The organism is Halopseudomonas sp. SMJS2 (assembly GCF_029866945.1).
In the GTDB taxonomy this organism is placed as follows: Bacteria; Pseudomonadota; Gammaproteobacteria; order Pseudomonadales; family Pseudomonadaceae; genus Halopseudomonas; species Halopseudomonas bauzanensis.
Window position 1 is genome coordinate 1 of record NZ_CP123445.1, and the last position, 115343, is coordinate 115343.

Consider the following 115343-nt stretch of genomic DNA (forward strand, 5'->3'; position numbering starts at 1 on the left):
GTGTCTGTTGTACTCTGGCAGCAATGCATTGATTTTTTGCGTGATGAGCTTCCATCCCAGCAGTTCAACACCTGGATTCGTCCCCTTCAGGTAGAAGGGGATCATGGAGAGTTGCGCCTGTATGCGCCCAATCGCTTTGTACTGGATTGGGTCAATGACAAGTATCTGAATCGCATCCAGGAACTGCTGGATGATTTGTCCCAGGGGCAGGCGCCGCTGGTTTCGCTGTTGATTGGCAGCCGCCGTAGTAGCGCGGCGAGTGCGGCGGCGCCCCAGGCACCCGTTGCCCCGGCGGCTATCACGGCAACGCCCGTCGCCGAACCGCCACCGCCGCCAGCGACGCCCCGGGCGCAAGCGACTACCCAGGGCTTTCAACCCGAGCCTGGCCCCTATGACAAGCGCAGCGAAGAAGACCCGCGGCCGCCGCAACGGGCCGACCAGCCGAATAATGCGGTGGTCAAGCACACCAGCTATCTGAACCGCAGTTTCACCTTCGAGAACTTCGTCGAAGGTAAATCCAACCAACTGGCCCGGGCGGCTGCCTGGCAGGTGGCGGACAACCCGCGCCATGGTTACAACCCGCTGTTCCTTTATGGTGGTGTGGGTCTGGGCAAGACGCACCTGATGCATGCCGTTGGCAATCATCTGTTGAAAAAGAATCCTGCGGCGAAGATTGTCTATCTGCATTCCGAGCGTTTTGTCGCCGACATGGTCAAGGCGCTGCAGATGAACGCGATCAATGACTTCAAGCGGTATTACCGTTCGGTCGATGCGCTATTGATTGACGATATTCAGTTCTTCGCCAAGAAGGAGCGCTCCCAGGAAGAATTCTTCCATACTTTCAATGCCTTACTTGAGGGTAACCAGCAAGTTATCCTGACCAGTGATCGCTATCCGAAAGAAATCGACGGTCTGGAAGAGCGCCTGAAATCCCGCTTTGGCTGGGGCCTGACCGTCGCCGTGGAGCCGCCGGAACTGGAAACACGGGTGGCCATTCTGATGAAGAAGGCCGAGCAGTCGCGTATTGACCTGCCCCATGATGCCGCGTTCTTCATTGCCCAGCGCATTCGTTCCAACGTTCGCGAGCTGGAAGGCGCCCTCAAGCGAGTGATCGCCAGCGCGCATTTCATGGGTCGGGATATCACCATCGAGCTGATCCGCGAATCGCTCAAGGACTTGCTCGCGCTGCAGGACAAGCTGGTCAGTATCGATAATATCCAGCGTACCGTCGCTGAGTACTACAAGATCAAGGTGGCAGACATCCTGTCCAAGCGCCGTTCGCGCTCGGTCGCCCGGCCCCGCCAGGTCGCCATGGCACTGTCCAAGGAGCTGACCAACCACAGCTTGCCGGAGATCGGCGATGCCTTTGGCGGACGGGATCACACAACTGTGCTGCACGCCACAAGAAAGATCGCGGAATTACGTGAAATTGATGCGGATATCCGCGAAGATTACAAAAACCTGCTACGGACGCTGACCACCTGAGCGTATGTACCAGGCAAACAGCCAACCTGCACGAGGTCGAAGGAAGACAATGCAATTTACCATCCAGCGCGAAGCCCTGTTGAAACCACTGCAACTGGTGGCTGGTGTCGTCGAACGTCGGCAGACATTGCCAGTGCTGTCCAACGTTCTAGTGGTCGTTGATGGGAATACACTGTCGCTGACCGGCACCGATCTTGAAGTCGAGCTGATCGGCCGAATCCCCCTGGAAGAACAGGCCGAGCCCGGCGAGATTACCGTACCTGCGCGCAAGCTGATGGATATCTGCAAATCCCTGCCAGACGATTCGACGATCAATTTTCGTGTTGAAGAAGGCAAGGCTATTCTCAAGGCTGGGCGTAGTCGCTTCACCTTGACCACCCTGCCCGCTGCGGATTTCCCGAACGTGGAAGACGGCGAGAGCGCGATGAATTTCGCGGTCAGCCAGAACAAGCTGCGTCGCCTGATCGAGCGCACCGGTTTCGCGATGGCCCAGCAGGATGTTCGTTATTACCTCAACGGCATGCTGCTGGAAATCAACGCTGGCCAGCTGCGCGCAGTTGCCACCGACGGGCACCGCATGGCGATGTGTACTGTCGATGCCAATATCGACTATCAGGAAAAATACCAGCTGATCGTGCCGCGCAAAGGGATTCTCGAACTTGCCCGCCTGCTGGGTGAAGCGGATGATCTGATCAATATCACGCTCGGTACCCATCATATCCGCGCGACCACTGGCGACTTCACCTTCACTTCCAAGCTGGTCGATGGCAAATTTCCTGATTACGAACGGGTATTGCCGCGTGGCGGTGACAAGGTGGTGCTAGCTGATCGGCAATCCCTGCGTAATGCCTTCAGCCGCACGGCCATTCTGTCCAACGAGAAGTACCGCGGCATTCGACTGATGCTCAGCGATGCAATGCTCAAGATCCAGGCTAACAACCCGGAGCAGGAAGAGGCTGAGGAAGATACTGTAGTTGATTATTCCGGCGCGCCGCTGGAGATCGGATTCAACGTCAGCTACCTGCTCGATGTAATGAACGTGCTGAGCAATGAGCAGATCAAGATGACGTTGTCTGATGCCAACAGCAGTGCCCTGGTTCAGGAGTCCGAATCGGACGACAGCCTCTACGTCGTCATGCCCATGCGTCTCTGAGCTGCATGCCGCTCAAGCGACTCACCGTCACCGCGGTGCGCAATCTGCACCCGGTGACGCTTCACCCTTCCCCCCGCATCAACATCGTTTCCGGCGCCAACGGTAGTGGCAAGACCAGCCTATTGGAAGCCATCCATATTCTTGGCCTGGCGCGCTCCTTTCGAAGCACCCGCTTGCAGCCCGTGATTCAGCATGGTCAGGATGCCTGCACCGTTTTTGCCGAGCTCGTCCTGAGCAATGGCCTGGCTTGTTCCATAGGCATCACCCGGGGCAAACAGGCCGACTACCAGATACGCATTGACGGGCAGACGGTGCGTAGCACGGCGCAACTGGCCGAAACGCTACCATTACAGCTGATCAATCCCGACAGTTTCCGCTTGCTTGAAGGCGCGCCGAAACAACGTCGTCAGTATCTGGATTGGGGAGTGTTCCACGTGGAACATCAGTTCCTCGCAGTATGGCAGCGTTTGCAAAAAAGTCTGAAACAGCGTAATAGCCTGCTGCGACGTGGTAGAATACAACGTTCGATGCTGGTCCCCTGGGAAACGGAGTTGGTTTCTGCCGGGGAGCGGATAGACGAGTTCAGACGATCCTACTTGCTGCGGTTGAAGCCGGTGTTTGAGGAAATCCTGGCTCGGTTGCTGCCGCTCGATGATCTGACCCTTAGCTACTACCGCGGTTGGGATAAGGAGCGGGCCTTGGCTCAAGTGCTCGACGACCAGTTCGAACGCGATAGTCAGCTGGGATATACCCAGTCGGGCCCCAGCGAGCGGATTTACGGCTACGCGTAAAAGGTATGAACGCGGTGGATATTTTATCGCGTGGGCAGCAGAAGTTGGTTGTTTGTGCGTTGAAAATCGCACAAGGCTATCTTTTACGCGAGTTGGGAGCATCCCAGGAATCAGTATTTCTAGTGGATGACCTGCCGTCCGAATTGGACGAACGACATCGCCGGGCGCTCTGCAGCCTGCTGGAAGACCTGCAGTGTCAGGTCTTTATTAGTTGTGTTGATGACCAGCAAATGCAGGATTGTTGGAAAAACGATACACCATTGTCGATGTTCCACGTGGAACATGGACGCATTGTGCAGACTGAATAATGTCTGGGAGTGATTATAAATGACCGAAGAAAGAGCTTACGATTCATCAAGTATCAAGGTGCTCAAAGGCCTTGATGCGGTGCGTAAACGCCCCGGCATGTATATCGGTGACACGGACGACGGAACCGGTCTGCATCACATGGTGTTCGAGGTGGTGGACAACTCCATTGACGAGGCGCTGGCCGGCCACTGTTCGGATATCACCATCACCATCCATACCGATGAATCCATTACCGTCCAGGATGATGGCCGGGGTATCCCGGTTGATATCCACGAAGAAGGCGTATCGGCTGCCGAGGTCATCATGACCGTACTGCATGCCGGCGGTAAATTCGATGACAACAGCTACAAGGTATCCGGCGGCCTGCACGGCGTAGGGGTTTCCGTGGTCAACGCGCTCTCTGAAGAGCTGATCATGACCATTCGCCGGTCGGGTAAGGTATGGGAGCAAACTTACCGTCACGGCGTCCCTCAGGCCCCTCTGGAGGCCATAGGCGACACTGAGGGCAGCGGCACCCAGATTCACTTCAAACCCTCGGCGGAAACCTTCACCAGCATCAGCTTCAGCTGGGACATTCTGGCCAAGCGTCTGCGGGAACTGTCCTTCCTCAACTCGGGTGTGGGTATCCACCTGATTGACGAGCGTACCGGCAAGCGCGAGCTGTTCCGCTATGAAGGCGGTCTGCGCGCGTTCGTTGAATATCTCAACGTCAATAAATCCACCATCAACTCGGTATTCCACTTCAACATCCAGCGCGACGACGGTATCGGTGTGGAAGTGGCGATGCAGTGGAACGACAGTTTCAACGAAAGTCTGCTGTGCTTCACCAACAATATTCCCCAGCGCGATGGTGGTACTCACCTGGCGGGTTTCCGCAGCGCCTTGACCCGCTCGCTGAACAGCTACATCGAGCAGGAAGGCCTCCTGAAGAAGCTGAAGGTCAGCACCTCCGGCGATGATGCCCGTGAAGGCCTCACCGCCATCATTTCGGTGAAAGTGCCAGATCCCAAGTTCTCTTCCCAGACCAAGGACAAACTGGTTTCCTCCGAGGTGAAAACCGCGGTTGAACAGGAAATGAACAAGTTCTTCAGTGACTATCTGCTGGAAAAGCCCAACGAAGCCAAGTCCGTGGTTGGCAAGATGATTGATGCCGCCCGGGCCCGCGAAGCTGCGCGCAAGGCGCGGGAAATGACCCGCCGCAAGGGTGCGCTGGATATCGCCGGGTTGCCCGGCAAACTGGCCGACTGCCAGGAAAAGGATCCCGCGCTATCCGAACTCTATATTGTGGAAGGAGACTCCGCGGGCGGTTCTGCGAAGCAGGGCCGTAACCGCAAGACGCAGGCAATCCTGCCGCTCAAGGGCAAGATCCTCAACGTGGAGAAGGCCCGCTTCGATCGCATGCTGTCATCCCAGGAAGTCGGCACACTGATCACCGCACTGGGCTGCGGTATTGGCCGTGACGAGTTCAATATCGAGAAGCTGCGTTACCACAACATCATCATCATGACCGATGCCGATGTTGACGGCGCGCACATCCGCACTCTGCTGCTGACCTTCTTCTTCCGTCAGATGCCCGAGCTGATCGAGAAAGGCTACATCTACATCGCCCAGCCGCCGCTGTACAAGATCAAGAAAGGTAAGCAGGAACAGTACCTCAAGGATGATGAGGCGCTGGAGGATTATCTGACCCAGTCGGCACTTGAGGATTCCTACCTGTACGTTAACGAGCACGCCCCGGGCATTACCGGCGAAGGTCTCGAGCGTCTGGTCAATGAATACCGTGGTGTAATGAAAACCCTCAATCGCCTGGGCCGTCTCTATCCCCAGGTATTGATGGAACAGCTGATCTATGTGCCGCGCCTGACGAAAGAAAATCTGGCAGACAAGGCGTTCATGGATAACTGGTTGATTTCATTTGAAAAATTGGTAAAAGAAGAAGAGAGCTCCGGACAGGAATACCGGGTCAGCTTGCGCGAGGATAAGGAACGTCAGCTCTGGTTGCCCGAGGTTGAAAGTATCAGCCACGGCCATACCAGTTATGTGACCTTCAACCGCGATCTGTTTGCCAGTAACGACTACGGTGCCATCGCGGATCTGGGCGAGAAGCTGCAGAGCCTGCTGGAAGACGGCGCCTATATTCAGCGTGGTGAGAAGAAGAAGCCGATCCGCTACTTCAAGGAAGCCATCGAATGGATGATGAACGAAACCGCTCGCCGTCACACCATTCAGCGCTATAAGGGACTGGGCGAAATGAACGCTGACCAGCTGTGGGAAACCACTATGGATCCGGACAACCGGCGCATGTTGCAGGTCACCATCGACGATGCTATCGCCGCGGACCAGATCTTCAACACCCTGATGGGTGACCATGTGGAGCCACGCCGCGAGTTTATCGAGCGCAACGCATTGGCGGTATCCAACCTGGATGTGTGATTCCTGTAGGTGGTCAAGGTTATTGGCCATCTTGCGCAAAATTGATGGCTCACACAAAGTTAAGCGGTCGGTCAAGGTTAAATGACCAATCCATGCACCAACAGAAAGGCCCGATAGATCTTCTATCGGGCCTTTCTGTTGGTGCATGGCCATTCTGTCGCGGAAACGGTGTACGTTCGCGGAGTAGAATTGGGACAAGTGCTCAATGACTGATCATCCACGGCCTAGCGGAAGGAAACATCTTCTCCCCATTGGCCGTCCAGAACAGCTTGGACTTACCCATTTTCTGATGAGCGCATCCACAACCCTTGCCATGCCTGTACTCGTGCCGTGCCTGTTCTTCGGCGCGGTACTCGGGTGTGGACAGGATCGGGCTGTGCATGGCCTTTTCGTTTCTGTCCCGGGCCTTGCGTTCGCTGTCGTCGACCTTGAACAGGTGGGTTGGGAGCATGATCACCTTGGCTGACATCACGCCGCACTGCGGGCAGGGCTGCGGTTTGTCGAATTCGTCCATGGTCGCCAAGGCATGGAACAGGCCGTGGTCCTGGCATTTGTAGTCGTACAGGGGCATGTGCGGTTACTCCTTGTCCTTCGACAGCGGTACGTCCATTCCTCCGGTGACCTTCTTCTCGGGTCCGTTGGCGTTGGGGTTGATGTCGAAGTCGAAGATACCGGTGGGCAGCCACAGGGTGGCGCAGGCGTTGGGCACGTCGACCACGCCGCTGATATGTCCCTCCACCGGCGCGCAGCCGAGCAGGGCGTAGCCCTGGGCCGGGGTGTAGCCGAACTTGGTCAGGTATTCGATGGCGTTGAGGCAGGCCTGGCGGTAGGCGATGTGTACGTCCAGGTAGTGCTGCTTGCCTTGCTCGTCGACCGAGATACCTTCGAAGATCACGTAGTCGTCGTAACGCGGTTTGATCGGACTGGGTTTGAAGATCGGGTTCTTGACGCCGTACTTGGCCATGCCGTCCTTGATCAGGTTGACCCGCAGGTGAATCCAGCCGGCCATTTCGATGGCGCCGCAGAAGGTGATTTCACCGTCGCCCTGGCTGAAGTGCAGGTCGCCGACGGACAAGCCGCCGCCCTTGACGTACACCGGGAAATAGACCTTGGAGCCGCGTGACAGGTCCTTGATGTCGCAGTTGCCTCCATGCTCGCGTGGTGGCACGGTACGGGCGCCTTCGGCAGCGGCCTTGGCTTTTTCTTCGCCGGTCAGGCGACCCATGTGCGCGGTGTCGGCGTAGGGCAGGTTGGCCAGGCCGGGTACACGTTCGGGATCGGTTTCAAACAGTTCCTTTTCCCGTTTGTTCCATTCTTCGAGCATTTCCCTGGAAGGCAGGCAGCCGATCAGACCGGGGTGGATCAGGCCGGGGAACTCGACATTCGGGACATGGCGGGATTTGGTGAACATGCCGTTGAAGTCCCAGATGGATTTTTGCGCATCCGGGAAATGTTCGGTCAGGAAGCCGCCGCCATTGGTCTTGGCGAAGAAGCCGTTGAAGCCCCACTGGCTTTCGGCGAAGGCGCCGATGTCGAGGATGTCCACTTCCAGCAGGTCACCCGGTTCGCAGCCTTCGACACCGATCGGGCCGGAGAGAAAATGCACCTGGGTCAGGTCGACGTCGCGCACGTCATCGGCGCTGTCGTTGTTGGCGATCTGGCCGCCGGTCCAGTCATAGCATTCGAGGATGAAATCATCGCCGGGCTTGACGGTGGCCACCAGCGGGATGTCCGGGTGCCAGCGGTTGTGAACCATGTCGTTTTCGTAGGGGGGCTTGCTCAGGTCGATCTTGATAATGGTGTCAGCCATTGTCACAACTCCTCGGGACAGATGGGTTCAGGGTTGAAAGCACGTTGTCACTATCGGGCAAGGGCAGGGTGGCGGCCATTCGTGAAATGACACCCCCACCTACGTCATTTGACGTAGGTATCGTCGAGCGCCTGGACCTGGATGCCGTCGGCCACCTGCTCGGCGCTGAAGCGTCGAGCCTCGGGTTCGCTCAGCAGGGCGCAGGCGAGGGCGGGGGCCAGTTCGTGGCGTACCCGGCGCGCCAGGTCGCGGGCGCCGAAACGCGGGTCGTACTCGCGGCACAGCCAGCGGCGGGCTTCGGCCGTAACGTCGAGGCTGGCCTGGTGTTGCTCCAGACGCCGATGCAGTTTCATCAGTTCCAGGTCCAGCAGCACATCAGCCCGATCCGCCGGCAGTCGCTGGTAATGCAGGATATGGTCGATGCGATTGATGAATTCCGGGTCGAAACGCTGGTGCAGGGCCTGTTCCAGTATCTGCTGTTCGCGGCCGCTATGGGGTTGCAACAGGCGCCGCCAGCCGTGACGGAAACGCCCGTGGTAGCGGTCCAGCTCGGCGGCACCGAGGTTGCTGGTGAGGAAGATCAGGCTGTTGCGAAAGTCGATCTGGCGGTTGCCCGCCGGCAGGGTCAGCAGGCCGGCGTCCAGCACGTTGAGCAGGCTGCGGACGACCTCCGGGCTAGCCTTTTCCAGTTCGTCGAACAGCACGATGCCGGGCTTGCTGTAGCTGCCACGGATCTTGTCGGCATCGAACAGGGTGTGGCCTTCCTTGCTGCCAACATAGCCCGGCGGCGCACCGGTCAGGGCTGAGGCGTAGTGTTCCTGGCTGAGGGTGTTCATGTCGATCCGGCACAGGGCATCGGTGCTGCTGTGGATGGCCTCGGCCAGCGCCCTGACGGTTTCGGTCTTGCCGGTGCCGGTAGGACCCATCAGCAGGCAGACGCCAAGCGGGCGCTGCGGCGGGCAGATGTCGGCGCGCACTACCCGCAGCAGGCCGCCAAGGGCGGCGAGGGCGTCATCCTGGCCGATGATGCGCCCGGCCAGCCGCTGCATGATCTGATCGGGGTCGAACAGGAAGCGGGTCTGGCGCAGGCCGGTTTTTGATGGGCGCTGGGCCAGCAGTTCATGGTTGGCGGCGATGCGTTCATTGGCGAAGGGCATGGCATGTCCTGGTCTGTGGTAGCGATCCATGCCGGCGGCTCAGCCGCCGGCGGCCTTCTCCTTGCCTTCCACCGGCAACTCGCCGACCGGACACTCGGCCACGCCCACGGTTCTGCGGGTGATGGCTTCGACCTGCTCGCGGGCTTTTTCGGCATCCATCACCCAGGTGCGGTAGAAGTCGAACGGGCAGTCGGCCACGCCCCTGTCGCCGTCACCGGAGTTGTACATGCCGGTGTAGCCGCGGTGCAGCAGCTTGAACAGGTGGTTCTGCGACTGGTCGTTGGCGCGCGCGTCGCGGATCTGCGAGATCGACAGCTGGGCGTACTGGATGCCCATGTCCTCTTCGCCGCACTCGCCCAGGGTACGGCCATCGAAGCCGATGATCGCCGAGTGGCCGAAGTAGGAGTAGACCCCGTCGAAGCCGCTGGCGTTGGCCACCGCCACATAGCAGTTGTTGGCCCAGGCCATACTCTTGGCCATCATCACCTGCTGGTCCTTGGCCGGGTACATGTAGCCCTGGCAGCGGACGATCAGCTCGGCGCCCTTCATCGCGCAGTCGCGCCAGATTTCCGGGTAGTTGCCGTCGTCGCAGATGATCAGGCTGATCTTCATGCCCTTGGGTCCTTCGGTGACGTAAGTGGTGTCGCCGGGATACCATCCCTCGATCGGGCACCAGGGGATGCACTTGCGGTATTTCTGGACGATTTCGCCTTCGTTGTTGATCAGCACCAGGGTGTTGTAGGGCGCCTTGTGCGGGTGTTCCTCGTGGCGTTCACCGGTCAGCGAGAACACGCCCCAGGTGTTGGCGTCGCGGCACGCCTGGGCGAATATCGCGGTTTCGTCGCCTGGGATGCTGGCGGCGGTGGCCATCATTTCGTCGTTGTCGTACATGATGCCCATGGTGCTGTATTCCGGAAACACCACCAGATCCATGCCCGGCAGACCAAGCTTCATGCCGCGGACCATGTCGGCGATGCGGTGCGCATTTTCCAGTACTTGCTCGCGGGTATGCAGGCGCGGCATTTTGTAATTGACGACGGCAACACCGACGGTATCGTTACTGCTTGAAATATCACCATGACGCATGGCGTTCTCCTTTCGTTGGGTTGTCTTGGGGGCGGTCTACACGGCCAGGTAAGATGCGACCTTGGCCTCGTCGACCGTGGCGCGCAGCTCTTCGTGAACGATCTCGCCCTTCTCGATCACCAGAATGCGGTCAGCGATGTCGAGGGCGAACTTGAGCACCTGCTCGGAAACGATGATCGACAGGCCGCGCTGGTCGCGGATCATCTTCAGGGTGCGAGCCATGTCGCTGATGATTGATGGCTGAATACCCTCGGTCGGCTCATCGAGCAGCAGCAGCTTGGGATCGCTGGCCAATGCCCTGGCAATGGCCAACTGCTGTTGTTGCCCGCCGGACAGGTTGCCGCCGCGCCGAGAGCGCATCTCCAGCAGTACCGGGAACAGGTCGTAGAGGTCGCTCGGCACACTGTGCCGGCCGGTCACGGTGAGGCCGGTCTCGATGTTTTCCCTGACGGTCATGGTCGAGAAGATCATCCGCCCCTGGGGCACGAAGCCGAATCCGGCCTTGACCCGCTCGTGGCTCTTGAGCCCGCTGACTTCCTTGCCGTCCAGGTTCACGCTGCCGGCCTGGCTGGGGATCACCCCCATCAGCGATTTCATCAGCGTGGTCTTGCCCATGCCGTTACGGCCCATGATGGCGACGATTTCGTTCCTGCCGACACTGAAATTCATCTTGCGCAGGATTTCGCTCTGCCCATAGGCCACTGAATAGTCGGATACATTCAACATATGCTGCCCCTCTCAATGTCCCAGGTAGACTTCGATGACCCTGGGGTCGGCCTTGACCTTCTCCGGCGAACCCTCGGCGAGGATCTTGCCCTGATGTAGTACGGTGACCTTGTCGGCGATCTCCGCGACGAACTGCATGTCATGCTCGATCACGATCATGGTGTGCTCCCTGGCGATTTCCCTGAGCAGGATGGCTGTCTGCTGGCGTTCGGTGACCGACATGCCGGCCACCGGTTCGTCGAGCATCAACAGGTCCGGTTTCTGGATCAGCAGCATGCCGATTTCCAGCCACTGCTTCTGGCCGTGGCTGAGCAGGTCCGCCTGGGTATTCAGATGTTCGGAGAGGAAGATGCGCCCGGCGACTTCCTCGATTCGTGCGATCACCTCGGCGTCGCGCTTGAAGGCCAGGCTGCCGAAAACGCTGCGTCCGCTGGGGTAGGAAATTTCCAGGTTCTCGAACACAGTCAAGTCGGTATAAATCGAGGGGTTCTGGAACTTACGCCCGACCCCGGCCTTGACGATCTGGTGCTCCTTGAGCCGGGACAGCTCGCGGTTGCGGAAGCGGATCGAGCCGTCGGTGGCTTTGGTGCGTCCGCAGATCAGGTCGAGTACCGTGGTCTTGCCGGCGCCGTTGGGGCCGATGATCACGCGAATCTCGTTCTGGTCAACATAGAAACTCAGGTCGTTGACCGCCTTGAAGCCATCGAAGGACACGGTCAGTCCTTCCACGGCGAGGATGAAGTCGGTATTGGATCCGCTCATGGGGTGGCTCCCTGGCTGCTGGGTTCGAGGGACGACTGAACAGGCTGTGCCTGGTGCGACGGGGTTTGCTTGCCAAAGATCCGGTCCAGCAGCCGATCAATGTGCGGCCCGACGTAAGTGGCGTACAGGCCGGCGATGCCGTTGGGCAGGCCGAGTACCACGCCGATGAAGATCAGGCCCATGGCGAATAGCCAGAGCTCGGGGAAGTTCTCGCCGAACACGGTCTTTGCCACACTGACCAGCAGCACCCCATAGACCGCGCCGATGATCGACAGCCGGCCACCGACAGCGCAGAAGATGACCATTTCGATCGACGGCACCACACCGACGAAGCTCGGTGACATGAAGCCTTCCTGCAAGGTGAACATGGCCCCGCCGATACCGGCGAAGGCGGCGCCGATGCAGAACACGAAGATCTTGAAGTTGGCGATGTCGTAGCCGGAAAACCGCACCCTGTCCTCTTGCCCGCGCATGGCCACCAGGATTCGCCCGGTCTTGCTGCGACGAATGTACTGGGCAATAAGCAGGCAGGCGAACAGCAGCGCTACGCAGACGAAGTACAGCACGTAGCTGGCTGAATCGGTATGGATGTTCCAGCCCTTGAGGGTACGCAGATCGGTGATGCCGTTGACTCCACCGGTCAGGCCCTGCTGGCCGATGATGAGGATGGTCAGGATGGCGGCGATCGACTGGGTGATGATGGCGAAGTACACCCCGCCGACCCGGCGCTTGAACATCGCCGTGCCGATCAGATAGGCCACTATGGTGGGTACCACCACAACGGCGAGGAGGGTGAAGGCAAGGCTGTTGAAGGGCTCCCAGAACCACGGCAGCTCGGTGATGCGGTTCCAGTCCATGAAGTCGGGAATGCCTGGTGTGGTCTGGATGCTGGTGTTCTCAGGGGTCGAGGCCTCCAGCTTGAGGTACATGGCCAGGGCGTAGCCGCCCAGACCGTAGAACACCCCTTGGCCGAGACTGAGAATCCCGCCATAGCCCCAGCACAGCACCAGACCGACGGCGACGAAGGCGAAGCTGAGGAACTTGCCGGTCTGGTTCAGACGCATCACATCGAGCGTCAGCGGCAGTATCACTACCAGTAGCAGCGCCAGCACCACGAAGGCAAGCAGATCCTGGCGCGGCATGTAGTCCTTGAATGATGAGAATGGCATGGCGTGTTCCTCCTAGCGCCGTACTTTCAGACTGAACAGACCCTGCGGTCTGAACATCAGGATGATCACCACCACCAGCAGGGTGAGAACCTTGGCCATCGAGCCGCCCATGAAGAACTCGAGGATCGACTGCGACTGCGAGATGCTGAAGGCCGAGGCCACAGTGCCGAGCAGGCTGCCGGCGCCGCCGAATACCACGACGAGGAAGGTATCGACGATATACAGCTGGCCCGAGCTGGGCCCGGTGGAACCGATCATGGTGAAGGCGCTGCCGGCGACCCCGGCGATGCCGCAACCGAGGGCGAAGGTCAGGCGATCGACCCGCGCGGTATTGATGCCGACGGCGCCGGCCATGGGGCGGTTCTGCACCACTGCGCGCACCTGCTTGCCCCAGCGCGAGCGGTACATCAGGGCGGCGACGAAAAGGGTGGTGAGGATCGCCAGGGCCATGACGAACAGGCCGTTGATCGGCACCTCGATCATGTCGGTGAGTTGGTAGGAACCCATTAGCCAGTCGGGTATCACCACGCCGACCTCACGGGCACCGAAGATCGAGCGGTAGGCCTGCTGCATGATCAGGCTCAGGCCCCAGGTGGCCAGCAGGGTGTCCAGCGGGCGGTGATAGAGGAAGCGGATCATGCTCCATTCCACCAGCGCTCCGAGCAGCGCTGCGGCGAAGAAGGCGAAAACAATGGCGAACAGGAAATACGAGCCGAACAGCTGGGGAAAGTGGCTGGCGAACAGATTGGAGGTCATGTAGGTGACATAGGCACCGAGAATCATGAACTCGCCGTGCGCCATATTGATGACCCCCATCTGGCCGAAGATGATGGCCAGGCCCAGGGCCATGAGAACGAATACCGCAAACAGGATCAGACCGGCAAATCCCTGCATGGCAAAGATCGCGGTCAGCTCGGCGGCAGAGAAATCAGAGAACATGGTCCTTCCTCCGGCGAATGAACAGGGATGGCGGCACCGGCGGTGCCAGACCCGCACCCCGAAGGGTGCGGGCCGGGGCGCGGTTACTGGTAACCGGCGGGGAACGGATCGGGCTCCATCAACTCTTCGGTCTCGTGGACAACCTTGAACTGACCATTACGCTGGGCGTGGCCGATGCGGCCCTTGGACCACAGGTGATGGTTCTCGTGGATACGCACGTAGCCTTCAGGCGCGGTGTTCAGCTCGATATCCGGTGAGGCGGCACGCACCTTGTCGACATCGAAGGAACCGGCGGCTTCGACCGCGGCTTTCCACAGCCAGGGCCCGAGGTAGGCAGCCTGGGTCACGTCACCGATAACGGCATCGGCACCCCAGCGCTCCTTGAAGGCCTTGACGAAGGCTTCGTTGTTCTCGTTCGGCAGGCTCTGGAAGTACTTCATCGAGGCATAGGCACCTTCGATGTTCTCGCCACCGATACCGAGGATTTCATCCTCTGTCACCGAGATGGTTAGCAGGGAGAAGTCTTCCTTGGTCATGTCCAGGCCAGCGGCCTTGAGCTGGCGGTAGAAGGCCACGTTGGAGCCACCGACCACCGAGGCGAAGATCACATCCGGCTTGCGCAGGCGGATACGGTTGATCACCGAGTTGAAGCTGGTATGACCGAGCGGAAAGTAATCTTCCCCGACCACCTGGCCATCCAGATGCTGCTCAATGTGGGTACGGGCGATCTTGTTCGAAGTGCGGGGCCAGATGTAGTCCGAACCGATCAGATAGAAGGTCTTGGCGTCCTTTTCTTCGGCTACCCAGTCCAATCCGGCAAGTACCTGCTGGGTCGCTTCCTGGCCGGTGTAGATGACGTTGGGTGATTGCTCCAGGCCCTCATAGAAGGTCGGATAGTAGAGCATGCCGTTGTAGCGCTCGAAGATCGGCAGCACCGCCTTGCGCGAGGCCGAGGTCCAGCAGCCGAACACCGCGGCGACCTTGTCCTGGCGCAACAGTTTGTTGGAACGGTCGGCGAAGGTTGGCCAGTCACTGGCGCCGTCTTCCTGGATGTATTCGATCTTGCGTCCCAGCACACCACCCATGGCGTTGATCTGTTCGATGGCGAGAATTTCCGCCTGTACCGAGCCTTCCTCACTGATTGCCATGGTGCCGGTGATCGAGTGCAGGATGCCGACCTTCACGGTGTCGTCGGTAACCGCCAGGCCCGTGGTATTGACCTCGGCGGTGGCGGGTGCCGCAGCCTGTAGGGTCATTGGCATGCTCGCCATCAGCACCGCGGCGGCGATCGCCGTAACAGTGGTGGAGAGAAACTTGCGGCGTGTCTGCTTGAACGGCCTGGAGTCATTGGAGTGATCCATAGATGCTTCCTCGTTATCGGTTGATCCTTCTGAATTACTGTCACCGGAGGCAGAGCCGGAGACAGCCACAGCGCCCACGTCTCGCATTCTGCGCAGCCGTCTCCAGGCTGCCCATTCGACAAATACCCCAGCTGCCTACGTCATTTGACGCATGGCGGATATCAGCAAACAGGGCTAGGAGAGCGCACTGGCATATATCTGGCATAGGTTTGGCAGGAGCCCTGGATTCCGGCCGAGGGCGGATTCCAGGGCTTGTCCAGATCGAGAGTGCACCATGAAGGTGCAGGCCAGTACGCCAGTGTCACCCGATCTGGCAGGAGGGGAGCAGCATGACCGCCAGACAACACATCTTCCGGGTGCGGCGCAGTTACAATCAGTGGGTGGCCAACGAGACGCTGGAGGATTACGCCCTGCGCTTTACCGCCAAAAGTGCCCGCCGCTGGTCGGGAGCGAGGGTGGCGGGTACCGCCCTGGGGGCGATTTCGTTCCTCGCGCTGGAGGCCATCGGCGGCGCCATTACCCTGCACTATGGTTTCAACAATGCGGTAGCGGCGATCCTGGCGGTGTGTACGGTGATCTTTCTCACCGCCATCCCGATCAGCTACTACGCCGCCCGCTACGGTGTTGACAGCGATCTGCTGACCCGCGGCGCCGGCTTCGGCTATATCGGCTCGACCATCACCTCGCTGATCTACGCCAGTTTCACCTTCATCTTCTTTGCCCTGGAAGCGGTGATCATGGCCATGGCCCTGGAACTGCTGTTCGGCATGCCGCTGGCGCTCGGCTATATTCTCTGCGCCGTGGTGATCATTCCGCTGGTTACCCACGGCATCACCCTGATCAGCCGCTTCCAGCTATGGACCCAGCCGTTCTGGCTGGTGCTGCAACTGCTGCCGTTCGTGTTCATCATCTACCTGAACGTCAGCACGGTGGAGGACTGGACCAGCTTTGCCGGCACCGAGCCCGGCAGTGGGCCGGACAACGGCGTCAACCTGCTGATGTTCGGCGCGGCGGCGGCGGTGATGTTCGCGCTGGTGGCGCAGATCGGCGAACAGGTCGATTTTCTGCGTTTCGTTCCCGAACCCAAGGCAGGCCAGCGTCTGCGCTGGTGGGCGGCGGTAATGGCGGGCGGCCCCGGCTGGGTACTGATTGGTGTGTTCAAGCTGCTGGCCGGCTCTTTCCTCGCGGTATTGGCGCTCAATCATGCCATCCCCCTGGAGGAGGCCGCCGACCCCACGCGCATGTACATGGTCGCCTTCGGCTACCTGACCAGCTCACCCCAGGTGGCGCTGGCCCTGGCCGGCATCTTCGTCATCATCTGCCAGGTCAAGATCAACGTCACCAATGCCTATGCCGGCTCGATTGCCTGGTCCAACTTCTTCTCGCGGCTGACCCACAGCCATCCCGGCCGGGTGGTGTGGCTGGTATTCAACGTCAGCATCGCCCTGCTGGTGATGGAGCTGGGCATCTATCGGGCGCTGGAGGAAACCCTCGGCTATTACGGAATCATCGCCACCGCCTGGGCCGGGGCGCTGGTGGCTGACCTGGTGATCAACAAGCCGCTGGGGTTGTCGCCGCCGCATATCGAATTCAGGCGCGCGCATCTGCACGATATCAACCCGGTCGGCGTGGGCTCCATGCTGCTGGCCACCCTGATCGGCATGCTCTGCTTTACCGGAGCCTTCGGCGAGTTGCCGCACGCACTGGCGCACTTCATCGCGCTGGGCACCGCGCTGCTGACCGCGCCGCTGATCGCCTGGCTGACCAGGGGCCGCTACTATCTGGCGCGCGAGGTGGTCCGCATCCAACCGGAAAGCGACGGCCGGCTGGCCTGCTGCATCTGCGAGAACCGCTTCGAGACCGAAGACATTACCCATTGCCCGGCCTATGGCGGGCATATCTGCTCGCTGTGCTGCTCGCTGGATGTGCGCTGCGGCGATTACTGCAAGCCGGGCGCCGACTATGCCACCCAATTGCGCCGTCTGTTGCGCCTGCTGCTGCCGGAGCGACTGATGCCACGGGTCGGCTCGCGGGTCGGGCACTTTCTCGGGTTGTTGTTGATGATCAACGGCCTGACCGCTCTGATGCTGTCACTGGTCTATTACCAGACGCCCTTTATCGATGCCGACACCCAGGCTCAGGCGCTGCTGGGCACCACTCTGTGGAAAGTGTTCTTCATCCTGCTGATCATCACCGGGGTGATCAGCTGGCTGTTCGTGCTGGCCCATGAAAGCCGGCGGGTGGCGCAGGAGGAATCGAACCGGCAGAACCGTCTGCTGCTGGAGGAAATCGGCGCGCACAAGGCAACCGACCGTGCCCTGCAGGAGGCCAAGGAGCAGGCCGAAGCGGCCAACCAGGCCAAGAGCCGCTACCTGACCGGTATCAGTCATGAATTGCGCTCGCCGCTCAACGCGGTGCTCGGCTATGCCCAGTTGCTCGAACAGGACCCGCAGATTCCCGAACAGCGTCGGCCGGCGCTGACGGTGATTCGCCGTAGCGGCGAGTATCTGGCCGACCTGATCGAAGGGCTGCTGGACATCTCCAAGATCGAGGCCGGCCGGCTTGAATTGAATCTGAGCGAGGTGCGCATCGACCTGTTGCTTGATCAACTGGTCAATATGTTCCGCCTGCAGGCCGAGGACAAGGGCCTGGCCTTCCACTTCCATTGCCCGGACCGCTTGCCCCGCTGGGTACGAACCGATGAAAAGCGCCTGCGTCAGATCCTCATCAACCTGCTGTCCAATGCCATCAAGTACACCGAGCGTGGCGGGCTCAGCCTGACCGTGGGCTACCGCAGCGGGGTTACCGAGTTCACAGTCAAGGATACCGGCGAAGGCATCCACAGCGAGGATTTCGAACGCATCTTCCAGCCCTTCGAACGGGTGCGCAATCCCGGCTCCACCGCCTTTGGCACCGGTCTGGGGCTGACCATCACCAAGTTGCTGTGCGATATCATGGGAGGCGATATCAGCGTCCAGAGCACGCCGGGGCAAGGCAGCCAATTCAAGATCGCTCTGTTGTTGTCCAGCATCCGCGGCGAAGGCCGCGGTGAGCTGCCCGCCAGCCAGCCGCCACGCGGCTATGCCGGTGAGCCCAGGCGCATCCTGGTGATCGACGACGAGGATTCGCACCGCCAGTTGATGAACAGCCTGCTCACGCCGCTTGGCTTTCAGGTCTCCACCCTGGCCAACCCGCTGCTGGCGCTCGAACTGGTGCACAATCAGTACGTCGACCTGATCCTGCTCGATCTCAACATGCCCGGTATGGATGGCTGGAGTCTGCTGCAGCGGTTGCGAGGGCAGGGTTGCAAGGCGCCAGTCATCATCCTCTCTGCCGATGCCGCCGATGGTGGCCAATTGCAGCATTCAGGATTGCACGATGGCTATTTCATCAAGCCGGTGCCCCTCAACCCGTTGCTGGAACAGATCGGCCAACTGCTCGAATTGCACTGGTATTATGCAAGCGTTCCGCCCCAGCCGGAGCTTATCGCCTCCACCGCAGCGCCGCCGGTCACCCCGCAGCAGTTGCGCGGGCTCGCCGAAATTGGTCACCGCAAGGGTCTGCTTGAGGCGCTGTACCAGTTGCGTGAGCAGGACGTCGCGCATGCCGCCTTCTACAGCGAGTTGATCCGCCTGGCCGACGCCTTCCAGTTCGAAGCCATAGGCCAGCGCCTGCAGGTAAATGACCATGAGTACCCGTAACCCTACCAGCGATACCGTACTGATCGTCGATGACGCGCTCGACAGCATCCGCATGCTCAACGACGTGCTGGAAAATGCAGGCATGACCGTGCTGGTGGCGCTGGAAGGCGCTCAGGCGCTCAATATCAGCCGCAACATCACTCCGGATATCGTGCTGCTCGACGCCCTGATGCCGAACATGGACGGTTTCGAAACCTGCCGCCAGCTCAAGCGCAATCCCGCGCTGGCGGACGTGCCGATTATCTTCATGACCGGGCTGAGTGACACCGAGCATGTGGTCATGGGGCTCAACGCCGGCGGCGTCGACTACGTCACCAAACCGATCAATCCGGACGAGCTGATTGCCCGCATGCAGGTTCATCTGGCCAATGCCCGCATTGTCCAGAGCACCCGCCAGGCGTTGGACCAGACCGGCCAGTACCTGTTTGCAGTGGATCAGGGTGGGCAGATGCTGTGGGCCACGCCGCAGGTGCATCAGCGACTGTCTCAGTCCGGTTATGGCCAGGCTGGGGATCTGGCGGTGCTGGCTGACGAGCTGGGCATCTGGCTGAGCCATCAGCCGCAGCCGGGGCATCATCTGGCGCCGCAACGCGCCGGTGCCGACGGGCCATCGATCAAGTTTCTGGCCCGCGTATCCGCCCAGGAGAACCTGCTGCGTTTGATAGACGACCCGCGCAGTTCGGATGCCAGTGTTCGTCTGCGTGATGCCCTTGGCCTGACCGGCCGCGAAGCGGATGTGATGCTGTGGATCGCCAACGGCAAGACCAACCGCGAGATCGGCCAGATCCTCGACATGAGCCCGCGCACGGTGAACAAGCATCTGGAGCAGGTATTTCGCAAGCTTGGAGTGGAGAACCGCACGGCGGCGGCTGCCGCTGCGATCAGGTGTCTGGCGCGGTTCTGAGCCTGGAGTAGAGCCGCCACTGTCCAAACCGGTCAGGCAAATCGATCTTTCCGAACATTGATCACCGAACCCGCCAAGAAGTGGCAGCCAACTCAGCCAGCCCGCATTTCCCGCATAGCCTGATTCACCCACGCCTCGGCCTGCTTGTTGACCTCTACGATGGAGCGCGGGTCCTGGCCTTTGGGATAGATAGCCGGCCCGATTCTCACCTGCACAGTACCGGGGCGCTTGCCCCAGCCGTTACGCGGCCAGAACTCACCGGCGTTATGGGCTACCGGTATCACCGGAGCGTTGTTGGCGCAGGCCAGGGCGCTGCCGCCGCGGGTGAACTTGATCGGGTTGCCGGGCAGCACGCGGGTGCCTTCGGGGAATACCAGTACCCAGACGCCCGCTCGCAGGCGCTGGCCGCCGATGCGGCTGAGCTGCTGCAGGGAATTGCGCGCCTTGCTGCGGTCGATGGCGATGGGCTTGAGCAGAGCGAAGGCCCAGCCGAAGAAAGGCACGTAGAGCAGTTCCTTCTTGATCAGCTGGGTCTGTGGACGAAAGATCTGCTGCAGAAAGAAGGTTTCCCAGGTGCTTTGGTGATTGGAGAGAATCACGCCGGGCTGATCGGGAATATTTTCCTGGCCGACCACTTCATAGCGAATACCGACCAGCCATTTGGTCAGCCAGATGGCAAACCGGCACCAGCACTCCAGAATCAACTTGAAGCGGGTGCGGTAAGGCAGCAAGGGACCGATGATCAGCATCGGAACCGCCCACAAGATTGCACTGGCGGACAACAGCAGATAGAACAGGGTGACGCGCAAGGCCATGAGTACGGACATGGAGTCAGGTTTCCAGCAGGTAACTGGCCACTGCGGCCAGATCATCGAACACACGGGTACCGGCAGGCAGTGACTTGCCTTCAGTAGCCCGACCTTTACCGGTACGCACCAGATAGGGCTGACACCCTACTGCGGCACCCGCTTGCAGATCCCGCAGGCTATCGCCGACCGTGGGCACACCATCGAGCGTGACGGCGTAATGCTCGGCGATCTGCCGGAACAGCCCTGACAGCGGCTTGCGGCAGTCGCAGCCATCATCCGGACCATGTGGGCAATGCCGGATCAGGTCCACGTGCCCGCCCTGTGCCGCGACCAGCTCACGCAAGCGCTGATGCATGGCTTCCAGCGTCTGGGCAGTGAAATAGCCGCGGGCCAGGCCGGACTGGTTGGTAGCCACGGCTACTGTCCAGCCCGCCTTGCTCAGCCGTGCGATCGCCTTGATGGACCCCGGTAACGGATGCCACTCAGCTACGGATTTGACGAAGGCGTCGGAGTCTTCATTGATGACTCCGTCGCGGTCGAGAATAATCAGCTTCATCCGAGCAGCGAGATATCGGCAACACCCAGGAACAGGCCGCGCAGGCGAGCCAGCAGCGCGTACCGGTTGGCTTTGATCTGCGGATCCTCGGCGTTGACCAGCACCTGGTCGAAGAAGCTGTCCACCGGCTCGCGCAGCGACGCCAGGCGCTCCAGGCTGGCCTGGTACTGCCGATCGGCTGCCAGCGGCCCGACATCGCTCTCAGCGGCTTGTACCGCCCGTGCCAGCGTCTGCTCGGCAGCTTCGTTCAGCAGTGCCGGGTCGATAACCTCAGGTACCGGGTCTTCAGATTTGGCCAGGATATTGGATACCCGCTTGTTAGCTGCGGCCAACGCTTCGGCTTCAGGCAACCGGCGGAAAGCCTGCACGGCCTGTACCCGCTGATCGAAATCAAGCGGCGAATGGGGGTGCACGGCCCGCACCGACTGGTACACGGCCACGTCGATGCCTTCGTCCTCATAGCGGGCGCGCAGGCGATCGAAGATGAACTCCTGCACCTGATCGACCAAGCCTTCGCCCTTCACGGCGGCGCCGTATTGATTGACGGCGGTCTGCAAGGCGGCATGCAAATCCAGCTCCAGTCGCTTCTCGATCAGGATCCGCAACACACCCAGGGCGGCGCGGCGCAGGGCATAGGGGTCCTTGCTGCCGGTGGGCAGCATGCCGATACCGAAGATGCCGACCAGGGTATCGAGCTTGTCGGCCAGCGCTACCGCGGCGCCGGTCAGGGTACTCGGCAATTCGGCGCCGGCGCCGCGTGGCATGTACTGCTCGTTCAGTGCCAGGGCCACGTCTTCAGCTTCGCCATCATGCTGGGCATAGTAATACCCGGCAATGCCCTGCAGCTCGGGGAACTCGCCAACCATTTCGCTGGCCAGATCGCATTTGCTCAGCAACCCGGCGCGGGTGGCGTTGGCCGGGTCGCCGCCGATGCGCTCGGCGATGAAGGCAGCCAGGTTGGACACCCGTACGGCCTTGTCGTAGACGCTGCCCAGTTGGGCCTGGAATACGACGCTGGCCAGCCGCTGGTTGTTGTGTTCCAGCGGATGTTTCTTGTCCTGCTGGAAGAAGAACTCGGCATCGGTCAGCCGCGGGCGCACGACCTTCTCGTTGCCGGCAATGATCTGCGCCGGATCGGTGCTTTCGATGTTGGCCACGGTGATGAAGCGCGGCAGCAGGCGGCCGTTGGCATCCAGCAGGCAGAAGTACTTCTGGTTGTCCTGCATGGTGGAAATCAGCGCTTCCTGGGGCACGTCGAGGAACCGTTCTTCGAAGCTGCACACCAGCGGCACCGGCCACTCGACCAGGGCGGTAACTTCGTCCAGCAGGTCGTCGGGGATGATCGCGGTGCCCTGCTGTTCGGCGGCCAGTTGTTCCACGCGCTGGCGGATCAGTTCGCGGCGTTCGGCGAAGTCGGCAATGACGTGGGCCTGGCGCAGGTCATCGGCATAGCTGGCCGGTGTGCTGATGCGCACCTCGCCAGGATGGTGGAAGCGGTGACCGAGGGAGGTACGGCCGGCCTGCTGGGACAGGATCTCGCCGGGAATCATGCTGTCGCCCTGCAACATCACCAGCCACTGGGTGGGACGCACGAACTCGGTCTTGCCGGCACCCCAGCGCATGCGCTTGGGAATCGGCAGCGCCGCCAAGGCGTTATCCACAATCTGTGGCAGCAGTTCAGCAGCGGGCTGACCGGCGATGGTCTGCACATGGCGCAGGCGCGGGCCGCTCTGATCCAGTTCGCTCAACTCCACGCCGCATTTGCGGGCGAAGCCCAAAGCGGCCTGGGTCGGCTGGCCCTCGGCATCGAAGGCCGCCTTGACTGGCGGGCCGTCCATCTGACTGGTGCGGTCGGGCTGCTGGGTCGCCAGTTGCTCGACGAACACTGCCAGGCGCCGCGGGGCGGCATAGTAGCGGGTGGACTCATAGGCCAGACCGGCTTCGTTCAAACCTTTTTCCACACCCTCGAGGAAAGCTTCGGCCAGGCGCTTCAGCGCCTTGGGTGGCAGCTCTTCGGTGCCCAGTTCAACCAGAAAATCGAGTGCCAGCATCATTCGGCCTCCTTCAGTTTGGCCAGTACTTCATCACGCAGTTCGGGGTTGGCCATGGGGAAGCCGAGCTTGGCGCGGGCATGCAGATAGCTCTGGGCAATCGACCGGGCCAGGGAGCGCACGCGCAGGATGTAACGCTGGCGTTCGGTCACCGATATCGCCCGGCGCGCATCCAGCAGGTTGAAGGTATGGGAGGCCTTCATCACCATTTCATAGGCTGGCAGCGGCAGTTCGGCTGCGGTCAGGCGGTTGGCTTCGCCTTCGTAGAAGTCGAACAGATCGAACAGTTTGTCGATGTTGGCGTGTTCGAAGTTGTAGGTGGACTGCTCTACCTCGTTCTGGTGGAACACGTCGCCATAGGTGACCTTGCCGAACGGGCCATCGGAATAGACCAGGTCGTAGACCGAGTCGACGCCCTGCAGGTACATGGCCAGGCGCTCCAGCCCGTAGGTGATTTCGCCGGTGACCGGATAGCACTCAACGCCACCCACCTGCTGGAAGTAGGTGAACTGGGTGACTTCCATGCCGTTCAGCCAGACCTCCCAGCCCAGCCCCCAGGCGCCCAGGGTTGGCGATTCCCAATTGTCTTCGACGAAGCGGATGTCATGCACCAGCGGGTCGATGCCGATGTGGCGCAGCGAATCCAGGTACAGTTCCTGGATGTTGTCCGGGTTCGGCTTGAGCACTACCTGGAACTGGTAGTAATGCTGCAGACGGTTGGGGTTCTCGCCATAGCGGCCATCCGCCGGGCGGCGGCTGGGCTGGACATAGGCGGCGTTCCAGTTTTCCGGGCCGATGGAGCGCAGGAAGGTCGCGGTGTGGAAGGTACCGGCACCGACTTCCATGTCATAGGGCTGGAGTAATACACAGCCCTGCTGCGCCCAGAAGTTCTGCAGCGCGAGGATCAGGCCCTGGAAGGTCTGGGCGGCGGGATTGGTCTGAGTCACGTTTTTCACCGGTCAACTGTGAAGAAAGGGCGAAGTATACAATCCCCGCGGGACGGCATACAGCATGGCGGGATATTTGTCGCCTGGTTGGCGGCGCAGATGTCGAGCACCCGTTGCAATGCTGAGCCCCTGGGGGGCGTCGAGCACCAGCTCGATGAGCGGAGTCAGCCGGCAACACCATGGCTGCCGGCCAGTCCTGGTACGAGCTGGTGCTCGAACCTCCCAGGGGGGCTCTCCTGATCCACTCAGCTGACGACCCGGTAGGACGGCTGATAGGCGCTACCGTTGGGTAGCTTCATCCGCTGCTGTTCGACGAAGGCGGTCAACAGTGCCTCCAGTGGCTGCATGATCTCCGGATCACCATGGATCTCGTAGGGCCCGTATTGCTCGATCAAGCGAATGCCCTTGTCCTTGACGTTACCGGCGACGATGCCGGAAAACGCCCGACGCAGGTTGGCCGCCAGTTCATGGGGCGGGGTATTGCGGCGCAGCTCCAGGTTGGCCATGTTCTCGTGGGTCGGGTCGAAGGGCCGCTGGAAGCCTTCTTCAATCTTCAGCAACCAGTTGAAATGGAAGGCATCGCTGCGTTCGCGGCGGAAGCGCTCCACCTCCGCCAGGCCCTGCTTCATCTTGCGTGCCACCAGCACCGGATCCTCGATGATGATCTCGTAGCGCGCCTGGGCCTGCGAGCCGAGCGTGGCACCGACAAATTCATGCAGTTGCTGCAGGTAGCCAGCCGACTCCTGCGGTCCGGTCAGGATCAGCGGGAATGGCAGTTCGCTGTTGTCCGGGTGCAGCAGAATACCCAGCAGATAGAGGAACTCTTCGGCGGTGCCGACGCCGCCGGGGAAGATGATGATACCGTGGCCGACCCGGACGAAGGCTTCCAGGCGCTTTTCGATATCCGGCAGGATCACCAGCTCGTTGACGATGGGGTTGGGCGCCTCGGCGGCAATGATGCCCGGTTCGGTCAGGCCCAGGTAACGGCCATCGATGACGCGCTGCTTGGCATGGGCAATGGTTGCGCCCTTCATCGGTCCCTTCATCACGCCCGGGCCGCAACCGGTGCAGATATCCATATTGCGCAGGCCCAACTCGTGGCCTACCTTCTTGGTGTATTTGTATTCCTCGGTATTGATCGAGTGCCCGCCCCAGCACACCACCATCCTGGGCTCCACGCCGGGCGTCAGGGTGCGGGCGTTGCGCAGCAGGTGAAAGACGTAATCGGTGATGCCATTGGAGGTACTCAGGTCCACCCGCTGGTTGCGCAACTCACTCTCGGTGTAGACGATATCGCGCAGGGCGCTGAACAGCATTTCCCGGGTACTGGAAATCATCTGGCCATCGACAAAGGCATCGGCTGGCGCGTTGCGCAACTCCAGGCTGACGCCACGATCGAGCTGGTGGATATGCACCTCGAAATCGGCGTAGGCTTCGAGGATGGTCTTGGCATTATCGACCCGGGCACCGGTATTGAGGATGGCCAACGCACACTGGCGGAACAACTGATAGGTGCTGCCGGAACCGGCTTCACTCAACTGCTGGACTTCACGCTGGGACAGGATTTCCATACTGCCCCGGGGAGTAACTGAAACATTGACGACGTGTCTAGGCATTATCGCTTCCGCGTTGAAAATGGATACCCCATCTTACGCTACAGCTACCCGGCCGATACAACGGGAGCTGGTATAAACTGTTTCGACCGGTAATCAGGAGCACCGCCTTGAAATCATCCCGCAACGACCTATCCCGCTGCCATTGGTGTTCCGCAGACCCGATCTATCAGGCTTATCACGACCAGGAATGGGGCGTGCCCGAATACGATGCCCAGCGGCTGTTCGAGAAGCTCCTGCTTGATGGCTTTCAGGCGGGCCTGTCCTGGATCACCATTCTGAAGAAGCGCAAGCGTTACCGGCAGGTCTATCATGGGTTCGATGCGCAGTTCATGGCGGCGCAGACCGATGCCGATCTGCAGGAGTTGATGTTGGACCCCGGTATCATCCGCAATCGCCTCAAGGTGCATGCGGCGCGACAGAATGCCCGGTCCTGGCTGGCCCTGGCCGAGCAGACGGACCCCGCTGCCTGGCTCTGGCAGTTCGTCGGCGGCCGGCCGCTGATCAACCACTTTGCCGTCCATGCCGAGGTGCCAGCCATCACCACCGAGGCCCAGGCCATGAGCAAGGCATTGAAGCAGGCCGGCTTCAGTTTTGTCGGGCCGACCATCTGTTATGCATTCATGCAGGCGACCGGCATGGTTATGGACCATACTCTGGAATGTTTCCGCCATGCCGAACTGGCTGGCGGAGCTGCTGCTGTCAAACAACAATAATGATGGAGAACATCCATGCGATTGACCAAACGACTGGGTCTGCTGGCCGCTGCCGCGGCGCTGACCGCCACCACCGCGGTATTCGCTGCACCCACCTATATCAACGTTCTCACGGGCGGCACCAGCGGGGTGTATTACCCGATCGGTGTAGCCATCTCCCAGCTGTACGGGCAGATCGACGGCGCCCGGCCCTCGGTGCAGGCCACTAAAGCCTCGGTGGAGAACCTCAACTTGCTGCAGTCCGGCCGGGGTGAACTCGCCTTCGCCCTCGGCGACTCGGTCGCCGATGCCTGGAATGGTGTCGAGGATGCGGGCTTCAAGGCGCCACTCAAGCGGCTGCGGGCGATTGCCGGAACCTACAATAACTATATTCAGGTGGTCGCCAGTGCAGAGTCCGGCATCAAGACCCTGGAAGACCTCAAGGGCAAGCGTATTTCGGTCGGTGCGCCCAAGTCCGGTACCGAACTCAATGCCCGGGCGATCTTCGCCGCCGCGGGGCTGAGCTACGAAGATATGCGTCGGGTCGAATTCCTGCCCTATGCCGAATCCGTCGAGCTGATCAAGAATCGCCAGCTGGACGCCACCCTCCAGTCCTCCGGTCTGGGCATGGCGGCCATTCGCGACCTGGCCAGCACCATGTCGGTGAATTTCGTCGCCATTCCCGGCGATGTAGTGGAGAAGATCAACAACCCGGCCTATCAACCGGGCATGATTCCGGCCGGTACCTATGATGGTCAGGACGAGGACGTACCCACTGTGGGCATCACCAATATCCTGGTCAGCCACGAAAAGGTCGACGAAGAAGTCGCCTATCAGATGACGAAGCTGATCTTCGACAACCTGGATGCTCTGGGCAACGCCCATGCTGCCGCCAAGGCAATCAAGCTGGAGAGTGCGGCGCAGAACCTGCCGATTCCCCTGCATCCGGGCGCCGAGCGGTTCTACCGGGAAGCGGGTGTTCTGGAATAGGTAGCAGGGAGTAGTCTATGAGTGAATACCAGGGGCTCCATGCGAGCCCCGCCGAGTGGCCCAAGGCGCTGTTCTATGTGGCGCTGTTGTTTTCCTGCTACCAGATCATCACCGCCGCCTTTCACCCCGTGTCCACCCAGGTGCTGCGGGCCGGGCACGTCGGCTTTCTGCTGATGTTGGTATATCTGAGCTATCCGCTGCGCGGCAAGGCGCGCCCCTGGCAGCCGCTCGCCTGGGTGCTGGCGCTGGCGGGCATGGCGACCTTTTTCTATCAGTGGTATTTCGAAGCGGATCTGATCCAGCGATCGGGTGACCTGACCAGCCTGGACATGGTGGTTGGCCTGGTGCTGATCGTGCTGGTCTTCGAGGCGGCGCGGCGCGTGATGGGGATTGCCCTGCCGATCATCTGTGGGCTGTTCCTGGCCTATGGACTGTTCGGCAACCATCTGCCCGGCGATCTGGCGCACCGGGGATACGGGCTGGATCAGGTGGTCAACCAGCTGTCCTTCGGCACCGAAGGGCTGTACGGCACGCCCACCTACGTCTCGGCCACCTATATCTTCCTGTTCATCCTGTTCGGCTCGTTCCTGGAGCAGGCCGGGATGATCCGCCTGTTTACCGATTTCGCCATGGGCCTGTTCGGCCACCGGGCCGGTGGACCGGCCAAGGTATCGGTGGTCTCGTCGGCGCTGATGGGCACTATCACTGGCTCCGGGGTAGCCAACGTGGTGACCACCGGCCAGTTCACCATTCCGCTGATGAAGCGTTTCGGTTATCGGGCGGCCTTTGCCGGCGGTGTCGAGTCCACGTCCAGCATGGGCAGCCAGATCATGCCACCGGTCATGGGGGCGGTGGCTTTCATCATGGCCGAGACCATCAACGTGCCCTATGTCGAGGTAGCCAAGGCGGCGTTGATACCGGCCCTGCTGTATTTCGGCTCGGTATTCTGGATGGTACATCTGGAAGCCAGACGCTCGAAACTCAATGGCTTGCCGAAGGATGAATGCCCCAGTGCCTGGGATGCGGTCCGTCAGCGCTGGTTTCTCCTGATACCGCTGATCATATTGATCTGGCTGCTGTTCTCCGGGCGCACGCCCATGTTTGCCGGAACCGTGGGGCTGGCGCTGACCGCTATCGTGATTCTTGGCTCGGCATTGATTCTGCGATTGTCATCCACCGCACTGCGGGTGGTGTTCTGGATGGTGCTGGGGATTCTCTGCGCCGGTTTCTTCCAGTTGGGGATCGGTGTCATCTTCGGGGTCATTGGTGCGCTGGTAGTGGCTTGCTGGTTCATCAAGGGGGGGCGCGACACCCTGCTGATCTGTTTGCACGCGCTGGTTGAAGGGGCGCGCCATGCGGTGCCGGTGGGCATTGCCTGTGTGCTGGTGGGGGTGATCATCGGCATCGTCTCGCTGACCGGGGTGGCCTCGACCTTTGCCGGTTACATTCTCGCCGTGGGTCAGGACAGTCTGTTCCTGTCGCTGCTGCTGACCATGCTCACCTGTCTGGTGTTGGGCATGGGCATTCCGACGATCCCCAATTACATCATCACCAGTTCCATTGCCGCGCCGGCGTTGCTGGATCTGGGCGTGCCGCTGATCGTCTCGCACATGTTCGTGTTCTATTTCGGCATCATGGCTGACCTGACCCCACCGGTGGCGCTGGCCTGCTTTGCCGCAGCGCCGATCGCCCGGGAGAACGGTTTGAAAATCAGCCTGTGGGCGGTGCGCATCGCCGTCGCCGGCTTCGTCGTGCCGTTCATGGCAGTCTACAGCCCGGCGCTGATGATGCAGGGCGGGGACTGGTCGGCGGTGCTGTACATGCTGGTCAAGGCGGGCTTCGCCATCGGCCTGTGGGGTATCGTCTTCACCGGCTATTGCCTGCGCCCGCTGGTCTGGTGGGAAAAACTGCTGGGCTTCGCTGCTGGCGCGTTGATGGTCCTGGCTTTGCCGATTACCGATGAACTGGGTTTCGCCCTGGGTCTGCTCTTTCTTGCGCAGCACTGGTGGCGGTCACGGCGCGTGCGCAGTCCGGTATGAATGCGCTGTGTCTCGGCTTGGCCGGGGTGATCTGGGCACAGCTGCCGCTGGCCGAGTTCACCCTGGCCTGGCAGCACAGTGTGGAGAAGATCCGGTGGGAGGAGGACTATCAGCTCGACCCGGCTGGCCTGCTACTGCGCGAGGCGCGAATCCGTGGCAGTGGCGCCGGGATGGATATCCCGCAGGACGCCATATTGCGTGATGGCAGCTGGCACTATCGGCCGCAGCTACCGGCATTGCAGCCGCTGCGGCTGGGGCGCAGCGATGCCCCTGCGGCGGGCGATTACCAGTTATGCAGCGAAGCTGGCTGTCGGCCGCTGGCCGATTGGCTGGGGCCGCCGAGCCCGCAGCGACCGGTGGTGGAATTGTGGAGTTGTCAGCCGTCGGTGGGCTGATGCCAGTGCGCAGGCTACAATGGCGTTTTTTCAGGTTGGAGAGTGGTGAGTGAAAAGGCTCAAGGGCGCTATCACGGTGGGGTTTCTCAAACTGTTCGCGTTACTGCCCTTCGGCGTGGCGCAGCGCCTCGGAGCGGCGGTGGGCTGGCTGATGTGGAAGCTGCCGAACCGGTCGCGTGACGTGGTACGCATCAACTTCGCCCATTGCCTGCCGGAACTGCCACCCGCCGAGCGGGAACGGCTGGTCGGCGAGACGTTAGTCAATATCGGTCGCAGCTTCGCCGAAAGCGCCTGTGCCTGGATGTGGAGTCCGCAGAAAACCGTGGCCCTGATCAAGGAAGTGGAAGGCGAGCAGCTGCTCGATGAAGCGCTGGCCGAGGGCAAGGGGCTGGTCGGCATCACCAGTCATCTGGGCAACTGGGAAGTGCTCAACCACTGGTATTGCCTGAAATGCTCACCGATCATCTTCTATCGCCCACCCAAGCAGAAGGCGGTGGATGAGTTGCTGCAGAAACAGCGCACCCAGTTGGGTAACAAGGTGGCGGCGTCCACCCGCGAAGGCATCATCAGCGTCATGCGCGAGGTGCGGCGGGGTGGCGCGGTTGGTATTCCCGCCGACCCGGAGCCGGCGCTGAAGAGCGGTCTGTTCGTGCCCTTCTTCGGTATCCAGGCGCTGACCAGCAAATTCGTGCCTGGCCTGCTCAAGGGCGGTGCGGCCAACGGCGTGTTCCTGCATTGCGTACGCCTGCCTGATCACAGCGGCTTCAAGGTGATCGTCGAGCGTGCCCCCGCAGCACTCTACAGCGAGGATGAAACCGAGGCGGTGGCGGCGATGAGCGCCTGCATCGAGAGCTACGTGCGGCGCTGGCCCAGCCAGTACATGTGGAGCATGAAACGCTTCAAGAAACGCCCCGCCGGCGAAAAGAAATGGTATTGAACTGAACCGGTAGCAAATGACAAGGACAGCACTCCATGAGCAACCAACGGCAATATCCACGGACGATGATGAAGTGCCGGATCAAGATCACCCATCCGGCGATCGGCTCACTGACCGCCCAGACCCGCGACCTGTCCGACGGCGGCGTCTTCGTCGAACATCCTGACCTGGCCGCGCTGGCCGTCGGCGATGAGGTTACCGGGCAGGTGCAGGACATGCCGATCGAGGCGCCGGTCCTGCGTATGGTGATCCAGCGGGTGGTGCCAGGCCAAGGTGTAGGCCTGGCCTTTCTCGACGAGGCCTGATCAGCGCCGCCAGAACATCGGCGTCAGCAACACCAGCAGGGTGAAGACTTCCAGACGGCCCAGCAGCATGGCGAAGCTGAGAATCCATTTGACCGTCGCCGTCATGTCGCCGTAGTGCGCGGCCACGTCGCCCAGCCCCGGACCCAGGTTGTTCATGCAGGCGGTCAGCGCCGAGAAGGCGGTAACGAAATCCAGGCCGGTGCCGAGCAGCAGCAGGAACAGCAGGGCGAAGGTGAACACATACACCGAGCAGAATCCCCATACCGCTTCCACTACCCGATCGCCCACCGGCTTGCTGCCCAGCTTGACCGGAAATACCCCGTTGGTATGCAGCAGCCGCTTGATCTCCCGCACGCCCTGCTTGAATACCAGAACCACGCGGATCACCTTCATGCCGCCACCGGTGGAACCGGCACAGGCGCCGACGAAGCTGGCATACAGAAGCATGAACGGCAGCACCGAGGGCCAGGAGGCGAAGTCGGTAACGGTGAAACCGGTGGTAGTGGCAATGGACACCGTCTGGAAAGCGGCAAAGCGCAGTGACGAAGCGACATCGTAGTATTGGGAGTAGCTCAGCAGCGCGGCGCTGATGACGAACAGTCCCAGCAGGATCAGCAGATAGGTCCGGCACTCGGGATCCTGCCAGTAGCTGCGGATCGAGCGAAAACGCCAGGCGGTGAAGTGCAGGGCGAAATTGATCCCCGAGATGACCATAAACAGCACGCAGATCAGCTCGATGAGCGGACTATCGTAATAACCGATACTGGCATCGTGGGTAGAGAAGCCGCCGATGGCCACTGTCGAAAAGCTGTGGCCAATGGCATCGAACAACGACATTCCAGCCAACCAGTAGGCGCCGGCACAGGCCAGCGTCAGACCGGTGTAGATGAACCAGAGCACCTTGGCGGTTTCGGCTATGCGCGGGGTCAGCTTGTTTTCCTTCAGCGGGCCAGGCATTTCGGCGCGATACAGCTGCATGCCGCCGACGCCCAGCAGCGGCAGGATGGCGACCGCCAGCACGATGATGCCCATGCCGCCGAACCATTGCAGCTGCTGTCGATAGAACAGCAAGGAGCGTGGCAGGGTATCCAGCCCGGTAATCACCGTGGCGCCGGTGGTGGTCAGCCCGGAAAAGGATTCGAACACCGCATCGGCTACCGTCAGATCGGGCAACTCCAGCAGGTACAGCGGCACCGCCCCGAACAACCCCAGTACCAGCCAGAACAGCACGGTGATCAGGTAGCCATCGCGGGTACGCAATTCGTTGCGCCGGTGGCGCACTGGCAACCACACCAGCAGGCCGATGACCAGAGTGATGGCAAAGCCAACCAGGAACGCCTCCCGCGCATGCTCGCCATAATGGAAGCCGACCGCGGCGGCCGGCAGCATGCTGGTGGAAAACAGCATCAGCAGGATGCCGAGGATGCGCTGGATCTGGGAATACTGCATGCGCTCGCTTACCTGTGCCGAGTCAGAGGAAGGTCAGCCCGACCTGGAACAACCGCTCGACATCGCGGATGTGCTTCTTGTCGATAACGAACAGGATCACATGATCCTCGGATTCGATCACCGTGGCGTCGTGGGCAATCAGTACCTCCTCCTTGCGCACCACCGCGCCGATGGTGGTGCCCGGCGGCAATCTGATCTCGCTGATTGCCTTGCCCACCACCTTGGAGGAGCGGGCGTCACCATGGGCGACCACTTCGATGGCTTCCGCTGCGCCGCGGCGCAGCGAGTAGACATTGACGATATCGCCGCGACGAACGTGCGTCAGCAATGTGCCGATGGTGGTCTGCGAAGGTGAGATGGCGATATCGATCTGGCCGCCCTGCACCAGATCCACATAAGCCGGATTGTTGATCAGCGCCATCACCTTGCGTGCCCCGAGCCGCTTGGCCAGCATCGAAGACATGATGTTGGCCTCATCGTCGTTGGTCACCGCACAGAAGATATCGACTTCCTCGATATTCTCTTCCACCAGCAGCTCCTGGTCCGACGCGCTGCCATACAGCACGATAGCCTTTTCCAGGTTTTGCGACAGGTAGTCGGCACGGGCCCGGTTGTTCTCGATGATTTTCACCCGGTAACGGGTTTCGATGGCCTCGGCCAGGCGTTCGCCGATGTTGCCGCCACCTGCGATCATGATGGTCTTGTGGCTCTTTTCAACTCGGCGCAGTTCACTCATCACCGCGCGGATATCCTGCGAGGCGGCAAGGAAGAACACCTCGTCATCGGCTTCGATGACGGTATCCCCCTGGGGGGTGATTGGCCGGTCGCGGCGAAAGATGGCCGCCACCCGGGTATCCACATTGGGCATGTGCTGGCGCAGATAGCGCAGCTCCTGGCCCACCAAAGGGCCGCCGTAATAGGCCCGCACTGCCACCAGCTGCACCTTGCCGCCGGCAAAATCCAGTACCTGCAGCGCGCCGGGATTCTGAATCAGCCGCTTGATATAAGTGGTGACGGCCTGCTCGGGACTGATCAGCACATCGATGGGAATGGCTTCGTTCTGGAACAGCTCACCGCGGATGAGGTAGGCCGACTCGCGGATACGGGCAATCTTGGTCGGGGTACGAAACAGGGTGTAGGCCACCTGGCAGGCAATCATGTTGGTTTCGTCACTGCTGGTGACGGCGATCAGCATGTCCGCATCATCAGCCCCCGCCTGGCGCATGACGGTCGGCAGCGAGCCGCGCCCCTGCACCGTGCGGATATCCAGGCGATCGCCCAGAGCGCGCAGACGTACCGTGTCGGTATCCACCACCGTGATGTCGTTGGCTTCGCTGGCCAGTTCGGCGGCCAGGCTGCTGCCGACCTGACCCGCACCGAGAATGATGATCTTCATGGCTAGTCCCTGCTGTCAGGCCCAGTGTAGCTGCTGGCCGGTGCGTTATTAGCGATTTTCAACAATTTGGCCAGATAGAAACCATCATGGCCATCCGGCTGGGGCAGCAACTGCCGTCCGCACGGCTGCTCGAGACCGTAAGGGCCCGCAATGGGAAGTTGGCGGGCGCCTGATTGGCGGGCCAGAAAGGCGTCGATCACCTGGGTATTCTCCTGTGGCAATACCGAGCAGGTGGCATAGACCAGGATGCCGCCGACCGCCAGGGTGCGCCATACCTGATCGAGCAGTTCGCCCTGCAGCGCGGCCAGTGCGGCGATGTCGTCCGGCTGGCGGGTCAGCTTGATATCGGGATGGCGACGGATCACGCCGGTGGCCGAGCAGGGCGCATCCAGCAGAATGCGATCGAAGGGCTGCCCATCCCACCAGGCGTCCAGATCGCGCCCATCGGCCGCCTTGAGAGTTGCACTCAGGCCCAGGCGCTGCAGATTGTCCCGCACCCGTTCGAGCCGGGCCGGCTCCAGATCCAGCGCTACGACTTCCTGCAGCCCGGGCTGCAATTCGAGAATATGGCAGGTCTTGCCGCCGGGGGCGCAGCAGGCGTCCAGCACCCGCTGGCCGGGCTGCAGTTCCAGCAGCGGCGCCGCCAGCTGGGCCGCCTCGTCCTGCACGCTGACCGCGCCGGTGGCAAAACCGGGCAGCTGCTGCACATCACAGGCCTGAGCCAGGGTTACCCCGTCGGCGCTGAATGGGCAGGGCGTGGCAGCGATGGCGGCCTGCTGCAACTCTTGCAAATAGGCATCGCGGCTGGTCTGCCGCCGATTGACCCGTAGGGTCATCGGTGGGTGCAGATTATTGGCCGCACAGAGCGCTTCCCAGTGCTGTGGCCAGACCTGCTTGAAGGTCTTCTGCAGCCACCGTGGATGGGAGACGCGAATCACCGGGTCGTGCTCCAGTTCTGTCAGCAGGGCGACACCCTCGCGCTGGGTACGACGCAGTACGGCATTGAGCATGCCCTTGGCCCAGGTTTTCTTCAGGGTGACGGCCAGCTGCACGGTCTCGGCAATGGCTGCATGGGGCGGCACCCGGGTGTACAGCAACTGGTACATGCCGATCAGCAGCAGGGCATGCAGGTCGCGGTCGGCGGCTTTCAGCGGTTTTTGCAACAGGTGACCGGCCAGGCCATCGAGGCGCTGAAACCAGCGCGCGGTACCCAGCGCCAGCTCCCGGGCCAGGGCATGGTCACGCGGCACTACCTGCTTGAGCTGTGCCGGCAGGCTGCTACCCAAAGATGCCTTGCCGGCCATCACGGTAGCCAGCGCATTGGCCGCGGCCAGGCGCGGACTCATTGACCGTTGGCCAGCAACTGGCCTGGGGCGAACTGCTCGCGCCGGGCGTTGTACAGATCAGCAAAGGCCAGCGGCTTGCCACCGGGCAGTTGCAGCCGGGTCAGGCGCAGGGCGCCGTCACCGCAGGCGACCAACAGGCCCTGCTTGCTGCAATCGAGAATTTCGCCGGGCTGGCCGGTACCGGCTTCCGGCTGGGCCGCCCAGACTTTCAGCGGCTGATCCTGCCAGCGGGCATGGGCCAGCGGCCAGGGATTGAAGGCGCGGATCAGACGATCCAGTTCGGTCGCCGGGCGGGCCCAGTCGATGCGCGCATCGGTCTTGCCGAGTTTGTGTGCGTAAGTAGCCAGGTCATCATCCTGCACCTCGCCCTCCAGCGTCCCGGCGGCCAGGCCATCGATGGCCTGCAATACCGCCTGTGGCCCCAGCTCGGCGAGGCGGTCGTGCAGACTGCCGCCGGTATCCGCGGCGCTGATCGGTGTGTTCACCTTGAGCAGCATCGGCCCGGTATCCAGCCCCGCCTCCATGCGCATCACGGTCACGCCGCTGGTGCTGTCACCGGCTTCGATGGCCCGCTGAATGGGCGCAGCACCGCGCCAGCGTGGCAACAGCGAAGCATGACTGTTGATGCAGCCCAGCCGCGGGATGTCCAGTACCGCCTGGGGCAGGATCAAGCCGTAGGCGACGACGACCAGCAGATCCGGCTGCAGCGCGGCCAGTTCGGCCTGGGCCTCGGGCGCACGCAGGGAAACCGGCTGGTACACCGGCAGCTCATGTTTGAGCGCCAGCGTTTTGACCGCGCTCATGGCCAGCTTCTGACCGCGCCCGGCCGGCCGGTCCGGCTGGCTGTAGACGGCGACGATATTCAGGCCGGCTTGCAGCAGCGCCTGCAGATGGGCGGCGGCAAATTCCGGGGTGCCGGCGAAAACGATGCGAAGATCAGAGCTGTTCATGAAATGGCCTTGTTGGCTCGGCAAGCGGCTACCGAGGGATCATCCGGGTAAAGAAAAGGCTTGCCGGAGCAAGCCTTCTGACCTGAAGGGCTCAGGCGTTGGCCTGCGCCTTGTGCAGCTTCTCCAGTTTCTTGCGGATGCGGTCACGCTTGAGGTTGGACAGATAATCCACGAACAGCTTGCCATTCAGGTGATCGCACTCATGCTGGATGCAGACCGCCAGCAGGCCTTCACAAACGATGTCGAAGGCTTGGCCGTCACGGTCCAGCGCCTTGACCCGGACGCGCTCGGGGCGGGTGACCGTCTCGTAGAAACCGGGTACCGAGAGGCAACCTTCCTGCATCTCTTCGAGATCCTCGGTCAGTGGCTCCAGCTCCGGATTGATGAAAACCCGCGGTTCGCTGCGGTCTTCCGAGAGATCGATGACGATGACGCGTTCATGCACGTTGACCTGTGTCGCAGCCAGTCCAATCCCTGGGGCTTCATACATGGTTTCAAACATGTCATCGACCAGTTGCCGGATGCGCTCATCAACAACGTCGACCGGCTTGGCGATGGTACGCAGCCGGGGATCGGGAAATTCTAAAATATTCAATATGGCCATGTCGGTTTGTGATGCACGTTGTAGAACTGTTTCGTAAGGTGCTGCTAATATGCACGCAGCTTGGAAGTATAGCTGGTTCACGTGCCGGAGAAGGCGCGGGACCTTGGGTGCTGGCCTCTATAATAAAGGGATTCATGTCATGAGGAAAACATTACTCGGCCTGTTGCTGCTCTCGATGAGCATTCTGGTGCAGGCCCAGGAGTCGGTGTTCAGGGAAAACCACCCCGAGCGTTACCAGGTAGTCAGAGGCGATACCCTGTGGGATATTGCTGGTCGGTTTCTCAATCTGCCCTGGAAGTGGCCGGAAATCTGGCACGCCAACCCGCAGATCAACAACCCCCACCTCATCTACCCCGGCGACATCATATCGCTGGTGTACATTGATGGCCAGCCACGGCTGATGGTTGACCGCGGCCAGGGTGGTACCATCAAGCTGTCGCCTACCGTGCGGTCCTCGGCTGTGGCCGAAGCCATTCCAACCATTCCGCTGGAAGCCATCAACGCGTTCCTGAATGCCGGACGCATCATGGATGACGCCGAGCAGCTGGAAGCCGCGCCCTATGTCATCGGCGGTGAAGCGGAAAGCGTGGTAGCCGGTGCCGGCAATCGCGTCTATGCCCGTGGTGATATAGACGAAACCATCCCCGCCTTCGGCCTTTATCGCCGTGGCAAGGCCTATACCGATCCGCAGAGTGGCGACTTCCTCGGCATCCACGCCCAGGAAATCGGTAACGCCGACGTGCTTGCCACCGAGCGCGACATCACCACGCTGATGGTTACCCGCAGCCGCCAGGAAGTGCGCATCGGTGACCGCCTGCTGGAGACCGAAGAGCGGGCTGTGGCCTCCACCTTCTTCCCCAGCGACCCGGAAGATGAAATCGATGGCCTGATTCTCGACGTGCCCAACGGTGTGACCCAGATTGGCCAGTATGACGTGGTCATTCTCAACAAGGGTGCCCGCGACAATCTGCAGGAAGGCAACGTATTGGCGATCTACAAGACCGGCGAAGTGGTTCGCGACCGGGTGCAGAACGAGCGGGTGCAACTGCCCGACGAGCGCGCCGGCCTGTTGATGGTATTCCGCGTCTATGACCGCATGAGCTACGGCATCGTGCTCAACGCCCAGCGCCAGCTGGCAATCATGGACAAGATCCGCAACCCCTGATGATCACACCCCCGCCCGTTTGCGGGCGGGGGTGTGTGCCGTTCTCAGCCCTTCATTCGTTCCGCAGAAGGCTGATTCCATGCCCCTCGAACTGACCGACCGCCGGCAAGCCTGGCTGGCCCTGAGCATGCTCGGGCTGGGCCCTGCCGCGCAGCGCGAGTTGCTCGACCAGCATCCCGACCCCATCCGGATATTCGGCGCTGATGTGCTGACTCTTGGCAGCCTGGGGCTGAATCGGCGCACCCAGAACGCCATCCTGCAATGCCAGCAGGGCGATAGTCCGATACTGGAGCGTGTCGAGCAGAGCCTGCAGTGGCTAGAGCAACCGGGCTGCCATCTGCTGACCTTCGACGATCCGGCTTACCCGCCGCTACTGCGGGAAATCACCGATCCGCCGCTGGTGCTGTTCGTGCAGGGCGAGCCGGCGCTGCTGGCGGACCCGCAACTGGCCATGGTCGGCACCCGCCATCCCGGCCCGCAGGGTGCCGCCACCGCCCGGGCCTTTGCCCACAGCCTCGCCGACAGCGGCCTGGTCATCACCAGCGGCATGGCGCTGGGCATCGACGGCGCGGCTCACCAGGGCGCGCTGGATGCCGGCGGGCAGACTATCGCGGTATGGGGCACGGGGCTGGATAATTGCTATCCACGGCGGCATCGCCGGCTGGCCGATGCGATTGTCGCCGGCGGCGGCGCGCTGGTTTCCGAACAGCCCCCGCGCACCGCCCCGCATGCCGGTCTGTTTCCTCTGCGCAACCGCATTATCAGTGGCCTGAGTATGGGCACTCTGGTGGTCGAGGCCAGCCTCAACAGCGGCTCACTGATCACTGCCCGGCTGGCCATGGAGCAGAATCGCGAGGTGTTCGCCATGCCGGGCTCGATCCACAATCCGCAGGCCCGCGGTTGCCATCGCCTGTTGCGCGATGGTGCCACCCTGGTGGAAACCACCGCTGATATCCTCAGCGTGTTGCACCTGCCGCTGCGCGACGCCATTGCCGCAGCGGACGAGCCGCCCGTCACCGAGCACATCCGGCATCCCTTGTGGCGCTGGATCGGCCATGATCCGGTAACGGCTGATTGGCTGGCCGGACAAAGCAACCTGCCGGTTCACCAGGTGCTGCAGGGGCTGATGGAGCTTGAATTGAGCGGCCATGTGCAACACACGCCCCACGGTTATTCCCGCAGTGGCCAGCTGACCGGCACTCGCTGAGTGCAATACTTCCTTGAGCCCGGCCGCTGGCTCGGCTAATGTCGCCTCTCGCAAATCAAAGAGGTGGACTATGCTGGCGGGTTGGCGGTTGGGGCAGATACGAAGGGTGCTGCAGGCTGGAGGGGTGATCGCCTATCCAACCGAGGCGGTCTGGGGGTTGGGCTGCAATCCGTGGAAAGCCGAGGCGGTGGAGCGGTTGCTGTGGCTCAAGCAGCGGCCGGTGGAAAAGGGCCTGATTCTGGTCGCTGGCAGTGCCGAGCAGTTCGAATTCCTGCTGTGGGATCTGCCGCACAGTCAGTTGGCCAAACTGCAATTGTCCTGGCCCGGACCGAATACCTGGCTGGTTCCGCACCAGGGCCGTCTGCCGCCATGGATTACCGGTAACCATGCCACCGTCGCCCTGCGCGTCAGCGACCATCCGCTGATTCGCCAGCTGACGGCCGCGGCCGGCCCGCTGGTCTCCACCTCAGCCAATCCCGCCGGCCGCCGGCGGCCCGCACACGCCTGCGCGTAGAGCAGTATTTCCATGATCGACTGGACGATATCGTGCCCGGTGCTTTGGGTGCGCAGCGCAATCCCAGTATCATCAGGGATCTGCAAACCGATACCGTCATCCGCTCAGCCTGAGAGAGTCACTGATGAATACGATTCCCGATGCTACCGATGTGGCTGCCGTCAAAGATTATCTGATGAACCTGCAGGATCGCATCTGCGCGGCACTGGAGCAGGCTGACAGCCGTGGCCGGTTCGTCGAGGACAGCTGGGAGCGCCCCGGTGGCGGCGGTGGCCGTTCGCGGATTATGGAAAACGGCGCGCTGCTGGAAAAGGGCGGCGTCGGTTTCTCCCATGTTTTTGGCGACGGCATGCCGCCGTCGGCCACGGCCCACCGGCCGGAGCTGGCCGGGCGCAGCTTCCAGGCCATGGGCGTATCCCTGGTGATGCACCCGGATAACCCCCATGTGCCCACATCCCACGCCAACGTGCGCTTTTTCATTGCCGAGAAGGAAGGCGCCGAGCCGGTCTGGTGGTTCGGTGGCGGCTTCGATCTGACGCCCTACTACGCCAGCGAGGAAGACTGCATCCATTGGCATCGCATCGCCCGCGACGCCTGCGCGCCCTTCGGTGACGAGGTCTATCCGCGTTACAAGAAGTGGTGCGATGACTACTTCTATCTGCGCCACCGCAACGAAGCCCGGGGCATCGGCGGGTTATTCTTCGATGACCTCAACGAATGGGGGTTCGAGCGCTGCTTCGAATTCATGCGCGCCATCGGCGATGCCTATCTCGAAGCCTACCTGCCGATCATCGAGCGTCGTCGTCATACCGCCTGGACCGAGCAGCAGAAGGCCTTCCAGGAATATCGTCGCGGCCGTTACGTCGAATTCAACCTGGTCTGGGACCGGGGCACGCTGTTCGGCCTGCAGTCGGGTGGGCGCACCGAGTCGATTCTCATGTCGCTGCCGCCGACCGTGCGCTGGGGCTATAACTGGGAGCCTGAGCCGGGCAGTGCCGAAGCGCGCCTGCTGACCGAGTTTCTGCCGCCGCGCGACTGGCTGAAGGGGGCGAACTGATGGACCACTATGCCGTGATCGGCAACCCGATCGCTCACAGTAAGTCACCATTGATCCACGGCCTGTTCGCCCGGCAGACCGGCGAGCAGCTGCAGTACGAGGCGCTGTTGGCGCCACCGGATGATTTCGCCGGCACTCTGCGGGATTTTCTGCAAGAGGGTCGTGGCGTCAATGTGACCGTCCCCTTCAAGGAACAGGCCTGGGCGTTGGTCGACAGTCGCACGCCGGCAGCCGAACGGGCCGGTGCGGTGAATACCATCCAGCGTCTGGACGACGGCAGCCTGTTGGGCGACAACACCGATGGCAAGGGTCTGGTGCGGGATATTCAGCATAACGCCGGGTTGCCGCTGGCCGGCAAGCGGATCTTGCTGATTGGCGCCGGTGGTGCCGCGCGGGGCGTCATCCAGCCGCTGCTCGAAGCCGGGCCGGCGCAGCTGTGCGTGGTTAACCGTACGGTGGAGAAGGCCGAACAGCTGGCCATGCTATTCAAGGACCAGGGTCCGATCAGCGCGGCCGGCTTCGACTGGCTGGAGGAATCGGTGGACCTGATCATCAACGCCACCTCCGCCAGCCTGGACGGCCAGCTACCGCCGCTGCCCCCCAGCCTGATCCGTCCGGGGCATACGTGGTGCTACGACATGATGTATGCCAGTGAGGCGACGGTCTTCAATCGCTGGGCCGCCGAGCAGGGTGCAGCGCGCTGCATCGACGGCGTGGGCATGCTGGTGGAACAGGCCGCGGAAGCCTTTTTCCTGTGGCGCGGTGTGCGCCCTGACACCGCCCCGGTGCTGGCCACGCTGCGGCAGCGAGGCTGAGCGTCAGAGAAACAGTTGCTTACGCCCGGCGCGGTATCAGCAGTGACAGCATGAACAGCCCTGCTGCGCTTACCACGATCGACGGCCCGGCCGGCGTATCCAGGTTCCACGACAACGCCAGCCCGCCGAGCACTGCAACACAGCCCAGGCAACTGGCACCAACCGCCATCTGTTCCGGCGTGCGTGCGTGGCGCTGAGCGGCGGCCGGCGGGATGATCAACAACGAAGTGATCAACAGTACGCCCACCACCTTCATCGCCACCGCAATGACGATGGCGATCAGCAGCATCAATGCCAGGCGAATGCCGCTGACCGGCAGGCCTTCGACCCGCGCCAGCTCCTCGTGCACGGTTACCGACAGCAATGGCCGCCACAACCAGGCCAGCAACACCATGACGACCACCAGCCCGCCGAGCATCCAGTTCAGATCCGCCGAGGTAATCGCCAACAGGTCGCCAAACAGGTAGGCCAGCAGGTCGACTCGCACATTGTCGGTTAGCGCCAGCACCACGATACCCAGTGACAGTGTGCTGTGGGCCAGGATCCCCAGCAGGGTGTCACTGGCCAGCCATTTGCGGTTCTGCATGGCCACCAGCAATACTGCCAGCAATACGCATCCGGCCGTTACCGCCAGGGTCAGGTTGAGCTGCAGCAGTATGCCCAGCGCCACACCAAGCAAGGCGGAATGGGCCAGGGTGTCGCCGAAATAGGCCATGCGCCGCCACACCACGAAGGAGCCCAGCGGGCCCGCCACCAGCGCCAGCCCGAGCCCCGCCAATAATGCATAGAAAAGAAAGTCAGGCATGTTTGCAGGTAGATCCGTCCGGATGATGATGGGGAGCGTCGATGACTTCGCCATGCATGTCATGGCTGTGGTCGTGGTGATGGTTGTAGACGGCCAGGGCGCTGGCCTGTTCGCCGAACAGGGCGACGAAGGCCGGGTCGGTACTGACCTGTTCCGGCCGGCCGGAACAACAGACATGGCGGTTCAGGCACACCACCGTATTGGTTGTCGCCATCACCAGATGTAGATCATGGGAGACCATCAGCACCCCGCAGCCGTAACGATCGCGCAGTCGGGTGATCAACTGATACAGCTCGATCTGGCCATTTACATCCACTCCCTGCACCGGCTCATCCAGTACCAGCAGGTCAGGTTGGCGCAGCAGCGCACGGGCCAGCAGAATGCGTTGCTGCTCACCGCCAGATACCTGCTGCAGCGGGCGTTGCGCCAGGTGAGCTGCACCGACTTCTTCCAGCGCGGTCAGCGCAGCGGCGCGCTTGACGCCGGGCGCCAGCAATAGAAAGCGCAGCACCGTCAGCGGCAGGGTGGCATCGATCTGCAATTTCTGCGGCATATAGCCGATACGCAGACGCGGCTGACGCTGGAGCTTGCCACTGTCGGCCTTGAGCAGGCCGAGCACGATACGCACCAGGCTGGTCTTGCCGGCCCCATTGGGGCCAATCAGCGTGACGATCTCGCCACGACGTACCTGCAGGGAAATGTCTTCGAGAATGGCATTGCCATGCCGTTGCAGACCGATTCGGCTGAGACTGAGCAGCGTCTCGCTCATGCCGCCTCCCGGCACTGGCTGCACAGGCCGGCGATTTCCACGGTTTCCGCTTCCACAGAAAAATCCATCTGGTCTGCGACCTTGGCAATGGCCGGATGGATCAGCGACTGGTCCAGCTCGATGGCGACCCGACAATTGCGGCAAATGAGGAAGTGGCCCTGGTGGGTGTGTTCCGGGCTGGCGCAGCCGATAAAGGCGTTCAGTGACGCGATGCGGTGCACCAGTCCCTGCTCCTGCAGGAAGTCCAGGGCGCGGTAAACCGTTGGCGGTGCCGGGCGGCGGTCGTCCTCGCGCGCCAGGGTTTCCAGCAGATCATAGGCGCCCAGCGGTCGATGGCTTTGCCAGACCAGTTCCAGTACGCGCTTGCGCAGCGCGGTCAGTCTTGCCCCGGCCCGCTCGCAGACCTGCTCGGCGGCGCTCAGCGCATCGCTGACGCACTGGCTGTGGTCATGGGGACAGTGGGGGTGTTCCGGCAAAACGAATTTGTTCATGCGGGCCCTATAGCGAATTTGACGATGACTGTTATTATATAACAATTCTACGTCCGAGGTATGTCCGATGATCCTGCGTTTCCTGCTTGCCCTGGCCTGCGGGCTGAGCCTGTCTTTTCCCGTGACGGCTGCTACACCCAGCGTGCTTACCAGCGTCAAGCCGTTACAACTGATAGCCGCCGCTGTGCTGGACGGTATCGCCGAGCCTGAAGTGCTGCTGCCGCCAACGGCCTCGCCGCACAATTATGCTCTGCGTCCATCCGACCGACGGCAGATCGCCGCGGCCGACCGCCTTTACTGGGTGGGCCCGGAACTGGAGCGCTTTCTGCAGAATCTGCTCGACACTCAGTCCGCCGCCCGCCGGCTGGACCAGGTTCCCGGTCTGACCCTGCGCAGCTTTGATGGAGCGCAGCACGCCGACAACAATCATGACCATGACCATGGGGATCACCAACACGCGCCGGGGAGCCTGGACCCGCATATCTGGCTGTCCGCCGCTAACGCCAGCCAGATTGCCCGCTGGATGGCTGTCGATCTGGCGCAATTGTATCCTGAGCATGCCGATCGAATGCAGCGTAACGCAGCTGAGTTCAGCCAGCGGCTCGATCAGTTGCAGGCGCAGCTGCAACAACGCCTGCAGCCTCTGGCTGGCAAGCCCTATTTCGTTTTTCATGATGCCTATGGTTATCTGGAAGACAGCGTCGGTCTGCGGCCGCTCGGCGTATTCACCCTGTCGATGGAGCTGCAGCCCGGTGCTCGGCATCTGCATGAGCTGCGCCAACAGCTGGCCGCTGCCGGTCCGAGCTGTGTCTTCCGGGAACCGCAGTTCCCCGCCGAGCGTCTCGCCACCCTGAGCGCCGGCATGCCGGTACATGAGGCTGAACTGGACCCGATGGGGACCACTATTTCTGCGAGCTCCGGCAGCTACGAGCAACTGCTTGAATCCCTGGGCAATGCCCTGGCCGACTGTCTCGAAGCACTCTGATCCTGTTCCGGTCCTCCTGTCGCTCCGTTCTGCGCCCGGCTCAAGCTTCAGGCTAGCCGGGCCGATATAGAGGTATCCAAAGCACCCATGCTGAAAGCGAAGCATGGGGTGTTTTTCCGTATACACCTGCTGACAGGAAAAGGTGCATGATTAATTTGCGCAATATCTCGATTGCCGCCCGGTTGACTGGCGGCTTCGTTGCCATGGCTGTCGTCGTTCTGTTGTTGGGTTTCATGGCACTTCGCGAGACCAGCAGTATTCACGACCAGACGATAGAAATAGAGCAGGTATGGCTGCCCAACCTGCAGGAGCTGAACAGTCTCAACCAGAACTTCATGCGGTATCGGATATATGCCCTGCGCTCGCTGTTGTCCACCGACCCGCAGGACATCCGCCAACAACGCCAGCGTATGAGCACGCTGGAGCAGAACCTGATGGAGGCGGAGGCTGCTCTCGATCAGGCCATCACCTCACCTCATCCGCAGCGCATTTTCGATGATTATCATCAACAGCGGCTGAACTACATGACCGTGGCGGGTGAGATGGCCGTTGAGTTGGATGCCGGCAATCGCGAGCGGGCATTGCAGATACTCGACCAGCAACTCAACCCCATTGCCGATGCCGCCACCGCCCAACTGATTCAGCTGGAGACGTTGATTATTGCCGGCGCCAATACCGCCGCGGCGCAGTCTGAGCACAGTTATCAGTCCGCGATCCGTCAGGTCATCCTGGCCATTGTGATAGCCACGGCGTTGACGCTGCTGCTGGCCTGGCTGCTGACCCGCAGCATCATTGCGCCGATCCGGCAGGCGCTGCAAGTCAGTGAGGTGATAGCCACCGGCAACCTGACCCAGCAGATTCACGTGACCGGCCGTGACGAAGCGGCTCGACTGCTAAGGGCGCTGGCAGATATGCAGGGCAAGTTGCGCAACACCATCCAGGGTATCGCCAACTCTTCCTCGCAACTGGCCTCGGCCGCCGAGGAACTGAATGCGGTCACCGAAGATGCGACCCGCAGCCTGCAGCGACAAAATGATGAAATTCAGCAGGCAGCCACCGCAGTCAATGAAATGAGCGCAGCGGTGGAAGAAGTCGCCGGCAACGCCGTGCAGACCTCCGAGCAATCCCAGAGCACTGCGGCGAGCGCCAATCAGGGTGGTGAACAGATCGCCCAGACCCAGATCAGCATGCAGCAGCTGTCGGACAATATTCACTCCACGGCCAAGGAGGTCGAGGCGCTGGCCAGCCATGCGCAGCATATCAGCGGCGTGCTGGATGTGATTCGCGCCGTGGCCGAGCAGACCAATCTGCTGGCGCTGAATGCCGCCATCGAGGCGGCTCGCGCAGGTGAACATGGGCGGGGATTTGCGGTGGTGGCCGACGAGGTGCGTGCGCTGGCCCATCGTACTCAGCAGTCGACCGCAGAAATCGAGACGATGATCGACAATATCCAGCAGGGCAGCGAGCGCACCGTGGCGGCCATGCAGATCAGCGATACCATGGCCGCCAGTACCCGGCAACAGTCGCAGCAGGCCGGTGATGCCTTCGCGCTGGTATCTGCTGCCGTCAGCCAGATCAATGAGCGCAACCTGGTTATTGCCAGCGCTGCCGAAGAGCAGGCCCAGGTGGCCAATGAGGTCGATCGCAATCTGGTGAATATCCGGGATCTGTCGACCCAGACAGCCGCTGGCGCTGAGCAGACCAGCGCTGCCAGTCGCGAGCTGTCACGCCTGGCAGTGGAACTCAACGAGCTGGTGACCCGCTTTCAGACCTGAGCGGCGGCTGGCGAAAGGCAAGCCGGGCGGCGCAAGCCCGCCCCGGCTTCAGGTCCCCTTGTTACCCAGAATGGCGGTGAGCAACCCGGGGAAGCGGCTGTCCATCTCTTCCCGGCGCAGGGAATTCATATGGCTGGTGCCTACGCCATAGGTGCAGACCAGGCCCGCGTCGCGAAGCACCCGGAAGTGGTGGGACATGCTCGATTTGGGCCGGCCACCGTCCAGTTCGCCGCAACTGGCCTCGGCTACCTGGGCCAGACGTTGCACGACTTCCAGACGCACCGGATCACTCAGCGCATAGAGCACACGCTCGAGTACGAACTGATCGGGAGCAGGATGTTTGAAAGGTCTCATGACAATAATTCTACCTTGGGGTTTGTCTTTGATCCATTGTTCGAATAAAATCGAACAACCCATCCCCATCACAGGAATTCTTCATGTCCGCGTTATTCCAGCCCTTCACCCTGAAGGACATCACCCTGCGCAATCGGATTGCCGTACCTCCCATGTGTCAGTACCGCGCCGTCGACGGACTGGTGAACGACTGGCATCTGCAGAACTATGCCGGCATGGCCCGCGGTGGCGCCGGCCTGGTCATTGTCGAAGCCACTGCCGTGGCGCCGGAAGGGCGCATCACTCCCGACTGCGCCGGCATCTGGAACGATGAATTGGCCCAGGCGTTCATTCCGACCGTCCGGGCAATCAAGCAGCACGGAGGCGTGCCGGGCATCCAGATCGCCCACGCCGGTCGCAAGGCCAGTGCCAACAATCCCTGGGAAGGGGACGACCACATCGCCAACGACGACCCGCGCGGCTGGCAGACCATCGCGCCCTCCCCCATTGCCTTTGGCGCAAACCTGAGCAAGCAGCCGCAGGAAATGACCCTGGACGATATCGCCCGGGTACGTGATGACTTCGTCGCTGCTGCCCGGCGCGCGCTGGAAGTCGGTTTCGAGTGGCTTGAGCTGCACTTTGCCCATGGCTATCTGGCGCAGAGCTTCTTCTCCGAGCATTCCAATCAGCGCACCGATGCCTATGGCGGCAACTACGAGAACCGCAGTCGTTTCCTGCGTGAAACCTTCGCTGCGGTGCGCGAGGTATGGCCAGCGCATCTGCCACTGACCATGCGCTTTGGCGTGCTGGAATTCGATGGCAACGACGAGCAGACCCTGACCGAGTCCATCGACCTGACCCGCCGCTTCAAGGAAGGTGGACTGGATCTGCTGAGCGTCAGCATCGGCTTCAACATTCCCGAGGCACGGATTCCCTGGGCGCCAGCCTTTATGGGCCCTATCGCCGAGCGGGTACGCCGCGAAGCGGGGATCCCGGTTGCCTCGGCCTGGGGCTTCGGTGAGCCGCATATTGCGGAAAAGGCGGTACAGGATGGCCAACTGGACCTGGTCATGGTCGGCAAGGCACATCTGGCCAACCCGCACTGGGCCTACTACGCCGCCCGGGAATTGAAGATCGAAAAGGCCTCCTGGGCAACCTTGCCCGCGCCCTATGCCCATTGGCTGGCGCGATACTGAGCCGCTGACCGGTGTCGAGATGGAACTCGACACCCTATGGTTTCAGAAGGCGTGGTTACAGCGCCAATGGCAACCCCACCGCAATAGTCCCATGCGCCTCCAGCAGCCGCTGGAAATGCGCCGGCTCCTTGATCAGCACACCGCTGTGTTCGGCATGGTGGTCGGCGGCCAGCTGCCGTGATAGCCAGAAGCGCAGCGCCGCCAGGCGTAGCAGGTCAGGCCAGTGTTCCGCTTCCAAGGGGGTAAAGCGTCGGTGGCTGGCATAACCGGCCAGTAGCGCTTCGGTGCGCCGTTCGTCCAGGCCGCCCTCGTCTGCCAGGCACCAGTCATTCACGCAGATGGCGACGTCATACAGCGTCCAGCCGCTGAAGGCATTGTAGAAATCGATGATGCCGGTCAGGTGATGGCCATCGAACAGCACGTTATCGCGGAACAGGTCCCCATGCAGTACCGCCTCGGGCAGTATCGGTCGTTGCTGACGCAGCCGGTCCAATACCGGCAGCATGGCATGCAGCGTGGCGCGGGCCCGCGGCTCGCAGCGCTCAAGCAGCGCCCGGGTCTCGGTGGCCATCCACGCCAGTCCCCGATCGCTTGGGCGCAGCAGACCGCTGGTCGCCGTGGCATCATGCAGTCGCGCCAGCAACTGCCCGACTGCGTGGCAATGGCTGGCATCCGGGGTATCGATATGCCGCCCCGGCAACCTTGGTTGCAACAATGCCGGTCGATCATTGAGACGTTGCAGGGCGATAGCGCTGCGGTCGCGCAGGGCATAGGGCACCGGCAAACCGGCCTCCTGCAAGCGGTCGAGCAACTGGATGAAAAACGGCAGTTCGGCGATCGGGCCACGTTCGACCAGGGTCAACACGTATTCGCCCCGCTCGGTGGCGACGAAGAAGTTGCTGTTCTCGGTGCCGCCGGCGATGCCGCTGTAATCGATCAGCCGGCCGAGCTCGAAGCGCTGCAGAAAGTCTTCCAGCTCAGGTCGCTCGACCGGAGTGAATACCGACATGTCAGCGCCTTACCACTCGAAGATCTTCCATGAGGGAATGCGCAGGCCGTTGGGGTTGTCGGCCCGGGTGAAGTTGCCATCATCGTCCACGGCGACCAGAAAATAGGGCGCACCGTTCTTCGGCGTGATCTTGATCGCATAGAGGAAGCCGTTCATGCGGTACTCCTCGATGGTCTTGTCGCCCTCCTGACGAATGGTCACATCCGGCTCGCCGGTGAGCGGCGGTTCTTGTGCCATTACGGCGAAACTGGCGATCAATGTCAGTGCAGCCAACCCGCGGCCAATCATGCGTGTCATGTTAACCTTGTCCTTTAGTGGAATGACGTTAAGGTCATTCTAGCCCCTTTTTCTTCTGGAACGCTGACCTGACGCATGACTGACTCCATTGCCCCGCTGATTCTCGTTGACGGCTCCTCCTATCTGTATCGGGCCTTCCACGCGTTGCCGCCGTTGACCACCTCCACCGGCAAGCCCACTGGCGCGGTCAAGGGCGTGCTCAATATGCTCAAGAGCCTGCGCAAACAGTACCCGGACAGCCCTTTTGCGGTGGTTTTCGATGCCAAGGGGCCGACCTTCCGTGATGCCTTGTTCGAGAATTACAAATCCCATCGCCCACCCATGCCCGACGATCTGCGCCTGCAGGTCGAGCCGCTGCATGCCAGCGTCAAGGCGCTCGGCCTGCCGCTGCTGTGTATCGATGGCGTCGAGGCCGACGATGTGATCGGTACCCTGGCCCGGCAGAGCGCCGCGCTGGGCTGTCCGGTAGTGATTTCCACGGGTGACAAGGACATGGCGCAGCTGGTCGACGACCACATCACCCTGGTCAATACCATGACCGGCACGGTGATGGATGCGGATGGCGTGCGTGAGAAGTTCGGTATCGGCCCCGAGCTGATCATCGATTACCTGGCGCTGATGGGCGACAAGGTAGACAACATTCCCGGGGTACCGGGGGTGGGCGAGAAAACCGCGTTGGGTCTGCTGACCGGCCTGGGCGGCGGCATGGATGTGATCTACGCCAACCTGGACAAAATTGCCGAGCTGCCGATCCGTGGCGCCAAGAAGCTGCCCGAGAAGCTGCTGGAACACAAGGACATGGCCTATCTGTCCCACCAGTTGGCGACCATCAAGGTGGATGTGGAGCTGGACGTGCGAGTCGACGCCCTGCATCCGACCGAGCCCAACCGCGAAGCGCTGATCGAGCTGTATCGCAAGCTGGAATTCAAGACCTGGCTCGACGATCTGCTGCGCGAGGCGAAAGCTGCCGGCGAGGCGGTGGAGGCGCCGAACCAGGCGGAGGCGGTCGAGCCGGAATACGAGACCATTCTCGACCAGGCGCGCTTCGATATCTGGCTCAACCGGCTGCAGAACGCCACGCTGATCGCCTTCGATACCGAAACCACCAGCATCCATGCCCAGCAGGCGGACCTGGTCGGCATCTCCTTTGCGGTCAGCCCTCACGAAGCGGCTTATGTGCCACTGGCCCACAATTACATGGGTGTGCCTGACCAACTCGACCGCGACCAGGTGCTGGCGGCGCTCAAGCCCGTGCTGGAAGATCCGGGCAAGCGCAAGGTCGCGCAACATGCCAAGTACGACATGAACGTGCTGGCGCATTACGGTATCCAGGTGCAGGGCGTGGCCTTCGATACCATGCTCGAATCCTACGTGCTGGACTCCACGGCCACCCGCCACGATCTGGACAGCCTGGCGCTGAAATACCTGGGCACCGGCACCGTGCGGTTTGAGGATATTGCCGGCAAGGGCGCGAAACAGCTGACCTTCGACCAGATCGCGCTGGAACAGGCCGGCCCCTACGCCGCCGAAGACGCCGACCTGACCCTGCGCCTGCATCAGACCCTGTGGCAGAAGCTGCAGGGCATCACCTCCCTGGCCAAGGTGCTGGAACAGATCGAGATGCCATTGGTGCCGGTGCTGGCCCGCATCGAGCGCAGCGGCGCATTGGTCGATGCCAAGCTGCTGGGTATCCAGAGCCGCGAGCTGGGCGACAAGATGGTCGCGCTGGAGCGCCAGGCCTTCGAACTGGCCGGCGAGGAATTCAACCTCGGCTCGCCGAAGCAGCTATGTGCCATTCTTTACGAGAAGCAAGGCCTGCCGGTGATCTCCAAGACCGCCAAAGGCCAGCCATCCACTGCTGAATCGGTACTCGCCGAGCTGGCCGACCAGGGCTACGAGCTGCCCCAGGTGATCATGCAATACCGCACGGTGAGCAAGCTCAAGAGCACCTACACCGACCGCCTGCCGGAACAGATCAACCCGCGCACCGGGCGCATCCATACCAGTTATCACCAGGCGGTCACCGCGACCGGCCGGCTGTCCTCCTCCGACCCGAACCTGCAGAACATTCCGATCCGCAGCGCCGAGGGCCGGCGCATCCGCCAGGCCTTCATCGCACCGCCCGGCTACAAGATCATGGCCGCGGACTATTCGCAGATCGAGTTGCGCATCATGGCGCATCTGGCCCAGGACGAAGGCCTGCTGGATGCCTTTCGCAAGGGCCTGGACGTGCACCGGGCCACCGCGGCCGAAGTCTTCGGCGTGGCTCTGGATGAGGTCAGCAACGACCAGCGGCGCAGCGCCAAGGCGATCAACTTCGGATTGATCTACGGCATGAGCGCCTTCGGCCTGGCCAAGCAGATCGGTGTCGACCGCAAGCAGTCCCAGGATTATATCGACCGCTACTTCACCCGCTATCCCGGGGTGTTGCGCTACATGGAAGACACCCGCGCCCAGGCGGCGGAGAAGGGCTTCGTCGAAACCCTGTTCGGTCGGCGCCTGTACCTGCCGGAGATCCACTCGAAGAACCAGGCCATGCGCAAGGGCGCTGAGCGTACCGCGATCAACGCACCGATGCAGGGCACCGCCGCCGATATCATCAAACGCGCGATGATCGAGGTCGACCGCTGGTTGCAGAGCTCGGGGCTGGATGCCCGGGTGGTCATGCAGGTGCACGACGAACTGGTGCTGGAGGTCCGCGAGGATCTGCTCGACCAGGTCAGCGCCGGCCTGTGTGAACGGATGAGCGCCGCGGCTGAGCTGGACGTGCCGCTGCTGGTTGAAACCGGCATCGGCGACAACTGGGACGAGGCCCATTGACCGGCACGAAATAATTTTCAGCGGCCGGGGAACTTCCCCGGAAACCGCCCGGTCAGAGACTATGAATGGCCAGTCAAGCCCTTCATGCTCCTTAGATGTGATTTAGTGTTGGCAGAATACCGGGCATCCCTTTCCTAGCACAGCCCGGTTGTTAAACCCCGAACCTTCCCTCCCCATAGAAGTTCGGGGTTTTTTTGCCTGTTATTCGGTGGCTGCCGGCTGGTCTTCGTCCTGCTCGGTATCTTCGGCGGGGTACAGCCAGCTCTCCAGCACCGCATGGGCCTCGTCGATACCCTGGCGTTTGGGCGAGGAGAACAGCTGCACGCTGGCGCGGTTGCCGAATTCCTTGCGTACCGTGCTCTGCACCTTGAGCAACACGCCCTTGGCCGCGCCGAAGGACAGTTTGTCGGTCTTGCTCAGCAGGATATGCGCCGGCAGGCCGGCAACATTCGCCCAATCCAGCATCATGCGGTCGAAGGCCGACAGTGGATGGCGGATATCCATCACCAGCACCACGCCGGCCAACGAATCCCGTTGGGTAAGATAGGCGTCCAGGTGTTTTTTCCAGTGCTCCTTCAACTCCAGCGGCACCTTGGCGTAGCCGTAGCCGGGCAAATCGACCAGGCGATGGGTATCATCGAGGGCGAAGAAGTTGATCAACTGGGTGCGCCCCGGGGTTTTCGAGGTCCGTGCCAAGCGTGCGTGGGTCAGGGTATTCAGTGCACTGGACTTGCCGGCGTTGGAGCGCCCGGCAAAGGCGACTTCGTAACCCTGGTCCGGCGGGCATTGATCGACCTGGCTGGCGCTTTTGATGAAGCTGGCTTGTTGGCAGAGAATGGGGAGCGGTGTGGCTGGGGGCATGGAATATCCGGTTTGTGTGGTAGGGTCGAACGGGAACAGACCCTAGATGCATTCACGTCAGCGGCTAGCTTAGTATATAATGCCGCGGTTTAATATCGTGGCAGGCACTGCGACAGTATGGCCATTGCGCTGCTTCCGAGGGGCGGCTAGCATGGGCGCTTATTCGAGCCGGCCTGTATTACTGTTGCCAGGCGTCGAGGCTGTCTGCACATAACGCGGTCATCGAGACCGGACGCGGACCAGGCCTGATTTTTCTTTTAGCCGTAATTGGATTAGCCGATGAATAAATTACTTGTAAGTCTGGTGTTATCCCTCGGTGTGGCCGGTTCGGCCCATGCGCTGCAGGGTGATGCCGAAGCCGGCCAGGGCAAGGTGGCCGTCTGTGCAGCCTGTCACGGTAACGATGGTAACAGCATCATGCCGAACTGGCCGAACCTGGCCGGTCAGGGCGAGCGCTATCTGCTCAAGCAGCTGGTCGAGATCAAGGAAGGCGTACGAGTGGTGCCGGAAATGACCGCCATCGTGGCTAACATGAGTGATCAGGACCTGGCTGACGCCGCAGCTTTTTATGCAGCGCAAACGCCGGCTCGCGGCGTTGCCGATCCCGAGCTGGCGGCACGTGGTGAAGCCATCTACCGTGGCGGCGACCTTGCCACAGGTCTGCCGGCCTGCACTGGTTGCCATTCACCGACTGGCCAGGGCAACGACCCGGCGGCCTACCCGCAGCTGGCTGGGCAGCATGCCACCTACACTGCCAAGCAGCTGACCGACTTCCGTGAAGGCGACCGGGTCAACGATGGTGATGCCATGATCATGCAGACCATCGCTTCGCGTTTGAGCAACAAGGATATCGAGGCTGTCTCGAACTATATCCAGGGTCTGCGTTGATCCCAGTTGCGCTGCAATAGCTGGTGTTAAAAAAAGGGTGGCTGCGGCTGCCCTTTTTTGCGACTGTAGAAAACCCAACCGGCTTGCGGAATAGCGCACCGGGGAACCTTTTTGCCATCATGATGGCCTGAATGTCACAGAAAGATTGTCTGGAGAGATACATGCGCAAGTTGTTGACTGTTGGATTGGTATGGCTGCTGGGCAGCCTGGCAATGGTTCAGGCTCAGGAAACCCAGTACAAGGCCGGCGTGCATTACGTCGAGCTGCCCGCCGTGGCGCCGACCCAGGAGCCGGGCAAGATCGAAGTGGCCGAACTGTTCTGGTACGGCTGTGGTCATTGCTTTACCTTCGAGCCGATCATCGGCGAGTGGAAGAAAACCCTGCCCGAGGACGTACACTTCCGTCCCGTCCCCGCTTTCTTCGGCGGCGCCTGGGACACCCATGGCCAGCTGTTCTACACTCTGGAAAGCATGAACCAGCTGGGTGACGCCCACGCAGCGGTATTCCAGGCTATCCACAACCAGGGCAACCGCCTGGCTGACACCGATGCCATGGTCAAGTTGCTGGCACAATACGGCGTCGATGAAGATGAATTCCGCAAGACCTGGGCGTCCGCCGGCGTGAACCTCAAGATGAGCCAGGCCAAGCGACTGGCCAAGGCCTATCGCGCCACTGGCGTACCCACGCTGATCGTCAACGGCAAATATCGAATCGAAGGCGGCATGGCCGGCAGCTTCGAGGAAATGCTGAAAATCGCAGAATACCTGGTGGATCAGGAACGTTCCTGACCAAGGATGCTTTGATGATTGCAACGGGCAATATTCCATGGCGACGCGCTACTCAGGGTTCCATGGCGCCCGCCTGCCTGCAGACCAATCCGAACTGGGCCTGCGGTGATACTGAACAGCCGCTGCCCGATGTATTGCGGCTGCTCAGCTTCAACATCCAGGTGGGTATCAACACCCAGCGCTACCATCATTATCTGACCCGTGGCTGGCAGCATGTGCTGCCCCACGCGCGGCGCCAACACACCCTCGGGCAGATCGCCCAGCTGCTCAACGACTTCGACGTCGTTGCGCTGCAGGAGGTCGATGGTGGCAGCCTGCGTTCGGGCTTCGTCAATCAGGTGGAGCATCTGGCGAAGGAAAGCCAGTTCCCCTTCTGGTATCAGCAGCTCAATCGCAATCTCGGGCGCTTCGCCCAGCACTCCAACGGGTTTCTCAGCCGCTACCAGCCGAAATTGCTGGAAGACCACAAGCTGCCCGGCATGTTGCCCGGTCGTGGTGCGATTCTCACCAGCTTCGGCCAGGGCCCGGACAGCCTGTTGGTAGTGATGATGCACTTGGCGTTGAGCACCCGTACCCGCGCCAATCAGTTGGCTTACATCCGCGAGCGCATCGCCGATCATGCCCATGTGGTATTGATGGGGGACATGAATACCCATGCCGAAGACCTGTTGGAGCGCTCACCGCTGAGCGGCAGCAATCTGCACACTGCCAGCCTGCCTGGCACCTACCCGAGCTGGAAGCCGGCCCGCGTACTGGATCACATCCTGCTCAGCCCCAGCCTCAACATCGAGCAGGTGGACGTGTTGCCGCAGCCGATCTCCGATCACCTGCCGGTGTCCATGCACATCCGCCTGCCGCCCAGCCTCTGCCACCTCCCGACGCCAGCGGTAGATTGATGCGCTGGCGTTGGTCGCGCCCGGTTCATACACTCTCCGGGCTGTTGCTGATCTGTCTGGCACTGGCCGGCTGCAGTCGTGGCCTGGTGATCGACACCAGCCATACCGCCCGTGGTCAGGATAGCCGCGTGCAGTATGTGATCCTGCACTACACCTCCTCGAACTCGGCCCGGGCGCTGAATACCCTGACCCTGGGTGAGGTCAGCAGCCATTACCTGATCGATGCCAACCCGCCGACCATCTACCGCCTGGTGGACGAGAACCGCCGTGCCTGGCACGCCGGTGATAGTAGCTGGCAGGGCCGCACCTGGCTCAATGCCAGCTCCATCGGCATCGAGATCGTGCACCCCGGCTATCATGACACCTCCGAAGGGCGTCAATGGCAGCCCTGGGATCAGGCGCAGATCGACCGGCTGATTCCGCTGTTGCAGGACATTCTGCAGCGGCACGGCCTGCCGCCGGAGCGGGTTATTGGCCATAGCGATATAGCACCGCAGCGCAAACTTGATCCCGGGCCGCTGTTCCCCTGGCAGCAACTGGCCGAGGCGGGCGTAGCCATCTGGCCTGATGCGGCGCGGGTAACGCAGTATCAGCATCTGCTGGGCGGCCAGACGCCGCCCCTGGCCTGGTTCGAGATGGCCCTGGAGCGCTTTGGTTACAGCCTGGCGGCGCGTCCCGGACAGACCAATGCGACCCGCAATGTGATCGCCGCCTTCCAGATGCGTTTTCGTCCGGCCCGCCATGATGGTCTGCCGGACGCAGAGACCGCTGCCATACTGGCGGCACTGGTTCCCGGCAGTTTTGCCGAGATCAGCCGCGTCAGCGAATTCACTGTACCCCCCGCCCCCACGATCACCCTACCCTGACCAAGGAACACTCCACCCATGCTCAATGGAATCTGGCTGAGCTTCTTCCTTGCTGCCTTCGCTGCCGCGCTCTGGCAATGGCTTGGGATGGGTGACAGCGAGGTATTCAGCCGGTTGGTGGCGGCGCTGTTCGATATGGCCCGGCTCAGTGTCGAGATCGTGCTGGTATTGGTCGGCACCATGACCTTGTGGCTGGGCTTTCTGGCGGTCGCTGAGAAGGCTGGACTGATCCGTCTGCTGGCGCGCGTGCTGGACCCGCTGTTCCGCCGGCTGATGCCGGAGGTACCCAGTGGGCATCCGGCGCTGGGGCATATCAGTATGAACTTCGCCGCCAATATCCTCGGTCTGGACAACGCCGCCACGCCCATCGGCATCAAGGCCATGCACTCGCTGCAGGAACTCAATCCGCAGAAGGATACCGCCACCAACGCGCAGATCCTGTTCCTGGTGCTCAACAGTTCATCGCTGACCCTGTTGCCGGTGACCATTTTCATGTATCGCGCGCAGCAGGGAGCGACCGACCCGACCCTGGTGTTCTTGCCGATTCTGCTGGCGACCACCGTTTCCAGCCTGGTCGGCCTGCTGACCGTGGCCTTCATGCAGCGCCTGCGCCTGCACGATCCGGTGGTGCTGGCCTATCTGCTCGGCGGGGCAGCCGCGCTGGGCCTGTTACTCACCACCCTCGCCGGTATGTCCGCCCAGGCGCTGGCTGCCACCTCGTCGCTGGTCGGTAACCTGACCCTGTTCGGCATCATCATCCTGTTTCTGGGCGTGGCGGCCCTGCGCAAGGTCAAGGTCTATGACACCTTCATCGAGGGCGCCAAGGAGGGCTTCAGCTTCACCATCTCGCTGCTGCCGTTTCTTATCGCCATGCTGGTGGCCATCGGCGCACTGCGTGCCAGCGGCGTGCTGGACGCCGGACTGGAAGGCATCCGCTGGCTGGCGGAAGGGTTCGGCTGGGATACCCGCTTCATCGATGCCCTGCCCACCGCCTTCATGAAACCGCTGTCCGGCAGTGGCGCGCGGGCAATGATGATCGAGACCATGGACACCTTCGGCGTCGACAGCTTCCCGGCGCTATTGTCGGCGACCTTCCAGGGCAGCACGGAAACCACTTTCTACGTAATCGCGGTGTATTTCGGCGCGGTCGGTATCACCCGCATCCGCCACGGTCTGGGCTGCGCACTGACTGCCGATCTGGCCGGTATGCTTACCGCCATCGGGGTGTGTTACTGGTTCTTCGGCTGAGGCGCCCTGCTAAGCTGTAGAGCAGAACCCTGATTGGAGGCCCCATGCCCGCACCGCGTTTTGACCAGTTGCACCGCCAGCCCGGCCCGTATTTCGTGGCCTTGGGCGGTGCGGGGATGTTTGGGGCGAACCTGTATCTGTACGGCTCCGGTGGCGAGTGGATCGCCATCGATTGTGGCTTCGCCCTGGAGTCCACGCCCAGCGGGGACAGCCGGGTGGCCGTTCCGCTCATCGAGGCGCTGGAAAAGCACGATATCAAGCTCAGTGCGCTGTTGATCACCCATGGCCATGAGGACCATATCGGCGCCATTCCCTACCTGTGGCGCGAGCTCGGCTGTCCGCTGTATGCCAGTCCCTTTACTGCCCGGCTGATCCGCAACAAGCTGGCGCAGAATCTGGAATGGCCGCCATTGCATGAGATCCGGCCGCTGGAGCCTATCGGGCTCGGTGCCTTCCAGGCTGAATGGATACCCGTCACCCACTCGATTCCCGAATCCCACGGCATTCTCCTGCAGGTAGCCGGCAAGCGCATCTACCACAGCGGCGACTGGAAGCTCGATGCTCAGCCGCTGGTGGGTGAACTGACCGCCGAGGGACGACTGCGTGCCATCGGCCGTGAAGGCGTGGACGTGGTGATCGGCGACTCGACCAATGCGCCGGGCAGTGGCGCCAGCCGATCCGAAGCGGCGGTGCAGGACGGCCTGTCGGATGCGATTCGCCCCTGTACCCAGCGGGTGGTGGTTACCTGTTTTGCCAGCAACCTGGCACGGCTGCATAGCCTGGCGGAAATCGCCTTCGATACCGGCCGTTACGCCGGCCTGCTCGGCCGCAGCCTGGTCAGCATGCACAGTTTTGGCAGGGCACATGGTTATCTGCGGGCCCGTCCGGGGTTTATCGGCCCCTGGGAGTTGGGTTTTCTGCCGCGCGATCAGCAGTTATGGATCTGTACCGGCAGCCAGGGCGAGCCGGCTGCCGCGCTGGGCCGGTTGGCGGCGGGCAGTCATCCGCACCTGACCCTCGCGCCCGGCGATACCGTGGTGTTCTCCTCACGGCTGATTCCCGGTAACGAGGAAGCGCTGGAGCGCATCAAGCACAACCTGCTCAGGCAGGACGTGCAGATCATCGATGACGACATGGCCCCCATCCACGCGTCCGGTCACCCGCCCCAAGAAGACCTGCGCCAGCTATATGGTTGGCTGCGGCCGCGCTATCTGCTGCCGGTGCATGGCGAGCCTTACCATCAGCAGGCCCACATGGAGTTTGCCCGCGGTCTGGGTATCGGTGGGCTGGTACCAGGTAACGGCGATCTGATCGACATGAGTGGTCAGCCTTGTCGGGTGGCTGAGGTGCCGTGGGGGTTGATCGAGGTGCAGCGGTAGATCCCCCGCCCCCCTCAGAAACTCTGTTCCTTGATCTTCTGCCACAACATCCCCAACGCCAGCAATGGCGAGCGGAACAGTTCGCCCCCGGGAAAGGCCATATGCGGCACCTGGCTGAACAGGTCGAACCCGCGGCTGGCCTGGCCGGTCATGGCCTCGCCGAGGATGCGGGCGGCCAGGTGGGTCGCATTGACGCCGTGGCCGGAGTAGGCCTGGGCGTAGAACACATTGGGCTGATCGGGCAGGCGGCCGATCTGTGGCAGGCGATTGGCGCCGATGCCGATCATGCCGCCCCACTGGTAATCGATACGGGTGGCCTCCAGCTGCGGGAAGACCTTGAGCATCTTCGGTCGCATGTAGGCGGCAATGTCCGCCGGGTCACGCCCCGAGTAATGGCAGGCACCGCCGAACAGCAGGCGCCGATCGGCAGACAGCCGATAGTAATCCAGCGCCACGCGCTGATCACAGAGCGCCATGTTCTGGGGAATCAGCTCGGCGGCCAGTTCGGGTGACAGCGGTTCGGTGGCAATCAGGTAGCTGCCGGCGGCAATGACCTGGCTATCGAGGCGACGCTGCAGGCCGCTGTGGTAAGCGTTGCAGGCGAGCACCAACTGGGCGGCGCGTACCCGTCCTCGGTCGGTGTGCACGGTGATGGTCGAGCCATGATCAATGGCGGTCACCGCCGAGCGCTCGAACAACCGCACGCCCAGCGACTGGGCCGCTGCTGCTTCGCCCAGGGCCAGGTTCAGCGGATGCAGGTGCCCCGAGCCCATGTCGATCAGCCCACCGACATACCGATCAGAGCCGACCACGCTGCGCATCTGGTCGGGCTCGACGATTTTCAGTTCATGCTGATAGCCCAGCGACAACAACTCGTCCCGATCAGCGCGAAAGGCGTCGAGATGGCGCGGCTTGTTTGCCAGGTCGCAATAGCCCCAGGTGAGATCGCAATCGATGGCGAACTCGGCCACGCGCTCGCGGACGATGTCGACCGCTTCGATACCCATCAGCTTGAGATCGCGCACGCCCTCCGCGCCGATGACACCGGCAAACTGATCGACGTCATGGCCGACGCCGCGGATCAACTGGCCACCGTTGCGGCCGCTGGCACCCCAGCCAATCCGCCGCGCTTCCAGCAGCACCACCGAGAGCCCGCGTTGGGCCAGTTCGATGGCGGTATTCAGCCCGGTAAAGCCGCCGCCGATGATGCACACATCGGCCTGTTCCTCGCCTTCCAGTATCGGCAAGAGCGTCTCGCGGTTGCGTGAGGCAAGGTACCAGGAGTTGGGGTAATCGGCGGAATGGATGGTGTGGCGTGACATGGAAGCTCCGTCGCACAGCGGAAATACAGACCGGCAGGATAACGGCAATTGTCCTGCCACAGAAGCCCTGGCATGCCGTGGCGCCGGAGCAGCGGACATTGCTCGCGGCTTTTGTCGGGATAATTTGCTATTCTTGCCGCCAGCGACCTCCCGCCGCACCCATCGTTTCAGTACTTACTTGCCTGTGGACCTGCCATGCGCCCAGCCTATGCCCTGATCGACTTATCGGCCCTGCGCCATAATTACCGTCTGGCCAAACGCCTGACCGGCTGTAACGCCCTGGCGGTGGTCAAGGCCAACGCCTATGGCCACGGGGCGCTGGAGTGCGCCGCTGCCCTGAACGAGGATGCTGATGGTTTCGCGGTCGCGGCGATCGAGGAGGCACTGGCCCTGCGCGAAGCGGGTCACCGGCAACCCATAGTGCTGCTCGAAGGCTGGTTCGAGGCCGCCGAGCTGGAGCTGATCTGCCGCCATGATCTATGGCCGGTGGTGCATCACCACGGACAGTTGGCTGACCTGCGCGAAGCGAACCTGAGTCGGCCGCTGCAGGTCTGGTTGAAGCTCGACAGCGGTATGCATCGTACCGGCTTCTCTCCAGTTGAGTATCCGCAGATCTGGCGTGAATTGCAGGCCAGCAACAAGGTCGCCAGCCTGACCAAGATCACCCACTTTGCCCGGGCCGATGAACCGGAAACCGGCCGAACCGAGGAGCAGCTGGAGACCTTCGCGCAAGCGACCGCAGGGCTCGACGGCCCAGCCAGCCTGAGCAATTCCGCCGGCGTGCTGGCCTGGCCCAGCGCCTATGGCGATTGGGTCCGGCCCGGCATCATGCTGTACGGGTCCAGCCCCTTCGACTTTGCCCAGGAGCAGGCCGCGCAGCTGCGGCCGGTGATGCAGCTGGATTCGAGGGTGATCGCGGTACACAACATTGCGGCGGGCGAACCCATCGGCTACGGCTCGCGGTTCGTCACCCGCCGGGCGAGCCGCATCGGGGTGGTCGCCATGGGGTATGCCGATGGTTATCCGCGTCATGCGCCGGACGGCACACCGGTACTGGTGGACGGCCAGCGCACCTGCATCAGCGGGCGGGTCTCCATGGACATGCTGACGGTGGATCTGACCGGGCTGCCGGGTAGCGGGCTGGGCAGCCACGTACGGCTTTGGGGCGATGGGCTGGATGCCGGCGAGGTGGCCAGCCATGCCGGGACCATTTCCTACCAGTTGTTCTGCAATCTGAACCGGGTACCGCGGCGCTATCAGGTCTGATTCCGGCAGGGGGCTGCGTTGAAAATAATGCACAGCCGTGCAATCATGCGGCCCACCTGATCCCATCTGTATTGCCCAGAGGATTCCGACCTTGGATGTTGGCGCCCGACTGAAAACCATCCGCAAACTCAAGGGCCTGTCCCAGCGCGAGCTGGCCAAGCGCGCCGGTGTCACCAACAGCACCATTTCGATGATCGAGAAGAACAGCGTCAGCCCCTCGGTCAGTTCCTTGAAAAAGGTACTGGCGGGGATCCCCATGTCGCTGGTTGAATTCTTCGCCGTCGAAGCACCCGCCGATCAGCCGCGCAAGGTGGTCTATCGCACCGGTGAGTTGTTGGACATCGGCAGTAACGAGGTGATCATGCAGCTGGTCGGCAAGGACCACCCCGACCGCAGCCTGTCTTTCCTGCGCGAAACCTACCCGCCCGCCGCCGACACCGGGCCGGATATGCTCAGTCATCAGGGCGAGGAAGCAGGCATTGTGGTGCAGGGCCGGTTGGAGCTGACCGTGGGCGCGGAGATTCATGTTCTCGACACCGGGGATAGCTACTACTTCGAGAGCAGCCAGCCGCACCGCTTCAACAACCCCTTCGACGAACCCTGCGTATTGATCAGCGCCACTACCCCGGCGAATTTCTGAGACTCAATTCGGCGGGAAGGTGCTCAATACCTTGGCGGCCCGCTCATGCATTTCCTGATTGCGTTCCAGGGGTGTCTGGCGCTCGCGCACCGTCTGGCTGTCGCTGCCACGCCAGACCATCCGCCCATCGCGGGCGTCAAGCATGTCAATCTGCAGCGTCATGACCTGATAGTCCACGGTGCGGGTTTGACTGTATCCGGGGCCGCCCCAGTAAGGCCCCCAGTAGCCCCAGCCGCCACCATAGTGCGTGGTGACGTTATCCCGACGGGTTTCCAGCACCACCGAGGCGCGGACCTTCAGGTCAGCGGTATCCGCTGGCTGGGCTGGTCGCAGGCCGCGTACATCCAGCTGGGCGGCGACCGCTTCGAGGACGCGCTGGCTGGTGAGATCACTGGTCAGGCGCGGATCATTGGCTGGTGCGTAGGTCACCGGCGGATCGGCCCAGCTCCAGGTCTGGTACTGGCTGAAATCCCGGCTCAGATCATAATCTGCACGGGGTCCGGTGGCCTGGCAGGCCCCCAGCATCAGCAGCGACAGCAGGATCATAAAGCGCAACATGGGAAACCTCGGCTGCGTCAGTGGTATATGGAATCAGACTGCCAGGGCAGGTGATGGTTCTGTACCCAAGCTACACCAGCGGCAGCAGCAATTGGAAGCGTGCGCCCTGTCCCGGATGCGATTGCAGAGTAATCTGACCGCCATGCAGTTGCACTATCTCCCGGCACAACGCCAGGCCCAGACCGGCGCCGCCCCGGCTGGCGCCGATCTGCACGAAAGGCTCGAAGATGCGTGCCTGCTGGCCATAGGGGATACCCTCGCCATCGTCTTCGACCGCCAGTAGCAAGCGCTCATCCTGCACCGCGGCGTGCAACCGCACTGCGCCGCCCGGATGGCTGTGGCGGATGGCGTTGGCCAGCAGATTGTCCAGCACCCGCTCGATCTGCAAGTGATCCAGTTGTACCTCCGGTAGATCGGCCGCGGCCTGCACCTCCAGCGTCAGCCCTTTCGCCTCGGCCTGCCCCTGGAACCGCTCGCGGGCACTGGTCAGCAGCGCATCGATTGCGCACGGGCTGCGTTCGAGTTTCTGCAGACCGTTCTGGTAGCGAGAGAAGTCCAGCAACTCGTTGATCAGCCGCACCAGGCGGTGCATCTCCTCATCCACGGTCCGTAACAGTTCACCTTCCCGTGACCCGGCCGGAAACTGCAGGCGTTCCAGCAACAGGGCAAAGGCCATATGCATGCCGGCCACCGGGGTGCGCAGCTCATGAGAAGCGCGCAACACAAATTCGCTGCGGATACGCTCGAAAGCGCGCTGTTCGGTGACGTCATGCAGCACCATCACCATACCCAGCAGCCGCCCACCGGTATGGCTGACCGGCGTGATGCTGTAGGTCAGCAACCGCGATTCGGCATGCACCTGCACCTGCAGATCGCCCAACACCCCGCTTTGGGTGGAGCCGCGGGCTACCTGCCACAGTTGCTCGTCCAGTTCCGGGCGCTGCAGGGCCTGGCTGGCGCTGAGGCCGAGCTGGCGGGTATCGCAACCGAGCTGGCGCCCGGCCACTGGGTTGAAATGCTCCAGGCGGCCGCTGCGATCGAAAATCAGCAAGCCATCGTCGATGCTGTCGAGTACTGCCTGTAACCGCCGCTGTTCGGCCAGGAGCGCTTCCACATCGCTGTGACGGAACTGCTGTAGCGCCGCCGCCATCAGACCGAAGCGCCGGCTCAGGGTGGCCAGCTCAGCGACCGGGGTGACGGGTAGGGTGACGCTGAAATCGCCCTTGCCAATCAGGTTGGCCGCGTCGGCCAGAGCCTCGATTGGCCGGCCAAAGCGTTGCGCGATGCTGTGGGCGGTTACCAGGCCCAGCACCAGTACCGCCACGCCAACCAGACCGAGCAACCCGGCGATCAACCAGGCGCGTTCACGGGCGTTCTGCTCCCCGGCGCGCAGTTCCACCAGATAGTGCATGAGCATCCGGTCGATGTGGTTGTGAATGGTACTGAAGTGGCGGCTGAACTCGTCGCTGCCGAGAATCTGCTGGCGCACTGTCAGCGGCTCGGCGAGCAGGTTCTCGAATACCGCATAAGCCTCGGTCAGTTCTGTCAGCGTCTGGTGTTCGGTCTCATGCCGGGCTTCCTTCCGGGCCTCGGCCAGCCACTCTTCGAAGCGGGCGTCGGCGGTGCGGATGGCGGTCAGATCCGGTTCGTCGAGCAACAGCAAGGCCAGTTGCCGGTTCAGTTCCTGGCTCAGTCCGGTGGCGGCCTCGATACTGCCCAGAGTGCTGGTCATGGCCTGACTCTGGGCGCGGGTGAGATGTAGCACGCTGAAGATACCCAGCAGCAGCCCGATCAGCGCCACCGTAAGCAGTGCGCCATTACTGAGAAACAGCCGGCTGCGCAGTTTCACAGGCCGAGTTGCTTACGTTTGCGATAGAGCGTGGACGCGTCGATGCCCAGTGTGCGTGCCGCCTGATCCAGCGTCTCGCTATTGCCGAGCACGGCAGTGATGTGAGCGCGTTCCAGTTCTTCCAGGCTGAGTTCCGCGCCGGCCCGGGGCACGCTGTCGAGTGGCGGAGCATCGAAGCCCAGGTGCGTGAGATCGACCAGCTCTTCGGTGCAGATGATGCTGGCGCGCTCGATCATATTGCGCAGCTCGCGGATATTGCCCGGCCAGGAATGCTGCTGCAGTGCCGTCAGGGCCGCGTCGCTGAAACCGCGGGCGGGGCGGCCATAATCACTGACGAAGCGTGCGAGAAAGCGCTCGGCCAGCTCGGGAATATCCTCGACGCGTTCGCGCAGCGGCGGCAGTGTCAGGGTGATGACATTGAGACGGTACATCAGGTCCTCGCGGAACGCGCCGGCAGCAGCCATCTCCGCGAGGTTGCGATTGGTCGCCGATAGAATGCGCACGTCTGCATGGCGGGTCTGGGGATCACCGACGCGCTCATACTCACGGTCCTGAATAAAGCGCAGCAATTTGGGCTGCAGGGCCAGGGGAAAGTCGCCGATCTCGTCCAGGAACAGAGTGCCACCGTCGGCCTGACTGACTCGGCCCAGGGTATTTTCCGTGGCGCCGGTGAAGGCGCCACGGGCATGGCCGAACAGTTCGCTTTCCATCAACTCGGCGTTCAGTGAGGGGCAGTTGACCGTGACGCAGTCATGCTTGCTGCGTTTGCTCCAGCCATGAATGGCCCGCGCCAGTTCGCCCTTGCCTGTGCCGGATTCGCCGAGGATCAGGATATTGGCATCGGTATCGGCCACCTGGCGCGCGGTATCCAGTACCGAGCGCATGCCTGGGCAGCGGGAGTCGAGATCGGCCCCGGCAGCGGCGGTTTCCTGCTCCAGCGTCTGTAAACGGGCCGCCATGCGGCTGGTTTCCAGTTGCCGTGCGGCGGCCAGGCGCAACTGCTCGGGACTGCAGGGTTTGACCAGATAATCCGCCGCACCCGCCTGCATGGCATTGACCGCGGTATCGATTGCCGAGTGGGCGGTCACTATCACCACCCGCATCCAGGGAGCCAGCACTCGCAGCCGGGACAGCACCGTCAGGCCGTCATCGGCACCCAGCCGCAGATCGAGAAAACAGAGATCGAATACCTGCCCCTGGACCAGCGCCTGCGCCTGATCGCCGGAGCTGGCTGTGGCAATGGCGTACCCCTCGTCCTCAAGACAATAGCGAAAGGTGCGCAAGATCGCCGGTTCGTCATCGACCAGCAGAATGCGGCCTTCTTTATCGGGTGTTTGCATGATCCGCTCCGTAGGCTGCCCCTGCTTGGTTAGTCACCGCTGCGCCATGCAAGTTGCACGATATTCTCTGGCCCTTCCTGCAATTTGCACGGCTTCGAAATCGGGTGAATTCGATAACTTATTGATTTTCAATTAATTAGCGTCAAGCCAAAAGCTGGCATGACTGCTGCAACGGTATAAGGGAAAGGCCTTTACGGCCGCTGAAAGAGGAAGTCACTATCATGCATGCCTTGAAAAAACTCGCCATTGCCACCGCCACTGTCGGTGTCATCGCCCTGAGTCCGATGGCAGCGTATGCAGAGGATGGCGATATGAGCCGTCAGCTGACCGAAGCGCGTCAGGAAGGCTCGGTCTGGACCGCCTTCGCTCTGAACCGCCACCTCAGCCCCTTCAGCATTGATGTTGAGATCGACAACGGCGTTGCCATCCTTACCGGTGAGGTCGAGTCGGAGGTTGACCGCGATCTGGCCGAGCAGGTAGCCCTGGGTGTGGAAGGCATCCGCGAAGTGGACAACCAGCTCAAGGTCGAAGGCGAGACCGCCGATCGCAGCACTGCCGATGATAGCGGGGCCGCCTTCTCCACGCGTTTCAACGATGCCACCACCACGGCAACCGTGAAGTCGAAACTCTTGTGGAATCGCAACACCGAAGGGCTGGACATCAATGTTGGCACTCGTAACGGGGTGGTGACCCTGCAGGCAACACCGACTCAGCGGAATCGAAGGAACTGGCCGAGCGGCTGGCGCGCAATACCGAAGGTGTTCGCCAGGTCGACAATCAGCTGGAGGTCAATGCCGAAGCGGGCACGGCCGACAAGGCGCGGGACAAGGCGGATCAGGCTGGTGCAGCTATCAGCGATGCCTGGATCAGCAGCAAGGTGAAATCCAGTTTCCTGTTCAACAACAGTCTGGATGGGCTGGATATCTCCGTGGATACCAAAGGCGGCCAAGTGACCCTGGGCGGTCGGGTGGCCACATCGGCAGAGAAGGATCTGGCCATTGAAATCGCGGAAGACATCCGCGGCGTGCAAGGCGTCAATGCCGATTCACTGCAAGTCGGGAATGAAGGCTGAATCCGGCATATCAACTAATTGAGGAGAACTGCCATGTTAAGTTGGGCTATTACTTTTCTGATCATCGCCATCATCGCTGCGGTTTTGGGTTTTGGTGGTATCGCAGGCACTGCTACCGGGATTGCCAAGATTCTATTCGTGGTCTTTCTGGTGCTCTTCGTCGTGTCCTTCATCATGGGTCGTCGACCCAAGCTATAGGGCACAACAACTGAAGCGCAAACTCGAACCGGTCACTTTGTGGCCGGTTTTGCGTTGGCATCATCTGGAAAACGTACGCGCACCAACAGACCACCCAGTGCCCCCTGCTCCAGGCTGATCTGCGCCCGATGTGCACGGCAGATTTCGCCGACGATGGACAGCCCCAGGCCGCTACCAGTACCGCCTTGCCGATAGAAACGTTCGAAAACCCGGTTGCGCTCGGTTTCCGGAATACCCGGCCCGGTATCTTCGACCTCCAGGCAGGCGCCAGCGGTGAGCCGCAGAATGATCTGCCCACCCGCCGGGGTATGCACCAGCGCATTATCGATCAGGTTACCCAGCAGTTCCTGCAGCAGCGTCGGCTCGCCCCATACGGTAAAGGGCTGCTCGACTTCCAGCGCCAGTTCGACCTGGCGCCCGTAGGCAAGCGGAACCATGGCCATGGCCACATCCTGCACTAGCGGCGGCATATCCACATGTTCGGCGCTGCCATCGGCTACCGCCCGGGCGCCGCGCTCAATGCGGGCCATGGATAACAGGCGGTTGGCCAAGGCGATGGTGCGATCGGTACTGACTTCCGCATCCTGCAAGGCCTGGCGCCAACTCTCGGGCTCGGTCGCGCGCAGACCAAATTCGATGCGTGCCTTGAGCGCCGCCAGCGGGGTGCGCAATTCATGGGCGGCCTCGGCGATAAAGTCGCGCTGGCGTTCGAAGTTTTCCCTGAGTCGGCCGGTAAAATGGTTGATCGCATCCACCAGCGGGGTGATCTCCCGTTGCAGCCCCTCGGTACTGATCGGACTGAGATCATCGCTGCGGCGCTGGGCCACTTCTTCTTTCACGCGCCGCAACGGACCCAGGGCCGCATTGACCGTCAGGTAGGCCAGCAGCAACGCGCTCACGCTCAGTACGCTCAGATTGATCAGCGAGCGCTGCAGCAGATGGCGCGCCATGCCCTCGCGGGCGTTCAGCGTTTCGGCGACCCGGATTTCCGCCATGCCTTGCAGCTCGCCGCCGCTGACCGGCTGCAGCAGGCTGACCACCCGCACGCCGGCGCCGTGATATTCCGCATCGTAGAAGCGGGCCAGGGCGGGATAGTTCTGGGTCATGGCAACGCCGGCGGGCGGCGCGGGCAGGTCGTCATAGCCGGAAATGGGTTGGCCATTCAGATCCAGCACCTCGTAATACAGGCGGCCGGTGATGTCGTAGGCAAAATTGTCCAGGGCAATGTAGGGCACATCCACCTGCAGCTTCCCGTCAATATCGAACAGGCGCTCGGCAATGGCCCGGGCGGACGACAACAGGGAGCGGTCATAGGCGGTATCAGCGGCCTTGCGCGCGTTCCAGTAAGAGGCGGAGGCGGCCAGGATCAGCAGCACACTGAGCATCAGCACCAGCCGCACCATCAGCCGGCGGCGAAGGCTGCCGGTACTGTGGCTGCGCTTCATTCCGTGGCTTCCAGCAGATAGCCCAGCCCGCGGAAGGTGACGATGCGTACATGACTGCCGTCGAGCTTGCGGCGCAGCCGCGAGATATAGATTTCAATGGCTTCGGGGCTGGCGTCCTGATCCAGACCGAAAACCTTGCTGGCCAACTGCTCCTTGTTCAGCATCCGGCCCGGCCGGGTGATCAGATTTTCCAGGACCGCATGTTCGCGCGAGGGTAGCTGCAGCGGGGCACCGTCAAGAGTGAAGCGCCGATCGGTCAGGTCATAGATCAGCGGTCCGCAGCATTGCTGGCGCTCGCCGCCCATCAGGCTGCGCCGCAGCAGGGCATTGACGCGGGCTTCCAGTTCGCTGAGCTCGAAGGGCTTGGCCAGGTAGTCATCCGCGCCCAGGTTCAATCCGCGTACCCGGTCGCCCACCTCGCCCCGTGCAGTCAGGATCAATACCGCCAGGGTCTGGCGCCGCTCGCGCAACTGGCGCAAGACCTCGAAGCCGTCCAGGCGCGGCAGGCCGACATCGAGAATGGCCAGGGCATAATCCTCACTGCGCAGCGCCAGATCGGCGGCCACGCCGTCGTGCAGGGTGTCCACCGTCAATCCGCCAGCCTTGAGCGCGTGGGTCAGGCTGTCAGCCAGTTCCGGATCATCTTCTACCAGCAGAATGCGCACCCACTTTCCCTCCTTCGATCATTTTGACGAGTGTACACCTCCCGTCGGCGGTGACGAAGGTTGCACCCTTGATCAGGTGGGGATGACAGGTTGATGAAAGGTTGCGGCATTAGGCTTCTGGGCGTTAGTCGAATATCACCCTGATTAAAAACGAGCGCACAGCGCTTCTACAAAAAAAATAAATGGAGAAGCTGATGACCGTCAGTATCAATACCTGTTTGCTGCGTGCCGCCCCGCTGGCCTTGCTGGTCAGCCTACCCATGGCGCAGGCGGCAGATGAGGGCTTCCTGGACGGCAGCAAAGCCAGCCTGGAAATGCGCAATATCTACTACAACCGCGATTACCGTGAAGGTGCCGGCCAATCCAAGCGCGAGGAATGGGCGCAGGGCTTTCTGCTGAACCTGCAGTCGGGCTATACCCGGGGCCCGATCGGCTTCGGTCTGGATGCCCAGGGGCTGCTCGGCGTCAAGCTGGACTCCAGCCCCGACCGCACCCGCACCGGCCTGCTGCCACGCCATGATGATGGCCGCGCCGCCGATGAGTACGGCAAGCTCGGGCTGACGGCCAAGGCGCGGGTATCCCAATCGGAATTGCGTCTGGGTACATTGATGCCGACGCTGCCTACCTTGAAGCCGAACAACAGTCGCATCCTGCCGCAGACCTTCGAGGGCGGCATGCTGGAGATCGGTGAATTCGACGATCTGGCCATGTCCCTGGGTCGGCTGACCAAGACCAAGCTGCGCGACTCCTCGGACGCCGAGGATATCGTACTCAACAGCAAGAACGGCCGTTATGTCGGCGTTACTGCTGATCACTTTGATTGGGCCGGGGTGGATTATCAGTTCACGCCTGGTCTGGCGGGCAGTTATCACCTGGCACAACTGGATGATATCTACCGCCAACAGGTCATGAGCCTGAGCCACCGCGGCACTCTGGGTGCCGGCAATCTGCGCGCCGAGCTGCGCGTGGCGTTGTCCGATGACCAGGGTGCCGCGCGCGCCGGGTCGATTGACAACCAGGCCTGGCAGGGCGTGCTGGGTTACCGCCAGGCCGGTCACGGATTGGCGCTGTCGTTGCAGAAAATGCGTGGCGACAATGCCTTCCCGTATATCAACGGCAGCAATCCGAACCTGGTCAACTTCGTGCAGGTCAACGATTTTGCCGAAGCGGGGCAACGCTCCTGGCAGGTGCGTTACGACTACGACTTCGCCAGTCTGGATATTCCGGGATTGACCTTCATGACCCGCTATACCAGCGGCGATAAGGCTGAACTGGCCGCTGGTGGTCACGGCAAGGACTGGGAGCGCAATATCGAGCTGCAGTACATCGTCCAGCGCGGTGCGCTGAAGAACGTCGGCCTGCGCTGGCGCAATGCGACCTACCGTTCGAGTTATGCGCGTGATCTGGATGAAAACCGTTTGATCGTCAGCTACACGCTGCCGATCCGCTAGAAAACTGCCTGATTACAACACTCATAACCTCTGAAGAGGAATTGCGACATGAAAGCTTCTCTGCGCACAGTACTGCTCGCCATGGCCTGCCTGGGTCTGGCGGCGCCGACTCTGGCCGATGAACCAAGACGTCCCGAATGCATCGCCCCGGCCTCTCCGGGTGGCGGTTTCGACCTGACCTGCAAATTGGCCCAGAGTGGCCTGCTGGAAGGCAAATACATCAGCAAGCCCATGCGCGTGACCTACATGCCCGGCGGTATCGGTGCGGTGGCCTACAACGCCGTGGTCGCTCAGCGGGCGGACGAGGGCGGCACTATCACTGCCTTCTCCAGCGGCTCGCTGCTGAACCTGGCCCAGGGCAAGTTCGGCCGTTATGACGAAACCGCGGTGAGATGGCTGGCCGCCTTCGGCACCAGCTATGGCGCCATTGCGGTGCGCGCCGACTCGGAATTCCAGACCCTGGACGATCTGGTCAAGGCGCTCAATACCGACCCGAGCAAAGTGGTGATCGGCTCCGGTGGCACGGTTGGCAGCCAGGACTGGATGCAGACCGCCTTGATTGCCCGCGCTGCGGGTGTCGATCCGCGCAAACTGCGCTACGTGGCGATGGAAGGCGGCGGCGAGCTGGCCACTTCGCTGCTGGGCGGCCATATCCATGTTGCCAGTACCGATATCTCCGACTCCATGCCGCATATCGAAAGTGGTGACCTGCGCATTCTGGCGATCATGGCCGATGAGCGTCTGCCCGGTACGATCACCGAGCAGATCCCTACGGCCAAAGAGCAGGGTTATGACGTCAGCTGGCCGGTGGTACGTGGTTTCTACATGGGACCGGACGTGAGCGATGAAGAGTTCGCCTGGTGGAAGAATACCTTCGATCAGATGATGGCTTCGGAGGACTTCGCCAAGCTGCGCGAGAGTCGCGAGCTGTTCCCCTTCGCCATGAGTGGCGATGAGCTGGACGCCTATGTGAAAAAAGAGGTGGCCAGCTACAAGGAGCTGGCTGCCGAATTCGGCCTGACCCGCTGATTGGCTAGTACGGGCGGACGTCCTGTCCGCCCGCTTCTTGAGGACTCCTGTCATGTATCAACGCCTGTTTGCCGGCTTTCTGCTGGCGGTCTGTGCTGTCCTCGGCTGGATGGCCTGGGGGCTGGAAGCGCCCTTCTCCTACGAGCCGGTTGGTCCCCGCGCCTACCCGCTGTTGCTGCTGGGCCTGCTGGCCGCCGGCGCACTGGTGCTGGTCATCAAGCCGGCCCTGGAAAGTGGCAGCAATGAAGAGGCGCCGCTGTCATCGGTCATGGTGCCGAAGCTGCTGCTGTGCCTGGCGTTGCTGCTGGCGCTGGCCGCCCTGTTCGAGCGTCTGGGTTTTGTCCTGACCAGCGTCGCCTTCGCCTATGGCATGAGCCGGCTGTTCGGTGGGCGCAACCTGCCGAGCATCGCCGTCGCACTGGTACTGGGGCTGGGCCTGTACTTCCTTTTCGATCGCATTCTGGATGTGCCGCTGCCGCTGGGTGTGCTGGCTGCCCTGGAGAACTGATATGGATACGTTGCAATATCTCGGCCAGGGCTTTGGTGTTGCCCTCAGCCCGAATAACCTGATTACCGCCCTGGCCGGTACCACCATTGGCACCATCGTCGGGCTGCTGCCGGGCCTGGGGCCGATCAATGGCGTGGCGCTGTTGATTCCGGTCGCTTTCGCCCTCGGCCTGCCGCCGGATACGGCGCTGATTCTGCTCGCTGCGGTCTACCTGGGTTGTGAGTATGGCGGACGGATTTCCTCGATTCTGCTGAACATCCCCGGCGAAGCCTCGGCGGTCATGACCACCTTGGATGGTTATCCGCTGGCGCGGCAGGGCAAGGCGGGTATCGCCCTGTCGATTTCCGCCTGGAGTTCGTTTATCGGTGGCTTCATCGCCACCATCGGCGTGGTGATCTTTGCCCCCTTGCTGGCGAGCTGGGCGGTTTCCTTCGGGCCAGCCGAATACTTCATGCTGATGATCTTCGCCGTGGTCTGTCTGGCTGGCATGGCCGGTGACAAACCGGTGAAGACCGGGGTCGCGGTGCTGATTGGCCTGCTGTTGTCCTGCGTGGGCATCGACGCCAACAGTGGCGTCTACCGTTTCACCTTCGGTGCGCTGGGATTGTCTGACGGCATCCAGTTCGTGGTGCTGGTGCTGGGCCTGTTCAGCATCAGTGAGATCCTCACCCTGCTGGAACGCACCGAGCATGGCCAGACGGCACTCAAGGCCAGCGGCCGCATGCTGTTCAATGTGAAGGAAGGCGCCTCGGTATTCGCCACCAACATCCGCAGCGGCGTAATGGGCTTCGTTTTCGGCATTCTGCCCGGGGCGGGGGCGACCCTGGCCAGCGCCATGTCCTACATGACCGAGAAACGTCTGGCCGGCAAGGAAGGTCGCTTCGGCAACGGCGATCTGCGCGGCCTGGCGGCGCCGGAAACCGCCAACAGTGCCTCGGCGTGCGGCTCCATGGTACCGATGCTGACATTGGGTATTCCCGGCTCCGGTACCACCGCGGTGATGATGGGTGCGCTGACGCTGTACAACATCACCCCCGGCCCGCTGCTGTTCCAGAACCAGCCGGATCTGGTCTGGGGTCTGATTGCGTCGTTGTTCATCGCCAACATCATCCTGATCGTGATGAACGTACCGATGATCAAGGTATTTACCCGCATTCTGTCCGTACCGAACTGGACCCTGGTCCCGGCCATTGCCATCATCACCTCGATCGGCGTTTACGCGGTGCATGCCACCACCTTCGATCTGTTCCTGATGATCGGCATCGGTGTGTTCGGTTATATCCTGCGCAAGCTGGACTTCCCGCTCTCCGGGGTACTGCTGGGCTTCATTCTCGGCGGGCTGATGGAAAGCAATCTGCGCCGGGCGCTGTCGATTTCCAACGGTGATCTGAGCGTGCTGTGGAGCAGCCCGATCAGCCAGGCGCTCTGGGCGCTGGTGGTGCTTATCGCCCTGCTGCCGTTCTGGCGTGCCTGGCGTGCAAAAAGACGGGCCCCGGCGCTGCAGCCGGATGTCTGACCGCTACCCACTGAAACACCTGGCAGCCCCGTTCGGGGGGCTGCTTGGCGGTTGGCTCGCCAGCCTGATCCACCTGCCACTGCCATGGATGACCGGCTCCCTGCTGGCGGTGATTCTGGTGCGCTGCAGCGGCTGGCTGATCACCGAGCTGCCCGGCGGTCGGCGGGTGGGGCAGTGGCTGGTCGCCAGCGCCATCGGTCTGCACTTCACGGCGCCGGTGCTTGAGCAGGTGCTGGGTCATCTGTGGCTGATCCTGCTCGGCTCGCTGGGCACTTGCCTGCTCAGCGTGCTGGGTATTGCGATACTGCGCCGCAACGGCGTGGACCGGGCCACAGCCTTCTTCTCCAGCATGCCCGGCGGCGCCAGCGAGATGGTGGTCTTTGCCCTGCGTCACGGCGCCGATCCGGCGCGGGTGGCCGCTGCGCACAGTCTGCGCCTGCTGCTGGTGGTGCTGACCATTCCGGCGATCTTCATCTGGACGCTGCCGGCCAATGCGCCGCCGACCCCGGTTCAGCCCGACTGGGGTTGGCTGTTGATCCTGATGCCCCTGGGGCTGCTGGCCGCACTGATCTGGCGGCGGCTGGGTCAACCCAACCCGTGGATGCTCGGTCCGCTGCTGTGTTGCGCCGCCGCCAGTGCAATATTCGATCTCAACATTGCCCTGCCGGCAGCAGGCAGCGCCATCGGCCAATGGCTGATCGGCAGTGCGCTGGGTTGCCATTTCGATCGAAAGTTCTTCCGCAGTGCGCCGGCGTTCCTGCTACGTGTGCTGCTGTTCGCCGTGACAGCCATGTTGGCTGCGGCCGCTGGCGCCTGGCTGCTCGGGCGTTTTACCGAGGTGGAGGTTGCCGGGTTGACCTTGGGGCTGATGCCGGGTGGGATTACCGAGCTCAGCCTCACTGCCGAGGCGCTGCATCTGTCCGTAGCGCTGGTTACTGCGCTGCAGGTGGCGCGGCTGTTGCTGGTGATGTTCTTTGCCGAGCCGGTGTTTCGCCTATGGCAACGCCGAGCGCCAGTGCTTGATGCCCCGCAGTGACGGGCCACACCTTTGTAACTGCGACCTTCGAGCCCTTGCCCGGCCTTGCGCCCAGCATTTAGCCTTATCGCCTTGTTTCCATCAGGAGCGTCATGTCCGTGCGGATTACTGTCTGGGATTTGCCCCTGCGGCTGTTTCATTGGTTGTTGGTACTGGCGGTGACCGGTGCGCTGGTTACCATCAATCTCGGCGATAGCTGGATGGAATGGCATGGCCGCTTTGGTCTGGCGGTGGTCGGGTTGATGGTCTTCCGGCTGGCCTGGGGCGTGCTGGGCTCGACCCATTCGCGGTTCGCCAGCTTCTTCCCCTCACCGGCAGCGATCACTCGCTACTGCCGGGGGCAGTGGCGAGGCGTGGGCCATAATCCATTGGGCGCGCTGTCGGTCTATGCCTTGCTCGGGCTGTTTGCCTTCCAGGCGTTCAGCGGTCTGTTTGCCAGCGATGAGATCGCCTTCAGTGGCCCGCTCAGTCAGGCCGTCTCCTACAACGCGGTCAATACCCTGAGCAGTTGGCACCGGCAGACCGAGCTGTGGCTGTATCTACTGATCGGGCTGCATTTGTTGGCGATCATCGCCTACCGCCTGCGCGGCCGGCAGCTGCTGGGGCCGATGCTGCATGGCAAGGTGGAGACCACCGAGGCGACCGAGCCGCGCGGTGGCGGAGCGGGTGCCTTCACTGTGGCGCTGATAGTCGCCCTGGCCGCGGTCTGGCTGGCCAATGGCGGTTGGCTTCAGCCCTGAGCTGAAGCGGTCGCCTCATCGGTGGGCCGCTTTAGCCCGCTCAGGGTATTGAAGGCGATGTGGGTGCTGGGGAATATCTCGCTGACCTGCTCCTGAATCCAGTCGGTCTGCTCCAACTGGTCCATCACCGGCCCCTTCACCTCTGCCAGATGAACCTGGATATCCCGCTCGCGCAACCCCAGGCTCAGCTCGCACAGCATGTCCAGGCCGGTGCTGTCGATATGGTTGACCGCCGAGAGGATCAGCAGCAGCTCGCGGGTGTCGGGATAGTCGCGCAACGCCCGCAGGATGGCCCGCTCGATGGCCTTGGTGTTGGCGAAAAAGATATTTTCATCGATGCGCATGGCCAGCAGCTGCGGCTCGGTTTCCACCAGGTGGCGCTGGGTGTTGCGGAAATAATGGGTGCCGGGCACCCGGCCCACCACCGCCACATGGGGGCGGCTGCCGCGCCACAGCTGAGTGACGACGGAGAGCCCGACGCCCAACACGATGCCGCCTTCGATTCCAAGCAGCACAACCCCGGCGGCGGTGCAGATCAGCGTCAGGCCCTCGCGCCGGTCATAACGCCAGGCGCGTTGCAGGCTGGCCAGATCGATCAGCGGTGCTACCGCGACCAGAATCACTACCGCCAGCATGACCAGCGGCAGCCAGGCGAACAGCGGAGCGATGGTCAGTAGAATCAGACCGATCACCACCGCCGATATCACGCCGGCCAGCGGAGTATTGGCGCCGGCCTCGACGTTCACGCCCGAGCGGGAGAAACCGCCACACACGGCGAAGCCGCCGGTCAGTGCCGAGCCTGCGTTGGCCGCGCCCAATGCGAGCAACTCGCGGTCGGGATTGATGCTCTGGCGTTTGCGCCGCGCCAGGGATTGGGCAATGGAGACACTCTCGACGAAGCTGACCAGGCTGATCAGCGCGGCGGGCAACAGCAGCGCCTGCAGGGTGGCGACATCCGGTGTGGACCAGACCAGTGCTGGCAGACCGGCCGGCAGACTGCCCACCACCGGCACGCCACGGGCGCCCAGATCCCAGGCGATGGTGATCAGTAGTCCGATCAGCACCACCAGAATCGGCGCCAGCCGCGCCAATAGCCGGGCAGCTCCTGCACTGATGCCCAGCCGCTGGAGATGGCCAGCCAGCCGGCTACGGGCATAGAGCAGCCAGGCCAGGGCCAGCAGCCCCATAATCAGCACCAGCGTATTGACCGGCTGCCAGGCGGCCAGCAGCTGCGCCGGCGAGCTTGGCAACTCACTCAAGCCGAGCAGGTGGGGCAACTGACTGAGCACGATGAGGATGGAGGCGCCGCTGATGAAACCGCTGATCACCGGATGACTGAGAAAGTTGGCAAGAAACCCCATGCGCAACAAACCCAGCACGAACAGCAGCACCCCGGACATCAGCGCCAGCCAGATAGCCAACTGGTAATACTGCTCGCTGCCGACCGTGGCCAGCGGGGCCAGCAGGGCGGCGGTCATCAGCGCGGTCACCGCGACTGGCCCGACCGACATGCTCATGCTGGTGCCGAACAGGGCGTAGCCAAGCAGCGGTAGCAGGCTGGCATACAGCCCGATCTGCACCGGCAGGCCGGCGAGCATGGCATAGGCCATGCTCTGGGGAATGATCATGATCGCCGTGACCAGGCCGGCAACCAGATCGCCGCTGAGCCAGGGCAAGCGATAATGGCGCAGCCACGCCAACAGCTCCTCGCCGCCAGGCGGCTGCAATCGCGGATTGTCACGCATCAATCAATCACCTGCCCACTTCTCCCGCTCGTCTGGATCAGCGCCGTTACGCCAACCGTGGCGTACAGTGTAGCGCCAGCGGTCGGGCGCTGCACCGGTAGGGATCAGCCCGCCGCAGTGGCAACAGGTATATTGATCATCCGTTATTCAGTCATGGCCGAGGGCTGGAGGCGCGCCGGCGGATACTCGATACTTCAGTGATAAAAACCAACAGGGGAGAATGGCATGAACCAGCAACGCTTTGATCTGACGGGCAAGACGGCCCTGGTAACCGGCGCCTCGGGTGGCCTGGGCGCGCATTTTGCGCGGGTGCTGGCCGGTGCAGGTGCCCGGGTGGTGGTCACTGCACGACGCATCGAGCGCTTGCAGGCGCTGGTGGCCGAGCTGCAGGCGCAGGGGCACGAGGCGCTGGCGGTACCCATGGATGTGACCGATGCGGATAGCGTCAATCGCGGTTTCGAGCAGGCCGAGCAACATTGGCAACTGGTGGACGTGGTCGTCAATAACGCCGGCATCGCCGATCCGGTGATGTTCCTCAACATGACCGAGGGTAACTGGCGCAGCATGATGGACACCAATCTGGATGGCGCCTGGCGCGTCGCCCACCGCGCCAGCCTGGCCATGGCCAAGGCGCAGCGCGGCGGATGCGTGATCAATATCGCCTCCATTCTCGGCCTGCGGGTCGGCACCGCGCTGAGTCATTACGCGGTGGCCAAGGCGGGCATCGTGCAGCTGACCAAGGCCATGGCGCTGGAGCTGGCGCGCAACGACATCCGGGTCAACGCTATCGCGCCGGGTTATTTCCGTACCGAGATGAACAGTGATTATTTCGCGACGGACCAGGGGCAGGATTATATTCGCAGCAAGGTACCGATGCGGCGTCTTGGCCAGCTCGACGAGCTGGACGGCCCGCTGTTGCTGCTGGCCAGCGACGCCGGCTCCTTCATCACCGGGACCACCATCAACGTCGATGGCGGCCATCTGAGCAATAGCCTCTGACCGGAGCTATTGATTCATGATCCGTGGCAGCGATTGGCTCAGCTGCTGCGGATTCAGCGGGGGACGTAGAAACCCGACGTAGCGGCCCTCGGGATCGACCATGACCACCTGGCCGCTGTGGTCGACCAGATAATCGGGCTTGCTGGTATCAGGCTCGATGTAGGCGATGGACAACGCCTGGGCCAGCCTGGCCAACTGCTCCGGCTCACCAGTGGCGCCATGGAAGCCGGCCTTGAAGAAATCCAGATACTGGCGCATCTGTTCCGGCGTATCGCGCTGCGGATCGACGCTGACCATGGTGACGCGCAGGTTGTCCGCCTGCTCCGGTGGCAGGCTGGCAGTCAATTGCCGCAGCTCCGCCATGGTAGTGGGGCAGATGTCGGGGCAGAAGGTGTAGCCGAAGAACAACAGATCCCATTGCCCTTGCAGCGCCGCCGGGGTCCACTCGCCACCATCGGCCGATTGCAGGTTCACCTCGGGCAGCGGGCGTGGACTGTCGAACAGGAAGACGCCACTCTGCGATAGCTGCTCGCGGTCCAGCGGTGCCGGGCGTACTACCTTGTTGACCACCGCGCCGATGACCAGGGCGATTGCCGCCACCGTGATCAGTACGGTCTTTTGCACTCCACTCAGAGCCATCCGGCTACTCCTGCGTAATGGTCCACCAGCAGGGCAACGAATAGCCACAGCAGGTACCACAATGAAAATTTGAAGGTCTTGATCGCGGCATGGGCGCGACTGTCACGGTACAGCGCCCAGGCCCAGTCGATGAAGCGCAGGCCCAGCCCTACGGCGACAAGCAGGTACAGCGGGCCGCTCATGTGGATCACATAGGGCAGCAGGCTGACGGCAAACAGCATGAAGGTATACAGCAGGATATGCAGCTTGGTGTATTGCTCGCCGTGGGTGACCGGCAGCATGGGAATATCCACTTTGGCGTATTCGGCCTTGCGGTGAATCGCCAGCGCCCAGAAATGCGGCGGCGTCCAGGCGAAGATGATCAGTACCAGCAACAGCGCCTCGGCATTGATCTGGCCGGTTACAGCGGTCCAGCCCAGCAGCGGCGGAGCCGCTCCGGCCAACCCGCCGATGACGATATTCTGCGGTGTCGCCCGCTTCAGGAAGGAGGTGTAGATCACTGCGTAGCCGAGCAGCGAGCCGAGGGTCAGCCAGGCGGTCAAGGCATTGATCCAGAGCAGCAGAATGGCCATGCCGGCCACACCCAGTGCCAGCGCGAACAGCAGGGCGTGGAGCGGGCTCACGCGCCCCTGGGCCAGTGGCCGCCGTTGGGTGCGGGCCATATGCAGATCGATGCGCCGATCCACGACATGATTGATGGCCGCCGCCGAGCCGGCGCACAGGGCAATACCCAGGTTACCCAGCAGCAGTACCTGCCAGGCCACCGCCCCCGGTGTGGATAACAGCATGCCAATGGCCGAGGTGATGATCATCAGCGCGACTACCTTGGGCTTGGTCAGCTCCAGGTAGTCGCGCCAGCCGGCAACAGCTCGTGCGGTTCTGGTCATGGTCGTCATGGTATTCCCCCGCGCCTTGGGCGCTTATTGTTATTGCTTTGACCCAGTATGTGTCATGACCTGCCGGCTGGCCAGCCGGCAGGTCGATTACCTCGCTACCGATCTCAGGCCGGTGTCCAATGTCCGACAGCGCCGGTGCCCTTTCTGTTCACCCGTATCACCACCGGGCGTAGCTGATAGTTCACCAGCACCAGGCTCAATAGCAGTACCGCACCGACCGCGTTATGCGCCACAGCCACCGCCAGTGGCAGGTGTGCGAGGATATTGGTGATGCCGAGGCTGATCTGGGTCAGCAGCACCAGGGTCAACCAGGCTGCGGTGCCGGTCAGGCCGGCGCGGTACAGCCGCCAGGCCAGCAGCAGGGTAACCAGCAAGGTGATCACTGCGCCTACTCGATGGGTGAAATGGATGGCGGTGCGACCTTCGCCGTAGAGCATGCCGCCCAGATAATTGGGGCCGATTTCCTGGAAGATATTGAAGCCGGCGGCAAAATCCATCTCCGGCCACCATTCCCCATGGCAGGTGGGCAGATCGATGCAGGCGACCGCCGCATAGTTGCTGCTGGTCCAGCCGCCGAGGGTGATCTGCAGGATCACCACCACCAGCACGGCACGGGCCAGCGGGCGCAGAGCGGTCAGGCCGACATCGGCGGGGAAGCGCCCGGACAGCCGCAGGGCAAGCAGGAACAGCAGGCTGAGGGTGGCGAAACCACCCAGCAGATGGGCCGTCACCACTTGCGGCCATAGCTTCAGGGTGACCGTCCACATACCGAACAGAGCCTGGCAGATCACCAGCGCCAGTAGCCCCAGCGGCAGTTTCAGCGGGTAGCCGTCGCGACCACGTTGTTTCAGGGCAAACAGCGCCAGCCCGAGAATAGCCAGCCCCAACAGGCCGGCGGCATAGCGATGGATCATTTCAGCCCAGGCCTTGAAGGCCTCCACCGGATCATCCGGAAAACGCAGCTGCGCCAATTCCAGCGCCGCATCGCTGCGCGGCACACTGAGAAAACCATAGCAGCCGGGCCAGTCAGGGCAACCCAGGCCGGCATGCACCAGCCGGGTATAAGCACCGAGAATGACCACCACAAAGCCCAGCAGCAGGGCCGCGATAGTGAAGATAAAACCGGGTTTACGCATGCTCATCAGCCCACCTTCGACACTTTCAACAGATGCCGCAGATCCTCCAGCAGGGCCTTGCCGGGATTGGCCGGATCGCGGTGCAGCACCACGCGGCCCAGGGGGTCGACAACCCACAGCTGCGGACCCTGCTGCCAGGCCTCCGGATGGGCGCTGAGGCTATCCCGGTAGGCTGCCGGCGAGAGCGGGATCTGCTGCAGCTGGGGATAGTCCCTCGCCAACTGAGCATTCAACTCGGCGGAGACAGCTTGGCCGAGCGCCAGTACATGCTCCACCCGATCGGCTTCCCGGCCAGTAGCGACGTTGATCTGCCGTGCTTCATGAACGAGCGCCAGACAAGCCTCGGTGCATTCGCCCGGTGCGGTGACCAACAGGCGCCAGGGCGCACCATAGCCCACCTGATCCAGCTCCAGTTGCCAGTCCTGCACGGTCAGTTGTGGTTCGACCAGCGCGGAGTGGTTGGTCTGGGTATGCGGAATGCCTACCCCGGTAGTTGCCATCAGCCAGGCGGCCAGGATTGGGCCCAGCACCACTGCGATAATGGCCAGCAGCTTCAGCTGGCCGCGTGGTCGGCGGGTATCGGGTGTCTGTTCAGTCATGCTCATCATTGTCGTTCCCCCGGGAGTCGGGCCGCAGGCCGGCCCAGATAAACAGTATCAGCAGAGCGGCGGCCAGGGCGAACCACTGGACCGCATATCCGGTATGTTTGCTGGCAGTCATCGGCAGCCCCGGCCAGTTCAACTGGAAGCCGCCCTGGCTGCCGGCCCGCAGCCGGGCCATCCGCGGTAGCAGCGGCGCGCCGGTATGCGCGGCGAAGGCGGGCAGGTCAATGCGCCCGACCACTTTCGGCCAGCCGGCCGTGGGTGCACTGTGCAGCGTGAAGCCTTGCTCTGGCGCGGGTAGCGCTTCGACCTGCAGTTGCAGGTTGCCTTGTGGTGTGGGTACGGCGGGCAACTGTCGACGGTCTGCCCAGGGCAGCCAGCCACGGTTGACCAGCAGCCGCCGATCGCTGGCGTGGTCATGGAATACTTGCAGCACCTCGACACCCGGCCGGCCATCACGGGTGCGGTTGTCGAGCAACCAGATGTAGCGGGTGTCCAGGGCGCCGGTCAGCAGCAAGGGGCGCCAGGCGGTGATGGTTGTCGCGTCGAGTTCGGCAAGGGGCGTGGCGGGCAGGCTGCGTTGTTGATCAATCTGCGCTTGCAGTTCGCGTTTCTCTTCGGCCCGCTCCAATTGCCAGAAGCCAAGTCCGATGAGTACCGGCAGCAGCGCCAGGGTGAACACCCATAGCGGCCAGCCGGGCGCAAAACGATGCTGGCGCGGCATCGCGTCAATCTGGCTGTGAGACATGGGCCGGCGTCCTTGCGCGGTCTATACTGCGGAACACTTTCTTGAACATGGACCATCGCTTATGTGGTTGAAGATCATTATCGTGTTGTTGCTGGCCGCCATTGTCATCAGTCTGTTCAGTGGGGCGCTGTTTCTCCGCGACGCCGACTCCGGTGATCGTCTGCTCAGTGCCCTGACCGTGCGTATCAGCCTGACGGTGGTGGTGATGTTGCTGATTGCCTGGGGGCTCTGGTCAGGGCAGTTGCAGTGGGGCGCGCCGTGGCTGCACTGACCACGGCACGCTCTGGTCACAGCACGTAGACGAAGATGAACAGCGCGACCCAGACCACATCGACGAAGTGCCAGTACCAGCTGGCGGCCTCGAAGCCGAAGTGATTATCCGGGGTGAAATGCCCCTTGTGCACGCGCACCAGCATCACCGTCAGGATGATCGCCCCCATGGTCACGTGGAAACCGTGGAAGCCGGTGAGCATGAAGAAGGTCGAACCATAGATGCCCGAACTCAGAGTCAACCCCAGGTCCTGATAGGCGTGGACGTATTCGGCCAGTTGCAGGCCAAGGAAGATCACCCCCAGCACCACAGTCAACAGCAGCCAGTTCTTCAGTGCCTTGCGTTTGTCGGCGCGCAGGGCGTGGTGGGCAAAGGTCAGAGTGACGCTGGAAGCGATCAGCAGCAGGGTGTTGATGAGCGGCAGCTGCCAGGGACTGATGGTCTCCTGCGGCCCCGGAAAGGCGGTGGGGTCGGGATTATTGATCAGCGGCCAGGAAAAGTTGAATTCCGGCCACAGCATGCTGCTTGAGCCCTTTTCGCCGACGCCGTCCAGCCAGGGGCCGGTAAGCACGCGCACATAGAACAGCGCACCGAAGAAGGCGGCGAAGAACATCACCTCGGAAAAGATGAACCAGGTCATGCCCATGCGGAACGAGCGGTCCATCTGCTTGCTGTACAGACCCTGACGGCTTTCCTCAATGACATTGCCGAACCAGCCGAAGAACATCCACACCAGAATCAGCAGTCCGGCATAGAGGATGTATTGGCCCGGCGAGGCGCCTGAGCCGCTGCTCAGGCCATTCATCAGCATACCGGCGCCGAAGACAGAGACCAGCAGGCCGATGGACCCGACTATCGGCCATTTGCTCTGATCCGGGACGTAATAGACTTCATGTTCTTCGTGACTTGCCATCTGTTGTTCTCCTTATCGGCAGCCGGAATTCAGTTGGTATGTACTGCAGCCAGATCGAGGCTGGCCGCCATGCGTTCGGTCACATCAAACAGGGTATAGGCCAGCGTCAGTCGTCGCACATCGTTGGGCAGAGCCGGGTCGACCACGAAACGCACCGGCATTTCGATGCTTTCACCCGGTTGCAGCACCTGCTGGGTGAAGCAGAAGCATTCGGTCTTGTGAAAGAACGCCGCCGCCCGGGAGGGGGCGACGCTGGGAATGGCCTGGGCCACCATCACCCGGTCGGTGGGGTTGTGAGCGAGGAAGTTGACGGTGCGGGCCTCGCCCGGATGCAGCATGATTTCATTATCCTCGGGGCCGAACGACCAGCGCATGCCCTCGGCATTGCTGGAGACGAACTGCACCCGCACCTCACGCTGCATATCCACCTGCTCCTGGCCCTGCCAGACGGACCCCGCGGTCTTGCCATTGATACCGAAGGCCTGACACATCACGTCATAGATCGGCACCAGCAGAAAACCGAAGGCGAACATGCCGACCACCAGCAGCAGCAGGCGTTTGACCAGACTTGCGGTACTTAGACCTTCGGTTTTCATGACAGTCTCCTATTTCACTTCTGGCGGGGTGCTGAAGGTGTGGTACGGCGCGGGTGATGGCACCGTCCATTCCAGCCCTTCGGCACCGTCCCATGGCTTGGCCGGGGCGGGTTTGCCGCCGCGGACGCACTTGATGACGATGAACAGGAACAGTAACTGGGTGGCGCCGAACATGAAGGCACCGACCGAGGACACCATGTTGAAATTGGCGAACATCATGTTGTAGTCGGGGATACGCCGCGGCATGCCCGCCAGTCCGACAAAGTGCATCGGGAAGAACGCCAGATTCATGCCGACGAAGGACATCCAGAAATGGGTCTTGGCCAACACCTCGTCATACATGTAACCGGTCCATTTCGGCAGCCAGTAGTAGGCCGAGGCGAAGATGCCGAAGATCGCTCCAGGCACCAGCACATAGTGGAAGTGCGCGACCACGAAGTAGGTGTCGTGGTACTGGAAGTCTGCCGGCGCGATGGCCAGCATCAGCCCGGAGAAGCCGCCGATGGTAAACAGGATGACGAAGGCGATGGCGAACAGCATCGGTGCCTCGAAGGTCAGCGAGCCGCGGAACATGGTGGTCGCCCAGTTGAATACCTTCACCCCGGTGGGTACCGCAATCAGCATGGTGGCGTACATGAAGAACAGCTCGCCGGTCAGCGGGATGCCGACGGTGAACATGTGATGCGCCCATACCGAGAAGGACAGGAAGGCAATCGCGCCGGTGGCGTAGACCATGGAGGTGTAGCCGAACAGCGGCTTGCGGCTGAACGCCGGGATGATCATGCTCACCGCGCCGAAGGCCGGCAGGATCATGATGTACACCTCGGGATGACCGAAAAACCAGAATATGTGCTGGAACAGCACCGGATCGCCACCGCCGGCAGCGTTGAAGAAGCTGGTGCCGAAATGGATATCCATCAGCATCATGGTCACCACCCCGGCCAGCACCGGCATCACCGCGATCAGCAGGAAAGCGGTGATCAGCCAGGTCCAGACAAACAGCGGCATCTTCATCAGGGTCATGCCGGGTGCGCGCAGGTTGAGAATGGTGGCGATGATGTTGATCGCGCCCATGATCGAGCTGATGCCCGCCAGGTGGATGGCGAAGATGAAGAAGGTGGTGCTGTCTGGCCCGTAGGTGGTGGACAGCGGCGCGTAGAAGGTCCAGCCGAAGTTGGGCGCGCCGCCTTCCATGAACAGAGTCGAGATCAGTAACCCGAAGGCCGCCGGCAGCAGCCAGAAGCTGAAGTTGTTCATCCGCGGCAGGGCCATGTCCGGTGCGCCGATCATCAGCGGCACCATCCAGTTGGCCAGGCCGACGAAGGCCGGCATCACCGCGCCAAACACCATGATCAGGCCATGCATGGTGGTCATCTGGTTGAAGAATTCCGGCTGCACCAGCTGCAGGCCGGGCTGGAACAGTTCGGCGCGGATGACCATGGCCAGGGTTCCGCCAAGCAGGAACATGGCGAAGCTGAACCACAGGTACATCGAGCCGATATCCTTGTGGTTGGTGGTCAGTATCCAGCGCATCGGACCTTTGGCCGGACCGTGGGCATGGTCGGCGTGATGATTGTCGATCACTGCACTCATGACAGGTCTCCTATTGGCCATTCTTGAAGTTGAGGATATCGATGGGCGCGACTACTTCACCGGTGTCGTTGCCCCAGGCGTTGCGCTCGTACGTGACGACCGCAGCGATATCCACTTCAGACAGCTGCTTGCCGAAGGCGGCCATGGCAGTCCCCGGCACGCCGTTGACCACCACATCGATATGCGCGGCAACATCGTTGAGCACCATGTCGCTGTCCTTGAGTCCCGGGAACATCGGCGGCAGGCCTTCACCGTTGGCCTGGTGACAAGCCACACAGGTACTGGTGTAGACGCGCTCGCCGCGCTCCATCAGCTCCTCCAGGGTCCATTCCTTGCTGGTCAGTTCGGCCTCGGCGGCAGCGGCGGCCTTCTTCTCGGCCAGCCAGGCGGCATAGTCTTCCGGCGTGCGGGCATCCACCACGATGGGCATGAAGGCATGGTCACGGCCGCACAGCTCGGTGCACTGGCCACGGTAAATTCCGGGTTCGTCGATGCGAGTCCAGGCCTCGTTGATGAAGCCGGGGATGGCGTCCTTCTTCACCGCCAGCGCCGGTACCCACCAGGAGTGGATGACATCGGCGGCGGTGATCAACAGGCGGACCTTCTGCCCGGTCGGCACCACCATGGGCTCATCCACCTCCAGCAGATAATGCTCGCCCTTGGCGGCCTGGTTGGCGATCTGGTTGCGCGGCGTCGCCAGATTGCTCATGAAACTGACGTCCTCGCCCAGATAGTTGTACTGCCAGCGCCACTGGTAGCCAGTGACCATGATGTCGATATCGGCGTCTTCGGTGTCGTAGATCTCGATCAGGGTCTTGGTTGCGGGGATGGCCATGCCGACCAGGATCAACAGCGGAATGACGGTCCAGAGAATCTCGACGGTGAGGTTCTCATGGAATTTGGCCGGAACCGCACCCCGGGAGCGGCGGTGCATGAACATCGACCAGAACATGACGCCGAAGACGATGGCGCCGATCACCACCGAAATCCAGAAGATGGTCATGTGCAGATTGAAAACCGAGCGGCTGACTTCCGTCACCCCCGGCGTCATGTTGACTTCCCAGCTGGCGCTGGTATTGGCGCTGAGTGCCATCAGGAACAGCACACCCAGCCAGGTACGTGCATGTCGCAACATCCCGGTTTCCCCTTATCTCTTATTGTTCTTATCACTCCCTGGTGACGCCTCAAGGTGTAACCAGATAAAACCGAGTATAGACCCGATCGTGATCAAGGCAATGGCTTTGATTGTGGTTTTTCATTGAATTGTCAAGCAACAATTGGGTCAATCCCCGGGCGCGTGGGCTCTGTTTCAAGGAGCAGCCCTACGGGCAGTCGAGCTGCGCTGATATAGCCTGTCAGCTTACCGATGAGTCGCTTTGACGATATGAAGGCACTCTGCTAGCTTGAATCCGACCCAAAACCCTGAGCATTTGCTGGCGTGCCACCCGGCCCGTCACCAGCGGGAGTACCAATGAAAATTTCCGAATTACAAGAGCGGGTGCGCGTTGCTCGCGAAGACGCAGGCAGTAATGATGCCTTGCGGCAGTGGCTGGATCGAAAACTGCCGCAGCTGCACCGGACCATCAGCATGCGTGATGATGCCGGCACCACCCTGTTCAATTTCATCCAGGCATATATAGAACGCGTGCCGGACATACTGGAGGCCGCACAGTCGGTAGCCAATCATGCAAAGATGCGGCCCCAGCTGATTCCGGTGTTGAAGGTGGCGGAGGAGTTTTTCCTGCGGCCATCGGCTACGCCCGGATCTGATCGGGGCTTACTCGTATTGTTGGACGAAGCTTATCTGGCCCATCGGATGGTGGAGGAAGTCAATGACCGCTACGTCAGCCACGGTGGCGAATCACTGATTCCAATGAGCAACACCAAGGCCAACGTGATCGTATATGAGCTGCTGGGTGAGGAATATGCCAATCAGCTGGATGCGGCGGTAGATGAAGCGGTAGCGGGGCTATTGCCGGAGGAAGTGTTCGAGAGCCCGGCGTTTCTGGCTTATAAGGCCGGTATCGACGAAGACGTGCGTCAGGACATGTGGCGCCGCTGGCCAAACATGGCGGAGGAGTTGGGGGTAGGGCTTACCTGGCGCGAGGACACCCCTGATTGCCCGTGATTGATGTGGCGGTGATGAGGCGGTATTGCCATGGGAGCGGCCAGGTCCGCGACGCTTCCTGCCTGATCCCTGCGCGGGCAAGCCCGCTGCCACAAGGCAGGTGTCCATGGCAACGAAGCTACTGGACACACCGCTGACCGGGATGGAACCCGGCCGTTCCTTTCAGTCCTTCTTCTTCAATTTCGGATTCGGATAGAACTGCGCCACATGCGAAGTGGGTGATGGTTTGCTCGATGGCTGGATGGTCACGCGGGTAGGAAGTTCGCTGGGAACCGAGTTGCCCCGTTCATCCAGAGTATCGGCGTAGCCGCAGGCCACGCATTCGCGATGGGGTACGTCGTCCACCTGAAACATGCGGATGGTATCCATCTGGCTGCATGCCGGGCATACCGCCCCGGCAATGAAGCGTTTTACCGGTTCCGATTGATTGTTCATGCTGCTTGTTCTCCAATCAGGCCACTGTGGCGCAGCAGGGCGTCCACGGATGGCTCGCGGCCGCGGAAGGCGACGAACAACTCCATGGGTTCGCGGCTGCCACCCCGGGCCAGGATATTGTCGCGGAAGGCCTTGCCGGTCTCGGCATTGAAGATGCCTTCTTCCTCGAAGCGGGAGAAAGCATCGGCTGACAGCACTTCGGCCCACTTGTAGCTGTAGTAACCGGCGGCATAGCCCCCGGCGAAGATGTGCGCGAAGCCATTCTCGAAACGGTTGAACGCCGGCGGTCGCATGACCGAGATCTCCTTGCGCACCGCTTCCAGCACTTCCCGCGCACCGCGGCCATTATCGCCTTGGGCGTGGAGTTCGAAGTCGAATAGCGAGAACTCGATCTGGCGTAGCATGCCCAGCCCGGACTGGAAGTTGCGGGCAGCCAGCATCTTGTCCAGCAGGTCCTGCGGCAGCGGCTCGCCGGTTTCGTGGTGCCCGGAGATCAATGCCAGGCCTTCCGGCTCCCAGCACCAGTTTTCCATGAACTGGCTGGGCAACTCGACGGCGTCCCAGGCCACGCCGTTGATCCCCGAGGCGGCAGGGTAGTCGACGCGGGTCAGCAGGTGATGCAGGCCGTGACCAAACTCGTGGAACAGAGTGGTGACTTCATCATGGGTCAGCAATGCTGGCTGGTCGCCCGCGGCCGCAGTAGCGACTGGCGGAGTGAAGTTGCACACCAGATAGGCGATCGGCCGCTGCAATTCGCCGCCCGGCAGGCGCCGGCGGTCACGGGCGCCGTCCATCCAGGCGCCGCCGCGCTTGTGGCTGCGGGCATACAGGTCGAGGAAGAAGCGGCCGATGACTTCGCCGTTTTCCAGCACCTCGAACAACCGCGCATCGGCGTGCCAGCGCTCGAAGTCGGCAACTTCACGCAACTCGATGCCGTACAGTCGTCCCACCACGCCGAACATGCCTTGCAGGACCCGATCTACCGGGAACCAGGGACGTAACTCTTCCTGGGAGATAGCGTAGCGATGCTGGCGTAATTGCTCGGCGTAGTAGCCGGTATCCCAGCTCTGCAGTTCGGCGCAGCCCTTGCTCGAGGCAAAGTCCTTCAATGCCTGCAGGTCGGCCTCGGCAAAGGCGCGGCTGCGCTGGCCGAGGTCGCGCAGAAAACCCAGCACCTGATCGGTGTTGTCGGCCATCTTGGTCGCCAGGGACAGCTCGGCGTAATTGGCATAGCCGAGCAGGCTGGCCAGCTCCTGACGCAGCTGCAGAATCTCGGTAATCAGCGGGCCGTTGTCATGCTCGCCGGCGTTCGGGCCCTGGTCCGAGGCGCGGGTGCAATAAGCGGTATAGACCTCTTCGCGCAGGGCGCGGTCATTGGCGTAGGTCATCACCGCGTAGTAGCTGGGGAATTCCAGGGTGATCAGCCAGCCGTCCAGTTCGCGGGCGGCGGCCGCCTGCCGTGCCTGGGCCAGAGCCGATTCGGGCAGGCCGTCCAGCTGCGCGGCGTCGGTAATGTGCTTGGTCCACGCCTGGGTAGCATCCATCAGCTGGTTGGAGAAGCGGCTCTGCAGCTCCGACAGGCGCATCTGCAGTTCGCCGTAGCGCTGCTGTTGCTCGGGCGGCAGGGCGATACCGGACAGCCGGAAGTCGCGCAGGGCATGCTCGATAATGGTCTGCTGCGCCGGCTCCAGCTCGGCAAAGCCATCGCTGTCGGCCAGCTGGCGGTAGGCCGCATACAGCGCCTGGTTCTGACCCATTTCGGTAGAAAACTGACTGAGCAGTGGCAGGCAGCTGTTGTAGGCATCGCGCAGCTCGGGGCTGTTCATCACCGCGTTCAGGTGGCTGACCGGTGACCAGGCGCGGGACAGACGCTCGCCCATTTCATCCAGCGGCTCGACCAGGGTGCTCCAGCTCCATTGTGCCGGCGGGTTGTCCAGCAGCTCCGCCAGTTGGGCGCGACTATCCGCAATGACCTGCTCGATGGCTGGCTTGACGTGGCTCGGCTGGATCGAACTGAATGGGGGCAGGTCATAGGATTGCAGCAGCGGATTGGACATGGCGGGGTTTCCTGAATAGCGTGGGTTCGTACAATGGCGCCACGGTAATCAAACCAGCAGGCCATTGGCAGCCAATGAAATCGGCTGTAATGCCTAATTAGATGATGGCGACAGCCAGTCAATTCAAGGGGTAAGTGATGAATATACGCCAATTTGCCGGCAAGACGCCGCTTCTGGGTGAGCGCGTATTCGTGGACAGCAGCGCGGTGGTGTTGGGTGATGTGGAGCTGGGTGATGATTGTTCGGTCTGGCCGGCCACGGTGATTCGCGGCGACATGCATCGCATCCGCATCGGTGCGCGCACCAGCGTGCAGGACGGCAGCGTATTGCACATCACCCACGCCGGGCCATTCAACCCGGATGGCTATCCGCTGATCATCGGTGACGATGTAACCATCGGCCACAAGGTGCTGCTGCATGGTTGCCGGATCGGCAGCCGCATTCTGATCGGCATGGGCAGTATCGTCATGGATGGCGCCGTGATCGAGGATGAAGTGATCCTCGGCGCCGGTAGTCTGGTACCCGCCAACAAGACCCTGCGCAGCGGCTATCTGTACATGGGCAGCCCGGCGAAGGAAGTGCGTCCGCTGAGCGACAAGGAGCGTGAGTTCTTTCCCTACACCGCGGCCAACTATGTGCGGTTGAAGGATCAGTACCTGCAAGAGGGGCTGTGATAGTCGCCGGCGCACTGAACGGTTTTAGAGAGAATGATGACCTGCTGGCGCATGATGGCGGATACTGGCGTGCAATCATTCCCATGAATAACGACCCGTTCAGCGTGCCCGGTGGTTTATGCTCGGGCAGAACCGGGGCTGGTGCCCCATCCCATCACAGCTCGGAGGCCTTGAGCATGTCTGCCCTTATCAATCGAAAAATAATTCTTGAGCGGCGCCCCCAGGGGGAAATCCAGGATGGCGATCTGGTCCTGGCCGAAGCGCCGGTACGCGAACTGCGCGACGGCGAAATCCTGATCAAGACCCTGTGGCTGTCCCTGGATCCCTACATGCGCCCGCGCATGAACGATTCCAAGGGTTATATGGACCCGGTCGGTATCGGTGAAGTCATGGTTGGCGAAAGTGTGGGTCGGGTAATCGAGTCCAAGTCGCCCAACTACAATGAAGGCGATCTGGTTACCTGTTATTCCGGATGGCAGGAATACTGCATCGTGCCCGGTGACGCGCCGATGATCTACAAGATCGAGCCACGCGGTGTGCCACTGCAGACTTATCTGGGCGTGGCCGGCATGCCGGGCCGGACCGGCTATTGCGGGCTGACCTATGTCGGTAAACCCCAGGCCGGGGAAACCGTGGTGGTTTCGGCTGCCTCCGGGCCGGTCGGCACCGTGGTTGGCCAGACCGCCAAGCAGCTCGGGTGCCGGGTGGTCGGTATCGCCGGTGGTGAGGAGAAGTGCCGCTTCGTGGTCGAGGAGTTGGGCTTCGATGCCTGCGTCGACTACAAGGCCGGCAATCTGGAAGGCGATCTGGCGGCGGCCTGCCCGAATGGTATTGATGTGTACTTCGAGAATGTCGGCGGTGAAGTCACCCGAGCGGTTGCCAAGCTGCTGAACAAGGGCTCGCGCGTGCCGATTTGCGGTTACGTATCGGCGTATAACGCCGAAGACGCGAGCAAGGTCGAGACGCCGTTCCACGTATTCGGCGCCATGGGCGAGAACAAGCCGGAGCATCGTTTCTTCTTGGTTACCGAGTGGCAGGACCGCCACCAGGAAATCACTACCCTGTTGGCCGAGCAGGTGGCCAGCGGCAACCTCAAGTATCGCGAGACGGTAGCCGAAGGGCTGGAGAACGCTGTGGAGGCGTTCAAGGGCATGCTCAAGGGCAAGAACTTCGGCAAGCAACTGGTGCATATCGCCGACTGAAGCCGTGGAGGGGCGGGCCCCACCGGGTTCACTCCCGGCGTCTGGGGCAGCGGTGGCTGCGGTGTGTCGAGATGGAACTCGACACGCCAACGAATCGCTCCCTGGGAGGGACGAGCACCAGCTCGTCCACGGGGCTGTCAACGAGGCCTTTCATCGAGCTGGTGCTCGACGTTCCCAGGAAACTCGACGTTCCCCAGGAAACTCGACATTCCCAAGGAGCTAGAGGTTACCAGGCGCTCGGCACGCCATCAGCTCTTCGCCCACTCCTGCTCCTGCAATGCCCGCCACATGATCTTGCCGGTAGGTGATTTGGGCAGGGCGTCGGTGAATTGGATCAGCTTGGGACATTTGTAGGCAGACATGTTGGCCTGACACCAGGTGAGAATGTCATCGGCCGATGTATCGGCATGCCCTGCCGCCAGCGCGATCACCGCCTTGACCGTTTCCCCGCGGCGCTCATCTGGCACTGAGATCACGCAGACTTCCCGCACCGCCGGATGGCTGTACAACAGCGATTCCACTTCCGCCGGCCAGACCTTGTAGCCCGAGGCGTTGATCATCCGCTTGACCCTATCGACCAGAAAGAAATAACCCTCTTCGTCGCAGTAGCCCAGATCACCGGTGCGGAAGAAGCGCTTGCCATCCAGCTCGATGAAGGCCTCGGCAGTGGCCTCCGGGCGACGCCAGTAGCCCTGAAACAGCTGTTCGCCCTGCAATACGATCTCACCGACCTCGCCCACGCCGACTTCCAGCAGGCTATCCACGTCGACCACCCGGGAATCGACCCCGATGATCGGAATGCCCAGGCACTGCGGCTTGGGTGCCTGGGGCGGGTTCATGTGGGTGGCGCTGAGGGTTTCCGACAGCCCGTAGCCCTCGGAATACCGCAGCCCCAGCTTGCCCTCCAGCTTGGCGGCAATAGCCGCCGGCATGGCAGCGCCACCACCGCCGATGGCCCGCAGGCTGCTGATGTCGTACTGATCGATATCCGGATCGGACAGCAGATCCACCACCATGGTCGGAATGTTGCGCCAGGCGGTGATGCTGTGACGCTCGATCAACTTCGCCGCGGTCCGGCGATCCCAGCGGGTCATGATCACCTGGGTGGCACCCAGATAGATGGCGGCATTCATGCACACCTGCATGCCGGTGACATGGAACATGGGTACCGACACCAGTTGCACGCCATTATGCTGACTATTGCCCCAGACCGATGGATAGACCGTGGTTGCCATGGCGCTGTGATGGGTATGGGCGCAGCCCTTGGGGTTGCCGGTGGTGCCGGAGCTGTAGGGAATCACGCACAGGTCATCAGGCCCGGCGGTCAGCGGCCCCGGCTCGTAGGCGGCATCCAGAGCCTGCTGCCAGGCGGTGAGGCCATCGCGATGGGGCATGTCGGCGGACAGGGTCACTGCCTCGGGCAGCTCCAGATCGGTGGGTTCGCACACATAATCGCCGTAGGTGCCGACCACCACTTCGCGCAGCCCGCTGCTATCCAGCAGCTCACCGATGTTATCCAGCAGTTCGCGGCCGCACAGGGCGACCTGCGCCTCGGTGTCGGCGATCAGGTACTCCAGTTCGGCCTTGCGGTTCATCGGATTGACCGGTACCACCACCGCATTGGCCCGCAGGATGGCATAGAAGCCGATCACGAATTGCGGGCTGTTCTGCATGTACAGCAACACCCGGTCGCCGGCCTTGACCCCGGTGTGCTGCAGGTAACCGGCCAATGCTTCGGCCTGGCGTTCGAGTTCGGCGTAGGTCAGCGTGGACCCGTAATAAATAATGGCGGGGTGTTGCGGGTAGCGCAGTGCGGAGATGCTCAGATTGGAATACAGGCTGGTCGCTGGCAGATCGAGAAAGTGCGGTACCAGATCAGGCCAGACGGCGTAATGACGATCGAACATACGCGAGGGCTCCGTGGGCGGTTGTTATCATTGTCGAGCCCATCAGCTAAGCATGTCCTGCACCGCTGGCAAACCGTCAGAACCCATGGTGTTGATGGGTCATAAGTGCGACGGCTGCTCAGGGCAGATATAGCCGGAACTCGCCGCCACCGAGCTGCCCGCCGTTGCTCAGCTCGATGTAACCATGGCGGCCATTGCGCTGGTGCAGCCGGGCAATGCATTGCCCGAAGTACAGCCCCAGCCCGGTGCTGCTCTGGGTGACATCCGCATCGCGGGCGCCGGTGTTGTAGCGGCCCAGCATATCGGCGGGATAACCCTGGCCGTCGTCACTGACCAGGATCATCAACTGTCCATCCTCCTGTGCGGCGTGCAGATGGATGGCCGTGCGGGTATAGCGGATGGAGTTATTGATTACATTGGCAATCACTGAACTGATCAGTTCTTCATCCATGAAATGCAACAACTCGTCATGTTCGATACTGTAGCTGCTGCTGATCTGACGCGCCTGCAGAATCTCGCTGTGCCGGGCCAGCTGGGCCTGCAGCAGATCGTCCACCTCCACCCAGTCGGGGCGCAGCGGCAGGGCATTGAGCTGCAGTTTATACAGGCCGAGCATCTGCATGAGCATGCCGTTGAGTCGCAGGGATTCGTATTCGATCACTCCACGCTCACCTGATTGTGCCAGTTCGGGCGGCAGCCGCTCGATCCACTGGGCCCAACTCTGCATCATCAGCGTCAGCGAATTCTTCATGTCATGGACGGTAGAGGCCAATACCGTGGAAAAATCCAGCCCTTCCTGGTCGTTGTCGTTCATAACTGCTCCAGCCGTTCACGAAGCTTGCGGTAACGCTCGCGGCGATGATCATTGGATGGCATCCCGTCCGCCTGTTGCAGGCAGCGCTCACACTCGGCGAGCAGTTCCGGTTTCGGGTCGGCGGCAATCAGACGCAGCAGTGACTGTGCTGTGTTCAAGGCAAAGCTGATGTTGCGCGGCTGGCTCGCCAGCGCCTGGCGGAACCGTTGTAGCGCCTCGGCATAGTTCTTCTGCTGGTACAGTCGGATGGCCTGGCGGTTCCATTCCAGGGCCTGGGAGCCGGCCGCAAGAATGTCCGGGTTGTCGGTATGCCGGGCGATGTCAGCCAGCACCTCCGGGTCGTCGCCGTACATTTCGGCACAGGTCGCCAACACCGCATCGGCCGATCCGGCCTGATCCAGATCACGCAGCTGCCCGGCCACTTGCAGGGCAACCTCGGCATCGAAGAAGCTCTCCAACTGCGCGACATCAGCCGCCACCTGCTCTGCCAGCCGGCGCGCTTCGGTCGCATGGCCACTCTTGTCCAGGGTGCGGGCCTGCATCATGCGAGAACGCACCGACAGCGCCGGGTCGTCGCGCCAGGTCTTGTCCAGCTCGCCCAGGGTCTGACGAATTTCCGCCACCGCCCGTTGGCCGAGCGCTCCGTCGCCCGCTTGAGCGGTAAGGCTGGAGGCGAGATTCAGATGATTGTCGGGATTACGAAACAGCGAATTGCGGCCTAGATCAACGGCCTGGCGAAAGGCCCGTGCGGCTTGCTCATGATCATTGTTGCGCTGCGCGATCTGGCCCATGCGCTCCTGACGCTGCAGCGAATTGGGCGAAATCCGCAGCCCTTGCTGCAGGTGCTGTTGGGCTTCCTCATGATTGCCGCGGGCCAGCTCCGTGGCCGCGAGCCCATCATACAATGCCGGGATCAGCGGGAACTGACGGATACCGTCCTGATACAGCGCCAACGCCTGGTCCAATTGTCCACTCTCGCGCCACAGATCTGCCAGTGCTACCAGCGCCCAGGGCAGCGGTCGCTCGCTGATCAGCGACTGCAGCAGGCGCTCCTGATCCTGGCGTCGGCCCAAGGCGGCCAGCGCCGTCACCTGATGCCGGCGGCATTGCGGAGCGTACCGTGGATGCGCTGCTATTACCGCTGCGCAGGCTTCCAGCACCGCCATATGATCGGCGCGCATCTGCGCATCCAGTACGGGATGCAGCACGGTCTTCATGGCGATCAACTTGTCCAGCCGCTGCTGCAGGCTGGCCAGGTTGAAGGGTTTGGTCAGATAGCTGTCCGGTTCGCACTCCAACGCCGCCATGACCATGGCCTGGCTGCTTTCGGCGGAGATGATGATGAAGATGCAATGCGAGCTGAGCAACTGGTCATGGTGCAGCTCTTCCAGCACCTGTTGACCGTTCTTGCCCTTGCCGAGGTTGTAGTCATGGAGAATGACGTCGTAGGAATGCTTGCGGCACAGCGCCAGCGCCTCCTCACCATTGACCGCCGCATCGATATGCGCCACGCCCATCTGCCGCAGCATGCCGGTGAGTGCCGAGCGGAAATCGGTGAAATCATCCACGATGAGAAAGCGCTTATTGTTGTATTCGATCATCTAGCCATCCGCTTCGATGCTTACCTCATATTGGAGTTGCTCCATTGTAGCTGGACCGGGACAAGGGCAGTAGGGCTATTGGCCATTATGGTGGCTGGTGACCCGTTGTGGTAATACATCTGCCGGGAAATAGGGGGCATCCGATCCTTGGGTTTTTAGGCAAGATTGTCAGCAATGTGACAAAATTTCCGCATTTCGATGGATCGAAAATCAAAGGAAGGCAACGGTAAAAAAAGCGCCAGCCTTTCAGAAAACTGCTGCTAAGCTATAGATAGAAAGATCGAGGATCATCCGCAATCCCATTGTGGTATCGGTCGCTGTTCTAGGATTTAGCTCCAGCCTCATGGACGGAGCCGATGTGGGCTGCGACATATGTTCGCAGGGAAGAACTTGTCGTAATCAAGGGGTCGGTTGCTTTTGATTGCATTGTAACCGCAGGTATTTGGGCGGGGAGCCAACGGCAACATGAATGATTTGAATAAAGTGCTGATTGTCGACAATGAGCCTTTTATTGTTGAGGAGCTATCTGAATATCTTGGAGCCGCCGGGGTCTCCTGCGTGGGCTGCGACAGCTCTGCCGAAGCGATTGATCTGTTCTGTCGGGACGAGCGTATCGGGGTTGTGCTGAGCGATTATCGAATGCCGGATATTAACGGTATTGATCTCGTCAAGCTGCTGCGTAAAACCTCACCCGACAACAGGGTATTCGAAAGCATCCTCTTTACCGGCGATGCGGATAAAGAGGATGTCGTCGCCGCGATGCGGGCGGGGATCTCCGATTACTATCAAAAACCGCTGGATCTGGATGCTCTGCTGGCTGGAGTGCGCCATCTGCAGGCAAACGTGCAACGGCGTTTTGCGGCGCAGAAGGTGGAAGGGATCAGTGAGCGGCTCAAGGAAATGACCCACTCGCTGCGGGAGTTGCAGCAGGATGTGAGTGGCTTGAACAGCAGCGACACTACCGAGCCTGTGACAGCGGCCCAGCTGCTGCCCGTTACCGAGCTGCCAGGCTACTCCAAACTGTCACCGCGACAGGTCGAGGTGGCCGAGCTACTGGGCAAAGGGCTGACCAACTATCAAATTTCCTGTGAGCTTGGGATCTCGGAAAACACCGTCAAGCTGTATGTTTCGCAGGTACTGCGAGCCACCAATATGCACAACCGCACATTGCTGGCGCTGGCCTTGGGTGGGCGTCGGTAACGGCTGAAAAGGAGGGGCGAGATACCTCGCCCTTTCCACATCGCTCCCGGGAACGTCGAGCACTAACTTGGTAAACGGAACTGAACCCGGATTGTCGAGCACCAGATCGACGACAGCGCAATTGAGTGGCGCTAATGCCGCGCTTGAGCGCGGTCAGGGCGCATACCTCTGAATTAAAGCCGGATGGTAGAGCGCCCACGCAAGGTGGTATTACCGCTCTCATCCTGGGGCAGACTGGGGATATCGAGACCGAACACGGTCAATATCGGGATGATCGCATTGTCCTTGTTATATTCGCGTTGCAGGCAAACGTGCAGTTGTACGCGTTCTACAGTGCCAAGCGACTCAGTTGCCAGAAAGCCGTATGGAGTCTCCAGTTTTACCCAGGTCAGCCCGGTATTAACGGGAGGATTATCACACCCATCGCCTCGCCAATTTTCTGGTAGCCAGCTGCTCTCGACCTCGCTCTTAATTACATTACTGACGGCTTGCGCATATCTAGCCTGGCCAATTGCCGGGTCCACCTTGACCACAGCCCTTGCTGCGTCTGCGCTGAGCTGATTGAAAGTTAGAGTCAGCAATAAGGGAACGCTGTAAGCGATGATGGCGTACAGCACGGTGAAGAACGCCAGGAACAGCACGGCAAACTCGATAGCTACCGCGCCGTGCTGCTGCCTGCGCAACCCGCTGCGGCCTCGAGTGCCGCGCCGCTCTAGTATGGGAAAGGGCATGATCTCGGTCCCTCGCTATAAATTGCGCATGGTCAGCGCACCAGTTGCGGAGTGCCGCAGCTGATCGCATGAACGGTGACGTCGGTGCGTCCCAACTCCAGGCCGAGCACTTCGGCTAATACGACGCTGAGCAAATGACTGATACCGTTGAGGATCGGTTTGAGCAATTCCAGTACTGGTTTCAGAAGGCTGCACAAAAAGCCGGAGCATGTGATTTGGTTGCTGTTGGGATTGGCTAGACTCTTACCATCAGTGTTAGCGCTCAGGTTGATGCCGCCAGGTTTCTCCTTCAGCAGTTTGGCCAAGTTATGCTCAACACATCCATTCCAGTTTAAGAGCGATGAGAGCAGTCCGGCGCAGCTCTGATAACCGTTACCTAAGGTGGGGATGCCTACGACATCCAGAACACCGTATGGGATGCTGGTATAGGCGTGGAATGCCTGACTGAACTTGCCATCTATCCAGAGGCTCGTGGGGCAGGCGCCAAGTACGCAGGATCTGGGGATGCTTTTCGAGATATTCCAGTCATCATCTACCAGCGGCGTCAATAGCTGATTGCCATTCGCGTCGCGTTCATCACTACCTTCCAGGATCAGCTTGGCAACATTTTCCACGTTATAGAAACCATTAACCTTGCTAGTATCCAGATATTGTCTCGCTAGCTTTTCAACCAGTTTGTTTTGGGCTGCCTGGCTATAATCCAGATCGGAGCCGTCCGCTATGCTCGGCCTGCGAAACAGGCCGCTGAGCAAATCCAGCAAGCCGGTCACAAGGTTATCTACTGTGCTACCTAAAGGAAGCTTGTTGTAATCGGTCGATCGAGTTTCCCCTACAGCGATACCGGGCATTTCCTGATTATGCTCCAGCCCATGAATATGAGTTTTACCACTGAGTACAGGTAGATGCAGCAATCGAATCAACTCATCGTCTTGCAAGTTTACTTCGCAGCTAGCGCTGACGGACCACTTCTTATTCTCAGGTACTTTACCGACACAGGCGTTGAGAATGTCTGACTCGACATAGATATCAGCGGTAGGCGCAGTACCTTCGCAATTGATAGCTTTCAGAGTGCCTTGACCCGAGATAATGTCGATCCAGATTGGCAAGTTTATCCGTGTTCCCAACACAGTATTGGTCAGCCATGCCAGCGTTCCACCAAGCAGGTTATTGGTATCTACTCCGACATATAGCCGCACCTGTGCGTTATAGGCGACGGTATCCACCGGCCCGATCCCGATGGAGGGCGGCTCGACAATACCCAGTTCTACCGTGGCGGCCCCCAGTATGCTGACATCAAGCTCCAGTGCTCGGTTTGCATCATGCACGCCAATCAGTAGACCAGCGCCGAGCAGGTCACCCAGGTTGACAGCGGTATCTAGCGCGGCACCAACGGTCCCATCAGGACTGGAAGCCAAGCGCAGTAAACCTGGCTCGGTTTCGGTACCGAATAGCTGCAGGTTGATGTCTCGGAGTATTGGGTTGTGCAGAATCCCTTGATGTAACAGGTCCAAGTCCGCAGCTAATATCGAATCGGAAACCACATCTGCAGATAGTTCGATAACTTCAATCAACCGTAGCAGAGAGATATTGGTTTTCTCTAGTTCAAGAATCCCTTGGGGACTGAGGGCTTTGAGTTCATGGATGCTGATCTCGACACCCAAGGCATCCAGCAGGCCAGCGGGAGTTATTCGAGCATTAGCCAGTCCGTTAGAATCCAGTACGGATAGGTGCTGGGGATTAAGCCCTACGCCTTTCAGCAACTGACCGACCAGGCGATCGTTATCCAGTCGCAATAGTTGAGCGCCAACACTGAACGACGCCGTTGGAGTTTCGCGCTCGGCTACTGCGACTGCTTGTAACTCGATCATATCGGCGCTGCCGCTAAATAGGCTGCTGAGCTGCAGCACCAAACTGCTGGGAACGGTGTGATTGGCCGTAACCTGAACTGCGGGTCCAGCCTCATCAACGTGCGCTTGACGCAGATTATCAGCGCCAGTCTCCACCCGAACGCACGCTGTTGTCAGGTTTTGCTGCGCCGTGTCGTTGTCCGCTTCTTGCAGAAATTTATGGCGGTCTCGGGCGTTTTCCTTAGCGTAGAGATCTGCGTCATCCGGCGCTGCGGAGCAGTTGCCCAGCGGCAGCCGCGAGATGGCTTCAAGCGCCGCCATGTCTGCTACCTTTTGCAACTGCCGCTGCTGCATATACAGACGGCCACTATCCAGCACCAATACCAGAAACAGCAGCAGGGTCAGCAGCGTGAAGGCAGTGAGCACGCTGAATACGCCTAGCTGGCGAGCTTTGGATGGTATCGATATGGTGGAATGAAACATTGTGAGCGAGCTCCTTGGCATCAATGCCGGCCGTGGGTAAGGGGCGGTGTTCAGTGCAGCTGCACTGTCGCTTCTCCACGAATCTCTTTGGGTAAGGGAAGCAGATCCAAGCCGAACAGCGATATGGAGGGCAGGATTGAAGATGGGTTGTCGTGGCGAATACAGGCGCTCCAAATGTCGCCATGTATTTTTAGATACCCCTCATAGCTAGGACATGGGCTCGCCCAGGCACTAGGTAGCCATGAATCTTCGATGACTCGGTCTGCTTGAAGCTGAATATCACCGTGCTCCAGAGTCGAGTATTTCAGGTTTATTGCTTGGCGTAGTGCTTCAGAAGATAGTTCGTGATAGGTGGCACTCAGCAGCAGGGGAATAAAATACCCCACCATCCCATAGAACAGCATGAATATCAGAACAAACATAAAGGCGAACTCAATACTCGCGACGCCCTGTTGGTTCGTCCTTGCTGTTGTATGTTGTTTCATATTCTGACCTGCTGCCAAGGGGCTGATTGGCAGAATTACGCGCATGAGATTCTTGAAGGATGGCGTCCTGATACTGCTGTGCTTTATAGGACATAGCAGTGGTGATGGAAATAGTTACTTATGATTATCCAATAAGTTTGGAGGTCTTTAGGCTGTATATCCATATGACTATATCCAAGTAACTAATCTGCGTTGACCGTCATCGTGTTACCCGGAGAGCTGCAACTCTTTTCGCTAAGAGTTAAGTGCCTTTCCGATTAGTACTAATTCAATATTTACTCTTTCGTGGTGCTGCTTAAGCTAGCTGTATACAGAACCCTTCACTCGGCACGGAGCCGGGCGGAGGTGTTGCCGTTGGCTATGGATTTGGATAATGGAGTTCCCATGGGAATCGTGATGAGAATAACAGCCCTGTGCGCCCTGGCGCTTCTGACTGGATGTGCGAGCGTGAGCGATAGGGAGGGCGGGCAGCCCCTGGCGCTTTCGGAGTTTGATGATGTCGAGGTGAAAGTGCAGGACCTTGGCCCTGGCCATGTACGCCAGGGAGCTCCCAGTTCGCCCCAGACTATCTCTCAGGTGGTTCCCGGCAGCAGCAAAAGTGACGTAAGGGGACTATTGGGAAATCCAGCCAACGAAACCAATCAGCGGTGGTGGCTCTACAACATCAACTTGCCTCTGGACGCCGAGGGTGACTACCTGGTGTGCCAGTACGGCGTCGCCTTTGATCCTGCGGGCCAGGTAACCAGCACTGAATGGCGCAGACCGCAGTGTAGCTCGCGCTACCAGGAACTGATCCAACCGGACGTTCCGGATGTTGAAGAGATCACCTTGTTCAGCGACGTGCTTTTTGGCTATGACAGCGCGACGCTTTCCTCCGAAGGGCTGAAAGAGCTGGATCTCGCCGCCCATGTTGTGGCCAACAAAATGCAGCTCGAGCGCGTCGTTGTAATAGGTCACTCCGATCGCATTGGCTCTGACAGCTACAACGATGCACTTTCGAAGCGCCGCGCAGAGGCGGTTCGCAGCCATCTGATTTCCAAAGGGATTAATAGTTATCTGATTTCCGCCGAGGGGCGCGGCTCCAGAGAGCCGCTCATCGAGTGCCAAGGCAACAGAATTACGGCATCCCTCAAGCAGTGTCTGCAGCCCAACCGGCGTGTGCAGATCATGATCTACGGCCAGCGTTGAAAGGAAATGCACCTCGCGTCAGCAAGGGCGGCTCGATATGCCGCCCTTGTTCGCCAGAGGGTTCTGGATGCATGGATTCAGCGCTAATAAGAAGCTAGAAATTCGTTTTGGAGTGATTCAGCATGGCAGCCAACACAATCGAGATCATTGAAAAAACCGGCGGTTCAATTGTCAGCGTACCGGTGAGCGGCGAAATAACGCTCGATAAGGCCGGTGTCGTAAAACTGCCTTTCGGCCCTGAACAATTGGCGTCATCCAGCAGGGTGGGCAACGACCTGGAAGTCGTCCTCAAAAGCGGCGAGAAGGTGCTGCTCAAAAACTTCTTTGGCGTGCCCGGTGCGGAAGAACGCAGTGAGTTGATGCTCGAGGATGAAAACGGGGTTGTATGGCTTGGCCAATACGACTCGTCGACCGCGGATTTTGCCTTTGCCGAGGTTTCCGAGCTTGCCGCTGGTGGTGGCATGCCGGATTGGGGGTGGCTGCTGCTTGGACTGCTTGGCGTAGGTGGGTTAGCGGCATTGATTGATCACAATCGCTCGTCGTCTTCCTCCTCTCCCTTGCCGGATGATGACGGTGATGCGGACGCAGATGCTGATGCAGACGCTGATGCCGATGCAGACGCTGATGCCGATGCCGATGCCGATGCCGATGCCGATGCAGACGCTGATGCTGACGCGGATGCCGACGCTGATGCAGACGCAGATGCTGATGCAGACGCAGATGCAGACGCAGATGCTGATGCCGACGCCGATGCCGATGCTGATGCGGACGCAGATGCCGATGCCGATGCTGATGCAGACGCCGATGCAGACGCTGATGCGGACGCCGACGCCGACGCAGACGCAGACGCAGACGCTGATGCGGACGCAGATGCCGATGCTGACGCAGATGCCGATGCTGACGCAGATGCCGATGCCGATGCTGACGCAGACGCAGATGCTGATGCTGATGCAGACGCCGATGCCGACGCTGATGCAGACGCCGACGCCGATGCCGATGCCGATGCCGATGCAGATGCAGATGCGGACGCAGATGCCGATGCTGACGCCGATGCAGACGCCGACGCTGACGCCGATGCAGACGCCGACGCTGACGCGGATGCTGACGCCGATGCGGATGCCGATGGCAACGAGCTACTCGATCCCGCAGATACGATTCTGTCGGCACTGGTGCCGGCGTTGGACGATGCCCTCGGGCTCAATGGCGCACTGGCCCCGGCAATCAATGCTACCGAGGGTCTGACGGATCGTCTCAATGATGCCCTGGCGCCGCTGCTGGGTAGCGAGTTTGACCCGGATGATCCGAACAGTCTGGACGTGCTCGATGACGCGCTGGCTGGCCTGGGAGGCGAACTGGGCGGCCTTTTGGCACCGATCGTTTCTGACCTGCTGGGTGGTGACGATCTGGCTCTGGCGGTGCTGGAAAGCCTGCTGGGCACCCAGGTTGACTTCGTCACCGACGGGGTTGCCAACCTGCTGAATGAAGAAGGCCTGCTGGGCGGTGTATTGGCGGGTCTGGGCCTGGGTGGCGTACTGGACAGTCTGATTGACGAAGAAGGCGCGCTGGCCGGTCTCCTGAACGACCTGCTGGGCGAAGGCAGCCTGGCCGGTGGTTTGCTGGCCGAACAAGGCCTGATCGGCGGTCTGCTGGCTGAAAATAGCGCCCTGGGCGCCCTGTTGGCCGAAAACGGTATTTTGGGTGGCATCCTGGATGAGGGTGGTCTGCTGGGCGACGTACTGGCCGAGGGCACGGTACTGGGCGAACTGCTGGGCAGCCTGGTGGGTGATGAGGGGTTGATGAGTGGGCTGCTGTCGAACCTGTTGGGCGGCGATGCCAACCTGATCGGCCAGCTGCTGGGTGAGTCCACCTTTATCGGTGACTTGTTGGGCGAGACCGGTTTGCTGGCTCTGCTGACTGGCTCTGAAGGGGTGCTGGGCGAGGTGCTGGACACCTTGCTGGGCGAAAACGGCTTGCTCGGCGGCCTGACCGGTGAAGATGGTCTGCTGGGTGATGAGCTGCTGGGCACCCTGTTTGGCGACGACGGCCTGGTGACCAATCTGCTGAATGATCTGTTGAGCGATGGTGCACTGGCCGGTTTGACCGGCGAGTCCGGATTGCTGGGCGCCAACGGCGCGCTGAACGTGCTGCTGGGCGAGGACGGTGCGGTGACGCACCTGCTGCATGGCCTGCTCAACAGTGGCCTGGTGGATAACCCGGCGGTGGATCTCCTGCTGGGCCAGAACGGACTGGTGTCCGAGCTGCTGAATACGGTGCTGGGGCAGGAAGGTCTGCTGAGCAGCGACGTGCTCGCCGGCCTGCTGGGTGACAACGGTGTGATCAGCAATCTGCTGGACGGCCTGTTGGGCAGCGGTCTGCTGGGTAGCGGCCTGACCGATAGCGATCTGCTATCCGGCTTGCTCGGCGAAGATGGCCTGGTTGGTGGGTTGCTGGACAGTCTGCTGGGTGGCGCGGACCTGGAAAGCCTGCTTGGAGACCAGGGGCTGCTGTCTGAGCTGCTGGGCAGTGAAGGGCTGGTGGCCGGCCTGTTGAAGGGCTTGCTGGGTGATGAAGGTGGCCTGCTGGACGGCTTGCTGGGCGGCGACACTGCCCTGCTGGGTGGCCTGCTTGGCCAGGACAGCTTGTTGAGCAACCTGCTGGATACCCTGCTGGGTGATAGCGGTCCGCTCAGTGGTCTGGTAGGCGAGGATCTGCTGGCTGGCTTGCTCGGCGAAGATGGCCTGGTCACCGGCCTGCTCGATGCCCTGTTGGGTGAGCAAGGCTTGCTCGGCGGCCTGCTCGGTGACGAGCTGCTGGGCGGTGAACTGCTGAATGGCCTGCTGGGCAGCGACGGTCTGGTTGGCGGCCTGCTGGATGGACTGCTGAGCAACAATGAGCTACTGGGCACATTGCTGCCTGAGCAACTGCTGGCTGGCCTGCTCGGCGAACAGGGCCTGGTTACCGGTTTGCTTGAGACCCTGGTGGGTGAAAACGGTCTGCTGGGCGGCCTGTTGGGCGAAGATGGCCTGCTGAAAAACGAACTGCTGGACGACCTGCTTGGCAGCTTGCTGGGTGAGCAGGGTCTGGTCACCGGCCTGCTCAACGGCCTGCTTGGCGGGGAAGATGGAGGCCTACTGAACGGCTTGACCGGTGAGGGCCTGCTGGCCGGTCTGCTCGGCGAAGACGGCTTGCTCGGTGGCTTGCTGGGCGGTGACCTGCTTGGCGGTCTGCTGGGCGGTGAGAACGGCGGCCTGCTGGGCAGCGGTGTGCTGGACAGCCTGCTGGGCGAACAGGGCCTGGTCACCAACCTGCTGAACGGCCTGCTGGGCGATGATGGTGGTTTGCTGGGCGGCCTGTTGGGCGGGGAGGACGGCAACGGTCTGCTGGACAGCCTGCTGGGTGAAAACGGTGCGCTGACCGGGCTGCTGAACAGTCTCCTTGGTGATGGCCTGCTGGGCGGCGGTGATTTGCTTGGCGGCGACGGCATCCTGGATGGCCTGCTGGGCGAGACCGGCGTAGTGACCGGTCTGCTGAGCGGCCTGCTCGGCGACAGCCTGCTGGGTGGCGATCTGCTGCCCGGTGATCTGCTGGCAGGACTGTTGGGTGAAGATGGCCTGATTGCCGGACTTCTCAACGGCCTGCTCGGCGGTGGTGTGCTCGGCGACGACCTGCTTGGCGGTGATCTGCTGGCGGGGCTGTTGGGTGAAGATGGCCTGGTTGGCGGCCTGCTCAACGGCCTGCTCGGCGGTGGTGCGCTCGGCGACGGCCTGCTTGACGGTGACCTGTTGGCTGGGTTGTTGGGTGAGGATGGTCTGGTTGTTGGACTGCTGAACGGCCTGCTGAGCAACGGTCTGCTGGACGGACTGACCGGTGAAGGTCTGCTGGGTAGCCTGCTCGGCGACAATGGCCTGGTCAGCAACCTGCTCGACAGCCTGATCGGTGGCGGTCTGCTGGGAGACGACCTGCTTGGCAGCGGCTTGCTGGATTCGCTACTGGGCGAGCAAGGTCTGCTCAGCGGTCTGCTGGGCGGCGACCTGTTGGGTGGATTGCTCGCTGGCGAGAACCTGGTCGGTCTCGACCTGCTGAATGTGTTGGTGGGTGAAGAGGGTCTGGTTACAGGCCTGCTGAATGGCCTGCTAGGCGACACTGGTCTGCTCGGCAACGACCTGCTGGGTAGCGGTCTGCTCGACACCTTGCTGGGTGAAAACGGTCTGGTTACCGGACTGATCACCAGCGTGCTGGGCGGTGATCTGCTGGGCGGCGACCTGCCAGGCGGCGATCTGCTGGCTGGGTTGTTGGGTGAAGACGGCCTGGTTGGCGGTCTGCTCAGCGGCCTGCTCGGTGGTGGTCTGCTCGGCGACGACCTGCTAGGCGGCGATCTGCTGGCTGGGCTGCTGGGTGAAGATGGCCTGGTTGGCGGACTGCTCAATGGTTTGCTCGGTGACAACGGACTGCTCGGCGGCGACCTGCTGGGTGGACTGGTCGGCGGTGACCTGCTGAATGGCCTGCTCGGCTCTGACGGTCTGCTGGGTGGACTGCTTGGCGAAGGAGGCCTGCTGGGCGGCCTGCTGGGCAATCTGTCCGAAGAACAAGCCGGCGATCTCCTGACTAGCGTACTCGGTGAAGAAGGTCTGCTGGGTGGCGTGCTCGGTGACGGCGGTCTGCTCGGGAACGGCCTGCTGGAAGAGCTGGGCCTGGTCGAGACGCTCGATAGTCTGCTGACGGGGCTGCTCGGTGAAGGCGGCCTGCTGGGTGGTGTGCTCGGTCTCGTGAGTGACGACCAGGGTCTGCTGGGCAATCTGTTCGGAGAGAACAGTCTGCTGGGTGGCCTGCTTGGCTCCGACGGATTGCTCGGTGGTTTGCTGGGCGGTCTGCTCGGTGGCCTGGGCGACCTGCTCGGCGGTCTGCTGGGTGGTTTGCTCGGCGGCGGTACTGGTGGAGGCGGGATCCTGGACGGCATCCTTGGCGAGGACGGCCTGCTGGGTGGTCTTTTGAACTCGGGTGCCGGAGGAGATGGTCTGCTGAGTGGCGTGTTGGGCGAAGCCGACCTGCCAGTAGCGGCGAATGCGCTTCCGGAGCAACAGGGTCTGGCTGCTGATCTTGACGGCGGACTGCTTGGCAGCATCCTTAGCGACGCTGATGCCAGTATCGAGGATTCGGTATCCGACTTCGCGGATGATCCGGCCAATGCTGAAACCTTGGTGGCAGAGACTGCGATGGTCGACAGCCTGGTCAATGACTTGCTGGGTGGCGCGCCGGAGCAGGATACGCTGGTCGATGAGCTGATCGGAGACGTGCTGGCTGAGCAAACTCTGGAGGAAGACGCAGAAAACGCAGAGGTTGTGGCGGATAACCAGTCGGCGGAAGAGGCTGGTCAGGACGTCCTGGAGGATACCGCTCTGGCGGCATTGGATGTCCCTGGCGAGTTGGCCTTGGTGTTGGAGCCATCAAGCCTCGACGACCTGTTGTCCCAACAGAATATGTCGGTGATGTAATCGTTATTCCGCGATATTTGATCGAGGGAAGGCGCAATGGCGCCGGGTGAAAACCCGGCGCCATTCGTCGTTACCGGTAACCTTGCCGGGAACAGAGTGGGGCGATAAGGATGTGGCACGCAAAATGGTCATTTACGGTCGGGTTTCTGTTATCGGCGGGCAGCGCTATCGCCGTTGCCGAAACTGATATTCAGGCAGGGCAGGCCCCGCAGTCGCGTGCACTGTCGGTGGCGGAGTTCGCCAAGCTGATGGGTGACGATACAGCCGTCAGCACGCCGGAAGCACCTGCACCTGCTCCGGTACAGACGACGCGAAACCCGACTCACCAGCAGGCTAACTCGCCCGTCAGGCAGACCGGCGAACGCCGGGTTTTTTCACTGGTGGGATTTGTCGAGAAAGCCGCTGCAGAGGGTACTGCGGGGGAAATACCGAGAGTTTCGCTGGTGGATCTGGTGGCTAACGCAGCCGAACCGACAGCAGAGGCTGCCCCTGCCCCAGTCAGTACTGAAACTACCCAGGACGAGGAAATCGTGGCGCCTATCCCGGCGCCTGCTGTTGAAACTGCGTCCGCTGCCCCTGCAGTCGTGCCAATAGTGCGCCCGGTGCCCTCAGTGGCGGTTGCCAGGCAAGCCGAGGCCGTAGAGCCGCTCGCTCCGAGCAATTCACAGCCAGTCGTCGAGCACCGCGAAATCGCAGGATCTGCAGAAACCGCTCGGCGACCAGACGAAGGGGTGCCGCCGGTGAGTCTGGCGCAGCACACCACCAATGCCAGCAATACCAGCAATGTTGACCAGGCATCGCTGGCATTGCCGCTGAGTGTGTCCGGCGATGCCCCAGCCCGGCAGGACAGCGTGTCCTTCGAGCGGCTTGATCTGACGGACTCCGATGCCAGGTCCGGCACGCTGCGGCTTGCCGATGCCGTGCGCAGCGCACTGAATGAGCATCCCGCGATTGCCGAATCGCTCAGTCGCCTCGATGCGCAACAGGAGCAGGTCAGCGTCGCGCGGGCAGGCTACTGGCCGCAGCTCAGAGGGGGCATCAATACTGGCTACCGCCACACCACGGGGCGCTCCGAAGAAGCCCTGACGCTCTCCGCGTCGCAGATGCTCTACGATTTTGGCAAAGTGTCCAGCGCCGTGGAAGCGGCTGCGAGCGGAGTGGACCGGGAAGAGGCCAGCGTGTTGCTGGCGGCAGAAGATCTGATCCGCGAAACCACCCAGGCGTTCATCGAGGCGCGGCGCTACGAGGAATTGCTGGAGCTTGCCACCGCGCAGATCGAGGCTATTGGTGAGCTGGAGGCGTTGGCGGCCAAGCGTTCGGCGCTGGGTGCCAGCTCGGTGTCCGACCAGATGCAGGCCCAGTCCCGCCGCGAGGCCGCGCGGGCCGTGCAATTGCAGATGCAGGCGCAGCGCGACCAGTGGCACAGCGCCCTGGAAAAACTGATCGGCAGCTCCCAGCGGCTGACCCTGGACGAAGCCTATCCCCAGCCGCTGGAAGGACTGTGCCCGCGCCTGCCGGAGAACTTCGACAGCGCTCCCCGGGTAGTGATAGCGGAGGCCGAACGCGCCGAGGCCGAGGCCGCGATCCGTCAGGCACGTGCGGAACAGCGCCCAACCCTGTCGTTGAATGCGGATTTCGAGCATTACCTGAACCGCAACACCGAGGGGTTGCAGCAGCTCGACGATCAGGAGTTGGTCGTCAGCCTCAATCTGACCAGCAACCTGTTTCAGGGCGGCGCCCTGCGCGCCCGCAGTCGCGCTGCGGAGCATGCGTTGCAAAGCGCCAGCGCAGCCCGGGACCGGGCGCTGCTGGAACTGTCGCGCTTCTACCGGGAAGCCCGCGACCGCTCGCGCAGCCTGACGACCAGCCTGGCGTTGCAGGATGAGCGCTACGCCAGCATCGTCAAGACCCAGGAGCTGTACCGTCATCAGTACCTGTCGCTGGGGACCCGCTCCCTGCTGGATATCCTCAACACCGAGCAGGAAATCTTCCAGACCCAGGTGGACAAGCAAAATACCCTGTTCGATCTGCGCAGCCTGCAGATCGACTGTCTCTACAGCGTTGGCGGGTTGCGGGAAACCTTCCGCGCCGGTGAGGCGCTGAATCACCGAGTATCGAGCCGCATAGCAGAGGTACGGTCATGACCGAACAATCATCATTTGCCGGTCAGCGTGCCGTTTTCGATCCCTGGATCGATGTCGTGCTGGCGGTTGCGCGTCATTACCGACTGGATTGCTCCGAAGAGAACATTCGCCTGGAGGCCGCCTGGTCAGAGGGGCGACCATTGGCGGAGGTGCTCGGCAGACTGGCGCGCCAGATTGGCCTCAGTTGCCGGGTGAGCGCATTCGACGCGAGTCAGTTGACGCCCTGGCGCCTGCCGCTGGCTGTGGAACTGGATGACGGCCAGGTGGCGGTGGTGGAAGCCATTGCCAGCGATGGTCAGCTCAGCGTGCTGCTGAGCGGCGATGCGGGTCTGCGTAGTGCGCTGCCGCGCGAGCAATTGCTGGCCCGTGGGCGGACCATGGTAGTACTGCGCCCGGCGCGGGCGGTGCCTGACGCGCGGGTCGATGACTACATCAAACCCTATCAGCCCCACTGGTTTCGCTCAATCGCTCTGGGCGACTTCAGGCCCTACGGGCATGTGATGCTGGCGTCGCTGATGGCCAACGTCCTGGCCCTGGCCGGAATCCTGTTTTCCCGCCAGGTCTATGACCGGGTCATTCCTGCCGAGTCCATGGCTACGCTCTACGTGCTGTTCGGCGGTGTGCTGGTCGCCATGGTGTTCGATTTCGTGTTGCGTTGCTCCAGAGTGCGCATCACCGACCTGGTGGGCAAGCGCGCTGACCTGATTGCTTCCGACCGGGTATTCGGCCACGCCCTGCGCATCAAGAACAGCCAGCGACCGCGCTCCACGGGCACCTTCATTTCCCAGATTCGCGAGTTGGAGCATGTGCGGGAGTTGATGACGTCAACTACGGTGACGGCCCTGGCGGACCTGCCGTTCTTCTTTCTGTTCTGTGGGATTCTCTGGTACATCGCCGGTCCGCTGGTGTGGGTGCCGGTGGCCGCATTGCTGCTGATGGTCATCCCGGGCCTGCTGATGCAGAAACCGCTGCGGCGCCTGGCCGGTGAGGCGATGCGCGAATCCTCCCTGCGCAGCGCGATGCTGGTGGAGTCGGTCCAGGGGGTGGAGGACATCAAGAGCCTGCAGGCAGAGCAGCGTTTCCAGCATCAGTGGAACCATTACAACGCGGTGACCGCCGACGTGAACCTGCGGCTGCGCTTTCTCGTCAACACCCTGGGGGTGTGGACCTACAGCCTGCAGAACGGCGTGTTTGCCTTGGTGGTGCTGTTTGGTGCGCCGCTGGTGATGGTCGGCGATCTCACAGTCGGCTCGCTGGTGGCGGCATCGATTCTGGCGTCGCGCATGATGGCGCCCATGTCGCAGATCACTCAGGTGCTGAGCAAGTGGCAGCAGGCGAAGCTGGCACTGGCCAGCCTCGACAATATCATGGAGCTGACGGTGGATGACCCGGGCGCCGAGCGCCGTATCCACCGGCCGGTCATCGCCGGTAATTTCGCCCTGCGCCAGGCGGTGTTCCAGTACGGCGAGGGGGTGCCGCCGGCCCTGCGCGTGGAGCAGTTGGATATCGCTGCCGGGGAGCGCATCGCGATCCTGGGACGCAACGGTGCGGGCAAGTCGACTCTGCTGCAGGCTCTGGCAGGCATGATCGAACCGTCTGCCGGAGAGGTTGTGGTGGATGGTGTGCGGCTGTCCCATATCGACCCGGCAGATGTGCGCCGTGACCTCAGCCTGATGGGGCAGAACGCACGGCTGTTCCACGGCTCCCTGCGCGACAACCTGTTGCTCGGCGCGCCGGACGCCAGCGACGAGGAGCTGTTGTCCGCGCTGGCGATCAGCGGCGCGGGCGAGGTGGTGAAAAAGCTGCCGGGCGGGCTCGACCACATGATTCAGGAAGGCGGGCTGGGGCTGTCCGGCGGCCAACGCCAGACGCTGCTGCTGGCACGATTACTGGTGCGCCAGCCGCGTGTGTTGCTGCTGGATGAACCCACGGCGTCGTTCGACGAGGTTGCCGAGAAACTCTTCATCCAGCGCCTCGGCCCCTGGCTGGAGGGGCGCATCCTGATCGTGGCGACCCACCGCCAGAGTATTCTCAGCCTGGTGGACCGCATCATCGTGGTCGACAACGGCCAGATACTGCGCGATGGCACCAAGCAGCAGATTCTGGGCAGGCTGGCACAAGGCGCCGTGGCGCGGCCGGAAACCATCGCACGGAGCGAGCCATGAAAACCACCCAGAACTATTACAACGACGATGTCGACGACGCCAGCATCGGTCGTGCCACGCGGATCACCTGGCTGTCGTCGCTGGCGATTGCCGCGTTGCTGCTGTGGGCCTATTTTGCCGAGGTGGTGGAAGTATCCACCGGGGATGGTCGGGTGATTCCCATCTCCCGCGAGCAGGTCATCCAGTCCCTGGAAGGCGGCATCCTGCTTGACCTGATGGTGCGTGAAGGCGACATCGTCGAGGCGGACCAGATCCTGGCCCAGATGGATCTCACCAAGACCGAGTCGAACGTGGAGGAGAGCGCCTCGCGTTACCGCGCCACCCTGGCCTCGGTGGCGCGCCTGGAGGCGGAAGCCAACGGTACGCCGCTGACATTTCCCGCCGAGCTGGACGATTACCCCGCTCTGGTCGCCAGTGAAAAACGCTTGTATCAAACCCGCCGTGAAGGCCTTAGCCAGACGCTGGCGGGGGTGAGCAAGTCCCTGGCCCTGGTGCGTGAGGAATTGAACATCACCGAATCCCTGATGGAGATCGGCGCGGCCAGCAACGTGGAAGTGCTGCGCCTGAAACGCCAGATATCCGAACTGGAACTCAAGGCGGGAGATACCCGCTCCGAATACATGATTCTGGCACGGGAGGAATTGGCCAAGGCGCGCGCCGAGGCGCAGTCGCTGGAGTCGGTGGTGCGTGGCCGCTTCGACTCCCTGACGCGCCTGACCATACGCTCGCCGGTGCGAGGCATCGTCAAGGACATAGAAATCACCACGCGTGGCGGTGTGATTCCGCCCAACGGGCGGCTGATGGAAATTGTGCCGCTGGGAGATCAGTTGCTGGTGGAAACGCGGATTTCGCCCCGCGACATCGCCTTCATCCACCCCGGTCAGGCCGCCAAGGTGAAGATCACCGCCTACGACTACACGGTATACGGCGGCCTTGATGGGCAGGTGACCCTGATCTCGCCAGACACCATTCGTGACGAGGCCAAGCCGGACAGTGTGTACTACCGGGTATTCATTCGCACCGACGGCGATGCGCTGGTGAACCAGCTTGGCACCCGCTTTCCCATCGTGCCCGGGATGGTCGCCACGGTGGATATCCGTACCGGGCAGAAAACCGTGTTCGATTACCTGATGAAGCCCATCAATTATGCGGGCGAAGCCTTGCGGGAAAGATAAGAGGCTTGCTTGTCGAAATGGTTTTACAGGCCAGAGTGGATGGTTGATAAAAGCATGAGTAACGCCCTGCCGCAGCTGCTGGAAAACATGCGGCCGGCGCTGGCGCAGGGGATCGCCGCGCTGCCGTCGCCCTGGCCGCGCCATACATTGTTCCTGTCGTTCAGCGACGGGCAGCGGCGTGCCGCCGTGGTGCATGCCAGCGGTGCGGATTTCGAGGTGCTGTGGAGCGAGATCAGCGCTGCTTGCCAACGCCTCGCCGCGCGCCGCGATATGCAGGTGTGCTGGCTGCGGGCGGACTGGGTAACCCAGGTCCAGTCGCTGGACTGGAAGACGCTGAGAGCCAGTCTCAAGGTATTCAAACGCAATTATTTCCGTTACGGCCTGGCCCTGGACGCGAATTTCCACAGGGCATTTCTCGAAGGGGAGCTCAACGGCAACGCGATGCTGTACGGCGGCAGTCAGGTGAGCCACGCGCTGCTCAACGAGAAGAATTTCAAGTTGTATGCGGGTCGACGCTTCCCCGGCCTGGTGCCGGATTTTGCCGACGACGCGCCGGTGTATATGCTGACCACCGAAGGGCTGTTCTGCGACCCCGACACCGCGCCCCTGGCGCTCCACGCCACCGGCTATGATGCCGGCCGGCGTGTGGTTGATTGCGATGCCGACACCGTGCGCGGGCTGATCGAACGGGGCGGCAGTTACCTGGCTTCCCAGGTCAGGGAGGACGGACGCTTCCATTACGGTTGGCATCCCTGCTTCGACCGCCCGATCAACGCCTACAACACGCTGCGCCACGCCAGCACGCTGTACTCCATGCTCGAGGCCTGGGAAATCACCCGCGAACCGGCCCTGGCGCAGGCTATAGAAAGAGGGCTCGGCTATCTGTGCTCGCACTTGATCCAGCGCGCAGTGCTGCCGACGGGTGAGCGTGCAGCCTTTCTGCTGGATGTGGGCAATGAAATCAAGCTGGGCGGCAACGCCGTGTGCCTGCTGGCGCTGGTCAAATACAGCGAGCTGTTCGGCGGCGAGCAGCATCTGCCGCTGCTGGAAGAACTGGCGCTGGGCATCTGTCACATGCAGGACCCGAATACCGGGCAATTCGTGCATGTGCTGAATTACCCCGCACTTGATGTGAAAGCAGCGTTCCGCATCATCTATTACGATGGCGAAGCAGCCTTCGGCCTGATGCGCCTGTACCGCCTGACCGGCGATGAACGCTGGCTGGCCATGGTGGAAAAGGCCTTCGACAGCTTCATTGCGCGGGAGCATTGGAAGGCTCACGATCACTGGCTGGGTTACTGCGTCAACGAGCTGACCCTTTACCGTCCGGAGGAACGCTATTTCCGCTTCGGCATTCGCAACATCGCCGACCATCTCGATTTCGTGCAGAAGCGGATCACCACCTTTCCAACGCTACTTGAGCTGATGATGGCGGCGCAGCGCATGCTCGAACGCCTTGCCCAAAGCCCGGAGCATCGCCATCTGCTGGGCGAGATCGATCCAGACAAGTTCGACCGGGCGCTGCATTTTCGCGCCGCTTACCTGATGAACGGCCATTTCTGGCCGGAATACGCGATGTACTTTCGCAATCCGGCAAGAATACTCGGCAGTTTTTTTATTCGTCATCAGGCGTTTCGCGTGCGTATCGACGATGTCGAGCATTATCTGTCTGGATACGCCGCTTATTTCCACCACCTGAAGTCCGGAGCCGTTGCAATGACCAAGATGATCCCCGCCATTGACTTCGCCCGCCAAGGTGATGAGCTACCTTTTGCTGAGGTGCTATGCGCGAGACTGGCGGATTTCCGGG

General features: G+C 61.6%; 96 protein-coding genes and 3 pseudogenes (1 of these 99 running past the window's edge). 49 read left to right on the forward strand and 50 right to left on the reverse strand.

Annotated elements, in window-relative coordinates:
* The 4 genes and pseudogenes from dnaA to gyrB all read left to right on the forward strand — a co-directional run bounded on the left by dnaA (position 1) and on the right by gyrB (position 6171).
* Positions 1-1485, forward strand: coding sequence for a chromosomal replication initiator protein DnaA (dnaA, locus tag QAO71_RS00005; protein ID WP_036991599.1), 1485 nt, complete (start codon positions 1-3; stop codon positions 1483-1485).
* Positions 1486-1534: 49 nt separating this feature from the next.
* Complete coding sequence (dnaN, locus tag QAO71_RS00010; RefSeq protein WP_036991598.1) at positions 1535-2638, forward strand: DNA polymerase III subunit beta; 1104 nt, start codon at positions 1535-1537, stop codon at positions 2636-2638.
* 5 nt (positions 2639-2643) lie between these two features.
* Positions 2644-3737 (forward strand): annotated as a pseudogene (recF, locus tag QAO71_RS00015) (DNA replication/repair protein RecF).
* Positions 3738-3756: 19 nt separating this feature from the next.
* Positions 3757-6171, forward strand: a complete 2415-nt coding sequence (gene gyrB / locus QAO71_RS00020) for a DNA topoisomerase (ATP-hydrolyzing) subunit B (RefSeq protein ID WP_280164956.1) — start codon at positions 3757-3759, stop codon at positions 6169-6171.
* A gap of 202 nt (positions 6172-6373) precedes the next feature.
* On the opposite strand, the gene QAO71_RS00025 is transcribed toward gyrB, so the two are convergent.
* The 9 genes from QAO71_RS00025 to urtA all read right to left on the reverse strand — a co-directional run bounded on the left by QAO71_RS00025 (position 6374) and on the right by urtA (position 15091).
* Entirely contained in the window at positions 6374-6742 is a 369-nt protein-coding gene (locus tag QAO71_RS00025; protein WP_280164957.1) for an FmdB family zinc ribbon protein, read from the reverse strand.
* Between the two features lie 6 nt (positions 6743-6748).
* On the reverse strand, positions 6749-7981 hold the full coding sequence (fmdA, locus tag QAO71_RS00030) for a formamidase (RefSeq protein ID WP_280164958.1): 1233 nt from the start codon (positions 7979-7981) through the stop codon (positions 6749-6751).
* A 104-nt stretch (positions 7982-8085) separates the two neighbouring features.
* Entirely contained in the window at positions 8086-9138 is a 1053-nt protein-coding gene (locus QAO71_RS00035; protein WP_280164959.1) for an AAA family ATPase, read from the reverse strand.
* 39 nt (positions 9139-9177) lie between these two features.
* The gene (locus QAO71_RS00040) at positions 9178-10224 is read right to left on the reverse strand and encodes an aliphatic amidase (RefSeq protein ID WP_280164960.1); all 1047 of its coding nucleotides are present in this window, start codon (positions 10222-10224) and stop codon (positions 9178-9180) included.
* 36 nt (positions 10225-10260) lie between these two features.
* Positions 10261-10950, reverse strand: a complete 690-nt coding sequence (urtE, locus tag QAO71_RS00045) for an urea ABC transporter ATP-binding subunit UrtE (RefSeq protein WP_280164961.1) — start codon at positions 10948-10950, stop codon at positions 10261-10263.
* Positions 10951-10962: 12 nt separating this feature from the next.
* Positions 10963-11712 carry an urea ABC transporter ATP-binding protein UrtD gene (gene urtD / locus QAO71_RS00050; RefSeq protein ID WP_280164962.1) on the reverse strand — a complete coding sequence of 250 codons (750 nt, stop codon included), beginning with the start codon at positions 11710-11712 and terminating at the stop codon, positions 10963-10965.
* Entirely contained in the window at positions 11709-12881 is a 1173-nt protein-coding gene (gene urtC, locus QAO71_RS00055; protein ID WP_280164963.1) for an urea ABC transporter permease subunit UrtC, read from the reverse strand. Before urtC ends, urtD begins: the two co-directional genes overlap by 4 nt.
* 12 nt (positions 12882-12893) lie before the next feature.
* On the reverse strand, positions 12894-13820 hold the full coding sequence (gene urtB, locus QAO71_RS00060) for an urea ABC transporter permease subunit UrtB (protein ID WP_280164964.1): 927 nt from the start codon (positions 13818-13820) through the stop codon (positions 12894-12896).
* A gap of 83 nt (positions 13821-13903) precedes the next feature.
* Positions 13904-15091: an urea ABC transporter substrate-binding protein gene (gene urtA / locus QAO71_RS00065; RefSeq protein WP_280165703.1), complete on the reverse strand. Its 1188-nt coding sequence runs from the start codon at positions 15089-15091 to the stop codon at positions 13904-13906.
* A 419-nt stretch (positions 15092-15510) separates the two neighbouring features.
* Here urtA and QAO71_RS00070 point away from each other — a divergent pair, with 419 nt between their 5' ends.
* Positions 15511-18882: an ATP-binding protein gene (locus QAO71_RS00070; protein ID WP_280164965.1), complete on the forward strand. Its 3372-nt coding sequence runs from the start codon at positions 15511-15513 to the stop codon at positions 18880-18882.
* Positions 18869-19786, forward strand: a complete 918-nt coding sequence (locus QAO71_RS00075) for a response regulator transcription factor (RefSeq protein WP_280164966.1) — start codon at positions 18869-18871, stop codon at positions 19784-19786. Before QAO71_RS00070 ends, QAO71_RS00075 begins: the two co-directional genes overlap by 14 nt.
* Before the next feature lie 92 nt (positions 19787-19878).
* On the opposite strand, the gene QAO71_RS00080 is transcribed toward QAO71_RS00075, so the two are convergent.
* The 5 genes from QAO71_RS00080 to ppnN all read right to left on the reverse strand — a co-directional run bounded on the left by QAO71_RS00080 (position 19879) and on the right by ppnN (position 25765).
* Positions 19879-20613, reverse strand: coding sequence for a lysophospholipid acyltransferase family protein (locus tag QAO71_RS00080; RefSeq protein WP_280164967.1), 735 nt, complete (start codon positions 20611-20613; stop codon positions 19879-19881).
* A gap of 4 nt (positions 20614-20617) precedes the next feature.
* Positions 20618-21151, reverse strand: coding sequence for a D-glycero-beta-D-manno-heptose 1,7-bisphosphate 7-phosphatase (gene gmhB, locus QAO71_RS00085; RefSeq protein WP_280164968.1), 534 nt, complete (start codon positions 21149-21151; stop codon positions 20618-20620).
* Entirely contained in the window at positions 21148-23202 is a 2055-nt protein-coding gene (gene glyS, locus QAO71_RS00090) for a glycine--tRNA ligase subunit beta (protein ID WP_280165704.1), read from the reverse strand. Before glyS ends, gmhB begins: the two co-directional genes overlap by 4 nt.
* Positions 23202-24149 (reverse strand): glycine--tRNA ligase subunit alpha, encoded by a 948-nt coding sequence (gene glyQ / locus QAO71_RS00095; RefSeq protein WP_036991591.1) that lies wholly within the window; start codon positions 24147-24149, stop codon positions 23202-23204. The genes glyS and glyQ overlap by 1 nt, the downstream gene beginning before the upstream one ends.
* A 245-nt stretch (positions 24150-24394) precedes the next feature.
* The gene (gene ppnN, locus QAO71_RS00100; RefSeq protein WP_280164969.1) at positions 24395-25765 is read right to left on the reverse strand and encodes a nucleotide 5'-monophosphate nucleosidase PpnN; all 1371 of its coding nucleotides are present in this window, start codon (positions 25763-25765) and stop codon (positions 24395-24397) included.
* 107 nt (positions 25766-25872) lie between these two features.
* Here ppnN and QAO71_RS00105 point away from each other — a divergent pair, with 107 nt between their 5' ends.
* From QAO71_RS00105 to QAO71_RS00130, 6 genes are read left to right on the forward strand one after another with little or no spacing between them, the layout of a single operon-like run.
* Complete coding sequence (locus QAO71_RS00105; RefSeq protein WP_280164970.1) at positions 25873-26478, forward strand: DNA-3-methyladenine glycosylase I; 606 nt, start codon at positions 25873-25875, stop codon at positions 26476-26478.
* Between the two features lie 15 nt (positions 26479-26493).
* Positions 26494-27447 (forward strand): TAXI family TRAP transporter solute-binding subunit, encoded by a 954-nt coding sequence (locus tag QAO71_RS00110; protein ID WP_280164971.1) that lies wholly within the window; start codon positions 26494-26496, stop codon positions 27445-27447.
* Positions 27448-27464: 17 nt separating this feature from the next.
* Positions 27465-29486, forward strand: coding sequence for a TRAP transporter permease (locus tag QAO71_RS00115; protein WP_280164972.1), 2022 nt, complete (start codon positions 27465-27467; stop codon positions 29484-29486).
* Complete coding sequence (locus tag QAO71_RS00120; RefSeq protein ID WP_036992083.1) at positions 29483-29881, forward strand: DUF1850 domain-containing protein; 399 nt, start codon at positions 29483-29485, stop codon at positions 29879-29881. Before QAO71_RS00115 ends, QAO71_RS00120 begins: the two co-directional genes overlap by 4 nt.
* Before the next feature lie 49 nt (positions 29882-29930).
* The gene (locus QAO71_RS00125; protein ID WP_036991583.1) at positions 29931-30818 is read left to right on the forward strand and encodes a lysophospholipid acyltransferase; all 888 of its coding nucleotides are present in this window, start codon (positions 29931-29933) and stop codon (positions 30816-30818) included.
* A gap of 35 nt (positions 30819-30853) precedes the next feature.
* Complete coding sequence (locus QAO71_RS00130) at positions 30854-31123, forward strand: PilZ domain-containing protein (protein WP_036991581.1); 270 nt, start codon at positions 30854-30856, stop codon at positions 31121-31123.
* Here the strand turns inward: QAO71_RS00130 and QAO71_RS00135 are convergent, their stop codons facing one another.
* The 5 genes from QAO71_RS00135 to def all read right to left on the reverse strand — a co-directional run bounded on the left by QAO71_RS00135 (position 31124) and on the right by def (position 36868).
* Entirely contained in the window at positions 31124-32572 is a 1449-nt protein-coding gene (locus QAO71_RS00135; RefSeq protein ID WP_074779039.1) for a TrkH family potassium uptake protein, read from the reverse strand.
* A 22-nt stretch (positions 32573-32594) separates the two neighbouring features.
* Positions 32595-33968, reverse strand: coding sequence for a Trk system potassium transporter TrkA (gene trkA, locus QAO71_RS00140; protein WP_036991578.1), 1374 nt, complete (start codon positions 33966-33968; stop codon positions 32595-32597).
* 2 nt (positions 33969-33970) lie between these two features.
* Positions 33971-35314 (reverse strand): 16S rRNA (cytosine(967)-C(5))-methyltransferase RsmB, encoded by a 1344-nt coding sequence (gene rsmB / locus QAO71_RS00145; protein ID WP_280164973.1) that lies wholly within the window; start codon positions 35312-35314, stop codon positions 33971-33973.
* Positions 35311-36264: a methionyl-tRNA formyltransferase gene (gene fmt, locus QAO71_RS00150; RefSeq protein ID WP_136868557.1), complete on the reverse strand. Its 954-nt coding sequence runs from the start codon at positions 36262-36264 to the stop codon at positions 35311-35313. Before fmt ends, rsmB begins: the two co-directional genes overlap by 4 nt.
* 91 nt (positions 36265-36355) lie before the next feature.
* Positions 36356-36868, reverse strand: coding sequence for a peptide deformylase (gene def, locus QAO71_RS00155; RefSeq protein WP_083392444.1), 513 nt, complete (start codon positions 36866-36868; stop codon positions 36356-36358).
* A 139-nt stretch (positions 36869-37007) separates the two neighbouring features.
* Between def and QAO71_RS00160 the strand changes: the two genes are divergently transcribed.
* From QAO71_RS00160 to aroE, 5 genes and pseudogenes are all read left to right on the forward strand, one after another.
* Positions 37008-38033: a LysM peptidoglycan-binding domain-containing protein gene (locus QAO71_RS00160; protein WP_036992081.1), complete on the forward strand. Its 1026-nt coding sequence runs from the start codon at positions 37008-37010 to the stop codon at positions 38031-38033.
* 79 nt (positions 38034-38112) lie between these two features.
* On the forward strand, positions 38113-39240 hold the full coding sequence (dprA, locus tag QAO71_RS00165; protein WP_136868555.1) for a DNA-processing protein DprA: 1128 nt from the start codon (positions 38113-38115) through the stop codon (positions 39238-39240).
* 70 nt (positions 39241-39310) lie between these two features.
* Positions 39311-39867, forward strand: a pseudogene (locus tag QAO71_RS00170) (Sua5/YciO/YrdC/YwlC family protein).
* An 11-nt stretch (positions 39868-39878) separates the two neighbouring features.
* Positions 39879-40811 (forward strand): oxygen-dependent coproporphyrinogen oxidase, encoded by a 933-nt coding sequence (gene hemF, locus QAO71_RS00175; RefSeq protein ID WP_074779051.1) that lies wholly within the window; start codon positions 39879-39881, stop codon positions 40809-40811.
* On the forward strand, positions 40811-41626 hold the full coding sequence (aroE, locus tag QAO71_RS00180; RefSeq protein ID WP_136868554.1) for a shikimate dehydrogenase: 816 nt from the start codon (positions 40811-40813) through the stop codon (positions 41624-41626). The genes hemF and aroE overlap by 1 nt, the downstream gene beginning before the upstream one ends.
* 19 nt (positions 41627-41645) lie before the next feature.
* On the opposite strand, the gene znuB is transcribed toward aroE, so the two are convergent.
* The 3 genes from znuB to QAO71_RS00195 are packed head-to-tail and all read right to left on the reverse strand — an operon-like array spanning position 41646 to position 43691.
* Positions 41646-42431: a zinc ABC transporter permease subunit ZnuB gene (gene znuB, locus QAO71_RS00185; RefSeq protein ID WP_036991568.1), complete on the reverse strand. Its 786-nt coding sequence runs from the start codon at positions 42429-42431 to the stop codon at positions 41646-41648.
* The gene (gene znuC, locus QAO71_RS00190; protein ID WP_036991567.1) at positions 42424-43200 is read right to left on the reverse strand and encodes a zinc ABC transporter ATP-binding protein ZnuC; all 777 of its coding nucleotides are present in this window, start codon (positions 43198-43200) and stop codon (positions 42424-42426) included. The genes znuB and znuC overlap by 8 nt, the downstream gene beginning before the upstream one ends.
* Positions 43197-43691, reverse strand: a complete 495-nt coding sequence (locus QAO71_RS00195; RefSeq protein ID WP_036991566.1) for a Fur family transcriptional regulator — start codon at positions 43689-43691, stop codon at positions 43197-43199. The genes znuC and QAO71_RS00195 overlap by 4 nt, the downstream gene beginning before the upstream one ends.
* Positions 43692-43758: 67 nt before the next feature.
* Here QAO71_RS00195 and QAO71_RS00200 point away from each other — a divergent pair, with 67 nt between their 5' ends.
* Both QAO71_RS00200 and QAO71_RS00205 read left to right on the forward strand, forming a co-directional pair.
* Positions 43759-44676 carry a zinc ABC transporter substrate-binding protein ZnuA gene (locus tag QAO71_RS00200; RefSeq protein WP_074779055.1) on the forward strand — a complete coding sequence of 306 codons (918 nt, stop codon included), beginning with the start codon at positions 43759-43761 and terminating at the stop codon, positions 44674-44676.
* 146 nt (positions 44677-44822) lie between these two features.
* Positions 44823-46451 (forward strand): methyl-accepting chemotaxis protein, encoded by a 1629-nt coding sequence (locus QAO71_RS00205; RefSeq protein ID WP_280164974.1) that lies wholly within the window; start codon positions 44823-44825, stop codon positions 46449-46451.
* A gap of 48 nt (positions 46452-46499) precedes the next feature.
* Here the strand turns inward: QAO71_RS00205 and QAO71_RS00210 are convergent, their stop codons facing one another.
* Positions 46500-46805 carry a helix-turn-helix domain-containing protein gene (locus QAO71_RS00210; RefSeq protein WP_036991565.1) on the reverse strand — a complete coding sequence of 102 codons (306 nt, stop codon included), beginning with the start codon at positions 46803-46805 and terminating at the stop codon, positions 46500-46502.
* Positions 46806-46888: 83 nt separating this feature from the next.
* Between QAO71_RS00210 and QAO71_RS00215 the strand changes: the two genes are divergently transcribed.
* Complete coding sequence (locus tag QAO71_RS00215) at positions 46889-47980, forward strand: NADH:flavin oxidoreductase/NADH oxidase (RefSeq protein ID WP_074779057.1); 1092 nt, start codon at positions 46889-46891, stop codon at positions 47978-47980.
* Positions 47981-48035: 55 nt separating this feature from the next.
* On the opposite strand, the gene QAO71_RS00220 is transcribed toward QAO71_RS00215, so the two are convergent.
* Together QAO71_RS00220 and QAO71_RS00225 are read right to left on the reverse strand one after the other, a co-directional pair.
* Positions 48036-48989, reverse strand: coding sequence for a homoserine kinase (locus QAO71_RS00220; RefSeq protein WP_280164975.1), 954 nt, complete (start codon positions 48987-48989; stop codon positions 48036-48038).
* A gap of 9 nt (positions 48990-48998) precedes the next feature.
* Positions 48999-49277, reverse strand: a complete 279-nt coding sequence (locus QAO71_RS00225; protein WP_235818258.1) for a DUF2782 domain-containing protein — start codon at positions 49275-49277, stop codon at positions 48999-49001.
* An 84-nt stretch (positions 49278-49361) separates the two neighbouring features.
* On the opposite strand from QAO71_RS00225, the gene polA reads away from it, so the two are divergent.
* A complete protein-coding gene (gene polA, locus QAO71_RS00230) occupies positions 49362-52106 on the forward strand; it encodes a DNA polymerase I (protein ID WP_280164976.1) in 2745 nt (914 codons plus the stop codon).
* A 201-nt stretch (positions 52107-52307) separates the two neighbouring features.
* On the opposite strand, the gene yihA is transcribed toward polA, so the two are convergent.
* Positions 52308-52967: a ribosome biogenesis GTP-binding protein YihA/YsxC gene (gene yihA, locus QAO71_RS00235; RefSeq protein WP_036991558.1), complete on the reverse strand. Its 660-nt coding sequence runs from the start codon at positions 52965-52967 to the stop codon at positions 52308-52310.
* 279 nt (positions 52968-53246) lie between these two features.
* Between yihA and QAO71_RS00240 the strand changes: the two genes are divergently transcribed.
* From QAO71_RS00240 to QAO71_RS00265, 6 genes are all read left to right on the forward strand, one after another.
* Entirely contained in the window at positions 53247-53855 is a 609-nt protein-coding gene (locus QAO71_RS00240; RefSeq protein ID WP_036991556.1) for a c-type cytochrome, read from the forward strand.
* Between the two features lie 161 nt (positions 53856-54016).
* A complete protein-coding gene (locus tag QAO71_RS00245; protein ID WP_036991554.1) occupies positions 54017-54643 on the forward strand; it encodes a thiol:disulfide interchange protein DsbA/DsbL in 627 nt (208 codons plus the stop codon).
* 62 nt (positions 54644-54705) lie between these two features.
* A complete protein-coding gene (locus tag QAO71_RS00250) occupies positions 54706-55539 on the forward strand; it encodes an endonuclease/exonuclease/phosphatase family protein (protein ID WP_136868972.1) in 834 nt (277 codons plus the stop codon).
* Positions 55539-56405, forward strand: coding sequence for an N-acetylmuramoyl-L-alanine amidase (locus tag QAO71_RS00255; protein ID WP_280164977.1), 867 nt, complete (start codon positions 55539-55541; stop codon positions 56403-56405). Before QAO71_RS00250 ends, QAO71_RS00255 begins: the two co-directional genes overlap by 1 nt.
* Before the next feature lie 18 nt (positions 56406-56423).
* Complete coding sequence (locus QAO71_RS00260) at positions 56424-57653, forward strand: spore maturation protein (protein ID WP_074779066.1); 1230 nt, start codon at positions 56424-56426, stop codon at positions 57651-57653.
* A 44-nt stretch (positions 57654-57697) separates the two neighbouring features.
* On the forward strand, positions 57698-59032 hold the full coding sequence (locus QAO71_RS00265) for a ribonuclease J (protein WP_280164978.1): 1335 nt from the start codon (positions 57698-57700) through the stop codon (positions 59030-59032).
* A gap of 14 nt (positions 59033-59046) precedes the next feature.
* On the opposite strand, the gene QAO71_RS00270 is transcribed toward QAO71_RS00265, so the two are convergent.
* Entirely contained in the window at positions 59047-60354 is a 1308-nt protein-coding gene (locus QAO71_RS00270) for an FAD-binding oxidoreductase (RefSeq protein WP_074779070.1), read from the reverse strand.
* Between the two features lie 195 nt (positions 60355-60549).
* On the opposite strand from QAO71_RS00270, the gene alr reads away from it, so the two are divergent.
* Both alr and QAO71_RS00280 read left to right on the forward strand, forming a co-directional pair.
* Entirely contained in the window at positions 60550-61620 is a 1071-nt protein-coding gene (gene alr / locus QAO71_RS00275) for an alanine racemase (protein WP_036991545.1), read from the forward strand.
* A gap of 91 nt (positions 61621-61711) precedes the next feature.
* Positions 61712-62260 carry a cupin domain-containing protein gene (locus QAO71_RS00280; protein ID WP_036991542.1) on the forward strand — a complete coding sequence of 183 codons (549 nt, stop codon included), beginning with the start codon at positions 61712-61714 and terminating at the stop codon, positions 62258-62260.
* Positions 62261-62263: 3 nt separating this feature from the next.
* Here QAO71_RS00280 and QAO71_RS00285 read toward each other — a convergent pair whose 3' ends face one another.
* The 3 genes from QAO71_RS00285 to algB all read right to left on the reverse strand — a co-directional run bounded on the left by QAO71_RS00285 (position 62264) and on the right by algB (position 66010).
* On the reverse strand, positions 62264-62818 hold the full coding sequence (locus tag QAO71_RS00285) for a DUF4136 domain-containing protein (protein WP_280164979.1): 555 nt from the start codon (positions 62816-62818) through the stop codon (positions 62264-62266).
* A gap of 70 nt (positions 62819-62888) precedes the next feature.
* Positions 62889-64667 carry an ATP-binding protein gene (locus tag QAO71_RS00290; protein WP_280164980.1) on the reverse strand — a complete coding sequence of 593 codons (1779 nt, stop codon included), beginning with the start codon at positions 64665-64667 and terminating at the stop codon, positions 62889-62891.
* Positions 64664-66010 carry a sigma-54-dependent response regulator transcription factor AlgB gene (gene algB, locus QAO71_RS00295; RefSeq protein ID WP_280165705.1) on the reverse strand — a complete coding sequence of 449 codons (1347 nt, stop codon included), beginning with the start codon at positions 66008-66010 and terminating at the stop codon, positions 64664-64666. The genes QAO71_RS00290 and algB overlap by 4 nt, the downstream gene beginning before the upstream one ends.
* Before the next feature lie 218 nt (positions 66011-66228).
* Here algB and QAO71_RS00300 point away from each other — a divergent pair.
* Together QAO71_RS00300 and QAO71_RS00305 are read left to right on the forward strand one after the other, a co-directional pair.
* Positions 66229-67079 (forward strand): annotated as a pseudogene (locus QAO71_RS00300) (BON domain-containing protein).
* Positions 67080-67112: 33 nt separating this feature from the next.
* Entirely contained in the window at positions 67113-67277 is a 165-nt protein-coding gene (locus QAO71_RS00305; RefSeq protein WP_036991535.1) for a DUF1328 domain-containing protein, read from the forward strand.
* Between the two features lie 32 nt (positions 67278-67309).
* On the opposite strand, the gene QAO71_RS00310 is transcribed toward QAO71_RS00305, so the two are convergent.
* Together QAO71_RS00310 and QAO71_RS00315 are read right to left on the reverse strand one after the other, a co-directional pair.
* The gene (locus tag QAO71_RS00310) at positions 67310-68722 is read right to left on the reverse strand and encodes a sensor histidine kinase (RefSeq protein ID WP_280164981.1); all 1413 of its coding nucleotides are present in this window, start codon (positions 68720-68722) and stop codon (positions 67310-67312) included.
* Positions 68719-69387 carry a response regulator gene (locus tag QAO71_RS00315; RefSeq protein ID WP_280164982.1) on the reverse strand — a complete coding sequence of 223 codons (669 nt, stop codon included), beginning with the start codon at positions 69385-69387 and terminating at the stop codon, positions 68719-68721. Before QAO71_RS00315 ends, QAO71_RS00310 begins: the two co-directional genes overlap by 4 nt.
* 260 nt (positions 69388-69647) lie before the next feature.
* Between QAO71_RS00315 and QAO71_RS00320 the strand changes: the two genes are divergently transcribed.
* The 6 genes from QAO71_RS00320 (at position 69648) to QAO71_RS00345 (ending at position 75667) form a co-directional block, all read left to right on the forward strand.
* A complete protein-coding gene (locus tag QAO71_RS00320; RefSeq protein WP_280165706.1) occupies positions 69648-70838 on the forward strand; it encodes an OprD family porin in 1191 nt (396 codons plus the stop codon).
* Positions 70839-70886: 48 nt separating this feature from the next.
* Positions 70887-71867 (forward strand): tripartite tricarboxylate transporter substrate binding protein, encoded by a 981-nt coding sequence (locus QAO71_RS00325; RefSeq protein WP_280164983.1) that lies wholly within the window; start codon positions 70887-70889, stop codon positions 71865-71867.
* A 52-nt stretch (positions 71868-71919) separates the two neighbouring features.
* On the forward strand, positions 71920-72375 hold the full coding sequence (locus QAO71_RS00330; protein WP_280164984.1) for a tripartite tricarboxylate transporter TctB family protein: 456 nt from the start codon (positions 71920-71922) through the stop codon (positions 72373-72375).
* 1 nt (position 72376) lies between these two features.
* A complete protein-coding gene (locus tag QAO71_RS00335; protein WP_036991527.1) occupies positions 72377-73891 on the forward strand; it encodes a tripartite tricarboxylate transporter permease in 1515 nt (504 codons plus the stop codon).
* Positions 73884-74927 (forward strand): AbrB family transcriptional regulator, encoded by a 1044-nt coding sequence (locus tag QAO71_RS00340; RefSeq protein ID WP_280164985.1) that lies wholly within the window; start codon positions 73884-73886, stop codon positions 74925-74927. Before QAO71_RS00335 ends, QAO71_RS00340 begins: the two co-directional genes overlap by 8 nt.
* A 92-nt stretch (positions 74928-75019) precedes the next feature.
* Positions 75020-75667, forward strand: a complete 648-nt coding sequence (locus QAO71_RS00345; protein ID WP_280164986.1) for a cytochrome b/b6 domain-containing protein — start codon at positions 75020-75022, stop codon at positions 75665-75667.
* On the opposite strand, the gene sulP is transcribed toward QAO71_RS00345, so the two are convergent.
* Entirely contained in the window at positions 75658-77412 is a 1755-nt protein-coding gene (gene sulP, locus QAO71_RS00350; protein ID WP_136868540.1) for a sulfate permease, read from the reverse strand. The two genes, QAO71_RS00345 and sulP, sit on opposite strands and share 10 nt — an antisense overlap.
* Before the next feature lie 225 nt (positions 77413-77637).
* Here sulP and QAO71_RS00355 point away from each other — a divergent pair, with 225 nt between their 5' ends.
* On the forward strand, positions 77638-78411 hold the full coding sequence (locus tag QAO71_RS00355) for an SDR family NAD(P)-dependent oxidoreductase (protein WP_036991523.1): 774 nt from the start codon (positions 77638-77640) through the stop codon (positions 78409-78411).
* A 6-nt stretch (positions 78412-78417) separates the two neighbouring features.
* Here QAO71_RS00355 and QAO71_RS00360 read toward each other — a convergent pair whose 3' ends face one another.
* The 5 genes from QAO71_RS00360 to QAO71_RS00380 form a co-directional block, all read right to left on the reverse strand.
* Positions 78418-79050 (reverse strand): SCO family protein, encoded by a 633-nt coding sequence (locus tag QAO71_RS00360; RefSeq protein WP_280164987.1) that lies wholly within the window; start codon positions 79048-79050, stop codon positions 78418-78420.
* Positions 79041-79946 (reverse strand): heme o synthase, encoded by a 906-nt coding sequence (gene cyoE / locus QAO71_RS00365; protein ID WP_136868539.1) that lies wholly within the window; start codon positions 79944-79946, stop codon positions 79041-79043. Before cyoE ends, QAO71_RS00360 begins: the two co-directional genes overlap by 10 nt.
* Before the next feature lie 104 nt (positions 79947-80050).
* Complete coding sequence (locus QAO71_RS00370) at positions 80051-81082, reverse strand: COX15/CtaA family protein (RefSeq protein ID WP_051611243.1); 1032 nt, start codon at positions 81080-81082, stop codon at positions 80051-80053.
* Positions 81083-81087: 5 nt separating this feature from the next.
* Entirely contained in the window at positions 81088-81681 is a 594-nt protein-coding gene (locus QAO71_RS00375) for a hypothetical protein (protein WP_280164988.1), read from the reverse strand.
* Positions 81674-82432: an SURF1 family protein gene (locus tag QAO71_RS00380; protein ID WP_280164989.1), complete on the reverse strand. Its 759-nt coding sequence runs from the start codon at positions 82430-82432 to the stop codon at positions 81674-81676. Before QAO71_RS00380 ends, QAO71_RS00375 begins: the two co-directional genes overlap by 8 nt.
* Positions 82433-82493: 61 nt before the next feature.
* Between QAO71_RS00380 and QAO71_RS00385 the strand changes: the two genes are divergently transcribed.
* Positions 82494-82703, forward strand: a complete 210-nt coding sequence (locus tag QAO71_RS00385) for a DUF2909 domain-containing protein (protein WP_036991520.1) — start codon at positions 82494-82496, stop codon at positions 82701-82703.
* A 16-nt stretch (positions 82704-82719) separates the two neighbouring features.
* Here QAO71_RS00385 and QAO71_RS00390 read toward each other — a convergent pair whose 3' ends face one another.
* From QAO71_RS00390 to coxB, 4 genes are read right to left on the reverse strand one after another with little or no spacing between them, the layout of a single operon-like run.
* A complete protein-coding gene (locus QAO71_RS00390; protein WP_036991519.1) occupies positions 82720-83616 on the reverse strand; it encodes a cytochrome c oxidase subunit 3 in 897 nt (298 codons plus the stop codon).
* A 29-nt stretch (positions 83617-83645) separates the two neighbouring features.
* A complete protein-coding gene (locus QAO71_RS00395) occupies positions 83646-84212 on the reverse strand; it encodes a cytochrome c oxidase assembly protein (protein WP_036991517.1) in 567 nt (188 codons plus the stop codon).
* A 9-nt stretch (positions 84213-84221) separates the two neighbouring features.
* A complete protein-coding gene (ctaD, locus tag QAO71_RS00400) occupies positions 84222-85805 on the reverse strand; it encodes a cytochrome c oxidase subunit I (RefSeq protein WP_036991515.1) in 1584 nt (527 codons plus the stop codon).
* Between the two features lie 10 nt (positions 85806-85815).
* Positions 85816-86940, reverse strand: coding sequence for a cytochrome c oxidase subunit II (gene coxB, locus QAO71_RS00405; protein WP_036991513.1), 1125 nt, complete (start codon positions 86938-86940; stop codon positions 85816-85818).
* Positions 86941-87276: 336 nt separating this feature from the next.
* Between coxB and QAO71_RS00410 the strand changes: the two genes are divergently transcribed.
* Complete coding sequence (locus tag QAO71_RS00410; protein WP_280164990.1) at positions 87277-87933, forward strand: hypothetical protein; 657 nt, start codon at positions 87277-87279, stop codon at positions 87931-87933.
* A 162-nt stretch (positions 87934-88095) separates the two neighbouring features.
* Here QAO71_RS00410 and QAO71_RS00415 read toward each other — a convergent pair whose 3' ends face one another.
* Positions 88096-88368: a YheV family putative zinc ribbon protein gene (locus tag QAO71_RS00415; protein ID WP_136868534.1), complete on the reverse strand. Its 273-nt coding sequence runs from the start codon at positions 88366-88368 to the stop codon at positions 88096-88098.
* Positions 88365-90425: an oligopeptidase A gene (gene prlC, locus QAO71_RS00420; RefSeq protein WP_280164991.1), complete on the reverse strand. Its 2061-nt coding sequence runs from the start codon at positions 90423-90425 to the stop codon at positions 88365-88367. Before prlC ends, QAO71_RS00415 begins: the two co-directional genes overlap by 4 nt.
* Before the next feature lie 137 nt (positions 90426-90562).
* On the opposite strand from prlC, the gene QAO71_RS00425 reads away from it, so the two are divergent.
* Both QAO71_RS00425 and QAO71_RS00430 read left to right on the forward strand, forming a co-directional pair.
* Positions 90563-91099: a gamma carbonic anhydrase family protein gene (locus tag QAO71_RS00425; protein WP_136868532.1), complete on the forward strand. Its 537-nt coding sequence runs from the start codon at positions 90563-90565 to the stop codon at positions 91097-91099.
* Between the two features lie 176 nt (positions 91100-91275).
* Positions 91276-92301, forward strand: coding sequence for an NADP-dependent oxidoreductase (locus QAO71_RS00430; protein ID WP_074779281.1), 1026 nt, complete (start codon positions 91276-91278; stop codon positions 92299-92301).
* 248 nt (positions 92302-92549) lie between these two features.
* Here the strand turns inward: QAO71_RS00430 and QAO71_RS00435 are convergent, their stop codons facing one another.
* The 3 genes from QAO71_RS00435 to QAO71_RS00445 all read right to left on the reverse strand — a co-directional run bounded on the left by QAO71_RS00435 (position 92550) and on the right by QAO71_RS00445 (position 96623).
* Positions 92550-94208, reverse strand: a complete 1659-nt coding sequence (locus QAO71_RS00435) for a long-chain-fatty-acid--CoA ligase (protein WP_280164992.1) — start codon at positions 94206-94208, stop codon at positions 92550-92552.
* A 118-nt stretch (positions 94209-94326) separates the two neighbouring features.
* Entirely contained in the window at positions 94327-95022 is a 696-nt protein-coding gene (locus QAO71_RS00440) for an ATP-binding protein (RefSeq protein WP_074779106.1), read from the reverse strand.
* Positions 95019-96623 carry a tetratricopeptide repeat-containing response regulator gene (locus QAO71_RS00445; protein ID WP_280164993.1) on the reverse strand — a complete coding sequence of 535 codons (1605 nt, stop codon included), beginning with the start codon at positions 96621-96623 and terminating at the stop codon, positions 95019-95021. The genes QAO71_RS00440 and QAO71_RS00445 overlap by 4 nt, the downstream gene beginning before the upstream one ends.
* 465 nt (positions 96624-97088) lie before the next feature.
* Here QAO71_RS00445 and QAO71_RS00450 point away from each other — a divergent pair, with 465 nt between their 5' ends.
* Positions 97089-97823: a response regulator transcription factor gene (locus QAO71_RS00450; RefSeq protein WP_280164994.1), complete on the forward strand. Its 735-nt coding sequence runs from the start codon at positions 97089-97091 to the stop codon at positions 97821-97823.
* A gap of 173 nt (positions 97824-97996) precedes the next feature.
* Here the strand turns inward: QAO71_RS00450 and QAO71_RS00455 are convergent, their stop codons facing one another.
* Genes QAO71_RS00455 through QAO71_RS00465 form a run of 3 tightly spaced genes read right to left on the reverse strand, consistent with a single transcriptional unit; the run spans position 97997 to position 101414 of the window.
* Entirely contained in the window at positions 97997-98554 is a 558-nt protein-coding gene (locus QAO71_RS00455; RefSeq protein WP_280164995.1) for a pilus assembly protein, read from the reverse strand.
* 32 nt (positions 98555-98586) lie between these two features.
* The gene (locus QAO71_RS00460) at positions 98587-100884 is read right to left on the reverse strand and encodes a pilus assembly protein TadG-related protein (protein ID WP_280164996.1); all 2298 of its coding nucleotides are present in this window, start codon (positions 100882-100884) and stop codon (positions 98587-98589) included.
* Between the two features lie 50 nt (positions 100885-100934).
* The gene (locus tag QAO71_RS00465) at positions 100935-101414 is read right to left on the reverse strand and encodes a TadE family protein (RefSeq protein ID WP_051611189.1); all 480 of its coding nucleotides are present in this window, start codon (positions 101412-101414) and stop codon (positions 100935-100937) included.
* A gap of 339 nt (positions 101415-101753) precedes the next feature.
* Between QAO71_RS00465 and QAO71_RS00470 the strand changes: the two genes are divergently transcribed.
* The 6 genes from QAO71_RS00470 to QAO71_RS00495 form a co-directional block, all read left to right on the forward strand.
* Positions 101754-102557, forward strand: coding sequence for an OmpA family protein (locus QAO71_RS00470; RefSeq protein ID WP_280164997.1), 804 nt, complete (start codon positions 101754-101756; stop codon positions 102555-102557).
* A gap of 122 nt (positions 102558-102679) precedes the next feature.
* Positions 102680-108049: a BapA prefix-like domain-containing protein gene (locus tag QAO71_RS00475; RefSeq protein WP_280164998.1), complete on the forward strand. Its 5370-nt coding sequence runs from the start codon at positions 102680-102682 to the stop codon at positions 108047-108049.
* A 110-nt stretch (positions 108050-108159) separates the two neighbouring features.
* The gene (locus QAO71_RS00480; protein WP_280164999.1) at positions 108160-110193 is read left to right on the forward strand and encodes a TolC family outer membrane protein; all 2034 of its coding nucleotides are present in this window, start codon (positions 108160-108162) and stop codon (positions 110191-110193) included.
* Positions 110190-112358: a type I secretion system permease/ATPase gene (locus QAO71_RS00485; protein WP_280165000.1), complete on the forward strand. Its 2169-nt coding sequence runs from the start codon at positions 110190-110192 to the stop codon at positions 112356-112358. The genes QAO71_RS00480 and QAO71_RS00485 overlap by 4 nt, the downstream gene beginning before the upstream one ends.
* A complete protein-coding gene (locus QAO71_RS00490) occupies positions 112355-113533 on the forward strand; it encodes an HlyD family type I secretion periplasmic adaptor subunit (protein ID WP_280165001.1) in 1179 nt (392 codons plus the stop codon). Before QAO71_RS00485 ends, QAO71_RS00490 begins: the two co-directional genes overlap by 4 nt.
* A gap of 54 nt (positions 113534-113587) precedes the next feature.
* Positions 113588-115343: the 5' portion of a hypothetical protein gene (locus tag QAO71_RS00495; RefSeq protein ID WP_280165002.1), read on the forward strand. It continues 587 nt past the right edge of the window; only the first 1756 of its 2343 coding nucleotides appear in the window; its start codon is at positions 113588-113590; the stop codon falls past the right edge of the window.

Coding starts and splice junctions, on each gene's coding strand:
- fmt (WP_136868557.1), bottom strand. CDS start 36,264: ATGAACAGCTCTGATCTTCGCATCGTTTTCGCCGGCACCCCGGAATTT.
- QAO71_RS00440 (WP_074779106.1), bottom strand. CDS start 95,022: ATGAACGACAACGACCAGGAAGGGCTGGATTTTTCCACGGTATTGGCC.
- QAO71_RS00195 (WP_036991566.1), bottom strand. CDS start 43,691: ATGAACAAATTCGTTTTGCCGGAACACCCCCACTGTCCCCATGACCAC.
- QAO71_RS00390 (WP_036991519.1), bottom strand. CDS start 83,616: ATGGCAAGTCACGAAGAACATGAAGTCTATTACGTCCCGGATCAGAGC.
- QAO71_RS00320 (WP_280165706.1), top strand. CDS start 69,648: ATGGCGCAGGCGGCAGATGAGGGCTTCCTGGACGGCAGCAAAGCCAGC.
- urtB (WP_280164964.1), bottom strand. CDS start 13,820: ATGTTCTCTGATTTCTCTGCCGCCGAGCTGACCGCGATCTTTGCCATG.
- QAO71_RS00465 (WP_051611189.1), bottom strand. CDS start 101,414: ATGCGCGTAATTCTGCCAATCAGCCCCTTGGCAGCAGGTCAGAATATG.
- sulP (WP_136868540.1), bottom strand. CDS start 77,412: ATGCGTGACAATCCGCGATTGCAGCCGCCTGGCGGCGAGGAGCTGTTG.
- urtC (WP_280164963.1), bottom strand. CDS start 12,881: ATGCCATTCTCATCATTCAAGGACTACATGCCGCGCCAGGATCTGCTT.
- QAO71_RS00080 (WP_280164967.1), bottom strand. CDS start 20,613: ATGTCCGTACTCATGGCCTTGCGCGTCACCCTGTTCTATCTGCTGTTG.
- znuB (WP_036991568.1), bottom strand. CDS start 42,431: ATGCCTGACTTTCTTTTCTATGCATTATTGGCGGGGCTCGGGCTGGCG.
- znuC (WP_036991567.1), bottom strand. CDS start 43,200: ATGAGCGAGACGCTGCTCAGTCTCAGCCGAATCGGTCTGCAACGGCAT.
- urtD (WP_280164962.1), bottom strand. CDS start 11,712: ATGAGCGGATCCAATACCGACTTCATCCTCGCCGTGGAAGGACTGACC.
- QAO71_RS00135 (WP_074779039.1), bottom strand. CDS start 32,572: ATGCAGTATTCCCAGATCCAGCGCATCCTCGGCATCCTGCTGATGCTG.
- QAO71_RS00330 (WP_280164984.1), top strand. CDS start 71,920: ATGTATCAACGCCTGTTTGCCGGCTTTCTGCTGGCGGTCTGTGCTGTC.
- QAO71_RS00025 (WP_280164957.1), bottom strand. CDS start 6,742: ATGCCCCTGTACGACTACAAATGCCAGGACCACGGCCTGTTCCATGCC.
- QAO71_RS00070 (WP_280164965.1), top strand. CDS start 15,511: ATGACCGCCAGACAACACATCTTCCGGGTGCGGCGCAGTTACAATCAG.
- dprA (WP_136868555.1), top strand. CDS start 38,113: ATGCCCCTCGAACTGACCGACCGCCGGCAAGCCTGGCTGGCCCTGAGC.
- QAO71_RS00270 (WP_074779070.1), bottom strand. CDS start 60,354: ATGTCACGCCACACCATCCATTCCGCCGATTACCCCAACTCCTGGTAC.
- QAO71_RS00310 (WP_280164981.1), bottom strand. CDS start 68,722: ATGAAGCGCAGCCACAGTACCGGCAGCCTTCGCCGCCGGCTGATGGTG.
- QAO71_RS00360 (WP_280164987.1), bottom strand. CDS start 79,050: ATGGCTCTGAGTGGAGTGCAAAAGACCGTACTGATCACGGTGGCGGCA.
- rsmB (WP_280164973.1), bottom strand. CDS start 35,314: ATGAGTCCGCGCCTGGCCGCGGCCAATGCGCTGGCTACCGTGATGGCC.
- QAO71_RS00325 (WP_280164983.1), top strand. CDS start 70,887: ATGAAAGCTTCTCTGCGCACAGTACTGCTCGCCATGGCCTGCCTGGGT.
- QAO71_RS00340 (WP_280164985.1), top strand. CDS start 73,884: ATGTCTGACCGCTACCCACTGAAACACCTGGCAGCCCCGTTCGGGGGG.
- QAO71_RS00200 (WP_074779055.1), top strand. CDS start 43,759: ATGATCCTGCGTTTCCTGCTTGCCCTGGCCTGCGGGCTGAGCCTGTCT.
- QAO71_RS00260 (WP_074779066.1), top strand. CDS start 56,424: ATGCTCAATGGAATCTGGCTGAGCTTCTTCCTTGCTGCCTTCGCTGCC.
- QAO71_RS00480 (WP_280164999.1), top strand. CDS start 108,160: ATGTGGCACGCAAAATGGTCATTTACGGTCGGGTTTCTGTTATCGGCG.
- QAO71_RS00355 (WP_036991523.1), top strand. CDS start 77,638: ATGAACCAGCAACGCTTTGATCTGACGGGCAAGACGGCCCTGGTAACC.
- QAO71_RS00245 (WP_036991554.1), top strand. CDS start 54,017: ATGCGCAAGTTGTTGACTGTTGGATTGGTATGGCTGCTGGGCAGCCTG.
- QAO71_RS00110 (WP_280164971.1), top strand. CDS start 26,494: ATGCGATTGACCAAACGACTGGGTCTGCTGGCCGCTGCCGCGGCGCTG.
- QAO71_RS00120 (WP_036992083.1), top strand. CDS start 29,483: ATGAATGCGCTGTGTCTCGGCTTGGCCGGGGTGATCTGGGCACAGCTG.
- ctaD (WP_036991515.1), bottom strand. CDS start 85,805: ATGAGTGCAGTGATCGACAATCATCACGCCGACCATGCCCACGGTCCG.
- alr (WP_036991545.1), top strand. CDS start 60,550: ATGCGCCCAGCCTATGCCCTGATCGACTTATCGGCCCTGCGCCATAAT.
- def (WP_083392444.1), bottom strand. CDS start 36,868: ATGGCCATATTGAATATTTTAGAATTTCCCGATCCCCGGCTGCGTACC.
- QAO71_RS00130 (WP_036991581.1), top strand. CDS start 30,854: ATGAGCAACCAACGGCAATATCCACGGACGATGATGAAGTGCCGGATC.
- yihA (WP_036991558.1), bottom strand. CDS start 52,967: ATGCCCCCAGCCACACCGCTCCCCATTCTCTGCCAACAAGCCAGCTTC.
- QAO71_RS00410 (WP_280164990.1), top strand. CDS start 87,277: ATGAAAATTTCCGAATTACAAGAGCGGGTGCGCGTTGCTCGCGAAGAC.
- QAO71_RS00255 (WP_280164977.1), top strand. CDS start 55,539: ATGCGCTGGCGTTGGTCGCGCCCGGTTCATACACTCTCCGGGCTGTTG.
- glyS (WP_280165704.1), bottom strand. CDS start 23,202: ATGCTGGCACTCGATTTTCTGGTTGAACTGGGCACCGAAGAGCTGCCA.
- QAO71_RS00435 (WP_280164992.1), bottom strand. CDS start 94,208: ATGTTCGATCGTCATTACGCCGTCTGGCCTGATCTGGTACCGCACTTT.
- ppnN (WP_280164969.1), bottom strand. CDS start 25,765: ATGCCTAGACACGTCGTCAATGTTTCAGTTACTCCCCGGGGCAGTATG.
- QAO71_RS00485 (WP_280165000.1), top strand. CDS start 110,190: ATGACCGAACAATCATCATTTGCCGGTCAGCGTGCCGTTTTCGATCCC.
- gyrB (WP_280164956.1), top strand. CDS start 3,757: ATGACCGAAGAAAGAGCTTACGATTCATCAAGTATCAAGGTGCTCAAA.
- gmhB (WP_280164968.1), bottom strand. CDS start 21,151: ATGAAGCTGATTATTCTCGACCGCGACGGAGTCATCAATGAAGACTCC.
- QAO71_RS00345 (WP_280164986.1), top strand. CDS start 75,020: ATGTCCGTGCGGATTACTGTCTGGGATTTGCCCCTGCGGCTGTTTCAT.
- QAO71_RS00115 (WP_280164972.1), top strand. CDS start 27,465: ATGAGTGAATACCAGGGGCTCCATGCGAGCCCCGCCGAGTGGCCCAAG.
- QAO71_RS00205 (WP_280164974.1), top strand. CDS start 44,823: ATGATTAATTTGCGCAATATCTCGATTGCCGCCCGGTTGACTGGCGGC.
- dnaN (WP_036991598.1), top strand. CDS start 1,535: ATGCAATTTACCATCCAGCGCGAAGCCCTGTTGAAACCACTGCAACTG.
- QAO71_RS00455 (WP_280164995.1), bottom strand. CDS start 98,554: ATGCCCTTTCCCATACTAGAGCGGCGCGGCACTCGAGGCCGCAGCGGG.
- QAO71_RS00490 (WP_280165001.1), top strand. CDS start 112,355: ATGAAAACCACCCAGAACTATTACAACGACGATGTCGACGACGCCAGC.
- QAO71_RS00075 (WP_280164966.1), top strand. CDS start 18,869: ATGAGTACCCGTAACCCTACCAGCGATACCGTACTGATCGTCGATGAC.
- QAO71_RS00370 (WP_051611243.1), bottom strand. CDS start 81,082: ATGCGTAAACCCGGTTTTATCTTCACTATCGCGGCCCTGCTGCTGGGC.
- QAO71_RS00430 (WP_074779281.1), top strand. CDS start 91,276: ATGTCTGCCCTTATCAATCGAAAAATAATTCTTGAGCGGCGCCCCCAG.
- QAO71_RS00425 (WP_136868532.1), top strand. CDS start 90,563: ATGAATATACGCCAATTTGCCGGCAAGACGCCGCTTCTGGGTGAGCGC.
- QAO71_RS00395 (WP_036991517.1), bottom strand. CDS start 84,212: ATGAAAACCGAAGGTCTAAGTACCGCAAGTCTGGTCAAACGCCTGCTG.
- urtE (WP_280164961.1), bottom strand. CDS start 10,950: ATGTTGAATGTATCCGACTATTCAGTGGCCTATGGGCAGAGCGAAATC.
- QAO71_RS00285 (WP_280164979.1), bottom strand. CDS start 62,818: ATGTTGCGCTTTATGATCCTGCTGTCGCTGCTGATGCTGGGGGCCTGC.
- QAO71_RS00375 (WP_280164988.1), bottom strand. CDS start 81,681: ATGACTGAACAGACACCCGATACCCGCCGACCACGCGGCCAGCTGAAG.
- QAO71_RS00415 (WP_136868534.1), bottom strand. CDS start 88,368: ATGAACAATCAATCGGAACCGGTAAAACGCTTCATTGCCGGGGCGGTA.
- QAO71_RS00445 (WP_280164993.1), bottom strand. CDS start 96,623: ATGATCGAATACAACAATAAGCGCTTTCTCATCGTGGATGATTTCACC.
- urtA (WP_280165703.1), bottom strand. CDS start 15,091: ATGGCGAGCATGCCAATGACCCTACAGGCTGCGGCACCCGCCACCGCC.
- QAO71_RS00210 (WP_036991565.1), bottom strand. CDS start 46,805: ATGAGACCTTTCAAACATCCTGCTCCCGATCAGTTCGTACTCGAGCGT.
- prlC (WP_280164991.1), bottom strand. CDS start 90,425: ATGTCCAATCCGCTGCTGCAATCCTATGACCTGCCCCCATTCAGTTCG.
- QAO71_RS00380 (WP_280164989.1), bottom strand. CDS start 82,432: ATGTCTCACAGCCAGATTGACGCGATGCCGCGCCAGCATCGTTTTGCG.
- QAO71_RS00040 (WP_280164960.1), bottom strand. CDS start 10,224: ATGCGTCATGGTGATATTTCAAGCAGTAACGATACCGTCGGTGTTGCC.
- QAO71_RS00385 (WP_036991520.1), top strand. CDS start 82,494: ATGTGGTTGAAGATCATTATCGTGTTGTTGCTGGCCGCCATTGTCATC.
- QAO71_RS00240 (WP_036991556.1), top strand. CDS start 53,247: ATGAATAAATTACTTGTAAGTCTGGTGTTATCCCTCGGTGTGGCCGGT.
- fmdA (WP_280164958.1), bottom strand. CDS start 7,981: ATGGCTGACACCATTATCAAGATCGACCTGAGCAAGCCCCCCTACGAA.
- QAO71_RS00160 (WP_036992081.1), top strand. CDS start 37,008: ATGAGGAAAACATTACTCGGCCTGTTGCTGCTCTCGATGAGCATTCTG.
- QAO71_RS00305 (WP_036991535.1), top strand. CDS start 67,113: ATGTTAAGTTGGGCTATTACTTTTCTGATCATCGCCATCATCGCTGCG.
- QAO71_RS00460 (WP_280164996.1), bottom strand. CDS start 100,884: ATGTTTCATTCCACCATATCGATACCATCCAAAGCTCGCCAGCTAGGC.
- QAO71_RS00470 (WP_280164997.1), top strand. CDS start 101,754: ATGGGAATCGTGATGAGAATAACAGCCCTGTGCGCCCTGGCGCTTCTG.
- polA (WP_280164976.1), top strand. CDS start 49,362: ATGACTGACTCCATTGCCCCGCTGATTCTCGTTGACGGCTCCTCCTAT.
- QAO71_RS00250 (WP_136868972.1), top strand. CDS start 54,706: ATGGCGCCCGCCTGCCTGCAGACCAATCCGAACTGGGCCTGCGGTGAT.
- QAO71_RS00335 (WP_036991527.1), top strand. CDS start 72,377: ATGGATACGTTGCAATATCTCGGCCAGGGCTTTGGTGTTGCCCTCAGC.
- coxB (WP_036991513.1), bottom strand. CDS start 86,940: ATGTTGCGACATGCACGTACCTGGCTGGGTGTGCTGTTCCTGATGGCA.
- QAO71_RS00035 (WP_280164959.1), bottom strand. CDS start 9,138: ATGCCCTTCGCCAATGAACGCATCGCCGCCAACCATGAACTGCTGGCC.
- QAO71_RS00265 (WP_280164978.1), top strand. CDS start 57,698: ATGCCCGCACCGCGTTTTGACCAGTTGCACCGCCAGCCCGGCCCGTAT.
- QAO71_RS00475 (WP_280164998.1), top strand. CDS start 102,680: ATGGCAGCCAACACAATCGAGATCATTGAAAAAACCGGCGGTTCAATT.
- QAO71_RS00220 (WP_280164975.1), bottom strand. CDS start 48,989: ATGTCGGTATTCACTCCGGTCGAGCGACCTGAGCTGGAAGACTTTCTG.
- QAO71_RS00225 (WP_235818258.1), bottom strand. CDS start 49,277: ATGATTGGCCGCGGGTTGGCTGCACTGACATTGATCGCCAGTTTCGCC.
- aroE (WP_136868554.1), top strand. CDS start 40,811: ATGGACCACTATGCCGTGATCGGCAACCCGATCGCTCACAGTAAGTCA.
- QAO71_RS00450 (WP_280164994.1), top strand. CDS start 97,089: ATGAATGATTTGAATAAAGTGCTGATTGTCGACAATGAGCCTTTTATT.
- hemF (WP_074779051.1), top strand. CDS start 39,879: ATGAATACGATTCCCGATGCTACCGATGTGGCTGCCGTCAAAGATTAT.
- QAO71_RS00215 (WP_074779057.1), top strand. CDS start 46,889: ATGTCCGCGTTATTCCAGCCCTTCACCCTGAAGGACATCACCCTGCGC.
- cyoE (WP_136868539.1), bottom strand. CDS start 79,946: ATGACGACCATGACCAGAACCGCACGAGCTGTTGCCGGCTGGCGCGAC.
- trkA (WP_036991578.1), bottom strand. CDS start 33,968: ATGAAGATCATCATTCTCGGTGCGGGTCAGGTCGGCAGCAGCCTGGCC.